The organism is Gordonia insulae (genome assembly GCF_003855095.1).
Lineage (GTDB): Bacteria > Actinomycetota > Actinomycetes > Mycobacteriales > Mycobacteriaceae > Gordonia > Gordonia insulae.
Genome location: NZ_CP033972.1, coordinates 2,530,387 through 2,645,729 on the forward strand (window position 1 = coordinate 2,530,387; position 115,343 = coordinate 2,645,729).

Here is a 115,343-nt window from a genome sequence, read left to right on the forward strand (position 1 = left end):
CGAGCTGGGGCTCATCGCGTTGGCGCTGGTCAAGCGGACCGTCGGGGCCGACGTCGATCTGCTCGTCGACGGCGAACACCCGGTGAGCGCCCGCATCGACCCGGATTCGCTGCACGACGACGCCCACGAGCAGGCCGGCCGTGCCGCCATCGACCGACTGCGCCGCGGTGGGACGGACCGATCGTGACGGCTGACCACCCGAGCACCGGCGTGGTGCTGGCGGTGTGTGCGGCGACCGACGATGTGATCCTCGACAAGATCGGCGCCAGCGGCATCGACAAACGGCCGCTGACCGGCCGCGTCGCGGTGGGCGAGCTCGGACTCGGCCCCGATCACGTCGTCGACACCAAGCACCACGGCGGCATCGACCAGGCCGTCTACGCCTACAGCGAACGGGAAGCGCTGAACTGGGCCGACGAGTTGGACCGGGATCTGCCCTTCGGCTGGTTCGGCGAGAACCTCCGGATCGACGGGCTCCCGGTCACCGACGCCCTGGTGGGCGAGCGATGGGCGATCGGCGACGACGGGCTGATCCTGGAGACGACGATCCCGAGGACGCCGTGCCGCACGTTCGCGGTGTGGGCGGACGAGGATCAGTGGGTCAAGCGATTCTTCCAGCGGTCCGACACCGGCTCCTACCTGCGGGTTGTGTCACCGGGCACGGTGGGCGTCTCCGACGTGGTCCATGTGGTGCACCGCCCGTCGCACGGCGTCCGCATCCGGGATCTCGTCCCCGGCACCGACGCCGACCGGGATGCACTCGAGCGCCTGCTGTCCGTCGACGACCTCGCCCCGAAAGTCCGACGCGAGGCCTCCCGCAAACTGAGCCGCGTCTGACTCCGACCGGCCGAGATCGCGCTGTTCCCGACCCGTTACGGCGCGGTCGGCAGGGCGATCCGCATTATCGGGAGGAGCGCGCTAAACTGGGTCCCACGACAGATTCATTACCTAGAGAACGGGGCCGCCAAGTGTTTGGCCGCCCCGTCATTGTGCGAGGGGGTCCCATATGGGCCGCGGCCGGGCGAAAGCAAAGCAGACGAAGGTAGCTCGTCAGCTGAAGTACTCCACTCCCCATACCGACTTCGACAGCTTGCAGCGCGAGCTGTCCGGGTCGGAGGAATCGGCGGTTGAACGCCGAGACCCGGTGGACGAGTGGGCCGAAGAGGACGAGTGGCGTCGAGCCTGACGGTCGCACGACGTCGGCGTCACCCTCAACTCTCCGCACCGATCTCGGTGCGCATCAACGAAAACCACACCTGAGCAGTTGCTCGTGGGCACTGTCCCCCACGTGCGGTGCTCGGGTGTGGTTTTCGTGATACCCGAGTCGGTCGGCTCGGCGAACGGACACGGCCTCACGCAGGACGAGCGCGCGTGCGCACGCTCGATCGACGCGCGCACTCATGGTGCGATCGCGCGCTCCCGATCAGAGGACTCCGACTGGAGAACGCCGGGGAGCCGACGCCTTGCGACGCCGGTGATGCACCGATGTATCAGAAGCGGGGATGCTCCCCGGCCAGGTGGACTCGGGGCAGATCGGTGTTCTTCGGCTCGGCGGAACGCTTGACCGATCCGAGGACCCAGTTGTCGACGTGCCGTGCGGTCAGCACCGCCTGCGCGCGCTCGGTGTCCTCCGGGGCCACCACGGCCACCATGCCGACGCCCATGTTGAAGGTGCGCTCCATCTCCTCGCGCGGTACCCGACCGCGCTGGGCGATGATCGCGAACACCGGTGCCGGGGTCCAGGTCCCGCGTTCGAGCTCGGCGACGAGGCCGGCCGGGATGACCCGGGCCAGGTTCTCGGCCAATCCCCCACCGGTGACGTGCGCGAAGGTGCGCACGTCGGTCTCGGCAGCCAGTGCGAGGCAGTCGCGGGCGTAGATCCGGGTCGGTTCGAGCAGTTCCTCGCCGAGGGATCGGCCGAACTCCTCGACATGCCCTTCGAGGTCCATGTGACCCCACTCCAGCAGCACCTTGCGGGCCAGTGAATAGCCGTTGGAGTGCAGTCCCGACGCACCCATGGCGATCACCACGTCGCCCGGCCGAACCCGTTCGGGTGAGAGCAGCTGGTCGGCCTCGACAACGCCGACGGCGGTGGCGGACAGGTCGTAGTGGTCCTCGTCCATCAGGCCCGGGTGCTCGGCCGTCTCGCCACCGAGCAGTGCACAGCCGGCGTCCACGCAGCCGTCCGCGATACCCGCGACGATCTGCGCGACGGTCTCCGGGACCACCTTGCCGACGGCGATGTAGTCCTGCAGGAACAGCGGCTCGGCACCGCAGACGACGAGATCGTCGACACACATGGCCACCAGATCGCGACCCACCGTGTCGTGCTTGTTCATCGCCTGCGCGATCGCCAGCTTGGTGCCGACACCGTCGCTGGCCGCCGCGAGGACCGGCTCCCGGTAGTTCCCCTTCAGCGCGAACAGACCGGAGAAACCGCCCAGACCGCCCATGACCTCGGGCCGGGATGCCCGCTTGGCGTGCGGCGCAAAGAGTTCGACGGCGCGTTCACCTGCGTCGATGTCGACACCCGCGGCCGCATAGGATGCCGAGACGTCCGCGGCGGCTGGGTTGTTGGCCGGACTGTCGGCAGCCGAATCCCGATCGGTCATCTAGCTGAACACCCCTTGTCGAAATCCAGATGGTCGGATCTCCGGGTGGTCGGAGCCTCCGTCGTCGCGTACCCTCGCGCGCGTCCGCGTCACTGCGTCACGCACGGGTCCGACGGCGAATACGCTACCCGACCGCGCCTCGGCGACACCGGTCGGTGTGGCTCGATCGGCCGCAGCCCTCAGGGCCGCATCACCGCGCTGACGTTGTCGTTGGCGGCGGTGAGCGGGTCGCCGCGGCCGTCGCCCGCCGCATTGGCGAGCATCTGTTCGAGGACCGCCTTGCCCATCGACGTCTCCTTGGGCAGTTCGATCGGGTACTGACCGTCGAAGCACGCGGCGCAGAGGTTCTCCGCCGGCTGATCGGTGGCGGCGATCATCTCCTCGATGCTGATGTAGCCGAGCGAATCCGCGCCGATGGCCTGACGGACACCCTCGACCATGCCGGCCTCGGATTCCATGCCGTTGGCGATCAGTTCGGCCGGCGACGCGAAGTCGATGCCGTAGAAGCACGGCCAGCGGACCGGACTCGACGCGATACGCACGTGGATCTCGGCGGCACCCGCCTCGCGGAGCATCCGGATCAGGGCGCGCTGGGTGTTGCCGCGAACAATCGAATCATCCACCACGACAAGCCGTTTCCCGCGAATGACCTCTTTGAGCGGGTTGAGCTTGAGGCGGATGCCGAGCTGCCGGATGGTCTGAGAGGGCTGGATGAAGGTGCGGCCGACGTAGGCGTTCTTCATCAGACCCTGGCCGTACGGGATGCCCGACTCCTGGGCGAAACCGACCGCGGCCGGCGTGCCGGATTCCGGCACCGGGATCACCAGGTCACCCTCGGCCGGATACTCGCGGGCCAGGCGACGACCGATCTCGACGCGGGTCGAGTGCACCGACCGTCCGTGGATGACGCTGTCCGGTCGCGCCAGATAGACGTACTCGAAGACACAGCCCTTGGGCGTCGGTTCGGCGAATCGCGAGCTGCGGACCCCGTCCGCGTCGATGGCCAGGAGTTCACCGGGCTCGATGTCCCGCACGAAGGACGCGCCGACGATGTCGAGCGCCGCGGTCTCGGACGCGACCACCCAGCCGCGGTCGAGGCGACCCAGCGACAACGGACGCACTCCGTGCGGGTCCCGCGCGGCGTAGAGCGTGTGCTCGTCCATGAACGTCAGGCAGAAGGCGCCGCGCAGGGTCGGCAGAAGTTCCAGCGCCGCCTGCTCCAGACTGCTGTCCGCGGCGCCGTGCGCCAGCAACGCGCCCACCAGGTCGGAGTCCGACGTGGCGGCCGAGCTCATCACGCCGAGTGAGCGTGCGCGGCTGGCCAGGTCGGCCGTGTTGACCAGGTTTCCGTTGTGCCCCAGTGCCACGCCCGTGCCCGCGGTGGTGGTGCGGAAGATCGGCTGGGAGTTCTCCCAGGTGGTGGAGCCGGTCGTGGAGTAGCGGCAGTGGCCGATCGCCACGTGGCCGACCATCGCGCCGAGAGTCTGTTCGTCGAACACCTGGCTGACCAGGCCGAGATCCTTGAACACCAGAACCTGCGAGCCGTCGCCGACGGCGATGCCGGCCGCTTCCTGCCCACGGTGCTGCAGTGCGTAGAGGCCGTAGTACGAGAGCTTGGCGACGTCTTCGCCGGGCGCCCACACACCGAACACACCGCACTCCTCGCGGGGTTCGTTCTCGGGCTCGTCCAGGTCCCGTCCGGCGCCACATGCGCCTGTGGGAGCGAGCAGGTTCTTGCTGTCGAGCGACAAGTCGGTCATCGAGACGAGCTCCCTGGGGGCTGGCGGGCGAACACGGTGACGGGCTGGGGAGACGCCCCCGAGTTTACGGGTCCCTGCCACCACATGGCGAATCCTTGCAACGGTGCGGCGGACTCGAGCATTCCGAGATGCGGATCGAGTGTGACCCCGCACACCGACCCCTCCCATCGCGATGTCGTCACCGCGCACCCGTCCCGAGCGGACGCGTGCCCCTCAGATCGGGAACAACGGCAACCAGCGCGCGACCTCGGTCGCCCGGGAACCCGACGCGGTGATCGCCCCGGCCTCGATCTGATCGGCCATGTCGTCGAAGCCCACCACCAGACGCAGCCATGTCCGGGCATCGGTCTCCACGACGTTGGGTGGGGTGCCACGAGTGTGCCGGGGACCCTCGATGCACTGCACCGCCACGAACGGCGGCACCCTCACCTCGACGGAGTTCCCCGGTGCGACCTGGGCGAGCGTCCGCGCGGTCTGCCGGACGGCGGCCGCCAGATCGGTCCGGGTCGGCTCGCGTTCGTTCTGGTCCCGCAGCCACGGCGCGACCGAAATCAGTACCGCACGGACCTCCGACGGATCGATCGGTTTACGCGCTGCCACGCCGACCATCATGCACCATTGAGCCATGGGCACCGACGTCTCGAAACGAGAGTTCACCGGCGAGGACCGCGTGCGGTTCCGCAGGCAGGTGAGCCGCGGCACCGAGGCGATCGCCCGCATGCTCGCCGACGGTCTGTTCACCGACCACGGCCGGCCACCGGAACCGTTGCTGGGCATGGAGGTCGAGCTCAATCTCGTCGACGACGACATGAATCCGGCGATGGCGAACGCGACGGTTCTCGATGCCATCGCCGATCCCGACTACCAGACCGAGCTCGGCCAGTTCAACATCGAGATCAATGTGTCACCGCGGCCGTTCACCACCGACGACACCATCTCGTTGGAGCAGGCCCTGCGGACCTCGTTGAACCGCGCGGAGAAACGGGCCGCGCAGACGTCGAATCATCTGGTCATGATCGGCATGCTCCCCACTTTGGGCGCGGAACACTTTGCCCACCAGTGGATCTCGGCAAACCCTCGCTATGACCTGCTGAATGAGCAGATCTTCAACGCGCGCGGCGAGGATCTCGAGATCGACATCAGCGGAATCCCGCTCGGCGAGTCGCACAGCACCGAGCGGCTGCACACCTCAACCGACTCGATCCTGCCCGAGGCCGCCTGCACATCCTTGCAACTTCACCTCCGTGTGGCGCCCGAAGACTTTGCCGCACACTGGAATGCGGCGCAGAGCATCGCGGGGATCCAGGTGGCGCTCGCGGGGAACTCCCCGTTCCTGGCCGGTACCGCGCTGTGGCACGAGAGCCGGATCCCGGTGTTCGAGCAGGCCACCGACACCCGTCCCCTGGAACTGAAGAACCAGGGTGTCCGACCGCGGGTCTGGTTCGGGGAACGATGGATCAACACCATCTTCGATCTCTTCGAGGAGAACACCCGCTACTTCCCCGCGCTGCTCCCGGTGTCCACCGACATCGACCCGATGGACGAGATCGATGCCGGTCGCATCCCCGCGCTCGACGAGCTGCGCCTGCACAACGGCACGGTCTACCGCTGGAACCGCCCGGTCTACGACGTCGTCGATGGTCATGCCCACCTGCGCGTGGAGAACCGGGTACTGCCGGCCGGTCCCACGGTCGTCGACACCATGGCCAATGCCGCGTTCTACTACGGGGTCGTACGCGGACTCGTCGAACTCGACCGCCCCTTGTGGTCGCAGATGTCGTTCAACGCCGCCGCGGAGAATCTGCAGTCCGGCGCGCGGGCCGGCTTCGAGGCGCAGATCTATTGGCCGAATGTCGGCTGGGTGCGACCCGACGAGCTGACCCTCCGACGCCTCCTCCCCCTCGCCGACTCCGGGCTGCAGTCGTTCGGGGTGTCCGGCAAGGCACGGGCGCGCTATCTATCGGTCATCGAGGGTCGCTGCATCAACCGGCAGACCGGTTCGGCCTGGCAGCGCCGAGCCGTGCTGGCACGGGAGACGGCAGGCGACGATCGAGCCGCTGCGCTGCGCGGCATGCTGCGGGACTACGTCGACCTCATGCACGAGGGCGAACCCGTCCACACCTGGCCGGTCTGACCTCGACGGCCACCCACCGACCTCCGAGGAGGTCCGGCAACGCCGGCCGAAGACCGTCGCGACGGGCCGCGCCCGACCGTCGACGCCGCGGTGCGGGACCACCTCAGGCAGCGCCGCCCTGCGGACGGTGGAACGCCGCCAGTTGCGCGCCGGCGGCCGCCAGTCCGACCCCGGCGGCCACTGCCGCTGCCTTGTTCCCGCTCAGCTTGGTGTCGAGCCCCAGCGCGCGATCCACACTGAATCGTCCCGGTCCGAGGCCGGCCAACGCGATGGCCGCCACCGACAGGTTGGCCACGTACTCCCAACCCTCCGAGGTGATGAAGAAACCGTTGGGCAGATGCACCGAACGCGCGGCCACCGCCATCGTGCCGACGACCGCCGACGCCGCCAGCGGTGTGCCCGCACCGGCCAGGATGGCGCTGCCGGCGCCCACCTCCACCACCGCCGACGCCGTGGCCTGCATCTTGGGTTGTTTGAAGCCGATGGAACCGAACCAGCCCGCGGTGCCGTCGAGGCTGCGACCGTGCTTGACGCCGTGGGCGATCATCGTCCCGCCGATGGCAGCTCGCAGGAGCAATTGCACCGCGGTGTTGTCGGTCGACGGGCGGGTGAACAGGCGTGCCATCGTGTGTGTACCTCTCGACGTTGGGGCATCGGGTCGAAGCTCTTCGTATATCTGGCCATGAGATCAGTTCTTCGCGCGCAGTTCCACCCCCGCCACGCGTTCCAGGACGCGTACCACCTCGGTTTGATCGGCCTGCGCGTCGAGCTGATCGAGTGCCGAGGCCCAGGCTGCGCCGAGCGCCGAGCAGACTTCGAGGCCCACCCCGCAGTCGCGGGCCAGATCGAGTGCGATGCCCACGTCCTTGTTCATCAGGGCCGCGGTGAAACCCGAGTCGAAGCCACGACTCAGGACGTACGTACCGAATTTGGTCTCGGTCGCCTGATTGCGGCCACTACTCGCGTTGAGCACCTCCAGCAGCGTTGCAGGATCGATGCCGAACCGGGCACCCGCGACCAGGACTTCGGCGCCCGCGAAGAGGCCGACGGCGGAGAGCAGATTGTTCAGCGCCTTGGCCGCATGGGCGGAGCCCGCCGGCCCGACGTGGATGATCTCGCGAGCGGTGACCGCCAGCAGCGGGCGGACCGCCTCGATGGCCGCGGTCTCGCCGCCGACCATCACCGCCAGATCGCCGACGACGGCACGGGCCACGCCGCCGCTGACCGGGGCGTCGACGACGGCCACGCCCGCCTCCGCCGCACGCCGCGCGAGCGCCTGAGTACGTACGGGGACACTGGAACTCATGTCGACGATGATCGAGCCGGGCGCGAGAAACCGGAGCAGACCCTTATCACCGAGCACCACCTCGTCCACCACGTCGCTGGTCGGCAGTGACAGGACGACGACGTCACAGTCGCCCGGTTCCCCGGTGACAGCCATGGGGTACGCGTCCAGGAAGCGTGCGGTCGCCGCGGGGTCGGCATCGACGACGACGAGTTGTTGGCCGGCGCCGACAAAGTTCGTGGCGATCGGCGACCCCATCGCCCCCAGCCCGATCATCGCGACCCGATGACCGGGGAGCGGTTGGTCACTCATCCTGCCCACCTTTCTCTTTCGCCCGAGCCGGCCGCGGTCCCAACTCACGCAGCAGCACGTCCTGCGCAACCCGCATCGCCGCGATGCCCGCGGGCACACCGCAGTACGCGGTGGCATGGATGATCGCCTCGACGATCTCGTCGCGGGTCAGGCCGTTGACCAGCCCGGCTCGGACGTGCACGGCCAGTTCCGTGTGATGGTTGAGGGCGACCAGCATGCCGAGCGTCATCAGGCTGCGATTCCGGCGATCCAGGCCCGGCCGTGTCCACACCGACCCCCACACGGATTCGGTGACGAACTGCTGCAGCGACTCCCCGTCGGAATCGGCGTTGCGCGCCAGCGACTCGGCGACATAATCGGCACCGACCACCTCGGTGCGGACTGCCAGACCCGCGTCGTAGAGCGCCTGATGCGCATCGTCGTGATTCACGAGATCACCTGGAACGCTTGAGGACCCGATCGGCGGCGGCCCAATGCGCATCGGCCACCCAGAGTGTGGCGAACTCCTCCACGGCATCGTCGGCGGTCGCACCGTTGAGAACTCGCTTGATGGCGGCCGCAGGTGCCGACGCCAGCGATTCCGCGACCGCACGCCAATCGTGGTCAAAGGTCTCGCGCGGAAAGACCTCGTCGACCAGACCGAATCCGTGGGCCTCCTCAGCCGACAGGAGTCGCCCGCCACCGGCCAGCAGCAAGGCGCGCGGGCGCCCCACGAGCGTCGCGAGTCGCTCTGCGCCACCCCACGCGGGCATGATCTGCAGAGTCGACTGATTGAAGCCGATCTTGATGTCGTCGGCGGCAAGTCGGATGTCGGCGGCGGTGGCGAACTCGGCGCCACCACCGAGGGCGTGACCATTCAGCGCGGCGATGACCGGCGCCGGGAAGTCGACCAGGCGCTGACAGATGGTGCGCATGCGCCACGCCATCGCGCGGGCGTCGTCGAGGGTGCGCAACGCGGCCAGCTGCTTCAGATCGCCCCCGGAGACAAACACTCGGTCTCCCCCACCCGTGATCGCGAGCGCCCGCGCGCCGGCCGCCTCGTCGATCGCGTGATCCAGCTCGTCCATCGTCGACTGCGCGATGGCGTTGCGCGCCTCCGGGCGGTCGATCGTGATGACCGCCAGCCCGTCGACCGTCTCCAACTTCACCATGAAAACCACTCGCTCTCCGCTAGTGAGATTGCTATTCTCGCCCAGAGAGAACATTATCACCACTACATCCGGGTCGACGGTGACGCATCGGAGCGCCCGGGTCGGACTTGGGGGCTTCATGACCAGGCAGGTGCCGGCCGAACTGGCCGAGAAGTACATCGCCAATGGGTGGTGGACCACCGACACCGTCGGCGACGTCCTGACCCGCGGCCTGCAGGACGCACCCGACGGCGCGTTCCGCATCCATTCTTCCGTGCGACCGTGGACGGGCACCTTCGCCGACGTCGACGACGTCGCCCGACGCCTGGCCGCCGGGCTCCGGGAGCGCGGGGTGGGGCCGGGCGACGTGGTCGCCTTCCAACTGCCGAATTGGATGGAGGCCGCGGCGACGTTCTGGGCATCGGCCTTCCTGGGCGCGGCAGTGGTGCCGATCGTGCACTTCTACGGCCGCAAAGAGGTCTCCTACATCCTCGACGAGGTGCGTCCCAAGGTGTTCATCACACCCGAGCGCTTCGGACGACTCGAGTACGACCTCACGGTATGCGCCGACGTTCCCATCGTCGGCGTCGTCGACCGCGATTTCGACGATCTCCTCGCCGACGAACCGCTGACCGGCACACTGCCCGTCGACCCGGCCGAGGCGGCCCTCATCGCTTTCACCTCCGGTACCACCAGGAATCCCAAAGGCGTTCTACACAGCCATTATTCGCTGGTTCACGAGACACGTCAGCTCGCGGGCTGGTACCCACCCGACCGCGGCCATCAACTCACTGCCGCTCCGGTCGGTCATTTCATCGGCATGATCAACGCCTTTCTGATCCCGGTCCTCGACGGGACCGACATCAACCTCACCGACGTCTGGGACCCGGGCCAGGCACTCGAGTTGATGCGGACAGAGAATCTCACCGTCGGCGGCGGAGCCACCTATTACATGACCAGCCTGCTCGAGCATCCCGATTTCACGCCGGAGCACCTCCCGTCGATGAAGTATGCAGGCCTCGGCGGATCCTCGGTGCCCAGCGCCGTGACCACGCGACTCGCCGACCTCGGCATCACGGTCTTCCGCTCGTACGGGAGCACCGAGCACCCGTCGATCACCGGATCCTGGTATGACGCCCCCGAGGACAAGCGCCTGCACACCGACGGCCGGCCGTTACCGGGTGTCGAGATCACACTCGCCGAGGACGGCGAGATCCTCAGTCGGGGGCCGGATCTCTGTATGGGCTATACCGATCCCGAGCTCACCTCGCGCATGTTCGACGAGTCCGGTTGGTACCACACCGGCGACATCGGGGTCCTCGATGACGACGGCTATCTGAAGATCACAGATCGCAAGTCCGACATCATCATCCGCGGCGGCGAGAACATCAGCGCACTCGAGGTCGAGGAAGTGCTGCTCGGCATGGCCACCGTCGCCGACGCCGTCGTCGTCGCAGTACCCGACGAGCGGCTCGGCGAACGCGCCGCGGCGGTCGTCCGCATCAAGGCCGACGAGACGGCTCCGACGCTCGACGAGCTCCGAATCCACTTCTCCGCCGTCGGGTTGGCCAAGCAGAAATGGCCGGAAGAGATCCACGTGGTGGACGACTTTCCGCGGACCGCCAGCGGCAAGATCCAGAAGTTTCGCATCCGCGCCGACATTGTCAGTAGCCAGGAAAGAGAATAGTATTCTCATCAGTAGCAAAGGAGAGTTTCACATGTCACCGAGCCAGCTGCCCTATCCGCTGTTCGACGCGGACAACCACCTGTACGAGACCAAGGAGGCGCTCACCCAGTTCCTTCCCGACAAGTACAAGAAGGCCATCCAGTACGTCGAGGTGGACGGCCGTACCAAGATCGCCATCCAGGGGCAGATCAGCGAGTACATCCCCAACCCCACCTTCGACGTCGTCGCGCGCCCGGGCGCCATGGAGGACTACTTCAAGAACGGCAACCCGGAGGGCAAGAGCAAGCGCGAGATCTTCGGCAAGCCGATCAAGTCGCCGCCGGCCTTCCGCGAACCGGGTCCGCGCCTGGAGCTGATGGACGAACTGAACATCGACCGGACGCTGATGTTCCCCACACTGGCGAGCCTCGTCGAGGAGCGGATGCGCAACGATCCGGAACTGATCCACGCGGTCGTGCACTCACTGAACCAGTGGCTGTACGAGAACTGGTCGTTCAACTTCAAGGACCGGATCTTCACCGTCCCCGTCATCAGCCTGCCCATCGTGGACAAGGCCATCGAGGAACTCGAGTGGTGTGTCGAACGTGGCGCCAAGGCGATCCTCGTCCGGCCCGCGCCGGTCCCCGGCTACAAGGGACCGCGGTCGTTCGCGCTGCCCGAGTTCGACCCGTTCTGGAAGCGCGTCGTGGAACTCGACGTGCTCGTCACCCAGCACTCGTCGGACAGCGGATACGCACGCTACAACCAGGACTGGGACGGCACCGGCGCCGAGATGCTGCCGTTCGTCACCAACGCATTCCGGATGGTCAGCGAATGGCGGCCGATCCAGGATGCGGTGGCCTCGTGGGTGTGCCACGGTGCCCTGTTCCGGTTCCCCGAGCTGCGGATCGCGGTCATCGAGAACGGTGCGAGCTGGCTTCCGCACGTGCTGCAGACGCTGACCGACGTCTACAAGAAGGCCCCGGAGGGCTTCGGCATGCAGGACCCGGTGGCGGCCATCAAGAAGAGCATCCACGTCAGCCCCTTCTGGGAAGAGGACTTCAGCAAGCTCACCGCACTGATCGGCGCCGAGCGGGTGCTGTTCGGGTCGGACTACCCGCATCCCGAGGGACTCGCCGAGCCCACCACCTATATCAGTCACATCGAGCATCTGCCCCTCGAGGACCAGAAGCTCGTGATGGGCGGCAACATGGCGCGGCTGCTCAAGGTATGAGCTGGCAGACCATCCCCGAGATGGTCCTGTCGTCCGACGACCGCTTCGGTGATGCCGAAGCGGTCGTCGACGGCTCTGTGCGCTTGACCTTTCGTGAGGTGGTTCATCGGATTCGCTGCGCCGCCGGATCATTCGCCGGCATCGGGATCCGGAAAGGCGACCGTGTCGCGATCTGGGCACCCAACTCCGCGCAGTGGATCATCGCCGTGTTCGGACTCCTGACCGCCGGCGCCACACTCGTCCCGATCAACACCCGCTACAAGCAGGACGAGGCCGCCGACATCCTGACGCGCAGCGGCGCCAAGGCCGTGCTGGTTCAGCCGGGCTTCCTCGGGCTCGATTTCTCGGCTCCCGCCGGCGTTCGGGTCATCGACATCACGGGCGACTTCCTCTCCGGCGGAACACCGTTGGACGTCGAGGTGTCCGGCTCCGACATCGCCGACATCATGTACACCTCGGGGACCACCGGCCGCCCCAAGGGCGTCATGATGAATCATCGGCAGGTGCTGCGGCTGTTCGGCGAGTGGTGCGACCTGGCCGACCTCCGCGAGGGCGACCGCTACCTCATCGTCAACCCGTTCTTCCACATGTTCGGCTACAAGGCTGGACTCATCGCCTCGTTCCTGCGCGGCGCGACGATCTATCCGATGCCCGTTCTCGACATGGATCACGTCCTGGAGTTGATCGAGACAGAGAAGATCACCATGCTGCCCGGACCCCCCACGCTCTACCAGTCCCTGCTCGCCGCCAATGACGGGTCGCGGGACCTCTCGTCGCTACGGGCTGCCGTCACCGGGTCCGCCGACATCCCGGTCGATCTCATCCGTCGCATCAAGCGTGATCTACCCTTCCAGACGATCATGACCGGCTACGGCCTCACCGAGGCGGGGACCGCCACCGCGTCTCGCCCCGGCGACACCTTCGAGCAGATCGCCACCACCGTCGGAGAGCCGTGCGACGGAATCGAGATCAGCATCGCCCACGACGCCGAGGTGCTCATCCGCGGCTACAACGTCATGCAGGGCTACCTCGACGAGCCCGACGCGACCGCGGCCGCGATCGACGCGGACGGCTGGCTGCACACCGGCGATCTCGGTGAACTCGTCGACGGCCGGCGACTGCGCATCATCGGCCGCAAGAAGGACATGTTCATCGTCGGCGGCTTCAACGCCTATCCGGCCGAGATCGAGAGCTATCTGCTGGAACATCCGGCCGTCGACCAGGTCGCCGTCGTGGGGGTTCCCGACGACCGACTCGGCCAGGTCGGCAAGGCGTTCGTGGTTGCGCGCGAGGTGATCTCCGAGGATGAGCTGCTCGAGTGGAGCCGCACCCGGATGGCCGGATTCAAGGCGCCGCGCTCGATCACGTTCCTCGATCAGCTCCCGATGAACGCCACCGGCAAGGTGATGAAAGACCTCCTGCGCTGACCCAGGCCACCGCTCACCCGCTGATCGAGTAGCCGGCGAGCGCCAGCGAGCCCCCCACCGCTGATCGAGTAGCCGGCGAGCGCCAGCGAGCCGGCGTATCGAGATCACCCACCCCACCGCTGGTTCGGCAGCCGCCCGACCCAGCGGACTGGGTCGGATCAGCTCACACCCGGGGCCTTCAGAATCGTGACCGCCGAGACCGAAGTCGGGCCACCCACGTTGTGCGCCAAACCGATCCGCGCACCGTCCACCTGATTGACCGCACTGCCCCGCAACTGTTCGAACAGTTCCACGCACTGGCCGACGCCGGTGGCACCCGGCGGATGCCCCTTCGACTTGAGGCCTCCGCTGGTGTTGACCGGAATCGATCCACCCAGCGACGTCTCGCCGGCCTCGAGCAGCTTGTAGCCGTCGAACCTGTCCGCAAATCCCAGATCCTCGTAGCTGATGAGCTCGATACCGGTGAAGAAGTCGTGCACCTCCGCCACGTCGATGTCCGCGGGCGACACACCCGCCATCGCGAACGCGGCATGGGCCGCCCGCACGGTCGCGGGAAATGTGGTCAGGTCGGTCTTGTGCTGATGCATCAGCGCATCCAGGCCGAGGCCGACCCCGGCCACCCAGACGGGTTGGTCGGTGTAGCGGTCGGCGACATCCTCCGCGACCAGGATCATCGCGGCCGCGCCGTCGCTCAGTGGCGCGCAGTCGTAGACGCTGAACGGCTCGACCACCGTCGTCGCCGACAACGCCTGCGCTGCGGTGATCTCGAACTGCAACCTGGCCTTCGGGTTGGTGGCACCGTGCCGGTGGTTCTTGACGGCCACCATCGCCAGATGTTCGCGGGTTGCCGGCGATTCGTGGAGATAGCGGTTCACGTGCAGCGCGACACCCGCGGGCGCCACGAGGCCCAGCGGGTACTCCCAGGTCATGTCGCGTGACACAGCCTCCCACTCCCACACGACGTTCTTCGATGCGGTCTCGCGCAACTTGTCGGCGCCCATGACCAATGCCACGTCCACCGCTCCAGAACCGATCGCGTAGACCGCGTTTCGGATGGCGTCATTCCCTGTGGCACAGGAATTCTCCACGCGTGTCACCGGAATTCCGTCGAGGCCGAGCGAGTCCGCGACGATACCCGATGCCGATCCGTCCGTCGGACCGACGGCACCGAACCATGCGGCCTCGATGTCGCCCTTGTCGAATCCCTTGTCCACCGATGCCGCACAGTCGGCGAACGCCATCGGCACCAGATCGCGCACACCGAGCGCGAAATGCTCCGCGAACGGCGTCATACCCGCTCCGACGACTGCCACCTTCCTCATGCCGCGACTCCTTCCGGTTCAAAGGAATATCCGTAGTCGGGCACGCCCGACCGTAACGCCAGTCGCCGCAGGACCAGGCGCCCGCGGTCACCGATCCCCACCAGCCCGACATGTGGTCCGGCCACCTTCACCAGGGCTCGTACCCCCACCCCGTCGAGTTCGACGAGAACGAGCGAGTAGGGCGACGGCAGTCCGGGCACCGGAACATGAACGGTGGCCTCCGAGTACACCGTCCCGGCACGTGGCAGCGGTACGAGTTCATAATCGGTGCGCAGTGTGCTGTCGGCGTCGACCTGGTAGCGCGGCGGAAAGTCGAGCTCGTCGCTGCCGGTGAACCTGCCTGCCTCCCAACGCACCTTGGCGTTGAAAGCACGCTCGTAGGCGGCCAGGGAGATGCGTAGTTCATCGGCGGAGGCGACCGGCTCCTCGGACTTCGCCCGGGGTTTCGGTTCCCGGCGGTGCACTGTCACGGAGCCGGTCGAGACGGCGATTCCGGACAGGCTTCCCTGTTCGACCGCGACGAGGTTCCCGGACAGTTCTCGGGAAGCCATCGCGGCGAGCCCGAACAGTCCCGAACTCGCGCCGGTTGTCGGCAGGGCCGCATCGACCTCGGCGAGCTGTCCGGCCTCCTTGCGGTCCACCCCCGCAACCATTGTCGGCTTCTCCAGCCACGATTCGGTCAGCGACGCCACGAGCCCTCGCTCGTGCAGCAGGCGGGGGTCCCCGTAGTCGTGGACGGCGCCCGCGAGGTTGCGGGTGCGGACCGGGAGACTCCGCGAGATCCGGGCATTGGTCCGGACGCCGAGGCCTCGATCCGCGGTCAGCACCGCCACGGCCCCGGCGGGTTCGAGATCGACGCCGATGATCAGGGTCCGGGACCGCGCTGAGCTGAGCGCGTCCAGCGTGGCCGGCGCACCGCCGAGCCGTTCGGTGACCTCGAGTTCCGGATCGAGGTCCAATCCGGCCAGGAGAACTGCCGCGTTGCTGCTCTCCGTCAGGGGGAGGTCGCGGCTGACCAGCACGACGGAATCGACTGTACCGCCCGAGTCCAGCGCAGCGCGGCCGGCCTCCACCGCCAGGGTGATGGCGTCCTCGTCCTCCCCGGTGACACGTCTGTCGGCGCTGCCCCAGCACGGGAGATACGTCCCGATTGATGCGATGTTGGGCATCGAATTCTTCCCTTCAGCGTTCGCCGCCTCTCGGCGGCCCGTCCCGAAGGGTGACCTTCGTGACGCTCGCAAGCTCACTCCTCGGGTCCGCCGTCAGGCTGCCGATCCCGAGCCCGGTGGATCAGGTGACCGCGCCCGCGGTCTTCAGTTCGATGATGCGGTCCCAGTCCAGACCGATTTCCTGCAGGATCTCGTCGGTGTGTTCGGCGAACTCCGGTGCCGCGGAGACCGTCGACGCAGCCACATCGAACTGCACGGGATTGCCGACCAGTTCGAGCTCCCCGGCGGTGACGATGTAGTCGTTGGCCCTGATCTGCGGGTCGTCACCCACCTGTCGGGAGTCCTGCACCGGCGCCCACGGCCCGGCGAGAGTGGCGAACCGCTCGGTCCACTCGGCGAGGGTCCGTTCCGCAATGGCCTCGCGCAGAATGGTCACGGCGTCGGATGTGTTCTCCGCCAACAGCTCCGCACTGCTGAATCGAGAATCCTCGACGAGTTCGGGGCGGTCGATGTGCTTGCACACGTCGGGCCAGAACTTCGCCGCCTGCAGCATGACGAACGAGATGTAGCGGTTGTCCGACGTCTTGTACAGTCCCGAGAGCGGATTGGTGGGCGAACCGTGTCCGCCCTGCGCCGGTGCCTCCATCGGCTTGTCGAGATGCAGCGAGAGTGCCACGGTGTGCCCCATCGACCACAGACCGCTGCCCAGCAGCGAGACGTCGACCACCGAGGGTTCGCCCGTCCGTTCACGTTTGAGCAGTGCTGCGGCGATGCCACCGGCCAGATTGGTGCCCGAGATCGTGTCGCCGAACGCCGGGCCGGGCGGGCTGATGAGGCCCTCGGTGCCCGGGGGCGTCAGGGTCGCCGCTATCCCGCCCCGCGACCAGAAGGCGGTCATGTCGTAACCACCCTTCTCCGATTCGGCACCCCGTGGCCCCAACGCACTGCCGCGCGCGTAGACGATCGACGGGTTGACCGCGCGGATGTCGTCGACGTCGATCCCGAAGCGCGTGCGCGGGCCGGGAAGGAAGCTGGTGAGGAAGACGTCGGCACGACGCACCAACTCGTAGAGCACGTCGCGGCCTTCCGGCCGCGACATGTCCAGCCCGATACTGCGCTTACCCCGATTGGCATGTTCCACATTCGGATTGAGGTCGCCCTCGATCTTGAACTGCCCGGTCTGGCGAAGGCCGCGTTGCGGGTCGCCGGTCACCGCGTGCTCCACCTTGATCACCTCTGCGCCCCATTCGCGCAGCACCGCGCCGGCCGACGGTACGAACCCGTACATGGCGACCTCGAGGACGGTGAACCCCTCGAGTGGCTTCACGATTCCACCGCCTCGGCGAACGACTTGATCTCGGTGAACTCGTGCAGGCCCGCGACACCCATCTCGCGGCCGATGCCGGATTCCTTGTAGCCGCCGAACGGGACGTCGGCGGAGAAGTAGTTGCCGCCGTTGATGCTGAACGTCCCCGTCCGGATGGCGCGCCCGACCGCCGCCCCGCGCGCCGAATCGGTGGTGAGCACACCGCCCGACAGTCCGTACCTCGAATTGTTGGCGATCTCGATCGCGTGCGCGTCCCCGTCGTGCGGGATCATCGCGAGCACCGGGCCGAACACCTCTTCCTGAGCGATCTCGCTGTCCGGGTCGACACCGGCGAGAAGTGTCGGCGCATAGAAGAATCCGGGGTCGATCCGGGTTCCGCCACGTACCAGACGGGCACCGGCCTCGACCGCACGCTGGACCAGCCCGTCGACCTTGTCGCGCTGTCGCTCACTGATCAGCGGCCCCATGTAGGTCTTGTCGTCGGTCGGGTCTCCGACGGTCACATGGTCGAGCATCGCGCCGACCATCTCCGCGAGCTGATCGTGCTTGTCGCGCGGCACGATCAGCCGGGTGGTCAACGCACATCCCTGGCCCGCATGGCTGCAGATCGTGAACGCCGCGAACTGTGCGGCCTTCATCAGGTCCGCGTCGTCGAGCACGATGAGCGCAGACTTGCCACCGAGTTCGAGGAAGACGCGCTTCAGCGATGCCGCGGCGTCGGCCATGATCTGCTTACCCACCGGCGTGGATCCGGTGAACGTCACCACATCGACATCGGGGTGAGCCACCATCGTCTCGCCGACCTCGACCTTCGACGACGTGATGACGTTGACCACGCCGGCCGGGATGTCGGTGTGCTCAGCGATGATCTCGCCCAGTGCGAGCGTCACCAGCGGGGTGTCCGGGGCGCCCTTGAGCACGACGGTGCATCCCGCCGCCAGTGCGGGCGCCAGCTTCGCCAGCGCCAACTGGTTCGGGTAGTTGTAGGCGATGATGGCTGCGACGACGCCCGCGGGTTCGCGTTCGGTCCACCGACGGTGCTGCTGTCCACGGATCTCGATCTCGCCGAGATCCTCGGTGAACGAGTGGTTCTCGAGCAGGTCGGCGTAGTAACGGACGATCTCGATCGGTGCGTCGAGCTGGTTGCCCTTCGTGAGCATCTTGGTGGCACCGACCTCGGCGATCGTCAGATCACGCAGTTCCTCGGCGTGCTCGAGCAGCGCCTTGTGCAACTGGTCGAGGCAGCGTGCGCGCAATGCGACGTCGGTCGCCCACCCGGACTTCTCGAAGGCGCTCCGGGCCGCCTCGATCGCGGATCTCGCCTCGTCGACCCCGGCATCGGGTGCCGAACCCAGCACCTCCCCGGTTGCCGGATTGATGGTCTCGAAGGTCGTCGCCGCCGTGACGAGCTCTCCACCGATCAGCAGTCGCTTCTGGATTCCGCCGGAATCCCGACTCGTATCGACCGCACTCGCGCCGTCGGTCGTCATCGTGTCCTGGGCCACCACACGCCCTCCCACTCCTGGTTGAAAATGCCATTCTCGCATATGACTAACGTCACATTCGCATACAATCACCCGGTACGCAAGGTTGCGAGGGCGGACAACGCTCTCGCCGGACGGCTCGGCAAAGTCGGGTCCACACCCGGGCAATGCAACAAAACACTTGCCGATTACTGTTTTTCGAGAGTACCGTTCTCACTCATGGAAGGGAGATTCTTGTGATCCAGACCTCAGCCCTCACGCCGGCGATGGGTGTGAAAGTGTCCGGCGTCGACGACCTCCGCGATCCCGCGGTGATCGGTCGTTGCCTGGAAGCCTTGAAATGGCGTGGCGTCCTGCTCATCCGGGGCCTGCACCTCGACGACGAGGCCCAGGTCGCGTTCAGCAAACAGCTCGGACCGGTGCTCGCGCCGGCCGGCAAAGAGGTCTTCGTCGTGTCGCTCGACCCGGCGAAGTCCCGGTCGGCCGAGTACCTCAAGGGCACCTTCCACTGGCACATCGACGACACCACCAACGACGTGCCCGCTAGGGCGACGATGCTGACCGCCCGCCACGTCGCCATGGTCGGTGGCGGCACCGAGTTCGCGAGCACCTACGCCGCCTACGAGAACCTGCCCGAACAGGACCGTAAGCGCTACGACGGGTTGCGCGTCGTGCACACCTTCGAAGCCTCGCAACGCCTGGTGCATCCCGATCCGACGGACGAACAGCTCGCCGCGTGGCGGACCCTGCCCTCCCACGAGAGCGCGCTCGTCTGGCAGCGCCGTGACGGGCGGCGGTCGCTCGTCATCGGTGCGACCGCCGATCACATCGTCGGCATGCGCCCCGAGGAGAGTCGCGAGCTACTCGACGAGCTGCTCGCCTGGTCCACCCAGGAGCGCTTCTCCTACGTCCACGAGTGGGAGAAGGACGACGTGGTGATCTGGGACAACACCGGCATGCTGCATCGCGCGCTGCCCTACGACCCGTCGTCGGAACGGACCATGCATCGCACGACCATCGCCGGGGACGAGGCGTGGTCGTGAAGAATGCTGTCGTCACCGGCGGTGGGTCCGGTATCGGACTCGCCGTCGCCGAACGGCTCCGCAGTCAGGGCTATCACGTCGCGACCATCGACCTACGGCCCAGTGACGAGCCGTCGGCCGAGGCCGCCGATGTCGCGGACCGCTCCCAGGTCGATGCCGCCATGACCAAGATCCGCGAAACCCTGGGGCCGATAACCATTCTGGTGAACGCGGCGGGGGTCGACGGCTTCAAGCGGTTCGCGAAGCTGGACTTCGCGGAGTGGCAGAAGGTCATCGACGTCAATCTGAACGGCGTATTCCATTGCACCCAGGCAGTACTGCCCGACATGGTCGACGCCGGCTGGGGCCGCATCGTCAACATCTCGTCGTCGAGTGCCCATTCGGGCCAGCCCTACATGACCCACTACGTCGCGGCCAAGTCCGCGGTGAACGGACTGACCAAGGCGCTGGCCCTCGAACTCGGCCCGCAGGGCATCACCGTGAACGCCGTACCGCCAGGGTTCATCGACACACCGATGCTCCGTAATGCGGAGGGCCTCAAGCGACTCGGTGGAACCGTCGACGATCACATCGAGCGGACACCGGTCCGGCGGGTGGGCCGCCCGGAGGACATCGCGGCAGCCTGCTCCTTCCTCATCTCGGAGGAAGCCGGCTACATCACCGGACAAATACTCGGCGTCAACGGGGGCCGGAACACCTGATCACCCGGTTCCGGGGTCGACCGGAGCCGTCCACACCGCCGCGGATCGCGTAGAACGTGGCACCACAGAAGGAGATTCGAGATGGGACGCGTTCAGGACAAGGTTGCCTTCATCACCGGGGCCGCGCGTGGGCAGGGCCGCAGCCACGCGGTGCGTCTGGCCGAGGAGGGCGCCGACATCATCGCCGTCGACCTCTGCAAGGACATCGACACCATCGGTTACCCGATGGCCACACCGGAAGACCTCGAGGAGACCGCGCGTCTCGTCGAGAAGGAAGGTCGGCGGGTCGTCGCCGTCCAGGCCGACGTCCGTGAGGCATCGCAACTGCGCAACGCCCTCGAGCGCGGTATCAACGAACTCGGGAGACTCGACATCGTGGTCGCCCAGGCCGGCGTGGCCGGGATGAAGGGCGAGCCCGCGACGCAGGCCTGGTGCGATGTGGTGGACACCAACCTGATCGGCACCATGAACGCGATCCAGGTCGCACTGCCCCACCTCGGCGAGGGCGCATCGATCATCGCCACCGGATCGATCGCGGCCCTCATGGACATCAGCAAGACCGACGTCCCGGGCAAGGATCTCGGTGGCGTCGCCTACGTCTTCTCCAAACGCGCACTCTCCCAGTACATCCACGAGCTCGCGACTCACCTCGCACCCCGCGGCATCCGCGCGAACGTCATCCATCCCACCAACTGCAACACCGACATGCTGCAGAGCGAGCCGATGTACCGATCCTTCCGCCCCGATCTCGAGAACCCGACCCGTGAGGACGCGACGCCGGCCTTCTACGTACAGCAGGCGATGAAGACACCGTGGATCGAACCCTCCGACATCAGCAACACCGTGCTCTACCTCGCCTCGGAGGAAGCACGGTACGTCACCGGCATGCAGATGCGTGTCGACGCGGGCGGATACCTCAAGTGGTACGACTTCAAGATCTGACCAGACGTTTCGATCCGTTGCCCACCAACATTTCTCACCCATCGCAAGGAGGACGATCATGAAGGTTCACATCGACGGGGACCGGTGCCAGGGCCACACTCTCTGCGCGATGATCGCTCCGGAGATCTTCGAGCTCGACGAGCTGGACGGCCACGCATCGCCCGTCTCCGAGGATGTGCCGGAGGGGTTCGAGGACCGGGTGCGCGAGGCAGCGCGGTCGTGTCCCGAACAGGCGATTTCAGTATCCGAACGCATTCATTCGGGTGCCGAGTGACCGACACGACAGCAGGAGAACAGGCGATGAGTCTTGACAGCGTCACCGACGACGACGCCCGAAAGCGGCACCGTTTCGACTTCGAGCGGCACGCGACGGAGTACCGGGAGAAGTTCCTCGACACCACCCAGGAGATGCACGAGAAGTGTCCGGTGGCGTGGAGCGACACATACGGCGGGCATTGGGTGGCGGCGAGCAGCACAGCCGTCTTCGAGCTGGCCCGGTGTCCCCACGTGTCCAACGATCACGACGTGCGCAACGAGCGCAGCGGGTACAAGGGCATCAGCATCCCCACCGCCGAACGGGCCGCGGGTGTCCGCGGCGGCATCCTGGAGATGGACGAACCCGAGCACAAGTTCTTCCGTTCCATCCTGAATCCGTATCTGTCACCGGCAGCGGTCAAGCGGTGGGTGCCGCTGATCGACAAGGTCGTACACGCCTGCATCGACGAGAAGATCGAGAGCGGCCGGATCGACTTCGTCGACGAACTCGCGAATGTCGTACCCGCGGTGCTGACGTTGGCGATGCTCGGTATCCCGGTGGAGAAGTGGACGATCTACAACGAGCCGGTGCACGCTGCGGTCTACACACCGCCGGATTCCCCCGATGCCCCCCGGGTGGCCGAACTGCATCGCCAGCTCGGTATCGACCTGATCACCAACCTGTTCGAGATCAGGGCGAATCCTCGACCGGGCATCATCAACGCCGTCGCCAATGCGAGCTTCGACGGCGGCCCGCCCGACGACATGGAACTGCTCGGCATCCTGAGCCTGGTGATCGGCGGCGGCTTCGACACCACCACCGCGCTCACCGCGCATGCCCTGGAGTGGTTGTCGGAGAACCCCGATGAGCGAACGCATCTCAGTGACGAGCGCGACTCCCTCCTCGACGGTGCCACCGAGGAGTTCCTCCGCTACTTCACCCCCGCCGCCGGCGACGGCCGGACGATCTCCGACGACTTCGAGGCCGAGGACGGCACCGAGTTCCGGGAAGGCGACCGACTCTGGTTGTCCTGGGCGATGGCCAACCGCGACACGGAACTCTTCGACGACCCGAACTCGATCCACCTGGACCGGACCGGCAACCGCCACTTCAGTTTCGGACTCGGAATCCATCGCTGCATCGGGTCGAACGTGGCCCGCACGGTCTTCAAGCGGATGCTCGTCGCCGTCCTCGACCGGATGCCCGACTTCCGCTGCGATCCCGAGGGGACCGTGCACTACGACTCGATCGGTGTCATCCAGGGGATGCGGCACCTCCCCGCGACGTTCACGCCCGGCCCCCGCACCCATGCGAGTCTCGCGGACACCCTTGTCGAGGTACAGCAGATGGTCGACGAGCAGGAACTCGCCGAACCTCTTGCCCTGTCCCGGGCGAAGCAGAAGGGGTAGGGCGTGGCCGAAGCGCCCCGACCGCAGCGTCCGCTTCCACAGCTGACCCTCGCGAACGAGTTCTACTGGACGTCCGGGGCCGACGGCCTGCTCCGGATCCAGGAGTGCACCAGCTGTGGCGAACTCCTGCATCCGGTGCAGCCGGTGTGCCGGTATTGCCACGGCTCCGATCTCGGCCACCGGGTCGTCTCGGGCCGGGCCACCCTTGCCGGCTTCACGGTGAATCACAGGTTTGCCCTGCCCGGCCTGTCCCCGCCCTACGTGATCGCCCAGGTCGCCATCGTCGAGGATGACCGGATCCGGCTGACCACCAACATCATCGACTGTGATCCGGACGACCTCTACCTGGGCATGGCCGTCGAGGTGAGTTTCCTGCACGTCGGTGACGTGTGGCTGCCCCTGTTCCGACCCTGTACCGAACAACCGGACGAACCCGCGGATCTGCCCGCCGACGAGATCGCCCCCGCCGACTTCGCGCGCCACGTCCGGCCGATGGCGAGCGCCCAGAAGTTCGAGGACAAGGTGGCGCTGACCGGTGTCGGGATGTCCCAGATCGGGCGGCGGCTCATGAAACCGCCGCTCGCCCTGACGATCGAGGCATGTCAGGCGGCCGTTGCCGACGCCGGACTCACGATGGGCGACATCGACGGCATCGCCACCTATCCGGGCGGCGGCAACGTCGGCGGGTTCGGCGAGGGTGGCGTCACCCCCGTCGAGGCGGCGCTGGGCATCCGACCGACCTGGCACAACGGGGGAATCGAGACCTTCGGTCCCGGCGGCTCGGTCATCGCGGCGATGCTGGCCGTCGCCGGCGGGCTGGCCCGACATGTGTTGTGCTACCGCACCGTATGGGAGTCGACATACGGTGAGCTGCTCAAGGACGGGACGATCGTTCAGCCTGCCGGCCGGACACCGAGTTGGCTCGTCCCCTTCGGCGCGACGTCGGCCGCCCACACCCTTGCCCAGAACGCGCAACGTCATTTCCACCGCTACGGAACCACCAAAGAGACCCTCGGCTGGATCGCCCTCAACCAGCGCGCCAATGCGGGGCTGAATCCGACAGCGGTGTACCGGGACCCGATGACGATGGACGACTATCTCGGCGCGCGTCCGATCACCTCCCCGTTCGGGCTCTACGACTGCGACGTCCCGTGCGACGGTGCTGTCGCGGTCATCGTGTCGGCGGCAGAGACCGCGGCCGACCTGGCTGCGCGGCCGGTCCTCGTCGAGGCCGTGGGTACACAGATCATCGAGCGGATGGATTGGGATCAGAGCACTTTGACGCATGAGCCGCAGGTGCTCGGTCAGGCCGCGCACATGTGGAGCAGGACGTCGCTGCGGCCCGAGGACGTCGATGTGGCGGAACTCTACGACGGCTTCACGATGAACTGCCTGTCCTGGATCGAAGGCCTCGGATTCTGCGGGATCGGCGAGTCGAAGGAGTTCCTCGACGGCGGGAAGAACATCTCCCTCCAGGGCCAGATACCGCTGAACACCCACGGCGGTCAGCTCTCCCACGGGCGCACCCACGGGATGGGACTGCTCCACGAGGCGATCGTGCAGTTGCGCGGCGATGCCGGAGATCGACAGGTGACCGATGCGCGCGTCGGGGTCGTCAGCAGTGGCGGACTCACCCCCAGCGGTGTGCTGTTGCTGCGGAGTGCCGGGTGACCGCGGAGCTGTTGCCCGACGACGCGTCGGAACCCGTGATCGAGCGGGTCGTCGAGGTCGACGGTGTGCCGATGTCCGGGCTCGTCGCCGAGGCGGCCGACCCGCGGTGCGTGATCGTCGCCATCCACGGTGGCGCAACGCGATCCACCTACTTCGATTGCCCCGGTCACCCGAGCAGTTCACTCCTGCGGCTGGCGAGCGCGGCCGGGTACACGGTCATCGCACTCGACCGGCCGGGGTACGGGACGTCACGGCCACACGCCGACGAGATGGATTCCGCTCGACGCGTTGACCTGACCTACGGCGCGGTGGCGGCGCACCTCGCGGGGATGCCGGCCGGCGCCGGTGTGTTCGTGTGGGCTCACTCGGTCGGATGCGAACTCGCGCTGCGACTGGCCGCGGACGAGACCCGCGGCGCCGACCTGCTGGGCCTCGAGTTGTCGGGGACCGGCCTGGAGCATCAGGCGATGGCACAGGAGATCCTCGGCGATCACGAGCGCAACGCCCCGCCGGCCGGGGTGCGAAAGCTGTTGTGGGAACCCGCCGAGCTCTACCCGGACGGCATCCGGGGTGACCCGTCGCTGGCGTCCCGCACACCCCCGTTCGAGGGCGCCGCGATCCGCACCTGGTCGCGCGAGGGTTTCCCCGCATTGGCTCCGGACGTGCGCGTCCCGGTACATTTCACCGCGGCGTCGCACGAGCGGGTGTGGCGCAACGACCCCGATGCGCTCCGCGACATCGCCGCACTCTTCACCGCCGGCCCACGGATCGTCGTCGACGAGTTCTCCGGGGGCGGCCACAACCTCAGCCTCGGTCACACGGCACGCGCATATCACCTCCGCGTGCTCTCGTTCGTCGAGGACTGCGTGGCCCGACGCCGCCACCCGGAACTACCGGGCTCCTGACGGACACCCCCGCACGCCGACCCCGGAAAGGGATGAGACACATGCGAACCGGATTCATCGGATTGGGCAGCCAAGGCGGGCCGATGGCTCGTCGCATCATCGACGCCGGGGACGAGGTCACCCTGTGGGCACGACGCCCGGAGAGCCTGGTCCCCTACGCCGAATCCGGCGCCAAGATCGTCGGGAGGCCGGCCGAGGTCGGTGGCGCGAGCGACATCGTCTGCCTCTGCGTGGTCGCCGATCAGGACGTACTGGACGTGGCCACCGGCTCCGACGGGGTCTTGTCCGGGATGAGCGAGGGCGGGATCATCGTGGTACACAGCACCGTTCATCCCGACACCTGCCGCCGGTTGGCCGAGGAGGCGCGCGAGGTCGGGGTCACCGTCGTCGATGCCCCGGTCAGCGGCGGCGGTCGCGCCGCGGAGGCAGGAACCCTGCTGGTGATGGTCGGCGGCAGCGACGACGACGTGGCACGCTGTCGGCCCGTCTTCGAACACTACGGCGACCCGGTGGTGCACCTCGGCGAACTCGGCAGCGGCCAGACCACCAAACTGCTGAACAATCTGCTTTTCACCGCGAACCTCGCCACCGCCGTGGACACCCTCGGTCTCGGCGAGACGCTCGGCTTGGACACGACACGCCTCGCGGAAGTGATCTCCCACGGCACCGCGAACAGCTTCGCCCTGGGGCGGGTCGCTTCGGCCGGGGGCACCCTCGACCGGATCGCGATGCACGCGGGCGAGCTCTTACGCAAGGATGTGGGCCTGCTCGAAGGCATTGCCGACCCGCATCGGCAGCACGAGGGGGACGCGGTTCTCGCCGCCGCCCACGCGGCATTGGAGCGCATGGGAGTCCGCTCATGACCGACGTCGCCTGCATCGGGGTCGGGCGGATGGGCCTGCCCATCGCGGATCGCCTCGTCCGTGCCGGCCACACGGTCACCGCCATCGGCCGGACTGCGGAGGCCCGTGAACAGCTGCACACCAAAGGCGTTCGAGCGTATGCCGACATCGCCGCAGCCACCACGCCCGGCACCGAGATCGTGGTGGTCACCGTGCTCACGGACGAGCAGGTCCGCGAGGTCTGCCTGTCCGGCCCGCTCGCCGATCGACTCTCGCGCGGCTCGACCATCGTGATCCACACGACCGGGAGTCCCACCACCGTGGCCGACGTCGCCACCGTCATGGCGGCGCGCGGCATCCGTGTCGTCGACGCCGCCGTCTCCGGTGGGCCGCACAACATCGCGGCAGGCGATCTCACGCTCTTCGTCGGTGGGGACGTCGACACGGTCGATGAGCTGCGGCCCTTGCTCGGCGCCTACGCCGATCCGATCCTGCACGTCGGGGCACTCGGGAACGGGCAGCGGGTGAAGCTCGTCAACAACGCGTTGTTCGCCGCGCAGATCGGGCTGGTGCGCGCCGGCGTCGAACTCGGTGCACACCTGGGCATCGACGAGTCGGTCCTACTGGCGGCGCTCCCCAACGGGAGCTCGGACAGCCGCGCGCTCGCCGGCATCGCACGGCGTGGGTCGGTCGACTCGTTCGCCGAGGCTGTGGGCGAGTTCGTCGGCAAGGATCTGGCCGTTGTCCGGTCGGTCGCGGCCGAGCTCGGCGGGGACCTCGGTCCCCTCGAGGCTCTGCTCACCGAATCCGTTCGACCGTAGTACGCGGTACTCACTCCCGGCCGCACCTTCAGGATCTGGCCGCAGTTCTGGCTCCGAGCCGGAACCTGAAACCGCGGTCAGACCGTCGGCCGCTACTTGAGCAGACTGCCACCATCGACCGGCAGCGCGACGCCGGTGATGAATCGGGCTTCGTCCGACGCCAGAAACAGGACCGCGTTGCTGATGTCCTCGGGCTCGACCCAGCCGATCGGCAACACGTGCATCATCTGCGCGACCACCTTCATGTCCTCGGGCCCCGGGTTCTCGAGGTCGGGCCGGAACAGCTTCAGTGTGCCGTCGTTCATGAACATCGGGGTGTTGACGTTCGTCGGCAGGACGGAGTTGACCCGGATCGACTGCGCGCCGAGTTCGACGGCAAAGCTCTTCATCAGACCGATCACGCCGTGCTTGGCCGCGATGTAGTGTCCCGTGTTCGGATACGCCTTGGCGCCGCCGACAGAACTAGTCAGGACGACCGAGCCACCATCTCCCGTCGCGAGCAGATGTGGCACAGCCGCTTTCACCGTCTTCCACACCCCGGCCAGATTGACGTCGATCATGTCGGTCCAGTCGGCATCGCTGGTCTTGTCCAGCGTCTCACCGCCGTTGCCGATCCCCGCATTGGCCACGACGACGTCGAGGCGGCCCAGTTGCTCGACGCCGTTGTCGACTGCGGCCTTCAGGGCATCGAAGTCTCGGACGTCCACCTCTGTCGCCACGATGCGACGATTCCGACCCTTGACCAACTCCACCGTCTCCGCGAGATCGGCTGCCGTGGCCGGCGCGATCGCGGAGTCGGCCGTGACCGGTCCGCAGATGTCCACCGCGATGATGTCCGCGCCCTCCTCGGCCAGTCGTACCGCATGGCTGCGGCCCTGCCCGCGCGCCGCCCCGCTGATGAAGGCGACCTTGCCCTCCAGACGTCCACCCATGTCTTCCACCCTTTCCTATCGACTTCAGTGCTGTTCTGTTCAGACGCCGGTGCGTGCGCGTCGGGCGACGCCCCGCGGCAGGATCAGCGGGAGATCGTTGTACGTGACGATGCCCGGCGCCGCCGCGACGACCGCCGGGATCGCGTTCAACGGCGGTGTCGCCGTCATGATGTGCCCGAGAACCATGAACTCCTCCATCGTCGTGGCCTCGAAATCCGGCGGCGGCAGGAAGCCGACCGTCATTTTCACGGTCGGTCGCCCGGCCACCTCGATCACCCAGCCGTCCTGATCGATCTGCCAATCAGGTTCGAGGGTCTGGCCTTTACGCCACCGGACGTTGATCTCGACGACCGACCTGCCGTCGACGATGCCCTTCCACCCGGCATGCACGCCCGCGACGCAGCCCGCCGGAATGATCCACGACCCGAGGTCCAGATCCTGTGTGGTCTGGGCATACTCGGCGTCGCAGCGCACCTCGTCGAGCTCGATCCCGAGCGCGTCGGCGACCATCCGAACCGCTTCCCCGAAGACCCCGGTTCCCTGCGCGGTCATGGCCTGCAGACCCGGATGACCGATGGGTTGCCCGAAGCCCACCGGCTTCTCGGTGGCCGGAGAGTCGTAGAACGTGGTGTCGGCGGCTTCGTTGACGGTGATCCGATCGACCCGATCGCAGATTCCCGCCGCGACGACCGACAACTGGTTGACGTAACCCGGACTGATACCCGAGCCGAACATGCTCGACCCACCGCGCAGACACGCCTCGGCGATGCGCTCGCGACCGTCACCCTGGTTGTGCCCGGTGATGAACGATGCGGTCGCCACCACGTTGATGCCCGCCTCGAGGATCCGCACCAATTCGTCGACGTCGATCCACATCGGGTTGTAGACCACCACATCGGGTGCGAGGGAAAGCAACTCGGCGACGTCGTTCGTCGCCGCGACCCCGAGCGGCTCGATGCCGGCGAGCTCGCCGGCATCTCTGCCGACCTTGTCGCTCGACCAGGCGTAACACCCGACGAGCTCGTAGGTGGGATTGGCCGCGATGGCGGCAACCGAGCTGCGGCCGACATTGCCGGTGGTCCATTGCACGACGCGGTACACCGATTGATCGGACATGCGTACGTCCTTTGCTGCGAATGGTTCTCGTCCCGGGTGGAGAGAGATCAGATCTTCGTGTACACGGTCTTGGTCTGCAGATAGGCCTCGATACCCTCACGGCCGAACTCGTGTCCCCACCCGGACTGCTTGTATCCGCCGAACGGCATCGAATGGTCGTACACCATCTGGCAGTTGAGGGTGACCGTGCCCGCCTGCAGGCGCTTGGCCAGGCCGTGCGCGCGGCTCACGTCATTCGTCCACGCGGTGGCCGCGAGTCCATAGGAGGAGTTGTTGGCCAAGGCGATCACCTCATCGTCGTCGTCGAAGGGCAACACCGCGACGACCGGTCCGAAGATCTCACGCTGATACAGGTTCATCGCCGGGTCGACGTCGGTGACCACGGTCGGGTGCACGAAGTACCCCCGGCGATCCAGCCGGTGCCCGCCGGTCACCACCTCGACGCCGTCCTTGCGGCCCTCGTCGATGAAACCCATGACACGGTTGAGCTGTTTCTCACTGATCAAGGGGCCGATGTGGACGTTCTCCTCCTTCGGCCCGCCGAGCTGGAGACCGTTCGCCACACCCGCGATACCCTCGACGACCTGCTCGTAGACCCCGCGTTGCACAAAGATCCGCGATCCGCAGATACAGCCCTGCCCCGAGTGGATGAAGATGCCCATCGATGCCATCAGGATCGCCTGATCGAGATCGGCATCGTCGTAGATCAGCACCGGCGACTTGCCGCCGAGTTCGAGCGTGACGCGCTTGAGGTTCCCGGCCGCTGCGGCCACGATCTGCTTGCCGACCTCGGTGGAGCCGGTGAACGCGATCTTGTCGACATCCGGGTGCTCGGTCAGAGCCTTGCCGGCCGTGTGTCCATATCCCTGAACGAGATTGACGACACCTTCCGGTACCCCCGCCTCGTCGAGGAGTTTGTGCAACAGCACCGCGGACAACGGGGTCTCCTCGGCGGGCTTCACCACGCAGCTGCATCCGGCCGCCAGTGCCGGTGCCAGTTTGGTCGCCCAGTTGAAGACCGGACCATTCCACGGGAAGATCAGGCCGACAACGCCGTACGGTTCCCGAAGTGTGTAACCGTGTGCGTTGGAGAACAGTTGGGCAACACCACCGGTCATCTGGATGTCGTGCGCGATACCGCTGATCTTCGTGCACCATCCGGCGTAGTACCGGAACATCTCCGCGGCGGTGCCCATGATCGCCTGAGCCTGGTCGACCGGCATCCCGGTGTTGAACGAGTCCAGCTCTGCCAGGTCGGCCGCGCGGTCATCGATCAGGTCGGCGACACGCCACAGGATCTTCGCCCGTTCGCTGGGCGGTTTACCCTGCCACACACCCGACTCGAATGATTCCCTCGCGCGGGCGACGGCCTCGTCAACAGCCTTGGCCCCGCCGTCGGTGAACTCGGCGATCTGTTCCTCGGTGACCGGATCGATCACCGGGATGACGTCACCGTATCCCGGAAACGCACCCAGATCGTCGACGATGCTCTGTACGACCATGCTCACTACCTCACTTGACTCGGCTGAACTCGCGACTACACCACGAGCGATTCGTGTTCTGACCAGTACTGCTCACGCAGCCTGCGTTTGTAGAGTTTTCCGTTGGGGTCCCGGGGCAGCTGATCGACGAAAGTCACTGCGCGCGGACACTTGTAGCCCGCGAGTCGAGAACGAACGTGCGTCACGAGCTCCACTGCGAGTTGGTCGTCTGCATCCACCCCGTCGACCGGTTGCACGACCGCCAGGACCGATTCGCCAATCTCGTCATCGGGCACTCCGATGACCGCGACATCGGCCGCGGCCGGGTGCACGGCGAGCACATCCTCCGCCTCCTGCGGATAGATGTTCACACCGCCGGAGATGATCATGTGTGCCGCACGGTCGGTCAGGTAGAGATACCCGTCCTCGTCGATCCGTCCGATGTCGCCGAGCGTCCGCCACCCCTTGTCGTTGGTCGCCGCCGCGGTCTTCTCGGGATCGTTGTGATACTCGAACGGCCGCCCACCCTCGAAGTAGATCTGACCGATCTCCCCTTGCGCGAGCTCCGAACCGTCCGGGCCGACGACGTGACACGTCTCCATCGGCCTCCCCACCGATCCGCGGTGGGACAACCACTCCTGGGCCGTGATGAAAGTCGTGCCCACATCCTCGGTGCCGGAGTAGTACTCGCTGATAATCGGCCCCCACCACTCGATCATCTGTTCTTTCACGCCGACCGGACACGGCGCCGCGGAGTGGATGACGGTACGCAGACTCGACAGGTCGTGGCGCGCCCGTTCGTGCTCGGGCAGCCGGAGGAATCGCGTGAACATGGTCGGGACGAACTGCCCGGTGGTGACGCGATGGCGATCGATGAGCTCGAGTCCCTGCGCGGCATCGAAGCGCTCCATCACCACGACGGTGGCGCCCAGCCGCTGCCACGACATCGAGAAGATCAGCGGCGCACCGTGATAGAGCGGAGCCGGGCACAGGTAGACCGCGTCATCCGTGTCACCCGTCATGGCCAGTCCGGCCGCGATCTGCACGGTCGCCGCGGCCGGATCCCCCAGGGGTGTCAGCGGGATCGGCTTCCGAACCCCCTTCGGCCGCCCGGTGGTACCGGACGAGTAGAGCATCTCCCGGCCCTCGCGCTCACCGTCGAGTGGTGTCGGCGACGTGTCGAGTAGAAGCTGCGGGTAGGAATCGAATCCCTCGACCTCTCCCATGGCAGCTATCCGCGTGGGAATCCGGCTCAGATCGAGCGCGCCGAGGACATCGGACATCGACTCGCTGGACACAATCGCCACCGCGCCACTGTCATCCAGGATGTACTGGACCTCGGGTGCCGTGAGATGTCGGTTGATGGCGGTGTAGTACAAACCGCTGCGTTGCGCCGCCCACGTCACCTCGAGGTAGGCGCGGTTGTTCTCCATGAGGATCGCGACCACATCACCCGCACGTATTCCCCTGTCGCGCAATGCCCGGGCGAGCTGCCGCGATCGCACCTCGAGGTCGCGGAACATCACGGTCTCGCCGTCCGACGCCATGACGATCGCCGGCTTCGTCGGAGTGCGCAACGCGTGCCCGGCGAGGGTCATGGGTGCTGCGTTCACGATCGACACCCCCACCGGAAGAACGGACTTCTGTTGAAGAAAGAATGCCATTCCACCGGTCGATCGACAAGCATTTTGCGAAAAATTCCTGAGCGACTGCTCAGCACCGTCTGATGCACTCCAGAACAGGACGACGGAGGAGGTCGATCCCGGTCGGTCGATCAGCGTGATTTCACCCGACGAGCCGAAGGCATGCCGCGACGATTCGCGAGACGTCCTCCGACGTCGGCGACTCCTTCCGCCACAGAAGGTCCGACAACGCACCCACGGTGGCGCCGGAGATCAGTCGCGCGTCGAAGACCGGGTCCCGGCTGCCGAGCTCACCCAGGGGTTCGTGCAGCAGCTCGGCGAGTCGCGCGTTGACCGAGGGCGGCGACGCCATCGCCTCCCGGCTCACGTTTCCGACGTTCCACAGCACTGCGCGCGTCGTCGCCGCGGAATCCACCTGCGCCTGGGACAACACGCCGCCCACCCACCGCTCGAACCGTGCGCGGGCGGTCGCCTCCTTTCCCATCTGGTGGGCGAGGTAGCTGCAGAGGCGATCGGTGCCGTCCTCGAGGATCGCCGCGATCAGGTCGTCCTTGGACCGGAAGTGTCGATAGAAGGCATCGTTCGATAGTCCGGCCGCGGTGACGATGTCGGCCACGCGTGGACGAGACCCGGACCCCGAGCCGGCCATCACGAGGCGCCCGGCATCGATGAGCCGGCGGACCTCGTCCGCGTATCCCGACTCACGCTTGGCGATCGACCGCGCCGCTATCCGGCGCGCCACCTCCGATCCGTTCGACATGCCCCACCGGCCTTCCACTTGTTCTGCGATTTCAGAATTGCATTCTGTGCTGAGAGAACTATATTCTCATTCAAGAGAGGGGATCAACATGGCATGGGATTTCGAAACCGATCCGCAGTATCAGGAGCAACTCGACTGGGCGGACGAGTTCGTCCGGAGCGAGGTGGAACCGCTCGACCTCATCTGGCCGCACGAGCAGTTCACCCCGCTGGACGGCACTCGCCGAAAGGCGGTCGAGCCGCTGAAAGAGCAAGTACGTCAACGAGGCCTGTGGGCCACCCATCTGGGTCCGGAACTCGGCGGCCAGGGCCACGGCCAGCTCAAGCTGGCGCTGCTCAACGAGATCCTCGGGCGGTCGTCGTGGGCGCCCGTGGTCTTCGGCTGCCAGGCGCCCGACACCGGCAACGCCGAGATCATCGCGCACTTCGGTACCGCCACGCAGAAGGAGCGTTACCTACGTCCGCTGCTGGACGGCGAGATCTTCTCGTCGTACTCGATGACCGAACCGCAGGCAGGCGCGGACCCGAGCAGGTTCGAGACCCGCGCAACCCGCGACGGCGACGGCTGGGTCGTCAACGGCTGGAAGTACTTCTCGTCCAACGCGGCAACGTCGTCGTTCCTGATCGTGATGGCGGTCACCGACCCGGATGTCAGCGTCTACAAAGGCATGTCGATGTTCTTGGTCCCGTCGGACACGCCCGGGATCGAGATCGTTCGCAATGTCGGCTTGTACGGCGAGCCGATGAACGGCGGGTCGCATGCGCTGATCCGGTACCACGATGTCCGTGTTCCGGACGATGACCTCCTCGGCGGCGCAGGCCAGGCGTTCGCGATCGCGCAGACCCGCCTCGGCGGCGGCCGGATCCACCACGCGATGCGCACGATCGGACTGGCACAGAAGGCGCTGGACATGATGTGCGAGCGGGCACTGAGCCGGGTCACTGCCGGAAGTGCGCTGTCGGACAAACAATTCGTGCAGGGCTACATCGCCGATTCGTACGCACAGCTCACACAGTTCCGGCTCCTCGTGCTCTACACCGCGTGGGAGATCGACAAGTACCAGGACTACCAGCGGGTGCGCAAGGACATCGCCACGGTGAAGGTCGTGATGCCCACCGTGCTCCACGACATCGCCTGGCGGGCGATGCAGGTCCACGGCGCGCTCGGTGTCACCAACGAGATGCCGTTCCTCACGATGATCCACGGCGCCGGGGTGATGGGGTTGGCCGACGGACCCACCGAAGTCCACAAGATGACCGTCGCCAAGCAGGTCCTCCGCGACCACACCCCCACCGACGACATGTGGCCGACCCAATGGATTCCTCGGCTGGCGGCCGACGCCCGAGAAAAGTACGCCGAGTTCCTCGAACACGAAGTAGGTAACCGATGATCGACATCGAACGACTCGCCGACTGGATGGACGGAACGGGTCTACCCGGAAAGGGCGAACCCATCGAGGCCAGGTTCCTGTCCGGTGGAACGCAGAACGAGATCTACGAGATCAGCCGTGGGGAGGAACGCTGCGTCATCCGCATCCCCCCGGCGGCCGCACCCGCAGACCGGGACAAGGGCATCCTGCGTGAGTGGCGCATCATCGAAGCGCTCGACGGCACCGACGTCCCGCACACCTCCGCGATCGCGGCCTGCGATGACACCTCCGTGCTTGGCCGAGCCTTCTACCTGATGGGTTTCGTCGACGGCTGGTCGCCGATGGACCACAAGAGGTGGACGGCCCCCTTCACCGAGGATCTGAGCCTGCGTCCCCAACTCGGCTACCAACTCGCGGAGGGTATCGCCCTGCTGTCCAAGGTGGACTGGCGCGCAAAGGGACTCGAGGACCTGGGCCGACCCGAGGGATTCCACGAGCGCCAGGTGGGTCGATGGACCTCGTTCTTCGAAGGCATCAAGGGTCGTGAGCTCGACGGCATGGACACCGCCACCCGATGGCTACAGGAGAATCGTCCGATCGACTACATCCCGGGCCTCATGCACGGCGACTACCAGTTCGCCAATGTGATGTTTCGTGACGGTGCGCCGGCACGAATGGCCGCCATCGTGGACTGGGAGATGGGTACCGTCGGCGATCCGAAGCTCGATCTCGCGTGGATGTTGCAGGGCTGGCCAGAGGACACAGCCGCCGAATCCGCCTCGACGGCCAGCTATGTCGACCTCCGCGGGATGCCGTCGCGGAACCAGATGATGCAGCACTACGCGGATGTGTCCGGCCGCCAGGTCGACGATCTCGACTATTACCTGGTGTTGGCGAAATGGAAATTGGCGATCGTCTTGGAACGCGGATACCAGCGGGCCGGGGACGACCACAAGCTGCAGGCATTCGGGTCCATCGTGCCCGACTTGATGCGGTCGGCCGCCGACCTCGCCGAGTCGACGGATTACCGCTCATGACCACGGTGACGGACGAACTGATCTGTGCACGCCATGGCGACGTCGTGGTGTTGACGCTCAACCGACCCGATGCGCGCAACGCCCTGACCGGCAGTCTGATCCGAGCGATCGGCGACGCGCTGGTGTCAGCAGAGAGCGATCCGGGCACCCGGGCCATCGTGCTGACCGCCAGTGGCGATCGGGCGTTCTGCGCGGGCATGGACCTGCGGGCCTTCGCCGACGGCGGCGACATCGGCAGCGGATCGGATCCGGCCACCGAGGCGTACTACCGACTCACCCGGGGAGAGACGCCGATCCCGGTGATCGCTGCGGTGAACGGTGCGGCCATCGGCGGCGGCCTGGAATTGCTGCTCGGGTGCGACCTCATCGTTGCGTGCACACGCGCACGATTCGGGCTGCCGGAGGCCAAGCGTGGCCTGTTTCCTGGAGGAGGCGGCACCAATATCGGTACCCGAATCCCACTCAGTGCCGCCCTGGAGATGACCATGACCGGTGAATTCATCAGTGCACAAAGGGGTTTCGATCTCGGCCTGGTGAACGCGGTGGTTGATGCCGAGGATCTCGTCGCGACGGCCCTCGACTACGCGCGCCGAGTGGGTGCGTGCGCACCGCTGAGCCTGGCGGCGTGCAAGCAACTGGTCCGGCTCGCGGTCACCGACCCGACGAAGGTCGCCGAGCAGCTGCCCAAGTGGCAGTCGGTGGTCTTCACCAGCCAGGACGCCATCGAAGGCGCGACGGCTTTCGTGGAGAAGCGCGAACCGCAGTGGAAGGGTCGGTGAGGTGGGCATCCGCGCCGTCGTCTGTGAGCGCCATGGCACACCTGAGTCTGTGTCGATCGGCGAGATCCCTTCGCGCCCGCTCGAGGAGGGTACCGCGCGGATCAGTGTCGAGTATGCGGCAGTGAACTTTCCGGACGTGTTGGTCGTCGCCGACGACTACCAGGTCAGCGTCCCGACCCCGTTCGTGCCGGGCAGCGAGTTCGCCGGAGTGATCACCGAGATCTCTCTTCCCGGAGACGGATTCGCGATCGGCGACCGAGTCATGGGTACGGGTCTGTACGGCGCCTTCGCGGAGGAGGTGGTGATACCGACTCGGTCGTTGAGCCGGATTCCGGATGGTGTCACGATGCGCCTCGCCGCGGCGGCGGGTGTCGCGTATCGCACGGCGTATCACTCACTGCGATCGGTTGCCCGGGTTCGGCAGGGTGATCCCGTCGTCGTTCTCGGAGCCGGCGGGGGTGTCGGGCTCGCAGCGGTCGCACTCGCGGCCGCCCTGGGCGCAGAAGTCGTGGCCGTCGCATCCTCTCCGGAAAAGTTGGACGCCGCAAGGGAACACGGCGCGCGGTGGCTCGTCAACCATCGTGACGTCGAGCTGCGGACCGCCCTCAAGGATGCCCTCACCGCGGGTGCGGCAGCGGTCATCGACCCGGTGGGCGGGAAACTGTCGGAACCTGCACTGCGCTCCCTGCGCCGCGGCGGCCGCTTCGTGACCGTCGGATTCGCCTCGGGAGAGATCCCACGCATCCCCCTGAATCTGGTTTTGGTCAAGGGAATCCAGATCCTCGGCTTTCAGTTCGGCGACATCGCACCCGACGAGTTCGCCCGCAACGAGCAGGAGCTGCGGGCACTCCTCACCGACGGTCGGGTCGTGCCCCATGTGGGGGCGGAGTTCCCCCTCGAGGAGGTCCCCCAGGCCTTGCGCGCCGTCGCCGACGGTCAGGCGATCGGCAAGATTCTCATCCGCGTGGATGGTGCAACAAGCCATCCGCTGATCGAGTAGGCGCCGAGCCGCCAGGCGAGGCACCGTATCGAGATCACCGGGCACGCCAGAGGTCTCGATACGCGACCAACGGGCGGGGCGACAAACCCCGCTGATCGAGTAGGTACCGAGCCGCCAGGCGAGGCACCGTATCGAGATCACCGGGCACGCCACAGGTCTCGATACGCGACCAACGGGCGGGGCGACAAACCCCGCTGATCGAGTAGGTACCGAGCCGCCAGGCGAGGCACCGTATCGAGATCACCGGGCACGCCACAGGTCTCGATACGCGACCAACGGGCGGGGCGACAACCCCGCTGATCGAGTAGGTACCGAGCCGCCAGGCGAGGCACCGTATCGAGATCACCGGGCACGCCAGAGGTCTCGATACGCGACCGGCGCGGGGGGCTAGCCGGCCGGCATCAGATCGCGCGGCGGTGTGAACGCTTGGTCGGTTGTCGTCCGGAAGAACTCGACGCCCGTAGCCGTGGCCGGGTCGGCGTCGGCAGCGGCGAAGGCCTGGCGCTTGAATGCCTGAGCAGCACAACTCAACCGGTGCGAGATGGTAAGGCAGCGACCGTTGAGTTCGGTCGGCATCTCGTCGCCCCACAGTTTGATGTCGACGAGCCGCTGATCGATCGAGGCCATCGTCGCCGACCGCAGACGCTCCTCTGATGCCAGCACCTTGGGGGAGATCGCCACCGCCTGGGGCCAGGGACCCACGGTGCGCTGCTCGAGGGAGTCGCGGGAGACCAATGAGCTGCGCAGGTCGTAGAGGCTGGCCCCCAGGATCTCCAGCGGCCGGGTATCACCGTCTTCGGCGACGTGAACCGACACATCCCAGCCGGCCATCGACTGGTCGAACAGCCAGCCACCGGCGTATTCGATCGCCTCGAGGGGGTCGGCTGCGAGGACCGCTAGGCGGTAGCGGAGGGGACGTCGGCGCGCGACAGCTCGCGCTCGAGTGATCTCGCGTACTCCCGGAAGACGCGTACCAGCGGAATTGACGGGTCCAGCAGCCATGATGTTTCCATTCCATTGATGAATGCGATGACTTCCACGGCCTTGTCGGCCGCGTCCAGGTCGGTGCGAAATCGCCCTTCACGTTGTCCACGCCGGATACCCTCGGCGACGGTCTCGACCGCCGCGTGATAACGGAACAACAACCGGTCGTGCAGCGGCGTACCCGGATCGAGGTTCTCCGCCTGCAAGACGGTGAACATACGAACCTGATCTGGTGAGCGCTCGAAGCGCAGGGCAACGTTCTCCAGCTGCTCGAGAATGTCACCCTCGCGGTCCGCGTGCTCGTCGTCGTCGGCGTCGCGCAACTCCAGAACGGCGTGCAGCAACTGTGCCTTCGACTCGAAATGATGCAGGAGACCTGCAGGCGTGACGCCTGCCTCCGCCGCGATCTGGGCCAAGCTCGTATTGCGCCATCCGTTTCTGGCGAGCATTCGCTGCGCCACCTCGAGGATGCGTTGCTTGCGTTCCTCACCCTTGGTGAGTAACGCATCGTACGGGCGTGTACCAGTCACCTGACTCCACTGCTTGATCTGCAAATATCGCGCTTCGGGGGCTGCCCGAATCCAACCTAGTGAACACATAGTAGGTAGGTTGGACCGATGTGACAAGGGTCTCATTTGCCATCAATCGCTGTCATGGTCACGTCTCGCAAAGAGGAGGCTAGGAGAATTAGACTCTCCTGGAGTCAGATCGATATTCTCGATCGTCAAGGACGCCGCGAGGAGACCATGCGCTTCATCTACCACTATCCCGAGACCAGTGGACCCGACGGCGACCTGTTCGCCGCCGGCGCGCTCAAAGATGTGGCTGTCCGCGTCGAGGACGCGGGATTCGATGCATTCTCCTTGAGTGAGCATCCCGCTCCAGGTGCCAGGTGGCTGGCCTCCGGCGGACACCAGACCCTCGACCCGTTCGTCGCCCTGGGATACGTCGCCGCGGCAACCGAACGGCTGAGGCTGCTGACCTACCTGGCCGTGGCGCCCTATCGGAACCCTCTGTTGCTGGCGAAGTCGGCTGCCACGCTCGACACCCTCTCCGCAGGGCGACTGATCCTCGGCCTGGGGGCCGGATATCAGAAGAGCGAATTCCATGCCCTCGGCGTCGACATCACGGAACGCAATACGCTGCTCGACGAAGCCCTCGACGTCCTTCCGCTGCACTGGAGTGGTGAGGCGTTCAGTTACCAGGGCACTCACTTCAGCGCTCGCGAGGTGATGTGTCGCCCGCGTCCCACGCAGTCCCCCATCCCGATCTGGATCGGCGGCAACTCCCGGCTCAGCCGTCGTCGGGTTGCCCGGGCGGGCCAGGGATGGATGCCGATGACGGGAGGCGCCCAGTTGAGTTCGTCGGCCCGGACGCCGATGCTCGGGTCGGGTGAGGACCTCCGCGGGATCATCACCGAATTGCGCGGCGCCGCCGAAGCGGCCGGTCGTGGCGCACCGATCGACGTCGTCTATTCGTATCAGGCCGACGGCATCACCAGCCCCGCGGTCGACGCCGATCGACATCGGGAGGCCTTCGCGCAGCTGGAGGAATCGGGCGTCACCTGGGTCCTGGTCTCGAGCGGGACCAGCAACCACTCCGCCACCGCCGAGTTCCTCGACGCCTTCGGCAGCACGTACCTGACAGCCACATCCACGGCATCGGGATGAACTGGTTCGACGAGCGGAGTGGGCTCGACGGCACGGTTGCCGTGATCACCGGTGGCGCAGGCGGCCTCGGTGAGGGTGTCGCGCTGGACCTCGTGGCCAACGGTGTACACCCGGCGGTGATCGACATCGACCCCGCCGCCGGTGACGGGTTGCGCCGGGTTCTCGCCGAAGGTGGACACGACGCGATCGTGCACAGCGGGGATGCCCGTGACCCGGAGGCGCTCGACGGCCTGTTCACCGCCGCCACCGAGCGCTGGGGCCGGATCGACACACTGGTGAACATCGTCGGCGGCACTTTCCGCGCCGACTTCGTCGACAGCACCCCGAGGGGCTGGGATGCTCTCCTGCGCACCAATTTCCACCATGTCCTGCATGCGTGCTCGCTGGCGGTGCCGCGCATGCAGGCGGCTGGGCGAGGCGGCAGCATCATCAACATCACCACCATCGAGGCCCATCGTGCAGCGCCCGGATTCGCCGTCTATTCGGCGGCGAAGGCTGCCGTCGAACAGTTCTCGCGGACGCTGGCGGTCGAGGTCGCACCCGATCGGATCCGTGTCAACAACGTGGCACCCGACTTCGTGCCGACCCCGAACCTCGCGCGGTTCGGGCACGGCGAGACCCCACCCATGGCCACACCGGCTGGTGCCCGCATCGCGATCCCGATGGGCCGCGTCGGCGCGGTGTCGGACATCTCGAACGCCGTGGTCTTCCTCGCCTCGGGATTGTCGAGTTACATCACCGGCACCACGCTGCATCCCGACGGCGGAACTCTGGCCTCATCGGGCTGGTTCAACTGGCCCGAGAGCGGCTGGGCCAACTTTGCGCCCACATCCGTTCTGGCCCGGCTGAACACCGCAACCACAGATGGGTCCGAGGTGTAGGTGCAGGGCGTGGCCGGCGCCCGTGCGATCAGCGAACCGGGGAGCCTCGGTCTGCTCGGGCAACCAACTCACGAACTCGATGCTTTTGCACCTTGCCCGACGGAGTGCGCGGAAAGTCCTCGACCTCGTGAATCTCCTCCGGCCACTTCTGTCGGGCGACACCGGCCGTATCGAAATGCTGCCTGACCTCTTCCAGGGTGGGCATCAGATGACCACTGCGCAGCCGCATCACCGCCGCCACGCGCTCACCGAATCGCGTGTCCGGGGCCGACACCACCACTGCGTCCGCGATCGCCGGCAACGTCAGGAGCACTTCTTCGACAGCGGCGGCACTCACATTCTCCCCGCCGCGAATGATCATGTCGGACTTTCGATCCACGATCGAGAGATACCCATCGGCGTCGATCGACCCGATATCTCCGGTGTGATACCAACCGTCGCCATCGAAGGCTCCGGCCGTCAAGGTCTCGTCTGTGTACCCGAGACAGAGGTCCGGGCCGCGACTCAACACCTCGCCGTCGTCACCCAATCGGATCTCCACCCCGAGCCGGGGCGTCCCATCGGTGGTCAGGCGTTTGACCTCCGGCGCAGAGATGTTCGTACCGGTGACCGACGGATGCTCGGTACTTCCGTACGCCCGGGTCACGGTGATCCCCAGGTCGGTGAGATGTCGGGTGATCGCGCCAGGAATCGTGGACCCACCGAGCCCGATGTAGGTGAGATATCTCAGGTGAGACCTGCGGAAGTCCGGATGATCGAGCACACTCGTGACGAAATACGTCGGACCACCCCCGAACCCGACCCCTTCGGTGTCCATCAGGCTGATCACCAGTTCCGGGTCCCATTCGTCGCACAGGTCGACCGGCATACCGTCCAGAACGGGCACCAGAAACGCCGTCAGCATTCCCATGAAGTGACCGACCGGCAGTGCGTTGAGCTGCCTGCCACGATCTGGCTGATAGTTCGCGATCTGCTGGCGGGTCTCGAATCCGAGGGTCTGATGTGTGTGCACCACGCCCTTCGGATCGCTCGTCGTCCCCGACGTGTACGCGATCAGTGCCGCACCACCGGGGTCCACATCGAGCACACCACGCATCGGCTCGTCGTCGAGCAACTCGTCGAAGGTACTGCCGACCACACCGACGATGGGTACATCGGCGCTCACCGCCGGGTCGTAGGTCATACGTCCGAACTTCTCTGCGGTGATGAAAACGCTCGGCCGGGCATCCCCGAGGATGAACGCCACCTCTCTCGGTCCGTAGAAGTGCACGATGGGAACCACCGCAGTGCCCAGAATCGACGACGCCCAGAATGTTGCGGCCGCTTCCATCCAGTTCGGCAACTGGAAGGCGATCACGTCACCGGGGCGCACCCCACGTGAGTGCAGGCCGGCCGCCAAACGGCGGGCCACGGTCCCGACGTCGGCGAACGTCCCGGCGTACGGGCGGACCTTGGAATACACGTGAAATCCCATGGCCGCATGCTCGTCCAATCCGCGCCCCAGCAGAGCGCCGAGAGACTCGTCGGTCCACCACCCCATCCGACGATAGTGGTGCCGGAGATCATCGGGTATCGCTCGGATCGGCACTGCGGCGTTCATGGCTCCCCCTGCACAACGGATCTCGACGGACCTAGAGTCCCAGCGACTTGGCGATGATCGTCCGCATGACCTCACTGGTCCCCGCGTAGATCCTGGCCACCCGGGCATCGGTGTACAGGCGGGCGATCGGGTATTCCATCATGTAGCCGTAGCCACCGAAGAGCTGTAGACAACGATCGACCGCGCGGGCCTGCATCTCGGTGCAGAACAGCTTCACCCGCGCGGCGTCGGCACCGGACAGCTCACCGTCCACCAGATCGACGACGGCCAGGTCGAGCATCGCCTGTGCGGCCTCCACCTCGGCGGAGATCGATGCGAGTTCGAACTTCGTGTTCTGGAAGCCGGCCACCGGTTTTCCGAATGCCTTGCGCTCCTTCACGTACTCGATCGTGGTGGTGAGCGCGGCACGCGCCTGTGCGACCGAACCCGCCGCCACCGTCATCCGCTCCTGCGGCAGATTGCTGCCCAAGTACCCGAATGCGGCACCCTCGTCACCGAGCAGGTTCGTCACCGGCACCCGGACGTCGGTGAACGAGAGTTCCACCGTGTCCTGGACCTTGCAACCCATCTTGTCGAGTACCCGACCGCGCTCGAAACCCTCCATACCGTCCTCGACCACCAGCAGGCTCAGGCCGGCGCGACGATTGTCGGGATCGGTCGAGGTGCGCGCGACCACGATGACGAGATCCGCGAGCAATCCGCCTGTGATGAACGTCTTCGCGCCGTTGAGGACGTAGTGATCGCCGTCGCGCACGGCGGTGCTGGTCATGCCGGCGAGATCGGAACCGGTCCCCGGTTCCGTCATCGCGATGGCGGTCAGCAGTTCACCGGCAGCCATTCCCGGGAACCATCGGCTTCGCTGCTCGGCGTTGGCGTACCGCAGGAAGTACGGGAGGATGACGTCGAGCTGGGTACGGACCGTCGACAGGGTCACCAGTGCCCGCGCCGACTCCTCCTGCACGATCACGTTGTAGCGGAAGTCTTCTTGTCCCGCTCCCCCGTACTCCTCCGGGATCGCCATGCCGAGGACGCCGAGCTCACCGAGTCGCGCGAACACCTCGCGCGGCATCTGTCCGGCCTTCTCCCACTTCGGGTACTCGCCGACCACCTCCTTGATCACGAAGTCGCGGACCAGGGCACGGAAGGCCTCGTGATCGTCGTGGTAAATGCCTCGTCGCATGTCGTGTCCCCCCTCAGTCCGCCAGCTCGACGAGAGTCGCGTTGGCGGTGCCGCCACCCTCACACATGGTCTGCAACCCGTACCGGATGCCCTTGTCGCGCATGTGATGGATCATCCGGGTCATCAGGATCGCGCCTGAACCGCCCAGCGGATGGCCGAGCGCGATCGCGCCGCCGAGCGGGTTCAGTCGATCGGCCGAGGCGCCCGTCTCGGCGAGCCACGCGAGCGGCACCGGCGCGAAGGCCTCGTTGACCTCGAAGACCCCCACGTCATGCAGCGACACATCTGCTTTCGCGAGCACCTTCTCGGTCGCCGGGATGGGTCCGGTCAACATGAGGATCGGGTCCGAACCTGTCACCGCCCCGGCGGTGTACCGCGCGATCGGCGACAGCCCCAGCTGCTGTGCGCGTTCGGACGTGGTGATCAACAGCGCTGCGGCACCGTCGGAGATCTGCGACGAGTTGCCCGCATGGATGACCCCGTCCTCCCGGAAGACCGTGCGCAGACCGGCGAGCTTCTCCGGTGTCGTACCGCGTCGGACACCCTCGTCGGTCGCGACTGACCCCGCACCCGTCTCTATCGGCACGATCTGATCGACGAACGCACCCCGGTCGATCGCAGACGCCGCCAATTCGTGTGACCGGGCCGAGTATTCGTCGAGCGCCGTGCGCGACAAGCCCCACTTGTCCGCGATCAGCTCCGCCGAGATTCCCTGGTTGAACGAGAAATCATCATATCGGGCAAAGACTTTCGGCCCGTAGGGCATGCCGCTTGCGCGTGCCGAGCCCAATGGCACCCGGCTCATCACCTCCACACCGCCCGCGACCACGACGTCCTGTTGCCCGGACATCACCGCCTGGGCGGCGAAGTCGATGGCCTGCTGACTGGAGCCACATGCGCGGTTGATCGTCGTTCCGGGGATGGACTCCGGCCAGCCGGCCGCCAGGACCGCGTAGCGTCCGATGTTGCTGGACTGGTCACCGACCTGGGACACGCATCCCCACACGACGTCGTCGACGATCGACGGATCGATCCCGGTCCGTCGGGCGAGTTCCTGCAGGACAACCGCGGAGAGGTCCGCGGCGTGCGTGTCGGACAGTCCGCCATTGCGTTTCCCGACCGCGGTGCGAACCGCCTCGGCGATGACGACTTCACGCATTTCCATTCTCTCCGATCTCTGTTCGCGGCATGGTTCCCGGTGCCGGTATCGCCCAGCGGCCGGTGAACACCGGCTCCGTCCTGTCGGCGAATGCCGCATATGCGGCCGCGGCATCCGTCGTCCCGAAATTGACCACCTGGGCGCGCGATTCCCCGGCCAGTGCGTCCCTCAAGGACCGATCCGCACCTTCGTTGAGCAAGGTCTTGATCTGGGCGAGCGCCACGGGTGGTCCGTCGGCCAGTCGGCGGGCCTGCCGGGCGACGAACGCGTCGATCTCGTCGGCGTCCACCACCCAGGTGACCAACCCGAGGTCGCGCGCCTCTGCGGCGTCGATCATCTCCGCCAGCAACGCAAGGCGTTTCGCCTGCTGCAGGCCCACGATCCGCGGCAGCAGCCACGATCCCCCGAGATCCATCGACAGTCCGCGTCGCGCGAAGATCTGGGAGAAGCGCGCATCCGGTGTGGCCGCCACCAGATCGCACCCCAATGCGAGGTTCCATCCTGCGCCGACCGCAACTCCCGAGACCTTGGCGATCGTGGGGATCTGTAGATCGTGCAGTGCCATCGCCACGTCGGCGAGGATGCGCATCTTGTCCGCCGGATGACGCGAATCCGGCGTCGAGATGTCCGCGCCCGAACAGAACGGCCCACCGGCACCGGTGAGTACGAGTGCCCGGGCATCACCGTCGCGGGCGGTGCCCTCCAGGACATCACGCAGCGTGCACCATGCCGGCCAGTCGAGTGCGTTCTTGCGGTGCGGCCGGTTCAGGGTCACCGTGCGGACTCCGGCAGCATCCTCGATGAGAATCCCTGCGGCGTCTATCCGTCCGGTCATCGCACGAATACCGGACCGACCGCGCCCAGGGCGCGTAGCTCGGCGATGTCGTCGGTGTCCAGGCCCACGCCGGCCAGCACGCTGTCGGTGTGTTCGCCCAATCCCGGGATCGCGCCCATCACGGGTTCGAACCCGGCGATGACCGGCGGCGGCAGTACCGCCGGGATCGGGCCGTTCGGGGTGTCGACGTTGCGCCATCGGTCGCGTTCGGTGAGGTGCGGATGTGCGATCACGTCGCTCGGCTGATTGAAGCGCGCGTTGCCGATTCCCGCGGCGTCCGCCGCCTTCTGGATGTCGAGCAGATCGTGCTCCGAACACCACGTCGAGATCGCCTCGTCGAGGACGTCCCGATACTCCACCCGCGCGGAATTCGTGGCGAACCGCGGGTCGGCGGCCAGATCCTCGCGTTGCAGGATGTCGGACGAGAGTCGCTGCCATTCACGGTCATTGGTGGTGCCGAGCACCACGGTCTGACCGTCGGCGGTGGGATAGGCCCCGTACGGGGCGACCGCCGGCGATCCCATCCCCCGCGGTTGCTGGTCGATGCCGGTGTGGCGGGTGTAGTTGAGGGCGTACCCCATCAATTCCGCCATGGTGTCGAAGAGGCTGATGGCGATCGCACCACCGCGTCGCTCGTGGTCCCCCGCACGGCGATGTCCCACGAGCAGCGACAGGATCGAGATCGCCGAGTACAGGCCCGAGCAGACGTCGGCCATCGGCGGTCCCGGCTTGGCCGGGGCCCCGGGAGACCCGGTGATGGCGCACGCCCCCGACTCGGCCTGGGCGAGAAGATCGTAGGCGCGCTTGTGCGACAGCGGGCCGCCGGGACCGTAGCCGTCGATCTCCACCACGATCAGGTCGGGGTGACGGTCGGCCAGGTCCTCCGGCGCTATGCCCATCTTCGCCGTCGATCCGGGTGCCAGATTCGACACCAGGACGTCGGCCCGGTCGAGCAGTTGGTGAAGCACTGCGATCCCGGCGGCCGACTTCAGGTCGATGGTGATGGACTCCTTGCCACGGTTGACCCACACGAAGTGGGCTGCCATGCCGTTGACGACGTCGTCGTAGTGGCGCGCGAAGTCACCGCCCTTCGGATTCTCCACCTTGATCACCCGCGCGCCGAGATCGGCAAGTGTCCGCGTGCACATGGGTGCAGACACCGCCTGCTCGAGCGCGACCACGGTCAGACCGGCCAACGGCCCGGCCGCCGACGTGCCGTCATCCGGCTCCTCGACAGATGCCGGCATCACATCACCATGCCACCGTCGACGGGTAGCACCTGTCCCGTGACGAACGAGGCCGCGTCCGACGCGAGGAAGACGAACGCACCGGCGACCTCGGATGGTTCGGCCCAGCGTCGCAACGGAATCCGGTTCAGCATCGTCGGGGCGAAACGCTCGTCGGTGCGGATCGTCTCGGTCATCGGAGTCGCCGCGAGCGGAGCCAGCGCGTTGACCAGGATCTGTTTACGCGCGAGCTCGCGGGCAAGCGATTTGGTGAGACCGATGATCCCGGCCTTCGCCGCCGAATAGTTCACCTGCCCCAGCGTGCCGGTGATGCCGGCCGACGATGTCACGTTGATGATGCGCCCGGTCCCGTCTGTCGCCAGGAACGGCAGTGCGGCCTGCGAGGTGTTGAACGCGCCCATCAGATGGATGTCGAGCATGCGACGGATGCTCTCCTGTGACGTGTCGCCGAACATCGCCGGCGCGGTGACCCCCGCATTGTTGACGATGATGTGGACCGCTCCGTCGCCCAGGGCGGCCGCACGACTCATCACCGCATCCGCCGCTTCACGGTCACTGACGTCGTATCCCAGGCTGTCGGCCTTACCTCCGGCGACCGAGATCTGTTCGGCCACCTTCGCGGCGGCTCCGGCGTCCACATCCGTCACCAGCACCACGGCGCCCGCGGTGGCAAGCGCCTGTGCGACCGCCGACCCGATACCGCCTGCGGCGCCGGTGACCACTGCGCAGCGGCCGGTCAGGTCGAACAGCGGGTTGTTGTCGGTCATCAGTAGCTCCTCGGCAATCCCAATACGTGCGATCCCAGAAAGTTCAGGATCATTTCCTGGCTGATCGGCGCGATCCGCATGACCCGGGCCTCCCGGAAGTACCGCGCCACGTTGTACTCCTCCGAATACCCCATGCCGCCGTGCGTCTGCAGTGCACGGTCAGCGGCGGTGAAACCTGCTTCGGCACAGAGGTACTTGGCGGTGTTGGCTTCCCGCCCGCACGGCTTCCCGTTGTCGTAGAGCCAGGCGGCCTTGCGCAGCACCAGTTCCGCGGCGTCGAGTTGGGCCAGCGAGTCGGCCAGTGGGAACTGGATGCCCTGATTCATCCCGATCGGACGGTCGAACACCTCACGTTGCTTGGCGTAGGTGACCGCCCGGTCGAGTGCGACGCGGCCGATCCCGAGTGCCTCGGCCGCGATCAGCATGCGCTCGGGGTTGAGTCCGTCGAGGAGGTACTTGAAGCCCTTGCCTTCCTCGCCTACGCGGTCGGATTCGGGCACGTACAGGTCATCGATGAACAACTCGTTCGATGTGACGGCGTTGCGGCCCATCTTCTTGATCGGCCTGATGTCGACGTGCGCCCGGTCGAGATCGGTCAGGAACAGCGTCATTCCGTCGGTCTTCTTCTCGACCTCGTCGTACGGCGTCGTCCGGGTCAGCAGGAGGATCTTCTCCGACTCCATCGCCTTGGAGATCCACACCTTACGTCCGTTGACCACATACCCGTCGCCCTTGCGTCGTGCCGAGGTGGTGATCCGCGAGGTATCGAGTCCGGCACCGGGTTCGGTGACACCGAAACACACGTGTAGATCGCCGTTCACCACGCGCGGGAGTGTGCGCTGCTTGAGTTCGTCCGAACCGTGTACCACGACCGGTTGCATCCCGAAGATGGACAGGTGGATGGCGGTGGCGGCATTCATGGCGCCGCCCGACCGGGCGACCTGCTCGAGCAGGATGGTCGCCTCGGTGATCCCGAGTCCGTGCCCACCGTATTCTTCGGGGATGGTCATGCCGAGCCAGCCACCGTCGGCGATGGCCTGGTAGAACTCGGTCGGGAACTCGTGGGCGAGATCCTTTTCCATCCAATACTGGTCGTCGAATCGTCCTGCCAGTTCGGCAACGGACTTCCGGATCAGTTCCTGATCCTCCGACAGCTCGAAACTCATCCCTTCGGACATACGCCGAACCTTCCTGTTTGCTGATGCGCACGCACGATCGCACCGACCCACCGCTGATCGAGTAGCCACCGAGCGCCCTGGCGCGAGGCGGCGTATCGAGATCACCCTCAGGCACCTCGATCCTCGATCCTCGATCGTCGGAAGAGTGTCGGTGCGATCGCCACCGGTCAATCCGATGCCGGGAGCGCTTTCGCGGATTTGAGGGTCATCTCCGCACCGTCATATTCGAGTGGCCCCGAACCTGCAGCGCTGCAGAGCAGTTCCATCGTCTCCGCGGCGTCGACGTAACGCTTGCCGATCAGCACCCCGGGGCTCGAGCCGTCCTTCGGGGGCTGGGTCACCGACTTGACGGGCTGCAGTACGGTACCACCGCAAGTGATCTCGGCTGTGGCGTCAGGCGGTGCCGTGACGACCACCACCTTCGTGGTGCACGTTGCACACGCCAGCTGCTCACCCGCGCGCAACTGCGGCATTTTTGTGGTCATCGTGGATGGTCTCCTTCACTCGCGGCGACTGGTCGTTCGTCACACTGCGTCCGTTGACGACTCGATCTCCGAACTCGTTCAGATCAAAGGTCTGGCGCGCCAACCAGAACCGCAGAAAGTTGGTCAGCGAGTACCGCAGGAACACCGCCGAGCCGACCACCGCGAGCGCGACTCCGGTCAACGCGATGGTGAGCGCATCCCGCTGCACCAGCGGGTTCGACGTGTTGTGCGACATCAGATATGCGAGCACGCCGAGTGCGACTCCGACGGCCATCGCGGCGACTCCGGCGCGAATCCAGAGCTGCGATCTCGCGGCTGCGGGATCCGGGATCTTCAGGCTGTCGAGTTCCCGGGTGAATCGTTCGGCCCGGTCATCCGGTGCAGCAGTCATGAGGCACTCCCTAGGTAGAGGTTGGCGAGTTCATTGCGTAGTTCTCGGCCGGGTGGGCCGTCGTATTCGATTCGTCCGCGGACGAGGACGGCCGCGTGATCGGCCATGTCGAGGACCGCCGAGGCGAACTGCTCGACGACGAGGACCGCGACGCCTTCCCGGGCGATCTGGGCGACCTGCTCGTACAGTCTCTCCACCACGAGCGGGGCGAGGCCCATCGACAGTTCGTCGAGCAGCAGGACGGCCGGGTCCGTCGTGAGACCGCGCGACAGCGCGAGCATCTGTTGTTCGCCCCCCGACATGGTTCCCGCGGTCTGTGATGCGCGTTGTTCCAGGATCGGGAAACGCGCGAAGGCCATCTCCTCGATCTCCTCACGCGACCGTCCGGTGAAGGTCATCATCCAGAGATTCTCGCGCACAGTGAGATTCGGGAACACCCCCCGGCCTTCGGGGATCAGGCAGACTCCCGCCCGTGCCGCATCACGCGAGGAGATCCCGGTGACGTCACGACCCCCGTAGAGAACCTCGCCCGAATCGACCTGATGCACGCCGGCGGCAATCTTCTGCGTCGTGGTCTTGCCGGCCCCGTTGGGACCGAGCAGTGCGACCACCTGGCCCGCGCGCACGGTGAGGTCGACGCCGTGCAGGGCGGTGATCCCGCCGTAGCCGGCGCGGATGTCGCGTAACTCCAGGAGCGGCGGGATCATGAAGCTGTTCCCAGGTAGGCGTCGAGCACCGCGGCGTTCTTTCGGACGACCTCCGGCGGACCCGATGTGATGAGCGAACCGAGATCGAGCACATGGACCTCGTCGCAGACGCCCATCACGAGTTCCATGTCGTGCTCCACCAACAGGACCGCCACGTCATCCGTCTCGACGACCGTCCGCAGAATCCGCGCGAACCGCTCGGTCTCCTCGGCATCCTGACCGGCAGCGGGTTCGTCGAGCAGGATCAGATCGGGCTCGGTGGCGAGGGCGCGAGCGACCTCCACGAGCCGCCCCACCCCGGTCGGCAGCGAATCCGCCAATCGGTCCGCGTACGACCCGAGCCCGGCGCGGTCGATCACCTCGTCCACCAGCGTCGCCGCGGATCCACCTGTGCGCCGTAGTTCCGCGGCGACCAGCAGATTGTCGCGAACACTCAACCGGCCGAACAACTCCAGACCTTGAAAAGTCCGCGCCATACCGCGCTGCGCCCGCTGCGCCGGACCGAGCCGGGTGATGTCCTCGCCGTCGAGGGTGACCCGGCCGGAGCCGGGTCGTCGAAGCCCGCAGATGACGTCGAACAATGTGCTCTTGCCCGCGCCATTGGGCCCGATCAGTCCGGTGATGTGGCCACGCTCGGCAACCAGGTTCACCGAGTCCAATGCGCGGTGCGCACCGAAACTGACCGACACATTGCTAACTTCGAGCAGTGAGTGCACGATCCAACTCCTTGTCGTCTTCGGGCTGCCATGGACGTGTGATCCCCCACCACTCGACGGGGATCTCCTGCGGTGCGACCGCGGCGGCGGCTTCTTCGGCCCGACGGCGCCGATTCGCCCACAGCGGGACCAGAATCGCCGCGACGACCATCGCGAGGAAGAACACGTAGCCGTTGATGACGTCGGTGAGCCGAAGCACCCACGCGACCAGCGTCCACCCGACCAGGCCTGCCATCACGATCGGATCCGCGAAGGCCGCATCCCACTGCTTTCGCAGCTCCGCGATACCGCCCTCCTTGACCGCCTTGGCGCCGAAGGCGATTCCGGCGATGGCCGGGATCGCCTGGGACACCTCACGCAACGCGGGCCACAGGACACCGATTGCGTTGAGGGGCCCGGCCAGCGCTGCACCCGTGAAGAGGCCGTTGCCGACCGCACCGAGGCCGGCCAGCACCGCGACGAGGAAGATGGGCAGCCCGGAGATGAAGTTGAACTGGTCGCCGGTCACCGACTGAAGCTGCATTCCGTAGAGCGCACCACCCAGACCGGCTATGGCGGAACTCAATCCGAACACGAGAAGCTTGCTGACGAGGATGTTGCCGCCGAGAGTCGCGTAGGCGGCTTCGCTGTCTCGCAGGGCGATCAGCTTTCGGCCGAACCGTCCACGCCGCAGCCAGGCGATGCCGACTGTGACCAGCGCCAGTGCCACGGCGGCGAACACCGTGGTGCGTTGTGGTGTGTCGATCGCGAAACCGAACAACGACGGGCCGGTCAGCTCCACCGAGCCCTGATCGAAGAGGGAGATCCGCACACCCCACACATCGAAGGACGGCAGCGTGAAGATCCATCGATCGAAGATCACCGCGATCGCGGCGGTGCCGAGGGCGAGATAGACGCCCGACAACCGCAGGGCGGGCAACGCGATGGCGGCTCCCGCGATACCGCTGATCACCATGGCCGCCAGAATCGCCCACCACTGTCCGTCGGCACCGAAGCGTGCGCAGATGATCGCCCCGATCCCCGCGAGCGTGATCTGGCACAACGAGATCTGACCGGCGTACCCCGCAAGCGGGACATACGAGATGGCGATGACACCGATCGCGAAGATCTGGCCATAGGTGATCAGATCGCTCTCGCTCAGCACGGTCGCGAGGATCAACCCGAACCAGACGATCACCCCGGCGAGAAAGATCGTGCCCCGCCGGGATGGGAGTGGCACCGGGCTGAGTTGACGGTCGCGACCGCGCAGCCGGCCATGCGGGAACAGCAGCAGCGCAAGGAGAAGCAGGATCGCCGGTGCAGCAAGTCGGATGCCCGGCAGGTAGTCGTTCTGCGGGAGGTACCCGGTCAGGTAGCTCTCCATGCAGCCGACCACCACCGCACCGAGGAAGGTGAGCGGCAAACTCTTCAGTCGGCCGAAGATCGCCGCTGCGTAGGCACTGACGATGACCAACGACAGCGACATGGCGTCCAGTGCGACCGTCGGGGCGATGAGCACACCACCGATCGCCGCCAGCTCGATACCCAGCACCCACGCGATCCTGTTGGAGCGCACCGGATCCGCTCCGGTGATACCGACCAGCGCACGATCATCGACCGTGGCACGCATCTCGGTCCCGGTGCGGGTCCGGAACAGCAGAACACGGAGTCCGAGCGCCACCAGGATGGCGACGATCATGGTGAGTGCCTGATGCCAGGTGATGGTTGCGCCGAACAGATGGAACGGCTCCCGGTCGGCGAAGAACGCCGGCAGGGTCCGGGGATCGTTCGGATCCCAGATCCAGCGGGCGATGGCGATCAGACCGCTGAGGAGAGCGACGGTCATCACCAGCTTCTCCGCCTCGCCGAGGGCCTGCGCCGGACGCATGGCCATCTCGACGAGCAACCCGAACAGCGGCGTGAGCACACCCAGGACCACCACGAGCGACAGCCAGACCGGCCAACCCCAACCGACGCTGCACTGCCAGTACATGAACGCGGCCATCATGCCGCTCGCGCCGTGCGCGAAGTTGAAGACTCCGGTCGTGGTGTACGTGACCACCAGCCCGCCGCTGATCACTGCATACACAGCGGCGGTGCTGAGGCCGACGATGCCGAAGGCGAGGAACTGATCCATTACTTGACGTCGCTCGCGCTCTTACCCACGTCGGACAACGTCATGCCGCTGCCGAAGTCGCCGACGGTCTTCTTGACCGGGATGTTGCATCGGTACGGCCCCTGATCCGGGTCGAAATCGGCTGCCTCCCAACCGCTGGGAGTCGCCTGCTCCACGTTGAAGCACGGCGATGGAGCCGCACCCGGCGCAAGATTCTGGGCGGCCTGCAACCCACCACCGGTCCACGCGGACTCCTTGGTCGCCGCATCCAGCAAGCAGGACCGGGTCAGGTTGTCGCCACAGCTCGCCGCGGACTTGGCGAACAGCAACCACGACGAGAAGGCGCGGACGGACGGAGCGGTGAGTGTGGCGTCCGGCGCATACTTCGCGTACAACTCCTTGAGCTGCGCCATGACCGGTTCCGTGCTCTCCAGCGGCAGGATGCCACTGAGGTCGACCAGGTTGTTCTGGGTTCCGGCAGCCGAACCGAGCAACTTGAGGAAGGGTTCGCCGTACGCGTTGTTGTTGGGATCGATCCAGTCGAGCTTGTAGTTCATCCCGCTGAGCACGTTCTCCAGCTTCGCGAGCTGGTCGAACGAACCGTAGAAGATCAGGCCCTTGACGCCCTTGTTCTTGATCGACTGCGCGTAGGGGGTCCAATCGGAGACGCCCGCGGCGGGGTACTTGTCGTTGTAGACGAAGGTGCCGCCGGCGGCTTCGACGGACTCGACCTGCATGTCGCCGAGAACCTTCGCCACCGGCGAGTCCCCGAGAATGATCCCGACGGAGCCTGCGGACTGGGGATAAGCGTCCTTGAGCAGCCATTCGCGGAACTGGTAGTACGGCATGTACCCGAGCTTCTGGGCCGGCGCCGCCTGGACCATCAGGTCCGATCCCAACTCGGCGGCCTGGGACGTCTGCGCGGGGAAGTTCGGCAGCAGGCAGTTCAGACGCTCCTTCGTCCCGAGACCGTCCAGCGCCGCACCGCCGCCGACGAGGGCGAAGTCCTGTTTGCATGCCGCAGACATCTGCTGCCGCACCGCCAGGAGCTTGCTGTCGCGCAGATTCGACGTGATCTTGCGTCCGTTGATTCCGCCGTTGTCGTTGCACCATGAGGTGAAAACCTTTGCGGCGTTCTCGAACTCGGCGTTCTTGGTGAAGCCGACGTCCGAGAAGGTGCCGATCTGAATCCCGTCATCGGTGACGCCCTGCGAGGTCGCACCCTTGGCGGATCCGTCCTGGCACACGTCTTTCAGGTCGCCGAACGAGCTCGAGACGCTCGACGACGAACCGCCGCCGTCGCCGCCGCCGCTCTCCTCGGTCGTCTCACCGCTACGGCCGCTACATCCTGCGACCAGCGCGGCGGTTATCGCCACCACTGCCAGGATTCGTTGTGGTCTCACCAGATTCTCCTCATCGACATCTCCGGGCCGGGACCCCTGACGGGGTGCGAGAGTGTCTCACCAAGGCTGTGCGACCAGTCCCCCGCAGCCAGCTTTGGCATCCTTGCTCTCAACTAAGGAAACTAGCTTCTCATTTGGGAAGAATCAATATATCCGAGCGATCTGCGTCACATTTGCCGTCGATCCCCCCTTGTCAGGCCTGAGCACCGGGCGACCAGCAGCAGGCATTCGGCGTCGCGGATCGTGCGCGTTTCGTCGAATCGATTGACCGCACGAACGACTTGTGGAAACCTAGTACTCGCAATTGAGAATCATATTCTCGGAAGGAGGGCTCGATGCGGCTGTCACCACTTCCCGCGGATCAGTGGGACGACGCGGTGAACGCCGCGCTGGCCGGGATGCTGCCGAGGCAACGGCGCAACCCGCAGGGCGCGGGTAATGCGCTGGCGACGATGGTCCGAAACCCGGAGCTGACCCGGACGTTCCTGCCGTTCAACGCCCATCTGCTGTTCGGCTCGACACTGCCCGCCCGCCTTCGCGAGCTGGCGGTCCTGCGCGTCGCGGCGCTGTGCAAGTGTCCGTACGAGGTCGAACACCACACCGGAATGGGTCTGGCCGCCGGACTGACGCTCGAGGAGATCGCGGACGCCCAGGAGGGTGTCGCCCACGATGATCTCGACCGCCTGGTCCTCGCGGCCGCGACCGAACTCGACCGCGAATCGACCCTCTCCGATTCCACCTGGTCCGCACTCGCCGAGCACCTCGACGAGCGACAGCTCATCGACCTGGTGTTCACCGTCGGCACCTACGCGACGCTGGCCATGGCCTTCAACACGTTCGGCATCGAGCCGGATCGCGAACTCCAGCCTGAATACGAAAGGTAAACCGTTGGCACACTTCAAGAAACCAGAAGCGGGAAGTTGGACCGAACACTTCTCCACCCTCGGCACCGAGCCCGTCGACTACACGGACTCGATCGACCCCGAGTTCTACGAGGCCGAGCGCGAGGCGATCTTCAAGAAGACCTGGCTGCACGTGGGCCGGATCGAACGCCTGCCCAAGAAGGGCAGCTACTTCACCCGCGAGCTCCCGGTGGTCAACACTTCGCTCATCATCGTGAAGGGCAAGGACGAGGTCGTTCGTGCGTTTCACAACGTGTGCCGGCACCGCGGGAACAAGCTCGTGTGGGACGACTTCCCCAACGAGGAGACCTCGGGGACCTGCCGGCAGTTCACGTGCAAGTACCACGCCTGGCGCTACGACCTCACCGGCGACCTCAGCTACGTCCAGCAGGAGGGTGAGTTCTTCGACCTCGACAAGAATCAATACGGCCTCAAGTCGGTTCGTTGTGAGGTCTGGGAAGGCTTCGTCTTCATCAATCTCGATCCGGATGCGGAGTCGCTCGAGGACTACCTGGGCGAGTACGGCAAGGGCATCAAGGGGTATCCGTTCCACGAGATGACCGAGGTCTACAGCTATCGCGCGGAGATCGGCAGCAACTGGAAGTTGTTCATCGACGCATTCGCCGAGTTCTATCACGCGCCCGTGCTGCACCAGAAGCAGGCCGTGAAGGACGAGGCCGACAAGCTGATGAAGGTGGGCTTCGAGGCGCTGCACTACGACCTGCAGAGTCCGCACTCGATGATCTCCTCGTGGGGCGGGATGGCGCCGCCCAAGGACCTCAGCATGGTCAAGCCGATCGAACGCATTCTGCGCTCGGGGTTGTTCGGACCGTGGGACCGCCCCGACATCGAAGGCCTGGAACCGTTGCCGCCGGCGATCAATCCCGCGGGTGCCGTGCCGTGGGGCGTGGACGAATTCGAGTTCTTCCCCAACATGTCACTGCTCTTCTGGGCCCCCGGCTGGGTCATCACCTATCAGTACTGGCCCACGGCCGTGAACAAGCACATCTTCGAGGCCAACCTCTACTTCGTGCCGCCGAAGACCGTCCGCGAGCGCCTTGCCCAGGAACTCGCCGCCGTCACATTCAAGGAGTACGCGCTCCAGGATGCGAACACACTCGAGGCGACGCAGAAGATGCTCGAGACCCGCACCGTCACCGATTTCCCGCTCTGCGACCAGGAGATCCTCCTGCGTCACCTGCACAAGATGGCCGTCGACCACGTCAAGGAGTACCAAGATGCCAAAGCTGCCAGCTGAATTCGCCGACCTGGAGAAGTTCTCCGACTGGTGTCTGCCCACCGAGGCCGAGCGCTACGCCAAGCGCCTCGACTCGACGATGGCGCAGATGCAGGAACTCTACGACGCGACGATGCCCCGCCTCGAGGACGCGTGTGCCTTCGGGGACAAGTTCCCGCTCGACGACCTGCCCGAGGATGTGCGCTCACTGATCCACCTCATGCAGTCGCTGGTGATGGTCTCGTTCCCGGTCGAGGTCTGGAAGCAACCCCGCGTCCCGGACAGCGGCGCAGCGTGGGCCGAGCTCTACGTCGAACCCGTGGTCTGATGGTCACTCTGAAAGCGGCCGGTCTCGTCGACGTCGACACGGGTGAGCTGATCACCCCGGGCATCATCCGTGTCGACGGCGATCGGATCGTCGGGATCGGAGGTGAACCGGAGGGCGAGGTCATCGATCTCGGCGACCAGATCCTCCTGCCCGGTCTGATGGACATGGAGGTCAACCTGTTGATGGGCGGTCGCGGCGAGCGGCCCGTCTACTCCACCGTGCAGGATGATCCGCCGACCCGCATGCTGCGTGCGGTGGGCAACGCCCGCCGTACGCTGCGCGCCGGCTTCACCACGGTCCGCAACCTGGGCTTGTTCGTGAAGACCGGCGGCTACCTGCTCGACGTCGCTCTCGGCCGCGCCATCGACGCCGGGTGGATCGACGGACCCCGAATCGTGCCCGCAGGCCATGCCATCACACCCACCGGCGGACATCTCGACCCGACGATGTTCGCCGCTTTCGCGCCCAACATCATGGAGCTCACCCTCGAGGAGGGCATCGCGAACGGTGTCGACGAAGTCCGCAAGGCGGTGCGCTACCAGATCAAGCACGGCGCACAGCTGATCAAGGTGTGCGTCTCCGGTGGCGTCATGTCACTCACCGGAGAACCTGGTGCACAGCACTATTCGTTTGACGAACTCTGCGCGATCGTCGACGAGGCACACCGGCGGGGACTACGGGTGGCCTCCCACACGCATGGTGCCGAGGCGGTCAAACAGGCGGTGCAGGCCGGCATCGACTGCATCGAGCACGGCTTCCTGATGGACGACGAGGCCATCGAGATGCTCGTCGCGAACAAGACCTTCCTGGTGCCGACCACGCGACTCGCGGACGCGATGGATGTGTCGAAATCTCCGCCGGAACTCCAGGCGAAGGCCGCCGAGATGTTCCCGAAGGCGCGCATCTCGGTCAAGAAGGCCTACGACGCGGGGGTGAAGATCGCGGTCGGGACCGACGCCCCGGCGATCCCGCACGGCAAGAACGCCGACGAGCTCGTCGCTCTGGTCGAGCGGGGCATGAGCGAGGCGGCCGTGCTGCGCGCGGCCACCGCGACCGCAGCGGAGCTCATCAATGTCGACGATCGGGGACGTCTGGCGGAAGGACTGATCGCCGACATCATCGCGGTCCCCGGAAACCCCTTGTCGGACATCACGGTCACGCAGGATGTCCGCTTCGTGATGAAAGGCGGCAAGGTCTTTGTCCACAAATGACACGACCAGAAACGACGACCTGCTCGAGATCGAGCAGCTGCTCGCCAAGTATGCGGTGACGATGACGAAGGGCGACACCGACGGTGTGGTCTCCGTGTTCACCGCGGACGGCACGTACAGCGCGTTCGGCGAGGTCTACTCCCTCGACGACTTCCCCCGGCTCGTCGCAGCGGCACCCAAGGGACTCTTCCTGACCGGGACCGCCCTCATCGACCTCGACGGGGACGACAGGAACGCCGCGACGGGCACGCAACCCCTGTGCTTCATCGATCACACGCAGCAGGACATGCGCATCGGCTACTACAACGACACCTACCTCCGGACCGAGGCCGGTTGGCGACTGCGCACGCGGGCGATGACGTTCATCCGCCGCAACGGCGAGCACAATTCCGGCCGCCCCCACGCGATCTCCTTCTCCGGGGAATGACCACCAGGGAGATCGGCACCGCCGGACCGGGCACGGCCGAGTTCCGGACGGCGGTCCGAGCATGGCTCGACACGCATGACCTGTCGCCCGGCGACGATCACTCGTTCGACGCGCAAGTGGCACAGCTGTCCCGGGTCCGGCGCGCCCTGTTCGATGCCGACTGGATGCGGTACGGCTGGCCGACCGAGGTCGGTGGACTGGGCGGCGCGGCGGTGCTCCGAGCCGTGCTCGGCGAAGAGGTCGCCACGCGCAACCTGGCCGAGCCGGGTATCTATTCGATGATCGAGGTCCTGGCGCCGACCGTGATCTCCTATGCGCGGCCTGAATTGGCCGCCGACATGGTGCCCCGACTGCTCAACGGCGACGAGCAATGGTGCCAGGGCTTCTCCGAACCCGGGTCCGGAAGTGATCTCGCGTCGCTGAGCACACGTGCGGAGCCGCACACCGGCGACACCTGGATCATCAACGGCCAGAAGGTGTGGACCAGCCTGGCCCAGTTCGCCGCTCGCTGCGTGCTCCTGACGCGCACCGGACCCGGCCACGAGGGCATTACCGCGTTCTTCGTGGACATGGACACCCCCGGCATCACCGTCCGGCCGCTGCGCACGATGCACGGTGTCGACGAGTTCGCCGAGGTGTGGTTCGACGACGTCGTGGTGCCCGCCGACCGGATGCTGGGCCGCCCGGGCGACGGCTGGCGGGTCGCCATGGATCTGCTGCCGCATGAGCGGTCGACGTGCTTCTGGCATCGCATCGCCTACCTGTTCTCCATCCTCGACGACCTTGTGCAGCACTCGGATCCCGCCGACGATCTCGACCTCGGGGCGGCCTATCTGGCCGCGCACACGGTGCGCAGCCGTTCCTTCGCCACCCAGCAACGTCTGGGCGCGGGCGGTCGCCTCGGCCCGGAGACGTCGATCGACAAGGTCCTGCTGGCAACCGCGGAGCAGCAGCTGTTCGACACGTGCCGCGACCTGCGCCCTGGCGCGATCGAGTGGACCGAACCGGTGCTCCGATCCGAATATCTGTACTCGCGTGCGGCGACGATCTACGGCGGAACAGCCGAGATCCAGCGCAACATCATCGCGCGCCGGCTTCTCGATCTGGGAAAGGGTGACAGTGGATAGGGCCGAACAGGATCTTCTCTCGGCGAGCCTGCGCAAGGTCATGTCGTCGGACTCCGGTCCCGGACTGGACAAAGCACTGGACGAACTCGGCTGGTCGGAGATGCTGACCGACCTTCCGGAGATCGCGATACCGCTGGTGTTCCGATTGCTCGGCGAAACCGGTTCGCACAGTTCGATCCTCAACGACGTGATCGTGGACGATCTCGGCGCGGAGCCGGGAGCTGTTGTGCCTCTGCCCTTTGTGGGAGATCGATGGGTGGCGTGGATGCGCGACGACGTCGAGGGCCACGACTCCATCGACCCGGACCTGCCGTTGCGCGACGTGGGGCGAGGCGACGACATCCCGGTCCTGCGCGCACGTCTCGCGCTCGGCTGGTGGCTCGTCGGGTCCAGCCGGGCCATGCTCGATCTCGCCCGCACCCACGCGCTGGATCGCATGCAGTTCGGGCGCCCCATAGCCGCGTTCCAGGCTGTACGTCATCGGCTCGCCGAGACGCTCGTCGCCATCGAAGGCGCGGAAGCCACGCTCACCACCGCCGAGGGCGATCTCGGTGGCATGCTCGCGAAAGCGGCGGCCGGCCGCGCGGCAATCATCACCTCCCGGCATGTCCAGCAGGTGCTCGGCGGAATCGGATTCACCGCCGAGCACTCGTTCCACCGTCACGCCCGTCGCGTGATCATGCTCGATGCGCTCCTGGGCAGTAGCAGAGAGTTGACCCGCGAGCTCGGGACGATGATCCGCACGACGCAACAGGTGCCGCGGCTCGTGGAGCTCTAGAGAGATCTCGCAGAGAAGAGTCCGTTCCCGGCTGGGGCCGGGCATTCGCCTACGGCACGCCTGGCTCATCCCACCCACCGAGGTCGATCCGCAGAGGACTCCACTACCCGCCTACAACCGACGCACCCTGCACCTCGACACCGCCGCCTGAGGTCTCGATACACCTCCTCACTCCGTTCGTCGGCACTCGACCAGCGGACCAAGGAAGTAGACGCGTTCGTCGGCACTCGACCAGCGGACCAAGGAAGTAGATCCACAGCGCGAGAGCCGACGCCGGGCACACTTCGGGCCGGCCTCGAATCGAGGCCGGCCCGAAGGTGATAGGTCAGGCGCAGACCGGGATCTGCTCGGCACCACCCTGCACGGCCATCAACGCGCAGAAGGTGTCGTCGGCGACCTTCCAGGTGCCGTCGACCTTGACCGCTTGCCCGGACTGATCCGGCAGCGCCGGGTTGCCGGCCATCAGCAGGTCGTAGGACACGTCCGCATGCGTATCGTCCACAAGCGTCACCGACTTGACATTCACAGTGGTCTGCATCGACTGCGGGTTCTGCGTCAGACCCTGCAGGACCGGGGTGAAGGCTGCCCCGCTCTCGATCAGCGCAGCACGCTGGTCCGGCGGCGTCTGGCCGTTGAAGAAGACCGTGTACGCGTCGGTGATCTCCTTGGTGACGGCCGCATCGGCAGTGGCCGGCGCGCTCGACGCCGCGGCCGAACTCGTCGCGCTCGGGGCCGAATCATCCGATTCGGAGCTGCATCCCGCCGCAATGCCGACGATCATGACCACGCCCGCACACATGGCGAGGGCTCGCCCGGTGAGTGTTCTGCGCATGGTGGTGTCCTTTCTTGTGGGGACCCGGGATCGAGCCGCCCAACGGTTCACGAAGGGATCGACGGCAACCAGCGCCGGCGACCGAGTATGATAATCACATTCTCATGCTAGAGAATACGGTAATCACCTGCGCTTTTCGTCGAATTCACCGAATCCCTTCCGTGAACACCGTTGTTCTGTACCGGAATTGATCAGCGGCTGCGGATCACCCGATGCGCGCCTTCATCTCGTCGAGATGAGCCAGTATCGGGAAGCCGTTCACACTCAACGCGTTTCCGTGTCCGGTTTGGTGAATGTCGAATACCGACTGTATGGCCGCGTAGAATCCCTGTATGTCGAGGGTCTGATTGACCGCCCGCTTTGCCTGCCGTAATGCGAAGGGCGGCATGGCCGCAATCGTCCGTGCCATCTCCGCGGTACGCGTATCGAGTTCGTCGCGCGGCACCACGAGATTCACCATGCCGGTCTTCTCCGCCTCCTCGGCAGTCACCGGGCGACCGGTGAAGAGGATCTCTTTTGCCTTACGGGGGCCGAGTTCCCATGTGTGGCCGTGGTACTCGACCCCACCTATCCCCATCATCACCACCGGGTCGGAGAACTTCGCATCCTCGGCGGCGATGATCAGATCGCAGGGCCAGCACAACAACAGACCGCCCGCGATGCATCGGCCCTGGACTGCGGCGATGCTCGGCTTCGGGATGTTCCGCCAACGCAGGCTGTAGTCGAGATATCGCCGGGCCTCACCGCCGTAGACCATCTCGAGTGTGATCTTGTCCGGCCGCGGCCCGCCACCGGAGAGATCGTGGCCTGCCGAGAAATGTTTCCCCTCGCCCCGCAGCACGATCACCGACACGTCCGGATCATCTGCGGCCCTTGTCCATGCGGCGTCGAGTTCGTCGAGAAGCTCCGCGTTCTGCGCGTTCGCGACCTCCGGACGATTCAGTGTGATCGTCGCGATCTTGTCCTTCGCCTCATACAGGATGTTCATCGTCGCCCTTCGTCGATACCGCACTCAGCGTCGGGGTAACCCGAGCACTCGTTCCGCGATGACATTGCGCTGGATCTCCGACGTACCGCCGGCGATGGTGTAGCCGAAGCTGCGCGCGTACCTTTCGAACCAACTCGCGTACAGCATCTCGAGATCCATGTGGTTGTAGGACGCGGTGAGCCCGGGGTGGGCGAGTCCACCCTCCCCCGCTGCGGCAAGCGCGTGTTCGGTCGCGTTCTGAACGGCTTCCGATCCGAGGAGCTTGAGGACGGACAGCGCCGGCACGTCCTGCTCACCGCGGGCCGCCCGGCCCAGCGCCTGCGTGCCGAGTAGCCGGAGCGCATGCGAGTTCATCACCAGGGTGGCGTATCGATCACGATCCAGCACGGTCTCCGGACGATAGTCCCGCAACAGATCCTCGAGTCGCTCGGCAAAGCTCAGCCACAGCAGGTTTCGTTCGTGCCCAAGCGATCCGTTGGCCACGGACCAGCCACCGTTCAACTCGCCGACCAGGTTGGCCGCCGGCACGCGGACATCTTCGAAGAAGACCTCGTTGAAGTCGAGATCCGTCGGCGAGGAGATCGCGCCGAACGGACGGCGTGTGACGCCCGGAAGATCGGTGGGGATGAGGATCGCACTGATCCCCTTGTGCTTCGGGACATCCGGATCAGTGCGCACGAACGTCAGGATCACGTCTGCGTCATGCGCCCCCGAGGTCCAGACCTTCTGTCCGTTCACCACGAACTCGTCGCCGTCCAGACGTGCCTTCGTCCGCAGGGAGGCGAGGTCCGACCCGGCGCCCGGTTCACTCATCCCGAGAGACGCGGTGATCTCGGCTCGGAGGATCCGTACGGCCCAGTCACGCTTCTGTTCCGGCGTACCGAAGGTGAGCAGCGAGGCCGCGATGATGCCGAGCCCCTGGGGGTTGTAGCTGTGATAGATGCGTCGCCGCGACAGTTCGACCAGATGTACGTACTGCTGCAGGATGCCGGCGTTGCGCCCCCCGAACTCCGGCGGGTTGCCCGGTTGCAGCCACCCGTTGTCGAACTGGACGCGCTGCCACTCCCGTGCCCAGTCAGGGATGTCCGAGCTGGACCTGGTGCGCTGAGCTGCCTGGGCCTCCGTCGGCAGATGCTCATCGAGAAACGCGACGAACTCTGCCCGGAACTCCTCGACGTCGATGTCAAAGTTGGGTTGCACGGTACTCCTCGGTGATCAGCGCGCGGTGTTCGTCGGAACCTCCGAGCATCAGCTCTCCTGCCTTGGCACGCTTGAGCGCGAACTGCAGATCGTTCTCCCACGTGTAACCCATGGCCCCGAACAGTTGATAGCCGTTGCGGAACACCAGGGATTGGCATTCGCCTGCAGAGGCTTTCGCCATCGACGCCGCGAGACGCATGTCCGGACTTCCGGTCGCGATCGTGAGCGCGCTGTAGAACGCGAGGGCGCGAGCCCGCTCGATCGCGACATGCATGTCGGCCGCCTTGTGCTTGACGGCTTGAAAACTCCCGATCGCGACGCCGAACTGCTGGCGGTTGGTGACATGCTCGAGTGCCAGGTCGAGAATGCGCTGGCACGCGCCGACCATCGTGATCGCCATGCCCATGAGCGCGGTTGCCCGTGCGCGGGCGAGGTCGGGTTGCGGATTCCGGCGCGAATCCGCAACGCGGACCGACGGAAACGTCACGTCGGCCACATGCAACAGCGGGTCGAATGACTGCACCGGTGTGGTGATGACACCATCGGTCGCCACGACGAACACCCCGGCCGGGGTCACCACGGCGAACTGGTCGGCGCGATCGCCGTCGAGAACAGTCCGACAGGTGCCCGAGAGCAGCCATCCCTCGTCATCGAGGTGCGCCGTGATCCCGCTCAGAACGGCGGCGCCCGGCCGGCCCGGATCCGCGAGGCTGCCCGCGAGGGGGGCGAACTGCGTCACGGTGGCCAGGAACGGCGTGGGATCCGTCGCAGTCCCCATCGCCTCCAGCGCGATCGCGAGTTCGACGGCCTCCGCGGGCTCGACCAGCTCTGTCCAGCCCTGCTCGATATATGTGGTCCAGAGCGAAGACGGATCGACCCCGTGGTCCACCACCTGCCGGATCCATGCCGGCGAGCATTCCTTCGCCAGCAGTTCCCGCACGGTCTTGCCCCAGAGCCGCTGGTCGGAATCGAACTCAACGAGCACGGACACTCTCCTCTCGACGACGCGCGCTCCAGCCACCGACACTGGAGCGAAACGAAACTATCCTCATCCGAGAATAGCGTTCTCCGCAATCGAATGGAACACTTTCAACAAACAGAGTGCCCTTCGCCGCCACGACCGGTTCACTCAGCTAAACTCGCTCCATGCATGTGCAACTCGGCGGAGAATCAGCGCGATGACGAGCGCAAACGAAGAGCCCGCATGGAAGCAGCGCGCGGTGGAGCGGTCGATCAAGACCGCGAAACTCCGTGCGGAACAGCGAGTGCAGCGGTTCCTGGATGCCGCCCAGGCGATCATCACCGAGAAGGGCACAACCGAGTTCACGGTCCAGGAGGTCGTCGAACGGTCGAAACAGTCCCTGCGCAGTTTCTATCTCCAGTTCGACGGTAAACACGAACTGCTGCTCGCCCTGTTCGAGGACGCGCTGAGCAAGTCCGCCGATCAGATCCGGGCGGCCGCTGCCACCGAGACCGACCCGATCGCACGGGTCCGGATCGCCGTGACCCTGCTCTTCGAACTGTCGCGGCCGGACCCGAATGCCAAGCGGCCGTTGTTCAGTGACTTCGCACCCCAGCTACTGCTGACCCATCCGACCGAGGTCCGGGTCGCCCACGCACCACTCGTGGCACTGCTGTCGGAGTTCCTCGAAGAGGCCGGCGCCGCCGACGAACTGCGCGAGGGACTGCATCCGCGCCGCGTGGCGGCAATGGTGATGCAGACCGTCATGTTCATCGCGCAGTCCAGCGGCGCGACCGATGATCCCGATAATCACCCCATCACCGCAGATGAGGTCTGGGAGTTCTGCGCGCAGGGATTCAGCCGACAGACCTGAGCCCGAGAATCATATTCTCATTTGCGTAATCTGCGATTACACTGCCGACATGGCAACCGACTGGCGCGAACTCATCTCCGTTCTCGAACTGCGTGATTGCGCACCGATCGGCGTCGCCGCCGGGGGTGGTCCGTCGACGAACCGATCGGCAAGCGCTGCCACCTCGTCGGCGACGAGTTGCTACCGAGGCTCCAATCTGTCGTTGCCCTACCGCCGCCTGTTCGGCGGTCAGCTCCTCGCGCAGTTCGTGGCGGCAGCCGGTGTGGCCAGTCCGGAGAAGACCGTCCGCTCGATCCACGCCAACTTCCTGCGCGAAGGCCTGGTGGACGAGGACGTGTCATATGAGGTCGACCACCGACATCGTGGGCGATCCTTCGACACCCTCCAGATCAGCGCCACCCAGACCGACCGTCTGATCGCCGTCGCAACGGTCGCGATGCACGTCCCGGACGACGGACCCGACTTCCAGACCATCGACCCGATCCCCGCGCTACCCGATGCGGACAGCGAGATCACCGTCAGCCTGTTGCCGTGGGAGGTCCGCTCTCTCGACGACCTGAACGATCCGGCCGCTGCGCCGCCCCACCACGAGATGTGGATGCGCACTCCGTCCGCCGACGATCCAAGTGCCTATCCGTGCGTCGCCGCGTACGCCACCGACCTCACCGTGATCGGCACCGCCCTGCGGCCGTTGGACGGATTCAGCCAAGGCGGCAACGGGACCGCGTTCCACTCCGCGGTGACGTCGCACACGATGTGGTTCCACCGTCCGCTCAGGACGGACGACTGGCTCATGATCCGCCAGGACAGCCCGATCATCGCGAGCGGACGCTGTTACGGGCGCGGCGACATCATCACCGAAAGTGGCTCGCTGGTGGCCTCTTTCGCGCAGGAAGCCGTCGTCCGGATGCCGTCGTGACCGCCTCGGCCCCGGCACCCGCGACGACCGCTGTGGCCCCTGCTCGCCATCGATGCGTCCAGTGGGCGACCGGCAACATCGGTGCACGGTCGCTGCGCGGGATCATCGAGCATCCCCACCTCGACCTCGTCGGTGTCTACGTCACCACACCGGCGAAGCGCGGAATCGATGCCGGCGACCTGTGCGGACTGCCACCGATCGGTCTGACCGCGACCGACAGCGTCGACGATGTCATCGCACTGGCACCGGACTGCGTTCTGTACATGCCCGCCGCGCTGGACGTCGACGACGTGGTGCGGCTGCTCACCGCGGGGATCGACGTCGTCACCACCCGTGGCGAGTTCCATCGGCCGGCGAGCATGGACGTCGACCTCCGGGGCCGCATCGAACGCGCGTGTGCGGTCGGGGGCACTTCGATCCACTCGACCGGCAGCAGTCCCGGCTTCATCACCGAGGCTGTTCCGTTGGTCCTCAGCTCGCTCCAGCGACGGATCGATCAGATCTCGATCGACGAGTTCGCCGATCTCTCGCAGCGCGATTCCCCGGATCTGCTGTTCGGCATCATGGGCTTCGGCGGCGCGGAGCGGGCGTTCGAGGACTACCGCCTGGAGCATCTGCGCGGCAGCTTCGGCCCGTCCCTCGAGTTGTTGGCCGAATCCATCGGTATCCCATTGGATTCGGTGGAGGTGCAGGGCGAGGTCGGGCTGACGACCCGTGAGGTGTCCATCGCCGCGGGCTCTCTGGCCGCCGGCACGGTCGGAGCCCAGCGGATCACGGTCTCCGGCATCACCGCCGGGCGAGAGCTCGTGAGATTCCGCGCAAACTGGTACTGCACCACCGACACCGAGCCGAGCTGGGACCTGCTCGCCACCGGCTGGCGGGTCGTCGTCGACGGTGATGCACCCCTGTCCGTCGACATCAACATGCCGATCGATCCGAGCCGGATGGCCGAGACCACACCCGGTTACACCGCCAATCGGGCGGTGAACGCGGTACGCCATGTCTGCGCGGCAACTCCCGGTATCCGCACCTCATTCGACCTCCCGCAGATCGTCGCCGATCTCGCCTGAGCTCGCCGACGGATATCCGGAAGGCCCTTCCTAGACAGGCGCGATGAGCTTCTCGGCAGCGGTATAGGGGTCCATGCCGCCCTGCACCACGGCGTCGACGAGGTCCGCCAATGCCGGGTGGGTACGCAGCCGGGACATCGCCAGGGACAGGATCTGACCGCGCAACCGTGCGGCGCGGCGCGCGGCATCATCGTCACGACGATGTCCCTCGATCGCCTCGATCAGCGCGCTCACGCCCTCACCCCGCGAGGCGATGAGAGTCAGCACCGGCACCGACGACTCCATGCGCAGGTCACGCACCGTCTGGTCGGCACCCTCCCGGTCGGCCTTGTTCACCACCAACAGATCCGCGACCTCGAGCAGTCCGGCCTTGGCCGCCTGAACCGCATCGCCTGCACCGGGATTGAGAATGACGACCGTCGGATCGGCGACGGCGGACACCTCGATCTCCGACTGTCCGACGCCGACTGTCTCGACCAGCACGATGTCGTAGTCCAGGGCCTCGAGCAGCCTGATCGCGGCAGGTACGGCCGACGCGAGTCCACCGAGGTGTCCTCGCGTCGCCATCGATCGGATCAGCACATCACGATCATCGATGTGTTGCGTCATCCGAATACGATCGCCGAGCAGCGCGCCACCGCTGTACGGCGAGGTCGGATCCACCGCGAGAACGGCCACCCGTTTCCCGGCGGCCCGATATGCGGCGACGAGCGCGGTGATCGTGGTGGACTTGCCGGCGCCCGGTGGACCGGTGATCCCGATCGCCGAGATCTCCCCCGCCGCAGGCCCGATCGCCTCCAGCACGACGTCCCGCGCGTCGCCCTCGACGTGGGTGAGCAATCGCCCGGCTGCTCGTGCCGAGCCGCTGCGCGCGGCCGCGAGCAGGTCGTCGATGCCCTCCCTGGCGGAGCGTTCCTCAGCCATGGACCTCGACGACCGTGGCCGACCCGATGCCGCCTCCGGCGCACATCGAGGCGACACCGATACCGCCACCCCGCCGGCGCAGTTCGTAGACGAGGGTCGTGAGCATCCGGGCCCCGCTGGCCGCCACCGGATGACCCAGCGAACACCCGCTGCCGCTGACGTTGACCCGGTCCGGATCGATGTCGAGGAGCTTCACACAGGCCACGCAGTTGGCCGCGAATGCCTCGTTGATCTCGAACAGGTCGACGTCGGACAGCGAGAGCCCGGCACGCTTCAGCGCTTTCGGGATCGCCGTCACGGGTGACAGTCCGGTCCGCGCCGGGTCGACACCCACGGAGGCCCACGAGCGCACCGTGGCCAATGCCGGCAACCCCAGCTCGTCGCTGGCGATCGCGAGTACGGCGGCCGCATCGTTGGCCCCGCTCGCGTTGCCCGCGGTGATCGAGAATCCCTCGATCTCCGGATGCAGCGGCTTGAGCGACGCCAGCTTCTCCATGCTGGTCCCCCGGCGCGGGTGTTCGTCGACGGAGAACAGTCCGTGCACCGTCTTGATCGGCACCACCTCCTCGTCGAATCGACCGGCGTCGATCGCTGCGATCGCGTTGCGATGCGAACGCAGAGCCCACTCATCCATCTCGGTCCGCGAGATCCCCGCCGCAACAGCCGAATTCCAACCCACCGTGATCGACATGTCCTTGTTGGGCGCGTCCGGCTGATTCGGGTGTGTCGGCGACATCCACGGCTCGATCCACTCCTCGCCGACCCGGAACTTCGACTTGGGCGAGGTGGAGGCCGAGTTCACGCCACCGGCGAGGATCAAGGTGTCCATCCCGGCCCGAATACTCCCGGCGGCCGTCTGCACCGCCGCGAGACCGGCCGCGCAATGCCGATTGACGGCCAGGCCGGGCACGTCGATCAGGCCGGCCGTGATGGCCGCATGGCGGGCGATCACGCCACCGCCGTACAGTCCTTCACCCAGGATCACGTCGTCGACCGGCGCAGAGCCGAGGTCTGCGACCACGGCGGCGACGGCATGCTCGGCGAGATCGAACGCATCGGTATCACGCAGCGTTCCCTTGAACGCGGTTCCGATCGGCGTCCGGCGAGCGGAAACGATGACGGCTTCAGGCATGGTTCTTCTCCAGTTCGAGGTTCTGCTCAGCGTTTGCCAGATCATTCAGTAGGTTGCGGCGCAACAGTTTTCCGGTCTCGGTGCGAGGGAGATCGCCGACGAAGACTATCGAGTCGGGCGTCTTGGAGGACCGGAGGCGATCACGGACCCATGCTCTGATCTCCTCCGCATCGCCCTCGCCGACGACAACCGCGACGAGGCGTTGACCCCACTCCGGATCAGGAACACCGACAACGGCCACCTCCGCCACCGCGGGATGTTCGATCAGCACGTCCTCGATCTCGGCCGGGGCGATGTTCTCACCACCCCGGATGATGGTGTCGTCGGCGCGGCCCTCGATGTACAGGTAGCCGTCGACGTCGAGCCGACCGAGATCGCGTGTGGGAAACCAACCGTCACCGTCGAGCACGCTTCGGGTGCCGTATTCGCCGGAGATCTGGTCTCCGCGGACGAATACCAGACCTTCGACCCCCGCCGGCAGCGCGGCGCCGAACTCGTCCCGGATGACGACCTCGATCCCCGGAAGGGGACGTCCGACGGATCCGAGCCGACCCCGGATCGCGGGGTCATCGGATTCGATTGCCTGACGGTGATCCTCTGGCGCGAGCACGGCGATCGAGGATGCCGTCTCGGTCAACCCGTAGGCATTCACGAAGTCCGTGCCCGGCAGTGCCCGGAGCGCGCCCTCGATGACCGGCCGCGGCGTCCGCGCGCCACCATAGGCCAGGTTCGTGAGCGACGGGAGGCCCGTGCCGTCGGCCCCCAACGCCTCGATGACCCGGGCGAGCATCGTCGGGACCAGCATCGCATGCGTGACCGATTCCCTGCGGACCGTGTCGATCCACTGTGCCGCATCGAATCCCGTCGCGTAGACGATCCGCCTGCCGGTATAGAGGTTGGACATCAGATTGGTCAGCCCAGCGATGTGGTAGGGCGGCACCGCCACGAGCGCGGCGTTGTCGACCGCCGCCGAGTTGAACTCGAGGGTGTTGAAGACGTACGCGAGCAGGTGACGTTGGCGGAGGACCGCGGCCTTGGGCTCCGACGTCGTGCCGCTGGTGTAGATCACCACGGCGACCGAGTCGGGATCGGTCAGATCCGCGGTGAGGTCGTCGGGCCCCGGATCCGGCAGATCGTCGAGCGCTGCCAACCAGCTGTCGAGGTCTCCGGAACGCAGCACCGTCGAACCGGGATGCTTGCCCTCGAGCGACGCCATCGCCGTGTCGCTGAGCCGATAGTTGAGGGGCACGAAGGGGATACCCGCGTAGGCCGCGCCGAACAGCGCCACCGGGTAGGCGAGGTGGTTGACGCCTTCATAGAGCACGGCAGGGCAGCCGGCGAACGAATGCGCTGCTCGCCGGGCCAGAACCGCGAGCTCCACCGCGGTCACGGAGCGGCCGCCGGAGGTGATGACCAATCTGTCATCGACTTCTGACGTCATTTCGAGGATCATGGTGATGTTCATGAGAACATTATTCTCTCAGAGAGAGAGTCTTAGTCGCAAGAAGGGAAATGCGAATGGATATCGCGGGCACTTCAGCAGTGGTGGTGGGCGGCGCCGGCGGCCTGGGCGAGGCCACGGTCCGTCGGCTCCACGGGGCCGGAGCACATGTGGTCGTGGCAGACCTCGCCGATGAGAAGGGCAAGGAGCTCGAGGCCGAGCTCGGGGTGCGGTATGTCCGCACCGACGCGACGTCGACCGACGACGTCAACGCCGCGATCGCCGAGGCGGAGGAGAAGGCGCCCCTGCGGATCTCCGTCGACACCCACGGTGGACCCGCGTCGGGTGGGCGGCTGGTCGGGAAGGACGGCAGCCCTTTGGATCTGGACGGCTTCCGGACCACGATCGAGGTCTACCTGACGGGTGTCTTCAACGTCATGCGGCTGTCGGCCGCAGCGATCGCGCGGCAGGAGGCCACCGATGCGGGCCGCGGCGTCATCGTCAACACCGCGTCGATCGCGGCCTACGAGGGGCAGATCGGACAGCTCCCGTATTCGGCCGCGAAGGGCGGCGTGGTCGGCATGACCCTGGTCGCCGCGCGCGACCTCTCGCCCTTGGGCATCCGGGTCGTCACCATCGCACCGGGAACGTTCAACACCCCTGCGTACGGCAAGCACGCCGACCAGCTCGAGGAGTACTGGGGCAAGCAGGTGCCCTGGCCCAAGCGGATGGGGCAGTCGCCCGAGTACGCCGCGCTGGTGGAGCACATCTGCCAGAACGACTACCTCAACGGCGAGATCATCCGTCTCGACGGCGCACTGCGCTTCCCCCCGAAGTGACGATGCTCGACGGCAAGGTCGCTTTCGTCGCCGGCGCCAGCCGGGGCATCGGGGCGGCCGTCGCCGCGGCACTGGCCTCGGCCGGTGCCGCGGTCGCGGTGGCCGCCCGCACGGAGTCGGCCGGCCGTGTACCCGGCACGATTCATGATGTCGCCGAGTCGATCACCGCGCAGGGCGGCACCGCACTGCCCGTCGCGTGCGACGTCACCGACGAACAGTCGGTGGCCGCCGCCTTCGACACGACGGTCGGTGAGCTCGGCGGAGTCGACATCGTGATCGCGAACGCCGGTGTGCTGTGGCTCGGGCCGGTCGAGTCCACCCCACTCCGACGCTGGCAGCTCTGCCTCGATGTGAATCTGACCGGGACGTTCCTGGTCACCAGGGCCGCGATCCCCCATCTGCGTGCGAGAGGCGGGGGATCCCTGATCGCGGTGACCACGAGCGGCGTGGGCATGATCGATCGTGGCGCCAACGCCTACTGGGTCTCCAAGGCGGCGGTCGAACGGCTCTATCTCGGTCTGGCGCACGACCTTCGCGATGACCACATCGCGGTCAACTGCTTGAGTCCGTCACGGGTTGTGCTCACCGAGGGCTGGCAGGCCGCCGGCGGGCAGGACATCCCGCCCGAGATGGTCGAGCCACCCGAGACCATGGGTCACGCGGCGGTGATCCTGGCCGCGCAGGATGCGGACGGCATCACCGGGACGGTGCAGCGGTCCGAGGAACTACTGGCTGCCCGCCTCTGACCCGGCGAACGTTCGGGCCGCACTTCCCTGTTCCGGCTTGCAGCGGGTGCTGCGGCCGGACTCGGAAACTGCGGCCCGAACGGCCTGCTCAGTTCTTCGGTGCGGTGAGCCGCGCGATGGTCGCCCGGAAGTCGTCGGTCTGAAAAGACAGGTCTTCGGCGCTGTTCGCGTAGTCGAGGCTCGCGAGCACGGCACGTTCGAGGTGGATGTTGAGCATCCTCTTCGTGGACTCCACCGCCTGCTGCGGCAGTTCCATCATCTTCTTCGCACACCCGATTGCGTCCGACACCGAGTCGTCGGACACGTGATTGGCCAGCCCCAATGCCACCGCCCGCTCGGCAGAGATCCGTGTGCCGGTGAGCGCGAACTCCTTGGCCTGCAACAGGCTGATGTGCAGAGGCCAGGTCAATGGTCCGCCATCCGCCGCGACGAGGCCGACCTGGACATGCGGGTCGGCGAGGTAGGCGGCCGGATCGATGTACACCATGTCGCTCAGTGCCACCAGACTGCAGCCGAGACCGACGGCCGGCCCGTTGACGGCGGCGATCACCGGGACCCGGCACCGTGCCATGCCCAGAACCAGCTCGCGACCGTGCCGAATGGTCTTGGCCCGCAGGGTCGGATCATCGCCGAGCTCTTTGAGATAGCCGAGATCTCCACCCGCGGAGAACGCCTTGCCCCGGCCGGTGAGGACCGCGGCGCGTACCTCGTGATCCTCACTCAGCCGCGTCCAGAGCGTGGCCAGACCCGAATGCAAGGCGTCGTTGACGGCATTGAGCGACTCCGGTCGATTCAGCGTGATGATCCGTAGCGAACCTTCCGCGGCGACGTCGATCTCGTCGGGCATCCCGTACATGTCACACTCCCAATCCGAGCAGTCTCGATGCGATGATGTTCTTCTGGATCTGCGATGTGCCACCCATGACGCTCTGCGCACGGCTGTAGAGGTATGCACTCAACAGTTCCGGGTCCTCGGTGCCGCCGACGGACACCGCCGCGTGACCGACGGACTGGTCCACCCACGTCATCAGCAACTTGTCCAGCGACCCTTCCGAGTTGTGCGAGACGCCGTCGAGTTGCTCGGACAGTCGTCGTCGCACATGTAGCCTCAGCATCTCGGTCTGCACTGCAGCCCAAGCGATCTCCTCGGAGTAATCCTCGGATCGCCTGGCGAGTTGGCGGACGAGTTTGCCGTAACGCGCGACATACCCGAGCGTCGACGGCTCCCGCTCATGACCGACGACCGTCATCGCGAGCGCCCACCCCTCCCCGGGAGCACCGATCATCTGCTCTGCCGGGACGCGCGCGCCGTCGAACAGGACCTGACCGAACTCCGTGGTGATCCCGCTCATCATCTTGAGAGGGCGCTGTTGGATGCCCTCCTGGTTCATCGAGATGATGAACGCGGAGATGCCGCGGTGACGCGGCGCCTCGGGATCGGTGCGGGCCAGCAGCAGGCACCAATCGGCGACGTCGGAGTAGCTCGTCCAGATCTTGTGCCCGTTGATGACGTACTCGTCGCCCTCGCGGGTCGCCGTCGTCCGCAGCGACGCGAGGTCTGACCCCGCGTCCGGCTCGGAGAATCCCTGACACCAACGCTCGGTACCGTTGATCATGCCCGGCAGGAACCTCTCCTGCAGTTCAGGACTCGCATGCCGCCCCAACCCGTGCAACAGATACCCGAGACTGGGCCGCGGCGGCGCCCCGGCCCGTGCGAGTTCCTCGTCGAGAATCACGTCGTAGACCGGCGGAAGGTCCTGTCCGCCGAACTTCCCGGGCCACGAGAGGCCGAAGAAGCCGGCCTGATAGAGCGCCTGATGCCACTCGCCCTGGCGCGCCCAGTACTCGTCACCCGAGGTCGGGAAGTCCGTGGCGTGTTCGCCGAGCCACGCCCGCAGGCGTTCGCGGAATGCGCTCTCGTCGGCCGAGTCACGATAGTCCATGATCGATCTCCTTCAGAGTGACCGGGAAGTTCTCCGTCGACACCAGAACTCGTCGTAGGTGCACGTGGGCGAGGCACTCCCAGGTGTTGCCGATACCGCCGTGCACCTGGATGGCGTTCTCGCACACCGTTCTGGCCGAACGTGCGCAGTAGAGCTTGGCCATCTGCGCCGCCCCGACCGCGGCGCCCGGACCGAGTTCGTCGACCGCCCACGCCGCGTGCCGCACGATGCTCGCCGACCCCTCGAGCAGCGCGAGACTCTCGGCCAGCATGTGCCCCACGGCCTGATAGGAGCCGATCGTCTTGCCGTACTGCTCGCGCATCTTCGCGTAGTCACACGCCAGGGCCTGCGCCCCACGGGCCGCACCCAGGATGTCGGCGGCGGTCACCACCAGGGCGAGCGCCCGCCAGCGCACCGCGTCGTCCTCGCCGATGATCGCGATCGGCGATTCATCCATGGCCGCAACACCCTTGGCGATCCGGGTGAGATCCTGCGAGGGCAGGTCCGCACCCGCACGGCCCTCGTGGACGGACACTCCGTCCAGCGCGATCAGCCGGTCCAGGCCGGCGGCGTCGGGCGCGCGAGCACCGACGGCGATGGTCGCGGCCTCCTCGGCGTCACCGGTGTGCCGCAGCAGGTCGTCGGCCAACGTCGGACCGAGGAACGGCGCGTCGACCAGTCCTCTGCCGAATTCCTCCGCGACGATCGCGACCTCCACGCCCGTCGCACCATCCGAACGCAGGTTGCGCCAACCGGTGCGGTCGATCGTCACCGCCAGTCGGTCCCGACGTGCGGCGTCAGCGAGATCGGCCACCGATCCCGGACCGAGATCGTCCGCCAATTTGGCTGCCGCGTCGCGTAATTGCGCCTGCTCAGTTGTCAGTCGTACATCCATGGCTCTCCTTCGACAGTCTGTCCTTCAGCACCCGACGCAACACCTTTCCCGACGGAAGTCGGGGCACGTCGTCCACGAACGCGACGGCACTCGGCTTCTTGTACGTCGCCAGGGTGTTCGCGACGAGCTCGATGAGCTCGTCCCCGGTCACCGGCTCGGCGATCTCGACGGCCGCGACGATCCGTTCGCCGCCCACACCGTCGTCGACGCCGAAGACCGCGCAGTCGGCGACCGCCGGGTGCCCGTGCAACACGGCCTCGACCTCGGCCGGCGCCACCTGGAACCCGCGAACCTTGATCATCTCCTTGGACCGATCGATCAGTTCGATCCACCCGTCGGCGTCCACCGCGCCGACATCGCCGGTGCGATACCAGCCATCGGCGAAGGCCGTGATGTTCTCCTCGTCCGGGAGGTAGCCCGCCATGATCGACGGTGCCCGGAGCTGGATCTCGCCGCTGTGTCCCGGCGGCAGGACGGCACCGGTGTCGAGCGAGACCACCCTGACCTCGACTCCCTCGACCGCGCGTCCGACACGATCCAGACGCGCATCGTCGATCGGGTTCGTCGCGATCACCGGGATCTCGCTGGCTCCGTATGCGGGCAGCCATCCGATACCGGTCCGTCGGGTCACTTCTTCTGCGACACTCGACGTCACCGGCGTTGCGCCCCACATGATGTAACGCAGCGAGGACAAGTCGTACTGCTCGAGCCGCGGGTGGGAGGCCATTGCCAGGGCGATCGGCGCGACAGCCATCTCCACGGTGATCCGATCGCTCTCGATGTGGCGGAGCATCGTGTCGATGTCGAAACGCCGGTGCAGTCGGACCCACGCGCCCACGTCGAGAGCGGTGACGATGTTGAGCAATCCGAGGATGTGCGAGGGAGGCGTGAGGACCTGGAGGCGATCAGCGGCGGTGAGGTCGAGCGCGTCCCGCCAGTGTCCCACCGCGGCGTCGAGGGAGGCGTGCGTGTGGCGCACGGCCTTCGGCATTCCGGTAGTCCCCGAACTGAACACGAGGACGGCATCGTCGGAGGCGTTTGGTCCGTCGAATCCGCTCTCCGCGCTCACGCCGGTCGGCTCGATCGTGTCGCCGAGGTCGCGCATGGGCATCAATCCCGCCAGCACCGGATGGTCGCCGACCGCGTGGGTGACGCCCGCGATGTCGAGCGCATGGGATACCTCGGTGGTCTTCCACGCCGGACTGATCAGCACCACGGCGGCGCGCAGCCGCCAGATCGCCCGTATCGCCACCACGAACTCGGGACGATTCGACGACATCAGCGCGACGCGTGCACCGCGTGCGACCCCGAGCGCCGAGAGTTCACGAGCGAATCCGTCGGCCATGGCGTCGAGCTGCCGCGCGGAGAAGGCCTCGTCCTCGAAGGCCAGTACCACCGCCTCCGTCACCACACCACCCCTTCGACAGTTCCGGGCATCTCGATACGGATCGCTGACAGATGCACTTGAGAAGATCGTACCTCAGTGAGAGAATATAATTCTCTTACAGACAGAATCTCAATACCGAGAGGATGGACCGTGCCGCGACCTCCGCTGTTCCAGCAAGCGACCGTGACCCGGGTCGTCAAGGAAACCGACGACGCCCGCACCTATGTACTGGCCCCGGAGGTCGGACCGGTGACCTACAAGGCCGGGCAGTTCTGCACCTTCCGCGTGGCGGTCGACGGAGAGGAGCTCTACCGCTCCTATTCGATGTCGAGTTCACCCGAGGTCGACACCGAGTTGGCCACGACGGTCAAACGCGTGGCAGGAGGCCGGGTCTCGAACTGGCTGCTCGACAACCTCGGCGAGGGTGACGTCATCGACATCTCGCGTCCGGCCGGCCTGTTCTGCCTCACCGAGCACACCACCCCCCTGCTGGGTTTCAGCGGCGGCAGCGGGATCACCCCGATCTACTCGATCGCCAAGACGGCGCTCGCGACCACCGAACGCAGCGTGCGACTCCTCTGCGCCGACCGGGATCGGGAAGCGGTGATCTTCGACGCGGGGATCGCCGAACTGACAGACCGGTACCCCGGGCGGCTGACGGTCGTCCGGAGCCTCGATGAGCAGGACGGATTCGTCACCGAATCGGCCGTCCGCGACTTCATCGGCGACGATCTCGACGCCGATTTCTATGTGTGCGGGCCGGAACCGTTCATGGACCTCGTCGAATCGGTCCTCCCACCCAGCGGTTCGATCCACATCGAGCGTTTCGGCGCGGCCGCGGAATTACCTGTCGGCGATTCCGACGAGAGCGCGAACGTCGCACCGTCGCAGGCGGATACGACGGCCGTGCGCGGCACCATCACGATCAAGCTCGGCCGCAAGGAGGTCACCGTCGATCGCCAGCCCGGCGAGACGCTGCTGGAATCGGGACGACGCGCGGGCCTCACGCCACCGTTCTCCTGCGAGGCGGGCAACTGCGCCACGTGCATCGCCCACCTCGACGAGGGCACGGCCACCATGCGCGTCAACGACGCTCTCGAAGACGATGAGATCGAGGACGGATATGTCCTGACCTGCCAGGCGATTCCCGACGGGGAGACCACCGTCGTGCAGTACGAATGACCCGGCCGGCGCACCCGTCCGTCAGCACCCGAGTAGTCAGAACACCCGCATGGTCAGAACACCGAGTAGTCAGAACACCGAGAAGGAGACACACCCGTGGCGCGAGGCATGTTGATCGTAGAGAGCCGACCGAGTTCCGAGGATCGTCGAGACGAGTTCGATGAGTGGTATGTCGAGGTGCACATGCCGGAGGTCCTCGCTCTCGACGGGTTCGTCTCGGCACGTCGCTTCCGTCCCCTCGACGGCGACGGCCCGTATGTGTCGGTCTACGACATGGAGGGCGACGATATCGGCGCGATCGCGAAATCCATGTTCGCGCATGCCCGTAACGGAGGATTCCAGATGTCGGACGCGATGCAGTTCGATCCCCCGCCGGCGATGCGCGTGATGGAGTTGACGACGGATCTCGCACGCGCGGTGTGACCGCGTGTGCGTGACGAACGCATCGGCGGGTACGCCCTCTCAGCCCGCCGATGCGTTCATCTCGCCGAGCACCGGCGCGGGCGCGTAGTCGGGCACGTACCCATCGACACGTATCGGGCACCCGACGGCACGGCGGGTGCCGACGTCGACCACCGCCTCCGGGGTCGCGTCCAACGCCTCGGGCAGCGACCGCACGGCGGCGGCCGGGACACCCCATTTGCGTAGCCGTGTCTGCCAGTTGGCGGCGGTGTCGTGGGCGAGGGCCTCGCCGACGACAGCGATCACCTCGTCGCGGTTCGCCGCGCGTTCGGCCATCTGCCAGAACCCATCGATCCCCGCCTCCCCCGCGAACGACTTCCAGAACGCGTCGTGGGTGATGAACAGCGCGAGATGTCCTTCCGCAGTGGGGAACATCTGCGCCGGGACATAGAACGAATGCGCGCCCCGCGGGCGGCGCACCGGTTCCACGCCGTCGTCGAGATAGGCCGATGCGTGATAGTTGAGCTGCGACAACATCACATCGCGCAGCGAGACGTCGATCTGCCCGCCGCGACCGGAGATGACCTGGGCCAGCAGACCGAGAGCGGCTGTCAGACCGGTGGAGTTGTCCGCCGACGAGTAGCCGGGCAGGGTGGGCGGCGTATCCGGGTCGCCGGTCATCGCGGCGACACCCGTGGCCGCCTGGACCACGTAGTCGAAGGCCGGGTCGTCCCCGCCGGTCAGGCCGAATCCGGTGATCGCGACGCACACGATCCTCTCGTTGAACTCCCGCAACGATGCGTAGGTCAGCCCGAGTCGATGGATCGCCGACGGTTTCAGATTCACCAGCAGCGCGTGGGCACCCTCGACGAGTTCGCCGAGCGCCTCCCGCCCGTCACGAGCGGTGAGATCCAGACGTGTGCTGCGCTTTCCACGGTTGAGGCTGGCGAAGTACGTGTCACTCACCTGACGCGAGATCTCTCCACCGAGCGGCTCGATCTTGATCACCTCGGCGCCCAGGTCGGCCAGCATCATCGTCGCGTATGGCCCGGCGAGCATGGTGCCCACCTCCAGGATCCGGATTCCGGCGAGCGGACCGGCGCCACGTTGATCCGCGGCGGCGTCGGGGCTCACCGCAGTTCCTTCACCAGCTCTGCGACGACCTCGCGGGTGCGGTACTTCGATGCGACGAGTTCGTCGCGGGTGTCCCCGATCGGGAGCAGCCGCATCGACAGATCGGTCACGCCGGCGTCCGCGTACCGGCGGAACTGTTCGAGGATGGCCTCCTCGTCACCTGCCACACACAGGTCGCCGACGTTTCTCGCCTCGCCCTGTTCGAGCAGCCGCTGGTAGTTGGGTGAGTATTCCGCCTCGGCCAGAATGCGATTCGCGCGCTCGCGGGCGACGTCGACCTCAGACGGGCGGCACAGGCACACCGGCAGACCTGCCACCACCCGTGGCGCGGGCCGCCCGACGTTGTCGGCAGCCTTGGTGATGCGTGGCACGATGTGCTCGGCGATCGCACGATGGTCGGCCATCCACAGCACGGTGCCGTCGGCGCGCTCACCGGCGAGGTTGAGCATCACCGGTCCCAGCGCGGCCAGCAGGACCGGCACCTTGCGCACCGGGCCGAGTTCGAGCGGGTTGTGCACGGTGAACGAGTCGTTCTCGACATCCACCTGACCCGGCCCGGACAATGCCTGGTCCAGCACATCGAGGTAGTCGCGGGTGAAGCGCGCCGGGCGTTCGTAGGGCAGACCCAGCATGTCCTGGACGATCCAGTGATGCGACGGCCCGACGCCGAGGGCGAGTCTGCCCTCGGCCACCGCTTGCGCGGAAAGCGCCTGACGCGCAAGCGCGATGGGGTGTTGCGCCTGCAGTGGGACGACAGCGGTGCCGAGTTCGATCGTCGAGGTCCGCATACCCATCATCGTGACCGTGATCAGGGCGTCGAAGTCCGTGGGGACCTGGGGAATCCAGGCGGTGTCCATCCCCGCGGACTCCGCCCACTCGATGTCCTTGACCATGCGGCCGGCCTTACGGGCGGAGTCGCCCCGTTCCGGTCCGATCATCACTCCGACGCGCACGTGTCCTCCAGGTGTCTGACGATGTTCGGTGCGATGTCGTGCCCGGTGGTCACGACGTCGCCGAGGGGACGGTGAGGGCGCGGACGCCGGTCACGAGGTCTTCGAGCGGCGTCCCGGTCGGGAACACCGCGGCGGCACCCGCGTCGAGGAGCGTGTCGACATCCGACTGCGGGATGGTGCCGCCGACGATCACCGCGATGTCGCCGGCATCGGCGGCGCGCAGGGCATCCACGGTCCGGCGGGTCAATGCGACGTGCGCACCCGACAGAATGCTGAGGCCGACGACGGCGACGTCCTCATGCAACGCGATGGAGACGATGTCCTCGATCCGCTGACGGATGCCGGTGTAGATGACCTCGAAACCCGCGTCGCGCAGGGTCCGTGCGACGATCTTGGCTCCGCGGTCATGTCCGTCGAGACCGGGCTTGGCGACGAGTACGCGGGCGGTCATCAGAACACCACCGGCTGCGCGAACTCGCCCCATACGTCCTTGAGCGTCGACACCATCTCTCCGACGGTGCAATACGCGTTGGCGCAGTCGATCAGTCGATGCATCAGGTTCTCGTCTCCTTCTGCCGCCCGCGAGAGCGCGGCCAGTGTGTTCGCGACGTCGACGGCGTTGCGTTCGGCCTTGACCTTGGCCAGCCGTTTCAGTTGGGTCTCCCGCCCCTCGGGATCGAGCTCGTAGGTGGCGATCTCCGGCGCGGGTTCGTCGGCGACGAACCGGTTCACTCCCACCACGGGACGTTCACCACCCTCGACCTCCTGATGGAGCCGATAGGCCTCGTCGGCGATGAGACCCTGCAGATAGCCCTCCTCGATCGCGCGGACCATCCCACCGTGCGCCTCGAGATCGGCCATCACCTCGATGATCCGTTCCTCGGTGGCGTCGGTCAGCGCCTCCACGAAGTAGGACCCGCCCAGCGGATCCGCAACGCGGGCAACGCCCGTCTCGTATGCGAGGATCTGCTGGGTGCGGAGCGCCATCGTCGCGGACTCCTCGCTGGGGAGCGCGAAGGGCTCATCCCAGGCCGCGGTGAACATCGACTGGACGCCGCCGAGAACGGATGCCATCGCCTCGTAGGCGACGCGGACCAGGTTGTTCTGCGCCTGCGGCGCGTACAGGGATGCGCCACCGGCGACGCATCCGAACCGGAACATGGCGGCCTTGTCGGTCGCCGCGCCATAACGTTCACGGACGATCGTGGCCCAACGTCGGCGGCCGGCCCGGTATTTGGCGATCTCCTCGAAGAAGTCGCCGTGGGTATAGAAGAAGAAAGAGATCTGCGGCGCGAACTGGTCGATCGTCATCCTGCCGCGCTCGACCACGGTGTCGCAGTACGTCACACCGTCGGCAAGGGTGAATGCCATCTCCTGCACGGCATTCGCGCCCGCATCACGAAAGTGCGCGCCCGCGACCGAGATCGCGTTGAACCTCGGGACCTCCGCGGCACAGAACTCGATGGTGTCGGCGATCAGACGCAGTGAGGGTTCGGGTGGCCAGATCCAGGTACCCCGGGAGGCATATTCCTTCAGGATGTCGTTCTGGATCGTGCCGGTCAGCTTGGCCCGGGGTACGCCTTTGCGTTCGGCCGCCGCGACATACAGCGCCAGCAGGATGGCGGCGGTCCCGTTGATGGTGAAGCTGGTGCTGATCTTGTCGAGCGGGATGCCGTCGAACAGGATCTCGGCGTCGGCGAGTGTGTCTACCGCGCACCCGACCCGTCCCACCTCCTCGCCGTATTCCGGGTCGTCGGAGTCGTACCCACACTGTGACGGCAGGTCCAACGCCACCGAGAGTCCGGTACCGCCCTGCTCGAGCAGGTAGCGGTAGCGGCGGTTGGATTCTTCGGCGGTGCCGAAGCCCGAGTACTGCCGGAAGGTCCACAACCTTCCGCGGTAACCGGTCGGGAAGTTGCCACGGGTGAACGGGTACTCCCCCGGCAGCGGTTGCGCGGCGGAGTCGGGATTCGGGCCATAGGCGGTGTCCAGCGGGATGCCCGAGGCTGTTTCGGTCTGAGGTTCCATCAGCGGATACGTTACTTGCAGAAAATGAGAATGCCAATACCGTCACCGAGATTGCGATGCTATTCTGTGCAGCATGCGCCCAGCCAACACTGCTCTCGACGGCGGGCCGTGCGACCCGCTCGGCGAGCTGTCGGCGGCGGCACGCCAGTACCTCAAGGCCATCTGGGACGCCTGCGAGTGGGAGTCCGACCGCGTCACCACCACAGCGATCGCGCAGCGGGTCGGCGTCTCGCCCTCGACGGCGTCGGATGCCGTGCGGCGACTGGCGGACAAGGGGTTCGTCACCCATGAGCGCTACGGGACCGTCTCGCTCAGCACCCGTGGCGAGGCCGTCGCCGCCCACGTCATCCGACGTCTGCGACTCGTCGAATCCTTCCTCGTCGAGGAGCTCGGCTACGGCTGGCACGAGGTCCACGACGAGGCCGACAGCCTCGCCCACGCCGCATCCGACGAACTGATCGAGCGCATCGATCGGCGTCTCGGGCATCCGACCAGGGATCCGCACGGCGATCCGATCCCCGACGCCGGCGGCCGGGTCAGCGCACCCCGGTTACGCCCTCTGTCCTCATGCGACACCGGCGATTCCGGGACCGTTGCGCGGGTCGCCGATTCCGACCCGGCGATGCTCGAGTACTTCGGGTCCGCGGGCCTGACCCTCGATTCCGGCGTCACGGTATGTGCGAAGCGACCATTCGCCGGGACGATGCGTATTTCCGTCACAGGCTTCGCCGAGATGGAACTCGGCGACGTCGCGGTCCGGTCGGTCTGGTTGACCGCCGCCGACTGCGGGTGAACACCTACAGGGCCGGGCAGAACCGGCAACTCCACCAGCCACGAAGGAGAGAGTCATGAACATTGACGACCTGGTGCTGATCAGCATCGACGACCACGTGGTGGAGCCACCGGACATGTTCCTGCGTCACGTACCCGACAAGTACCGCGACCAGGCACCCGTCGTCGTGACCGACGACAAGGGCGTCGACCAGTGGATCTACATGGGCAAGCAGGCCGGGGTCAGCGGACTCAACGCCGTGGTGTCGTGGCCGGCCGAGGAATGGGGTCGGGATCCCGCCGGATTCGCCGAGATGCGTCCGGGCGTCTACAACGTCCACGAGCGCGTTCGGGACATGAGCCGCAACGGGATCTGGGCGTCCATGTGTTTCCCCACCTTCGCCGGGTTCTCCGCACGTCACCTCAATCAGCACCAGAGCGACATCACCCTCGTGATGGTGTCCGCCTACAACGATTGGCACATCGACGAGTGGGCAGGCGCCTACCCCGATCGCTTCATCCCACTGGCCCTGCTGCCCACGTGGAATGTCGACGCGATGTGCGCCGAGATCCGACGAGTGGCCGCCAAGGGCTGCCGGGCGGTGACCATGCCCGAACTGCCACACCTCGAGGGTCTGCCCAGCTATCACGACCTGGACTACTGGGGCCCGGTGTTCGAGACGCTGTCCGAGACAGGCCTGGTGATGTGCCTGCACATCGGCACCGGCTTCGGCGCCCTCAACCTGGCCAAGGATTCGACGATCGACAGCCTGATGGTGCTGGCCTCCCAGATCTCGGCCCTCGCCGCCCAGGACCTCCTGTGGGGTCCGGCGATGCGCACCTATCCCGACCTCAAGTTCGCGTTCTCCGAGGGCGGGATCGGCTGGATACCCTTCTATCTCGATCGTTCCGACCGGCATTACACGAACCAGAAGTGGCTTCGCCGCGACTTCGGCAGCAAGCTGCCCAGCGAGGTCTTCCGGGATCACTCACTGGCCTGCTACGTCACCGACAAGACGTCGCTGCTGCTCCGTCACGAGATCGGCATCGACAACATCGCGTGGGAGTGCGACTACCCGCACTCGGACTGCTTCTGGCCGGACGCCCCGGAACAGATGCTCACCGAACTCCAGGCCGCCGGCGCCGACGACTCCGACATCAACCAGATCTCCTGGGAGAACTCCGCACGCTTCTTCAACTGGAATCCGCTCGACAAGCACACCCGCGACGAGATCAACGTCGGCGCGCTGCGTCGTTCGGCAACCGACGTCGACGTGTCGATCCGGTCCCGCGACGAATGGAAGCGTCGCTACAACGAGAAGCACATGGCGCAGGCGTGACCCGTCGATCCACGTTCGGTGACCTCCGTCACTTCCTCCACGAGGAGTAGCGCAGAACATCCCGGGCGTTAGCGATGGCCCATTGACCGTTACCACGGGTCACAGTTACCTTCCCTTCACGGACTATGTCGACATACATACATAGTCCGAGAAGGGGAGGACGTCGAGGTGGCCGCATCCGCGCAGAGCAGGAGCCTGACCTCGGTCGGACGAGTGATTTACCGACACGCCTGGTGGGTACTGGGTTTCTGGATCGCGGTCGGGGCGATCCTGAACGTCGTTGTGCCACAGCTCGAACAGACCGTGGCGAGTCGATCCGCCGACTTCCTGCCCCGCGATCTGCCGGCCAACCAGAGCCTCGAGCGCATGGCGGCCGACTTCGGCGTCCCCGCGTCGAATGCGGTGAGCAGCGTCGTGTTGGTCGACGAGCACGGGATCGGGCCGGACGACGAACGGTACTACCACCGCCTCCTCGCGCGGCTCGTCGCCGACAAGGAGAACGTGGCCTACGTCCTGGACACCTACGGGAATCCGGTCACCCGTGACATCGCACTCAGTCCGGACGGCAAGGCGATCAACCTCCTCGTCGCGTCGGAGGGATCGGTGGGGTCCACGCGAGCACACCACTCCACCAACGGGATTCGCGCGCATATCGATGCCCTACCAAGACCACTCTCACTGCAGGTGCATTACAGCGGTCCGACCGCAACGCTCGCGGATCTGTTCAGCGCCATCGATGTCTCGCTGCTGATCATCACCGGCGTATCGATCCTGCTGATCACGTTGTTGTTGCTCGTTGCATACCGAGACCTCGTTACCGCACTCGTGCCGCTGATCACCATCGGCGTCACGTTGGCGGTGGTCCGGCCCGTCATATCCGCATTGGGTTCCACAGGCGCACTGTCGATCTCGAACTTCACCATCGCGATCATGACCGCCCTCGTGTTGGGCGCGGGCACCGACTACGCGATCTTCACCATCGCCAACTATCACGAGGCACGCCGAAGAGGTGAGTCCGTCGGGGATTCGGTGGCCCGCAGTTCCGGTCGCACGGCACCCATCCTGATCGCGTCCGCACTCACCATCGCCGCGGCGTGCGGGTCGATGATCTTCACCAAGATCGGCATGTTCACCACCGCCGGGCCCCCGACCGCCCTGGCCGTGCTGATCGCCCTCGCGGTCGCCCTCACATTGCCGACCGCTTTGCTCTCGCTGGCCGGACGACGGGGCTGGGCCGAACCGCGCCGCTCGACCGAACTCGCCTGGCGGCGACGCGGTGCCCGGGTGATCCGGCATGCCGGGGTTTACACCGTCGCGGCGCTGATCTTCCTCGTGGGCACCGCGTTGATCGGTACGACGTTCCGGATGAACTGGGACGAATCGGCGATGCCCATCCATGACACCGACTCGACCCTCGGATACGACGCGGTGCTCGAACATTACGGACACAACGAGATCGCACCCGAATACCTCACGTTCCGCGCCGACCACGACCTTCGCAACACCCGCGACCTCGCCGCGCTCGAGATGGCCGCGATGTCGGTTGCCGGACTCCCTCAGGTGGCCATGGTCCGGTCCATCACCCGCCCGGACGGCAAGCCCCTTCCGGAGGCGGCCAACGGATTCCAGACCGGTGTCGTCGGCGACCAGCTCGCCCGGGCCCATCGCCAGATGGTCACCGCGACACCAGAACTGCAGCGGCTGGCCGCCGGGGTGGGCCAGCTGTCCGACGGCGCCGAATCGGCCGCCACCCGCATGCCCGAACTGATGGACGGCACCCGCGAGGTGACCACGATGGCCTCGACCGTCCTCGACGGCCTCGACCACACCGAACGCATCGTCGCGATCGCCTCCGACGGACGCTCCTTGAGCGAGATACTGCCCACGGTGCGGTCGACGCTGAGCACACTCACCTCGATCGTGTCGACGGTGACCGCGGAGGATCAGGCGAGAAACACTGCCCTGCGGCGCTTTCGCGCGACCTTCGCGCCGCTGCAGGGCGATCGCCCCACGGCCTCCTGCGCCGCCGACCCGACATGCATGGCTGCCCGGACCGCGTTCGACGCGCTCGATCGGGCAATGGGTGGACGGGCAACAGCCGCACTTGCGGGCATCGACTCGATGTCCACCGCGTCACCCGACAGCGTGCGACGACTCACCGAGCTGCTCCCCGAACTCCGCACAACGCTGGAGACGGTGCAATCGCTCACCCGCCAACTCGACGGCCGTTCCAGTGACCAGATCCGCGCAGACCTGTCCCGTCTGACCGACGGCGTCAGCGAACTCTCCTCGGGCATGAGCCGACTGGCAGACGGTCTCCGCCAGGTGAAGGCGGGTACCGACACGACGGTCGCATTGACCGGTCAGTTGACCGACGGGCTGCGTCGAGCGTCGGGGTACCTGTCGTCGATGAGCTCGGCGACGCGCTCGGGTCCCGGGGCCGGCTTCTACCTTCCGCCGGAGGCCCTGCGTGATCCGCGTTTCGTCGAGGGCAGCAAACTGCTGATCTCCCCGGACGGCCGGACCGCACGCATGCTGGTGACCTGGAAGATCAACCCGTACGGCCAAGAAGCGATGCGCGCCAGCCGCGACCTGCCCGTGGTCGCGACACGGGCACTGAGCGGCACTGTCCTCGATGGGGCCGAGGTCTCCACAGCGGGTCTCGCATCGCTCTCCGCCGACATGCAGGATCAGGTCCGACGTGACTTCCTGCTCTTCGCGACGGTCGCCGTTTTCGCGGTGCTGCTGATCCTGATGGTGTTGCTCCGCAGTGTCCTAGCGCCGGTGCTGCTGGTGGCCACGGTGATCCTCTCGTTCGCTTCGGCCGTCGGCGTGAGCGTCCTGGTGTGGCAGCACATCATCGGCATCGACCTCGACTGGTCGGTCATCCCGGTGTCGTTCATGGCCGTGATCGCCGTGGGCGCCGACTATTCGATGCTGTTCGCCTCCCGCATCCGCGAGGAATCCGCCGACCGTGGGATGGTCCGCGGGATCATCCGCGGCTTCGGCAGCACCGGTGGCGTCATCACCACTGCGGGAATCGTTTTCGCACTCACCATGTTCGCGTTGATGAGCGGCACAGTGCTCAATCTGGTGCAGATCGGCTTCACGATAGCGGTGGGTCTGCTGCTCGACATCGCAATCGTGCGGACGATTCTGGTCCCCGCCGCGATGGCGGTGATCGGCGACCGGATCTGGTGGCCCGCGCGCAGCGCGCCGGCGACTAGTGCGCCCCCGTCACCAGACCCCGCCCCGACACCATCGGAAGATCCAGCGCGGTGACCAGTCCCGGCTTCGCATCCACAACGGCGGCAACGGAATTGACCAGCCTCATGGCCGTGACGATCATGCCGGAGACGTTGTGGTCACCGTGCTCACCGTGGTGCCCGAACTCGACGGTCATCTGCGGTTCGCCCGCGATGAGGATGCGGTAGCATCCGTCGCCGTCGGCAGGCTTCGGCCAGTCGGGGCACTGCGCCGGGTCGGTGCGGGTGTAGTGCTCGAGCACCACCCGATCGACGCCACCGACCTGACCGACCACCTCGAAATGCAGTGCGGCCATCGTCCCTTCGGGAATCTCCACCGACACCGTCGAATAGTCGCGGTCGGCGGCGACCCGGTCGTGACGTTCGACCAGCGGCTCGTCGAGCGTCAGTCCGAGTCCGGCGGCGATCTGCCGGACGACGCTGCCCCAACCCATCGACAGCACGCCGGGGAGGAGGAGCAGCGGCGTCGCGTCCATCGGCTGTCCGAAACCGAAGATGTCGCGCATGACCACCGGCTGGTAATAGGTCGAATAGTCGGCGATCTCGAGGCAGCGCACCTCGTCGATCCGCTGTGACAGGCTCGTCATCGCCAACGGCAGAACGTCGTTCGCGAAGCCCGGATCGATGCCGTTGACGTGCAGACTGGCATTTCCGGATTCTCCCGCCGCCGCGATTCGGTCGAGCAGCTCCCGGTTGAGGATGCCCTCGGGGAACTGCAACACCACGGGCCCGCTGGACACCACGTTGATCCCCGCCTCGACAAACGAGATGAGATCGTCGATGGCCTCGAAGATCCGGTCGTCGGTCATCGCGGTGTGCACGATGCAGTCGGGCCGCAGGGCGATCAGCGCATCGCGGTCGTTCGTCGCGACGACACCGAGTTCGCGATCGAGTCCGGCGAGTTCACCGGCGTCTCTGCCCACCTTCGCCGGGTCCGAGACCCAGACCCCGACCAACTCGAGGTCCGGCCGGGCATCGATCCCGGCGATGGCGTGCCTACCCACGGTTCCGGTCGACCACTCGACCACACGAAGAGTCATGTCCTCAAAGTAGAACATGTTCCTGTTTTCCGGGTGCGGTTCGGCGAACCCGATGATCACCCGCGGTTCACCGCATCGACGTAGGGTCGATCTCGATGACCGAACCCGCAGACACACCGATCGCGATCGACCTTGACGGCCACCGGACCGCGATCAAGTGGCATCGCGCGCGACGTCGGGCCGACGATCCGGCGTTCACGACGTCGCGCATCGTCGAGGCCATGCGGTTAGGGGCGAGCGTCGAGGTCGACCTGGTGATCCACGCCGATCGCGGGTTCGCGGTGCTCCACGACCCCGACATCACGCACGCGACCACCGGGACGGGTCGCATCGGCGAGCTTCCGGCAAGCTACATCCGCACGCTGTTCCTCCGGTCCGATGCGGGAGCGCCGCTCCGCGAGCCGGTCCTGCTGCTGGAGGATCTCGCGGAGATCCTCACCGGACCGGCCGTGCACCCGGACGCGGTGCTGCAGCTGGATTTCAAAGAGGATGCGCGGTCGCTGGACGCCGCGGCGATCGAGACCTTCGTGCGCGCGGTGTCCCCGATCACGCGCAACGCGATCCTCTCGTGCGGTGACGCCGAGGCCGTCCGCCTGCTGACCGACCCCGTGCCCGGCCTCCGCATCGGCTACGACCCCTGCCACCACGGCGCGGCCGATCGGGCGATGCGTTCCGGCGACTTCTCCGCGTTCGTCGAACGGGCGGTCGCGGCGTCGCCGAACGCGGAGATGATCTACCTCGAGCGACGGCTGGTCCTCGAGGCCGACCGGCATGGATACGACATCGTCGCCGCTTTCCACGAGCGCGGTCGCGCGATCGACGCCTACACCGTGTACCGCGTCGACGACGAATCCGTCTGGGAAGCGCGACGACTCGCCGAACTGCGGGTCGACCAGATCACCACCGACGATCCGGAAGGCCTCATCGCCGCCCTCCTCGCCCCGCCGCGGACGTGACCTCACCTCGACCATGACCGACCCCCACCCAGGAGCACAGCATGAGCATCGACGGAAACGCATCGAGTCGTGACATCACCACCGTTGCAGATGGATTCGCCTACCTGGAATGCCCGCGGTGGCATGCCGGACGGATCTGGTTCGTGGACTTCTACACCTACCGCGTGTACTCGGCAGCCGAGGACGGCAGCGACCTCCGGGTCGAGGCGGAGGTACCACAGCAACCATCCGGACTGGGCTGGCTACCCGACGGCAGACTGCTGATCGTCTCGATGCGCGACGCCCGGATACTGCGGCGCGAGCCCGACGGTGAACTGGTCAGCCACGCCGACCTCTCCGCGCATGTCACCGGCCATCCCAACGACATGGTCGTCGACGAGTCCACCGGCCGTGCATATGTCGGTGAGTTCGGCTTCGACCTGATGAGCGGCGCTCCGCTGCAGACCGCGGTGTTGCTGCGGGTGGATCCGGATGGCGCGGTCACCGTCGCCGCGGACGACATGTGGTTCCCCAACGGCAGCGTGATCACCGACGACGGGGTCCTGCTGGTCGACGAGACGTTCGGCAACCGGGTCACCGCGTTCGACATCGACGATGACGGCGGCCTCACCAACCGCCGGGTCTGGGCCGGGTTCGGCGAACCACCCACCGAGACCGAGGTCGCCGGGGCCCTCCCGCAACTGTCCGTGGCGCCCGACGGTTGCTGCCTCGACGCCGAGGGCGCGCTCTGGATCGCCGATGCGCTCGGCGCGCGCCTCGTCCGCGTCGTCGAGGGCGGCGACATCGTCGATGAGATCCCGGTGGGCACCGGCGTCTTCGCCTGCATGCTCGGCGGGTCGGACGGGCGCACACTGTTCGCTTGCGCCGCACCCGATTTCCAGGAGGAGGCCCGCAAGAATGCGCGCGAGGGGAGCCTCATCGCGATCCCGGTGGACGTGCCGCACGCCGGCACACCCTGATCCTCGCCGTTGCGTCCGCTGTCGTCGGGACGCGAGCACTGCGACCCGGTCAGCCGAACAGCGTCGGCAGCGTGCCCTCGTAGACCTCGCGCAGTTCGATGAGCGGGATCTCGAACTGATCCTGCACCGATACCGAGTCGCTGCCCTGATCGACCACACCGACTCGCGCCCATGGCATTCCACGTGCGTCGAGCATCGACGTGAACCGAGACTCCTCGGTGCGCGGGACCGCGACCACGGCGCGGCCCGACGACTCGGAAAACAACCAGACGAACGGATCTGCATCTTCGGGAAGCAGTATGCGACAACCGGTCTCGCCGGCGAGAGCGGATTCGATGACCGCCTGGATCAGACCGCCTTCGGACAGGTCGTGCGCCGCCGACACGAGGCCGTCGCGCGACGCCGCCATCAGGATGTCCGCCAGCAGCCGCTCACGTTCGAGGTCGACGCGCGGCGGTACCCCACCGAGATGGTCGTGGGCGACCTGCGCCCAGATCGAGCCGTCGAACTCGTCGAGGGTCGAACCGAGCAAGATGAGCGTCTCCCCCGGCTCGGTGCCGAACCCGGTCGGGATGCGGCGATGCACGTCGTCGATCACGCCCAGCACACCGACGACGGGGGTGGGCAGGATGGCCGTCGACCCGGTCTGGTTGTAGAAGCTCACGTTGCCCCCCGTCACCGGGATGCCCAGCTGCGCACAGCCGTCGGCGAGGCCGCGTACGGCCTGCTGGAACTGCCACATCACCGCGGGGTCCTCCGGCGAACCGAAGTTGAGGCAGTTGGTGACCGCCTTCGGCTGCGCACCCGACACCGCGACGTTCCGATACGCCTCGGCCAGCGCGAGCTGCGCACCGCGGTAGGGATCGAGGAAGGTGTAGCGACCCGAGGCGTCGGTGGCCAGCGCGATGCCACGGCCCGAGCTCTCGTCTATCCGGATCATCCCGGAGTCGGCGTTCTCGGCGAGCACGGTGTTGCCACGGACATAGCGGTCGTATTGCTCGGTGATGAACTTGCGGCTGCACAATGCCGGCGAGCCCAGCATCTGCAGCACCGTGGCCCGCAGCGCATCCGGGGTGTCCGGGCGTGCCAGCGGTTCGGTTGTCGACTCGATGACACCGTCCTGCCACTCCGGACGCGCGACCGGCCGCTCGTAGACCGGACCGTCGTGGGCGACGGTGCGCGGCGGGACGTCGACGACGGTCTCGCCGTGCCAGGTGATCTGCAGATGATCCCCGTCGGTGACCTCGCCGATCACGGTGGCGAGCACGTCCCACTTCTTGCAGACCTCGAGGAAGGCGTCCACGTTGTCGGGAGTGACGACGGCGCACATGCGTTCCTGCGACTCGCTGGAGAGCACCTCCGCAGGCGTCATGCCCTCGGCGCGCATCGGCACCTTCTCCAGCTCGATGTGCATGCCGCCGTCGCCCGCCGCGGCGAGCTCGGAGGTCGCGCAGGACAGGCCTGCCCCGCCGAGGTCCTGGATGCCGACGACCAGTCCGGCGTGATAGAGCTCGAGGCAGCACTCGATGAGCACCTTCTCGGTGAACGGATCGCCGACCTGGACGCTCGGCAGCTTCTTCCGATTGGGCCCCGACTGGCCGCTCCCGGCATCCGCGTCGTCGAAGGTCTCCGACGCGAGCACGGACACCCCACCGATGCCGTCGAGGCCGGTACGCGCGCCGAACAGGATGATCTTGTTACCCGCGCCCGACGCGAAGGCCAGGTGCAGGTCCTCGGTGCGCAGCACACCCGCGCACAGTGCGTTGACCAGTGGGTTACCGGCATAGCTCGCGTCGAATACGGTCTCGCCGCCGACGTTGGGCAGCCCGAGCGAGTTGCCGTAGCCGCCGACGCCCCGGACGACCCCGTCGACGACCCGGCGGGTGTCGGGTGCGTCGGCCGGACCGAACCGGAGCTGATCCATCACGGCGATCGGGCGGGCGCCCATCGCCATGATGTCGCGGACGATGCCGCCGACACCGGTGGCCGCACCCTGGTAGGGCTCGACGTAGCTCGGGTGGTTGTGCGACTCGACCTTGAACGTCACCGCCCAGCCGTCGCCGACGTCGACGACGCCGGCGTTCTCGCCGATGCCGGCGAGCATGCCGGCACGCATCTCGTCCGTGGTGGTCTCGCCGAAGTAGCGCAGATGCACCTTGGATGACTTGTAGCTGCAGTGCTCGGACCACATCACCGAGTACATCGCGAGCTCCGCGTCGGTCGGCCGACGTCCGAGGATCTCGCGGATGCGCGTGTACTCGTCGTCTTTCAGACCGAGTTCACGGAACGGTTGGGGTTGGTCGGGGCTGCCGGCTGCGGCTGAAACGGTATCCACCTGCGCACTCACTCGGACCAGTGTAATGCCACGTGGCACCGGGGTCGGTGTGGCCGCTTGGTCACGCAACCGGGGCGAGCGAAGCGACGGGGGATGTCACCGGGGCGAGCGAAGCGACGGGGGATGTCACCGGGGCGAGCGAAGCGACGAAGAGTATGGCGCTAGGCTGATCCCCTGACACGGACGGGTCGGGCTGCGACGGCGCCACCTGTCCGAAGCACGGTATCTGGGGGGCCCGATGGCTGACGTCCGCAAGGCGAGGCAGTTGTTCGAATTGGGCGTGCTGTCGCTGGGCATCGCGGTCGAGGGCCAGGAGCCGATCAACAACCCACAGCAGGCCGCCAAGGCGTTCACCCGGGCCAGCGAGTGGGACCCGACGATGGGCGATGCGTGGCTCGGTCGCCTCGCGTGTGGTGAGGACACCGACGAGGTCCGTCTGGCGCTGTACCGCAATCGCTCGACGATCGGACACGAGCAGCGCCGGCTCGGTCTGCCGCAACGCACCATGGCCGGTCGGTGGCAGCCCGACGTGTTCATCACCTACCCGATGACCGACGCCGTCGAGGCGACCGCGGCGTATGCGGCGTCGCTGGCCCGCGGCAAGGACTTCGCCGGAGCCCAGGAGGTACTGGACGAGGTCCCGGCCGCACACCGGTTGCCGATCGTCGAGTACGTGCAGGCGGTCCTCTTCATGATGACTCGGCGCTGGCCGGATCTCCTGACCGCGCTGCACCGGTCGGATCGCTGGAACGACTCCTTCCTGCAGTCGGCCGCCGATTTTATGGCCGGCAGCGCCTGCATCCAGATGAGCATGTTCGGGGAAGGCACCCGCCGCCTGCAGAATGCGATCGACGGCCCGATCCCGGCGCTGGCCACCGAGGCGATGTTCGCGCACGGCATGGCATTGCGAGAGCAGGGGCAGGAGGAGAAGGCACGCGCGTTGTTCGAACAGGCCTACGCGCGCAACCCCGATTCGGCAGCGGGCCAGGCCTTGAAGTCGCCCGGCTTCCGGCTGGTCCTCACCTCGCCCGACGAGATCGCCGAGCGTCGCGATCCCTGGGACCCGGCGTCGGTCGTCGGCCCCGCCGAGTCGCTGGTCTCGAACACCGTCGACACGCCTGGGATGTCCGGGCTGGTGACCGACGCCCAGCGCGAACTCGCCGACCAGATCGGCCTCGATTCGGTCAAGGAGCAGGTGGCGAAGCTGCAGTCGGCGGCGACGCTGGCCAAGGTGCGTGCCGACCGCGGGCTGAACACCTCGGCACGCAGTCTGCACCTGGCCTTCACCGGTCCGCCCGGGACCGGAAAGACGACCGTCGCCCGCATCGTCGCGAAGATCTACTGCGGGCTCGGGTTCATCAAGACCGACAAGGTCGTCGAGGCGACACGTCGTGACATGGTCGGCGAGCACCTCGGTTCGACGGCGCCGAAGACATCGGCGGTGATCGACTCGGCGATGGACGGTGTGCTGTTCATCGACGAGGCCTACACCCTCATCCAGCAGGGTTTGTCCGGCGGCGACGCGTTCGGCAAGGAAGCCGTCGACACCTTGCTCGCCCGGATGGAGGACGACCGCGACCGCCTCGTCGTGATCATCGCCGGATATCACTCGGAGATCGAACGATTCCTCGGCTCCAACGACGGTCTGGCCTCGCGTTTCGCACGTCGCGTGCAGTTCGAGTCCTACACCCCGAACGAGCTCGCACGGATCGGGGACTTCATCGCGCGCAAGCGGGACTCACTCCTCACGCCCGAGGCGATCGCCGAGCTGGAGCAGGCCTGCACACCGCTGTATCACGATGTGCGCGAGAGCGCTTCGGGCATTCGGCGAGCCAGTGACGTCGCCGGGAACGGGCGGTTCATCCGCAATATCATCGAGGGCGCCGAGGAGGAGCGTGAGTACCGGCTGTCCGCCTCGGGCGATCTCGACTCGCTGTCCCACGACGATCTGATGCGGATCGAGGTGGCCGACATCCGCACCGCCCTGTCCGGTGTGTTGTCGGGGTTGGGGCACCGCGGATAGTGCCGTCGGACCGCGTGTTCAGGGATAGCCGATCGAGGCGATGACGTGATGCTGTAGCGGTTCGCCTTCCAGTTTGTGCAGATACTGCTCGATGAACTCGAAGGTCTCCCGATGACCCTTCTCGAAGCCCAACCATTTCTCCATCATGACCAGGCGGGACACGCTGGTGATCACCACGATCAGGACCTCCGCCGGCAGCTCCGCGGATGTGACGCCGTAAGTCGGTAACAGTTTCGCGATCGCCTCCTGCGCCTGTTCACGCAACTGCTCGGAATAGCGCGCGATCTCGGCGCGGAGTTCCTTGCGATGGTTCGCCAGCGCGAGCAGTTCCGTCGTGAACTGGGCCACCGACGGATCGATGCTGAACTGCCAGAGCGCCCAGAGCGGTTGGGGGGATTCGAGTAGCGCCCGCTGTTGATCCAGACCCTGATCCGCCCGCCGGCGGAACATCTCCAGGAACATCTCGTCCATTGTGCGGAAGTAGTAGTGCACCAGTTGCGGCTTCAGGCCCGCGGCTTGTGCCACCTTTCGCGAAGTCACTGCAGCGTAGCCACTTTCGAGCATGATCGCCTCGGCCGCGTCCAACAGGAGCGAACGATTCTTCGCCTCGGCCGACCCGAATCTACGCTCGGTCACTCTCTCCACCTCTCGTCTCCGCCTTAAATCACTCTAATCAGACATGCGCGATGCTCAACCGACGAGTGTGATCTTGACCTCATCGAGTGGGTCATGGTAACAAGTATTACACCTCGCTGAGCAGTCGCTCAGCATTTGTATCCAGACTTTGCCCAGCCCTCTCCGTCCCAACGCATTCCCACCGTGACAAATAGTGCCGCACAGGAGGTTTCCGGTGAGCGATCTGACCGAACTGAACTACTTCACCGACGAGAGCTTGGTCCCTGACCCCTATCCCTATTTCGATGAGCTCCGCAGCAGGTGTCCGGTGACGAAGGAGCCCCACTTCGGCGTTCTCGCCATCACCGGGCACGCCGAGGCCGTGACCGTCCTCAAGGATCCGGCCACGTTCTCCTCCTGCCTCGCCGCAACCGGCCCCTTCCCCGGCCTCCCCTTCGAACCGACCGGCGACGACGTCAGCGAGCTGATCGACCAGCATCGCGACGAACTGCCCCTGCACGAGCACATGGTCACGATGGATCCGCCCGATCACAGCCGTGCACGCAGCCTGCTCAGCCGACTCCTCACCCCGCGCCGCATCCAGGAGAACGAGGAGTTCATGTGGCGTCTGGCCGACGAGTACATCGGTGAGTTCATCGCCAACGGCGAGTGCGAACTGATGGAAGAGTTCGCAAAGCCCTTCTCGCTCCTCGTCATCGCCGATCTGCTCGGAGTTCCGGAGGAGGACCATGAGGAGTTCCGGACGGTCCTCGGTGCGCCGCGCAAGGGTGCCCGTCCCGGCGCACTGGACTCGGAGGTGATGGCGGACAACCCCCTTCAGTGGCTCGACGACAAGTTCACCCACTACATCGAGGAACGACGTGCGAACCCGCGCGGTGACGTGCTCACGGCACTGGCCGAATCCAAGTACAAGGACGGCAGCACCCCCGAGGTCGTCGAGGTGGTCCGCACCGCGACATTCCTGTTCGCCGCGGGCCAGGAGACCACCACCAAACTGATCAGCGCGGCCCTGCGGGTCATCGGCGAACGACCGGACATCCAGCAGCGCCTGCGCGACGATCCCGAGCTGATCCCCGTCTTCATCGAGGAGACACTGCGTCTGGAGAGCCCGGTCAAGAGCGGGTTCCGGGTGGCACGCAAGTCCACCACCGTCGGCGATACGGAAGTACCGGCGGGCACCACCCTGATGTTCTGCCCCGGGGCGGCCAATCGGGACCCCGACCATTTCCCGGACCCGAACACCTTCGACCTCGAACGCACCAACGTGCGCGAACATCTGACCTTCGGCCGCGGTATCCACTCCTGCCCCGGGAGCCCGCTCGCGAGGATCGAGGGCCGGGTGACGGTCGAGCGGTTCCTGGCCCGGATGGCCGACATCCGCGTGTCCGAAGAACATCACGGTGTCAACGGCCATCGTCACTACAGCTTCGAGCCGACGTACATCCTGCGCGGGCTCACCCGACTCCACCTCGAGTTCACCCCGACGGCCTGAGAGAGCGAAATGACCACCACCACTGCATCAACCATCCGGACCACCGTCGTCACCGGTGGCGGATCGGGCATCGGTCGCTCGATCGCCGAGCATCTCGCCGATGCCGGACATCGAGTCGGAGTCCTCGACCAGAACGGTGACTCCGCGGAGGAGGTCGCAGCCGAACTGCGGTCCCGGGGCGCCGAGGCGGTGGCCGCTGCCGTCGACGTCGCCGACCGGACGGCGGTCGACAAGGCGATCGGCCAGGTGCGCGAACGGTTCGGTCCGGTCGAGATCCTGGTGACCAGCGCCGGTGTCGAGTCCCAGATGCCGTATCCGGATATCGCCCAGGACGAATGGGATCGGATCATCGCGGTGAACCTGACCGGCACCTTCAACTGCACCCAGGCCGTCATCGGCGACATGCAGGCCGGTCAGTGGGGTCGCATCGTGACGATCTCCTCGTCGAGCGCCCAGTCCGGCGCACCCGAGCGGGCCCACTACGTGGCATCGAAGGGTGGCGTCATCGGCCTGACCAAGGCGCTGGCCTTCGAGTATGCGCCGCATGGGATCACGGTGAACACGATTCCGCCGTCGATCATCGCGACACCGATGGCGGAGAAGGCCGTGGCGGCCGGCCTGGTCCCCGCCATCGAGGACCTCGCCGCGCTCACACCGGTGCGCCGCGCGGGCCTGCCCGGTGACGTCGCAGCTGCCGCCGCGTTCCTCTGTTCGGAACAAGCCGGATTCATCACCGGCCAGGCGATCGGCGTCAACGGCGGCTGGTACATCTGACGATCCTCGACGCGGTGGTGCACCCACAGCCCGGAGTGCACCACCCGTGACCGCCGCCGACGTGGTCAGGTCTCGTGACGGAACAGGAACGAAGCGGGCCGGAGAGGGGGAGATCGGTGTCCACTGTCAACAGCGACATCCGCATGGGTGTCGGCCCACACGGCGAGGCCGATGCGCCTCCGGCGCTCGCGGCCGTCCCCGATCCGGTCGAGTCACCGTCGTCGCCGGAGGCAGCGGCGCGCCCGCCGACGGCGACCGACGAGATCGCCGGATGGATGGGCGGGTACGTCCGTCGTCACCCTCGGGCATCTCTGGAAACCGTTGGCGGACAGTTCGTCCTCGGCATTCGCGCCTTCCAGCATCTCATCGTCGACCTGCTGACCCTCCGGTTCCCCGTCAAGGAGTTCGTCCGGCAGGCGACGTTCATGGCATCGGCGTCGGCCCTGCCGACGATCTTCGTGGCGATCCCGATCGGCATGACCCTGTCCATCCAGTTCGCGCTGCTCGCCGGCCAGGTGGGCGCCACATCACTGGCCGGGGCGGCCAGCGGGCTCGCCGTGATCCGCCAGGGCGCACCGATGGTCGCCGCCCTGCTGATGGCATCGGCCGCCGGCTCGGCGATCTGCGCCGACCTCGGCTCCCGGAAGATCCGGGACGAGATCGACGCCATGGAGGTCATGGGGCTGTCGGTGATCCGCCGGCTCGTCGTCCCCCGTGTGGCGGCGGCGATCCTGGTCAGCACAGCACTGACCGGGATCGTGTGCTTCGTCGGCTTCCTGTCCGGCTATCTGTTCAACACATTCGTGCAGAACGGGACGCCCGGGACGTTCGTCACAACCTTCGCCTCGTTCGCCACCCTGTCCGACTTCTATCTCACGATCGTGAAATCCATTGTGTTCGGGGCGATCGTCGCGATCGTCGCGTGTCAGAAGGGCCTGGCGACCCGGGGCGGTCCGGCCGGCGTCGCGAACTCGGTGAATGCCACCGTGGTCGCGTCGATCATCCTGCTGATGCTGGTCAACGTCGGATTCACCCAGATGTACGTGATGCTGTTCCCACGGACGGGGTTCTGATGGCCGCGACCTACTACCCCACCGGACTGCGGCCGCTCGTCCGGACATTCGACGTCGTCCTCGATGTCATCCTGCGCATCGGGCACCTCGCCCTGTTCGCCGCTCGGGCACTCGTGTCGATCCCGATCGCCCTGCGGCACTACCGAAAAGAGTGCCTGCGCATCATCTCCGACGTGACGTGGGGAAACGGCTCGATCGTCGTCGGTGGCGGGACAGCGGGCGTGATCATCGTCCTCGGTGCCGCAGCGGGCGCGATCGTCGGGATCGAAGGGTACAACGCACTCCATCTTCTCGGCATGGAGCCGGCGACCGGCATGGTCGCCTCGACCGCAACCACGCGCGAGCTGGCGCCGATCATGGCGTCGCTGGCCTTCGCCGCACAGGCCGGCTGCCGGTTCACCGCGCAGCTCGGGGCGATGCGGATCTCCGAGGAGATCGATGCCCTCGAAGCCCTTGCCATCCGGCCGATCCCCTATCTCGTGTCCACCCGGCTGTTCGCCTCGATCGTCGCGGTCATCCCGCTCTATCTGGTGTGCCTGGCGGTCAACTATCTCTCCGTGCAGCTGGTCGTCGGACTGACCGGAGGTCTGTCCGGCGGCACCTACCAGCACTACTTCGAGCTGGTCCTCAACCCCACCGACATCGCGTACTCGCTCACCAAGGCGGTCATCTTCGTGATGATCACGACCTCCATCCAGTGCTACTACGGCTTCTACGCCCATGGCGGGCCGCAGGGTGTCGGCACCGCATCGGGCCACGCGATGCGAGCGAGCATATCGGTCATGATCGTCGCCAATCTGCTTCTCACCGTTGCATTCTGGGGTGTCGGCAGCGGAGCCAGGCTCAGCGGATGAGATCGCCGAGCATCTACGACGCCGGACCGCACGGGTTGTCCAACCGACAACTCCTCATCAGCGGTGTCGTGGCGATCGTCCTGATCGCCCTCGTCCTCACCGGGATCGCGCTGAAGTCCGGTGGCACCTTCAGCCCCACGGTCCCGGTCACCGCCGCCCTCGCCGACGTCGGCGACGGTCTGCCGGTCAACTCCGATGTGAAGTTCCGCGGCGTGATCGTCGGCACCGTCACCGGCGTGCAACCCGCCACGACAGGGGCGGTGAACACCGTCGACATCGCGATCGCCCCGGACCGTGCACCGGAGATCCCCCGCACGGTGACCGCGCGTGTGGTTCCCAGCAACGTGTTCGCGGTGTCCTCGGTCCAGTTGATCGACAACGGTTCCGCCGCACCGATCGGCGCCGGGGATGTGATCGCCCAGGACGCCGCGGCCTCGACCGTGCAATTCCAGACGGCGCTGTCCAAACTCCGGGAGATCGTCTCCGCCACCGCACGCACCGGCAGCGATCGCACCGTCGGGATGCTCGCCGCGGTCGCCACCGCGACCGACCGTCGGGGCACCGACATCGCCGACGCCGGAGCACAACTCGATCGGATCGTGCGTGAGATGGACGGCGTGCTGCAGCCGGACGGCGGACCGTCCACCGTGAGCTCGCTGAGCACCGCGGTCACCGGATTACGCCGCTCCGCACCCGACCTGCTCGACGCGCTGCACAGCTCGGTCCGGCCGCTACAGACCGTGGCACGCGAATCCGGCGCGCTGTCCGATCTGCTCGGCGCCGGGATCACCACCACCGCACGGGTGAACACGGCATTGGAGCGGAACTCCGACCAGATCATCCGGATCACCACCCAGGCCGCGCCGGTCGTGTCGGTGGTGGCCGCGGGCAGTTCGTCGTTCACGTCGATCGTGACCAACATTCGGGTCATCTCGGACAAGTGGTTCACCGAGTTCTGGCCCGCGGGCCAGCAGAACGCAACCGGAAAGTTCCTGTTCCAGGTCACCCCGCACAAGCTCTACACCCGCGCCGACTGTCCCCGTTACGGAAAGCTGAAGGGCCCCAGCTGCACCACCGCGCCGGCCTCGGTGTCCCCGCCTGTGCTGAAGGGCAACGCACGCAAGGGACTCACACCCGGATACCGGACCGCGAGCATGGGCGGGAACGTCGGTTCGGTCGGCAGCGCAGACGAACAGCAGACGCTCGGCAAGCTCGTCGGCGGCGGCCCGAACAGCGCCACGACGTTCCTGCTGGGCCCCATCGCCCGCGGCTCGTCCATCGACGTCTCGCCCGCGGGCCAGGCGTCGTCCCCCGCCGACGCGGACCGACGAGCAACGGGAGGGTCATGAGCATCCGGAAGCCACTCTTCGGATTGATCCTGTTCCTGCTCATCGCAGTCGCGCTGACGTCGACGGTCGTCGTGACACTCCAGCGCGACGTCGACGAGGACACCAGGCACTACAGCGCGATCTTCACCGACGTCACCGGACTCAAGGCAGGTGACGACGTCCGCATGGCCGGAATCCGCGTCGGTCGCGTGGACGCCATCGCCCTCGACGGCACCCTCGCACGCGTGAGGTTCCGGGCGGACTCCGACCAGGTCGTCGACACGACCACGAAGGCGTCGATCGTGTATCAGAACATCGTCGGCCAGCGCTATGTCGGACTGTCGCGCACCGACGGTCGACAACCTGCCGCGCTCGCGGGAGGTGAGATCCCGCTCGACCACACGGAGCCGTCCTTCGACATCTCCGGCCTGCTGAACGGTTTCGAACCACTGTTCAGCGTCCTCGATCCGAAGCAGGTCGACAACGTCACCGAGGCCCTGATCCGCGGCCTGCAGGGCGATTCGAGCTCGGTGGCGACGCTCATCGCGCAGACCTCGACGTTGGCGGAGTCCATCGCGGGACCCGATCAGGTACTCGGTCAGGTCATCGACAACCTCTCCCGTGTCATCGGCACCCTCGCCGCGCAACGCGGGAATGTGGACACCGTCATCGTGAGCGCTCGCGACATCTTCGAGAAGATGTCCGCGCAACGAGACTCCTTCATCGATTCGCTGGACAAGACCGCACAGGTGGCCGACCGAGCCTCTGCACTGGCTCAGGAGGCACTCCCCGAGGCACGCCAGATGCTCTCGCGCGAACCGGGTTTCCTCGGTCATTTCCTCGCGAACAAGGATGAGTTCGCCTACCTCGGATTCAACCTGCCGCCACTGCTGAAAGGACTGGCCCGCGCCACCCAATCGGGTGCGTACATCGACACGTACCTGTGCAACTTCAACGCGACACTGGTCCCCGCACTGAGCACCGTGATCCCGTCGATCGTCGCGCACGCGACGCCCGTTGGCCATGCCACCCAGTCCCCGATCTGCAGGTGAACCGATGAGGACCATCGCATCACGCCTGCGCACCTCGATGTCGAGGCCCATCGAGAACTGGAACAAGGTCATCATCGGCGTGGTGGCACTGGCCACCATCGTCGTGGTGGCCCTCGGCCTGATCCAGTTCAGCTCGTCCGGCATCGGAAAGCACACGGTGCGTGCCCAATTCGCGCAGGCGGCCGGCGTCTCCGCCGGGGACTCGGTCAGTGTCGCCGGGGTGCCGGTGGGTACGGTCACCGACACCGAACTCGACCGCACACAGGTGATCGTCACGATGGAGGTGGGTGAGGACGTCGCGCTGGGCCCGGACACGCGCGCGTCGATCAAACTCACGACGTTGCTCGGGTCGCGGTACATCGAGTTGTCCCCGGCCGGCAACGGGTCCCTGCCCGACGACGTGATCACTCTGACGCACACCGCCGTTCCGTACGACCTGCAGCAGGTGATGCAGAACGCGACCACGACATTCGAACAGGTCGACGCCGCCCAGATCGGCCGATCGATGACGACGCTGTCCCGGCAACTCGACGGGACACCGCAATTGATCCCGCAAGTCCTCACCAATGTGACGACCCTGTCGGCCGTCCTGGCCGACCGGCGAGATCAGATCGGGTCCCTGTTGACCAGCACCCAGAAACTCACCGCGGTGATCCGACGACAACAGGACGGTCTCGGACAGCTGATGACACAGGGGCGAGAAATGCTGCGCGCATTGCTGACCCGCAAGATCATGATCGATCGTCTGCTCGACGCCACGACCGTGCTGGCGACCCAACTCCGTCGGATCGTGGTCGACGACCGCGCCGGTCTCGACCGGCTGGTCACCAACCTCGACGGCCTGTTGGACAGCCTGCGCCGCAACGACGCGTTGCTGCGGAACACCCTGGAGGTCCTGCCGATCCCGGTGCGCAACTTCGCCAACGCCACGGGCACGGGCAACGAGACCGACTTCTCCGCGCCGGCCGGGCCGCTCATCGATTCCTGGATGTGCGCGATATCGAAGCAGGCCGACCTCGCCCACCTGCCGCCCTACTTCAAGGACTGCCGATGACCCGCGGACTGATCGTCAAGTTGATGCTGGTCGTCGTGTCGGTGCTCCTGGTCCTGGGCGCCGCCCGATCGTGTTCCGACGACGACCACACCATCACCGTCACCGCCGCGTTCGACAACGCCGCCGGCCTGTATCAGGGCAACGCCGTCGCCGTCCTCGGGATGTCCGTCGGCAAGGTCACCCGGATCACCCCCCGTGCCGGATTCGTCGAGGTCGAGATGCAGATCGACGCGGACACCCCGGTGCCGGCGGATGCATCCGCGGTCACCGTGTCGACATCGGTGCTGACCGATCGTCACGTCGAACTGACCCCGCCTTACGCGGGCGGCCCACGCATGTCCGACGGGACCAGGCTGGGACCGGATCGGACACGCACGCCGGTCGAGGTCGACCGGATGCTGGCCATGGCCGACAAGATGGCGGTCGAGCTCCGCGGCGACAGCCGGGGCGCCGGGCCGGTCGGCGACCTGCTCAACGTCGGCGCCGCGATGACCGCGGGCAACGGTGCCGACATCCGTTCTGCGCTGGGCGCGCTGTCCCGTGCGCTCGCACTCGGCTCCGACGGCGGCGCGCAGACCCGCAACGCGATCACCGACGTCGTCGACGACATGTCCGTGCTCTCGGACACGGCCGCTCGCAACGACGCGACGATCCGCGAGTTCGGCTCGTCCATCCAACAGATGTCCGACCTTTTCGCCGACCAGAACATCGGCTGGGGCACCACCGGCGCGAAGATCAACGCGGTCCTCGGGGAGGCCACCGACCTGATGCAGCAGCGTCGCCGCGATGTCGCGAGCACCGTCTCCGGCGCGCAGACCGTCACCCGCGCGCTCGCCGACTACCGGCGTTCACTGTCAGAGTTCCTCGACGTGGCTCCCCTGGTGATGGACAACGCCTACAACACGATCGACCAGCGCGCCGGAATCGCGCGGGTCCACGCGCAGCTCGAGAAGGTCTTCTTCGACGGCCAGTTGCTCAAGGAGGTGTGCAACGTCCTGGGCATGCGTCAACTCGGTTGTGCCACCGGCACCCTGCGCGACTTCGGACCCGACTTCGGCATGACCGGGATGCTCGAGGCGATGGCGGGGCAAGGGCGGTGAGGGCAGTGGCGGTGATGGCAGCGGCGCCGAGGACAACCGTGCCGGCGCGTCTGGCGACGGCGCGACTGGTGGCGATCGTGGCCGTCGCTCTCCTGCTCGCCGGATGTGGCGTCGGCCTGTCCGATCTCCCGCTACCGAAGAAGGGCAGCGAATCCGGCAATACCTACACGCTCCGTGCGGAATTCGCCAACGCGTTGAACCTTCCCCAAGAGGCCAAGGTCAAACTCAACGGCGCGGACGTCGGTTCGGTGCAGAGCATGAGCGTGCGTGATTATGTCGCCGTCGTCTCGATGCACGTTCAGGACGACGTGAGGCTGCCGGTAGGCACACGGGCCGAACTGCGGTCGGCCACCCCACTCGGCGACGTCTTCGTCGCATTGCAGCCGCCGCGCGAACCCGACGCCGCCACCGGCGATCTCGCCGACGGCGACACGATCGCCCTGAAGGACACCGGAGCGGCGACCACCGTCGAGGAGATCCTGTCCACCTCGGCTCTCCTGGTCAACGGTGGCGTCCTCCGCGATCTGACGACCATCATCAACGGCCTGGGTCGCACCGTCGGCGATCGCGGCGACGAGCTCTCCGAGCTCATCGCGCGGTCGACCCGGCTGATCTCATCGCTGTCGGCACGTTCCGGGGACATCCGCAATGCTCTCCGGCAGACCGACGCCCTGGTCTCGACCGTATCCGCGCAGGAGAAGTCGGTCAGTGAGTCACTGGCAGCCGCCGGACCGGCGCTCGACGTCATCGCCTCGAATTCGGACCAGATCATCACGCTGGTGAACCAGGTGGGACAGATCAGCACCCAATTGTCCCGGTACCCGTCGATCGCCACCGGCAAGACACAGCACCTGGTCGCGAATCTCAACACCTTGTCCAAGGGCCTCAACGACGCCGCAACGGCGCCCGGTGCCGACCTCACCAAGATGAACGCGCTGCTCGCGCCGGTCATCAAGATCACCAATTCCACTGCCGCGCACGTCGATGCGGACCTCGAAGACCTCTCGATCGGCGCGCTGCCCGACCCGCGCCACCGTGCCGACCCGGGAGCCCGACTACCGGACCTCACCGATGTCGGCAATGTCGTCGGGACGATCACCTACACGCTGGAGCGACTGCGCAAGAAGCTGGAGCCGCCGCGATGACGTCGACGACCCCTTCGCCCGGTCTTCTCACCGGCTTCGTGGAACTGCCGGCACGCGGACTCGTGACGGCGACCCGCCGCGCCCGTGCCCATCGGCTCGGGCTCTCCGCCGTCGGACTCCTGTGCATTCTGATCCTCGGGATCGGCTACCTCGTCTTCGGTGTCTTCCACAGTTCGCCCACGGCGGCGCCGATGCTGGTGCGGGTGCAACTCGCCGAGTCCGGAGGTCTGCTCGCCGGACAGAACGTCACGCTGCGCGGCGTCCCGGTCGGGCGCGTGCGACAAGTCGACCTCACTCGTGGCGGCGTCGTCGCGGTGGCCGAGATCGACCCGAGCGTCCGCATCCCGATCCGGGGGGATGTCCGGGTGGCCGGTCTGTCACTCGCCGGCGAGCAGTACCTCGATTTCCGGCCGTCGACGTCGACCGGCCCCTACCTGCGCGACGGCACCGTCATCTCGCCCGACCAGACGACGACCCCCATCCCGCTTGCGAATCTGCTCGACGACATGAGTGGGATGCTCGATCAGATCGACCCCGGCAAGCTCCGCACGATCACCCACGAGCTCGGCGTGTCATCCCAGGGGTCCGCGAGACTGGCCGACATCATCGACGGCGGAACGTTCCTCATCTCCACCCTCGATTCGGTTCTCCCGCAGACGGTCAGTCTGCTCAAGACCAGCCGAACGGTGCTGACGACCCTCGGCCAGGGTGCGCCCGCGCTCACCGAGACGTCGAAGGATCTGCGACATCTGATGGCCGGTGCGGCCAGAAAGCAGGACGGGTACCGCACTCTGGTGAACCGGGCACCCGACGCGTTGCGGGCGACCGACGCGATCATCGCCGACAACGCTCCGACCATGGTGCAACTGCTGGGCAACCTCGCCACCGTGACCCAGATGGCCTATCTGCGGGTGCCCGCGCTCAACGAGTTCTTCTTCCCCGAGTTCCGCGACGGGTCGACGCTCGGCGCGCTGACCACCATCATGCGCGACGGCGGGATCTGGGCGGCGGTGAACATTTACCCGCGCAACGCCTGTGACTACGGACTGCCGCGGCTGCCACCCACGCAACCCGACTTCCCGGAGCCCTACCTGTACACATTCTGCGACAACCCGGACCCATCGGTACTGATCCGCGGCGCCCGTAATGCACCACGGCCACCGGGCGACGACACGGCCGGGCCGCCACCCGGTGCGGCACCGGATGCTCGCACCAGCCCGGCACCGACCGGCCCGCAATCGATCCCGCTGCCCTTCGCCGGACCGGCACTGCCCTCCACGCCCTGACCCAACGACGACGATCGAAAGGACAACTCGTGAACACCACCACGCCCACGACACCGCACAAGGCCTCGGCCGTGCGCCCGCCGTCCGCACGATCCACCGGCAAACGAATCGCCGGGATCAGCCCGGCGCCCCGCCGCCGCAACCCCTCCGACCACACCGAGAACACCGAGAACGAGAACAACGCTCCCCTGGCCGCTCGGGCCGAGGAGAGCACCACGGCCACCACCGTCGCCGAGGCTCCTACCGACGACGGGTCGTCCGACACCGGACACCGGGAAGCCACCGATGCACCCCGGCGACTCTCCCGGGTCCGCACGACGCTCACGGGTCGTCGCGCCCGGAAGATCCTCGCGGCGATCGTCGTGGTCGTGGCGATCGCCGGTGTCGGGGCAGCGAGCTGGTTCGGGTGGGAATGGAAGCAGGCGCGAGACGTCGAGCATGCCGCTGTCGCCGCGCAATCGGTCGCCGAGGACTACGCGGTCTCGCTGACCAGCGTCAGCGCCGACAGTGTGGACAAGGACTTCGCCACCGTGCTCGGCGGTGCCACCGGCGATTTCAAGGCCATGTACGCGAAGTCGAGTGCCCAACTGCGCCAGTTGCTCGTCGACAACAAGGCGCAGGCGCAGGGCAAGGTCATCGCATCGGGCATCCAGTCGGCGAGCCCCACGAAGGTCGTCGTCCTGCTGTTCATCGATCAGACCGTGCGCAACGCGTCCACGCCGGAGCCGCGTATCGACCGCAGCCGGGTGGTGATGACGATGGACCTGATCGGCGATCGGTGGCTCGCGTCCAAGGTCGACCTGCCCTGACGCGGCGAGGTCGGGATGCGCGTCGTCGATGATCCCGCAGTCCGGATTCCCGGACCCGGTAGATTGACACCGACCACGTACCGGGCTTCGGAGGCAACAAGTGAACACAGCGACGACCTTCCGTCGGCCGGCCATCGCCGCAGCGCTGGCCGCGGCCGCGATGACAGCCGTCGTGGGCTGCGCGGTCGATGGCACTCCCACCGCCGCTCCGGGAGGCGCGCCGATCACGACCACGAGCACCCCGGACTATTCGACGCCGGAGAGCTACCCGACCACGACCAGCACCGAGGCACCGACCATCGATGCCCCTCCGCCACCGGACGCCCAGACGATCACCTGTCGTGACTACAACACCCGCGACGACTCCACCCAGGTGGCGATAGTCAAGGCCAACGGGGTCACCAAGAATCCCTTTCTGGTCGCCACCCTCGTCTCGATCCTGTGCCGACAGCGCCCGGACGACACCGTGAACTTCGTCGTCAACAGCATGAAAGACGAGATAATCCACAACTGAACCCCGCTGCGCACAACCGTCGACAACCCGGCGCGCCCCTTTACGCTGAGACCATGAGTTCAGAGGCCATATCGCACACCGGTACGACCACCGCGCAGTACGCCGAACTGATCGATTCCGCACGCGCCCTCGTTGCTGGCGAGTCCGACCTCGTGGCGAACGCCGCGAATCTGTCGGCGCTCGTGTATCACGCACTGCCACAGCTCAACTGGGTTGGGTTCTATCTCTTCGACGGCACCGAGTTGGTGGTCGGACCGTTCCAGGGGCAACCCGCGTGCGTGCGCATCCCGCTCGACCGTGGGGTCTGCGGGGCGGCCGCGCGGACCCGCACCACTCAGCGGATCGCCGACGTCCACGCCGTCCCCGACCACATCGCCTGCGATGCGGCGAGCCGCTCGGAACTGGTGGTCCCACTGATCCGCGATGAGGAGCTGATCGGGGTCTTCGATCTCGACAGCCCGGTCACCGATCGGTTCACCGAGGACGACCAGCACGGACTCGAGACGATCGCCCGGATTCTCGTCGAATCCCTTGCCGCTTAACGCTGACCGAGCTGTGCCCTACCGCTGATCGAGTAGCACCCGAGGCGCCAGCCGAGGGCGCGTATCGAGATCACCGCCCCCGAGGCGCCAGCCCAGGATTCCCGACCGCTGATCGAGTAGCACCCGAGGCGCCAGCCCAGGGTTCCCGACCGCTGATCGAGTAGCACCCGAGGCGCCAGCCGAGGGCGCGTATCGAGATCACCGCCCCCACCACTCACCCGGGCCAGATCACGCCGAGCCAGAGGTGACCGCGATGATCGCGTCGCGTAATTCGGGACGGCAGATCACCAGATCCGGGAGGTAGGTGTCGTCCCGGTTGTACTGCAGGGGCGAGCCATCGATGCGGCCGCACCACAGTCCCTTCGCCTGCGCCACCGCGACGGGAGCGGCCGAGTCCCACTCGTACTGGCCGCCGGCGTGGACATAGGCGTCGGCCTCGCCTCGGACCACCGCCATCGCCTTGGCCCCGGCCGATCCCATCGGTAGCAGATCACCCCCGAGAGCATCGGCCACCGGCTGCGAGAATGCCGGCGGCCGTGAGCCACTCACCACCACGCGCAGACGATCACCCTTCGGGACCGCTGCCAGCCCGTCGGTCGGCGTGATCGACACGGGGTCGTCGAGATAGGTGAGCCCGAGCGCCGGGAGAGCGACCGCTCCCGCGATCAGCCCATCGGTAGCCGACCACAGGGCCACATGTACCGCCCAGTCGGTGTGCCCCTCGGTGCCGTATTCACGGGTGCCGTCGACGGGGTCGACGATCCACACCCGCTCGGCGGTCAATCGACTCTTGTCGTCGGCGGACTCCTCGGACAGCACGGCGTCGTCGGGTCGCTCCGCAGCCAGGCGTTCGAGCAGGAGTTCGTTGGATCGCAGATCGCCTGCCTTGCCGAGTTCCTTTCCGCTCAGACCACTCTCGGCTCTGATGGCGATGAGCAGCTCGCCTGCGGCGGTTGCCAGATCACCGGCGAGTTCACGATCGACCGACACGTTCTCTCCTATGGCGTCCAGGGTCTCTCTAGAGTCCCAGATTGCGGAAGACCGATTCTGCCACCTCGGTGGGCGACCCATCCGAGGGCGACACCACGATGTCGGGATCGCGGGGCCGTTCGTATGGCGAGTCGATGCCGGTGAACTGACTGATCTCCCCGCGACGCGCCTTCGCGTACAAGCCCTTCGGATCGCGTTCCTCACACAACTCGAGGGGCGTGTCGATAAAGATCTCGAAGAACGGAATCCGTCGTTCCGCATGGATCTCTCGGGCGCGTTGGCGCTCCTCGGCGAACGGACTGATGAGCGACACGATCGCGACCGCTCCCGAATCGGCGAACAGTGCTGCGACCTCGCTGGTGCGGCGGATGTTCTCGCGGCGGTCGTCGTCGGAGAACCCGAGGTCGGAGTTGAGCCCGTGGCGCAGGTTGTCGCCGTCCATCAGATAGGCGGGTCGCCCCTCCGCCACGAGTCGGCGTTCGAGTTCGACGGCCAGTGCGGACTTTCCTGACCCGGAGAGACCGGTCAGCCAGATCGTCGCTCCCTGATGCGTGCGCTGCTCGCGCGTCACCTTGGTGGTCTGCCACACGACGTGGCTGTCCTTGCTGACCGGCGCGGTGATCATGCCCGCCCCCACCGTCTTGTTGGTGGCCTCGTCGATCAGGATGAAGCTGCCGGTCTCCCGGTTGCGGCGGTAGGAATCGAACATCACCGGCTGCTGGGTGTGCAATGCGACGCGGGCGATCTCGTTGAGGCGCAGTGCGGTTGCCTCCTCGTCCCGATGCAGCGTGTTGATGTCGAGCCGATAGTTGAGACCACTCACCTGCGCCCGCGTCAGCCGGGTGCCGCACATCATCTGGTAGCGGTTACCCGGCCGCAGGTCGGCGTCGTCGGAGAACCAGCACACCATCGCATCGATGTCGCGGCCGACATACGGCCGGTTGTTCGGTCGGGCGAGCATGTCACCGCGGACGATGTCGATCTCGTCGGCGAGCTCGATAGAGACCGCCATCGATGCGAACGCGGCGTCGACCTCACTGCCTCCCGGCCCCCAGATGTCGGTGATGGTGGTGCTGAAACCGCTTGGCAGCACCACGATCTCGTCTCCTCGGGACAACACGCCGCCGGCCACGGTCCCCGCGTAGGCACGATGGTCGGCACCGTCGCCGCGCTGCGGTCGGATGACGTACTGCACCGGCATGCGTGCGTCGATGAGATTGCGGTCGGACGCGATGTAGACATTCTCCAGATGACTCAGCAAGGGGCGACCCTCGTACCAGGGCATGTTCACCGAATGGTCGACGACGTTGTCCCCCTGCAGCGCCGACAGCGGGATGAAGGTCAGATCGGTAACGTTCAGCTTGGCGGCGAACGAGACGAAGTCGTCGCAGATCTCGTCGAACCGCTCCTGCGACCAATCGACCAGATCCATCTTGTTGACACAGATCGTGAGATGCGGGATGCCCAGCAGCGAGGACAGGAAGGCGTGACGCCGGGTCTGTTCGAGGACACCCTTTCGGGCGTCGATGAGGATCATCGCGAGATCCGCCGTCGACGCCCCGGTCACCATGTTGCGGGTGTACTGCACATGCCCCGGGGTGTCGGCGATGATGAACTTGCGTCGCGGCGTGGAGAAATACCGGTACGCGACGTCGATGGTGATGCCCTGCTCCCGTTCGGCGCGCAGGCCGTCGGTCAGCAACGCCAGGTTCGCATACTCGTCGCCACGTTCCGCGCTCGTGCGTTCGATGGATTCGAGTTGGTCGGTGAAGATACTCTTGGAGTCGAACAGCAGTCGACCGATGAGCGTCGACTTGCCGTCGTCGACCGAACCCGCCGTCGCGAGCCGCAGCAGTTCCTTGGACATCAGAAGTACCCCTCCTTCTTCCGATCCTCCATACCCGCCTCCGAGATCCGGTCGTCGGCGCGTGTCGCGCCGCGTTCGGTGACGCGGGTGATCTCGATCTCCTCGATCACCTTGTCGATGGTGTCCGCGACGCTGAGCACGCAGCCGGTGCATGTCGCATCGCCGACGGTGCGGAACCGGACCGTGTCGATGTGCGGCTGTTCTCCCGGATGTAGTTGCAGGAAGCGAGTTCTCGCCAACAGCATGCCGTCGCGCGGAACCACCTCCCGTTCGTGGGCGTAATAGATCGGTGGGAGATCGATGTCCTCGGCGCCGATGTACTGCCAGATGTCGAGTTCGGTCCAGTTACTCAACGGGAACACCCGGATGTGCTCGCCCTTGTGGTGGCGACCGTTGTACAGGTGCCAGAGCTCGGGACGCTGCGCGCGCGGATCCCAGGCACCGAACTCGTCGCGGAAACTGAAGACCCGCTCCTTGGCCCGCGCCTTCTCCTCGTCGCGTCGGGCGCCCCCGAACACGGCGTCGAAGCGGTTCTCGGTGATGCCGCGCAGCAACGCGGTGGTCTGCAAGCGGTTCCGGCTCGCGCCCGGCCCGGTGTCCTCGACGACCCGTCCGGCGTCGATGTCGTCCTGCACCGAGCTCACGACCAGACGGACACCGGTCTGCTCGACCACGCGGTCGCGGTAGGCGATGACCTCGTCGAAATTGTGTCCCGTGTCGACGTGCATCAGCGGGAACGGCACCGGGGCGGGCCAGAACGCCTTGCGTGCGAGGTGGAACATCACCACCGAGTCCTTGCCACCGGAGAACAGCAGCACCGGTCGCTCGAACGTGGCGGCCACCTCGCGGATGATGTGCACCGATTCGGCCTCGAGCGCCGCAAGGTGCGTCAGCTCGTAGCCGTGGTGAACGTGTTGATCGCTCGCGTCAGTCATGCTCGACACCCGTGACCATCTCCCTTGACATGTCGAATATTCGACACTCAGTATTGACTATGTGACACAGACCGTAAGTGACCCCGCCGACGCGCGTCAACCAGGCTCGCCCCCGACCGCGCGAGTGATCAGCATCGTCGAACTCCTCGCCGGTCCGGATCAGCCGTCACTGACGCTTGCCGAAATTGTCCGCCAGATCGGGCTCTCGCGCGCCACTGCACACGCGATCGTCGGCGAACTGGTGACACGCGGATGGTTGGTCCGCGACCCGACGTCGGGCACCTACGGTCTCGGGCCCGGTTTTGTGACCATGGCACGGACCGCCGGAGATGCCGACCACCTGGGCCGATGGGCCGGCGGCGCCGCCCGCGAGCTCAGCGACCGGACCGGTTTCGCATGCTTCGTCGCGCGCCGCACGTCGCCCGACGCGATCACGGTTGCAGACCACGTTGTGCCCGACCACCTCGCCGATCACTCCGGCGGCAGGCCGACCGATGCGGGCGAGGCGTCACCGTGGTTCCGGTTCGGACAGCGCATCCGGCTGCGCCCACCCATCTGCCGTGAGTTCATCGCCTGGGAGCCCGAGGACATCCGCGCAACCTGGATCGCACAGGCGCCGGAGGCGACTCGGACCCGTCTGCGCATGGTGCTCGACGTCATCGTCGAGCGTGGGTATTCGATCGAGCGGATGACCGACGACCACGTCGCGATGGTCGATGCCCTGAGTTCGCTCGACTCCATGTCCGACCGGCTGCGCGCCAAGGTCGGGGACCTGTTGACCGAGCTGTCGGTGATCGACTACCTGCCCGACGAGCTCGACGGCGAGATCGCTGCGGTGACCATCGGCGCTCCCATCATCGACGCCTCGCGGCGCGTGGTGGCATCCATCGTCGCCTGCCCCAACACGACTCTGTCCGTCGGCGAGCTCGACGACCTCGCCGCCGCAACGCGGTCGGCGGCCGACGGGATCTCCAGCCACCTGGCATGAGGCGGTTCATTCGAGAAGTGGACATATCGGTCACGGAAGCGACACGGTTCACGCAATCGGGTAGCACCAGCCCCGTGCGTCACGGAACGGTGGGCAACACCGCGATCCCTCACGAAAGACAGCACCATGCGCTCACGCCCACTACGCACCCGCCTCGGCGGCACACTGCTGGCCGTCGCTGCGGCGGTCGGACTCGGTTCGATCGGGACGGGTACGGCCGCCGCGGAGACCGTCGTCCCCTTGGAGCGCTGCTGGGGCGTCAGCCCGAACATCGTCGACCAGCCGTTCAGCACGGCCCGACTCTTCGTCAGTCCGGAGGGACGGGGTCGGGTCGTCGCCCGGGTTCGCGACGTGTCGAGTTTCTGGATTCCCACCGGCGGCTATCAGTCGGTCGGGCGGCTGGAGTGGCACAACCTGACCACCGGGCGCAAGGGCGCCGCCGTCAATGCCGCATCGATCGGCCTCTACGTCGGCGGCCCGACGTTCCACGTCAACACCGGGCCCGGCACGGTACGCGTCACGTTCAGTGCGGTGAACCGCAATGCGCTCTGGGCCATCCCCAGCACTACGTGCATTGGCACCCTGAGGGTGGGATGAACGGACATCATGCGGCGCTACGCCCAAACGAGTGAGACAACCGATCAGCCGCAGGATGTCAACGTCGTCGCCGTCGATGTCACGCGTGGTACGCGACGCAATCCGGATCCGGTAGGTCGCCTGGCGGATCTCGGGTGACCCACGCGAACTCGAAAGAACTGAGAAGTCCCTTCGTCACGAAGACGATGATCTCCCCGACGAACTCGCGCTCAACCCACACCTCGGCCGCCACTGGCGGTGGCCCGTCGGGGATCCGGGCAGGCCGGACTGATGGATTCTCGAACTGCCAGAAGCGCTGTGCCGGGCATCGCCCTGGACGATCCTGAGTTGATCGAGTTGAGTCCGCAGGATCGCACCTGCATCTCCGGACACGAGGCGGAGGATGTGCGAGAGGATGTCGATCTCACGATCGGTGAGTGGTCGGGCCGCTCGTGATGTCCGCGGTGTCCGGTTGGGTCGGGCCTCGGCGGAAGGATCGCTCACACCGCTCCAAAGCGTATGGAGTCGAGAGGCGGGAACGCAGAGGGCCTTTCATCGGTCACCCACGCGAACTCGAGCAACGACATCCGCCCGTCCGAGACGAACAGCATCACCTCGCCGAGGTAGTCTCCTCCGTCCCACGCCTGGGCAGCGACCGGCAGCGGTCCGTCGGACAGATCGGCAGATCTCGCCGCCGAGCCCACGGTGAGGGACACCTGGATCGGCGAATCGCCTCGGACGACAGACGCGTGCTCGAGCTGATCCCGAAGGACATTCCGCTCCGGTTCGGGCAGGACACTGATGAATCGGCCAATCAGCTCCTCCTCGTCGGGAGTCAGTTGTCGTGCATCGTCATTGGACACAGTTACACCTTTCGCCTGCGAGTTCGTCACGGGATGTATGCGGTTCCG

General features: G+C 66.5%; 112 protein-coding genes and 1 pseudogene (2 of these 113 only partly in view). 59 read left to right on the forward strand and 54 right to left on the reverse strand.

Annotated features, from left to right (window positions below):
* The 3 genes from ygfZ to D7316_RS11470 form a co-directional block, all read left to right on the forward strand.
* Positions 1-187, forward strand: partial view of a CAF17-like 4Fe-4S cluster assembly/insertion protein YgfZ gene (gene ygfZ / locus D7316_RS11460; protein WP_124708353.1) — the 3' portion only. Its footprint begins 998 nt before the window's first position; only the last 187 of its 1,185 coding nucleotides appear in the window; its start codon lies beyond the left edge, outside the window; its stop codon occupies positions 185-187.
* Positions 184-837 carry an MOSC domain-containing protein gene (locus D7316_RS11465; RefSeq protein WP_124708354.1) on the forward strand — a complete coding sequence of 218 codons (654 nt, stop codon included), beginning with the start codon at positions 184-186 and terminating at the stop codon, positions 835-837. The genes ygfZ and D7316_RS11465 overlap by 4 nt, the downstream gene beginning before the upstream one ends.
* 169 nt (positions 838-1,006) lie before the next feature.
* Positions 1,007-1,186, forward strand: coding sequence for a DUF3073 domain-containing protein (locus D7316_RS11470; protein ID WP_124708355.1), 180 nt, complete (start codon positions 1,007-1,009; stop codon positions 1,184-1,186).
* A gap of 304 nt (positions 1,187-1,490) precedes the next feature.
* Here the strand turns inward: D7316_RS11470 and purM are convergent, their stop codons facing one another.
* The 3 genes from purM to D7316_RS11485 form a co-directional block, all read right to left on the reverse strand.
* Entirely contained in the window at positions 1,491-2,612 is a 1,122-nt protein-coding gene (purM, locus tag D7316_RS11475) for a phosphoribosylformylglycinamidine cyclo-ligase (RefSeq protein ID WP_124708356.1), read from the reverse strand.
* A gap of 179 nt (positions 2,613-2,791) precedes the next feature.
* Positions 2,792-4,372 (reverse strand): amidophosphoribosyltransferase, encoded by a 1,581-nt coding sequence (gene purF / locus D7316_RS11480; RefSeq protein WP_124708357.1) that lies wholly within the window; start codon positions 4,370-4,372, stop codon positions 2,792-2,794.
* A 213-nt stretch (positions 4,373-4,585) separates the two neighbouring features.
* Positions 4,586-4,972: a sterol carrier family protein gene (locus tag D7316_RS11485; protein WP_197718220.1), complete on the reverse strand. Its 387-nt coding sequence runs from the start codon at positions 4,970-4,972 to the stop codon at positions 4,586-4,588.
* 25 nt (positions 4,973-4,997) lie between these two features.
* Here D7316_RS11485 and D7316_RS11490 point away from each other — a divergent pair, with 25 nt between their 5' ends.
* The gene (locus D7316_RS11490) at positions 4,998-6,506 is read left to right on the forward strand and encodes a glutamate--cysteine ligase (protein WP_124708358.1); all 1,509 of its coding nucleotides are present in this window, start codon (positions 4,998-5,000) and stop codon (positions 6,504-6,506) included.
* Between the two features lie 103 nt (positions 6,507-6,609).
* On the opposite strand, the gene D7316_RS11495 is transcribed toward D7316_RS11490, so the two are convergent.
* From D7316_RS11495 to D7316_RS11510, 4 genes are all read right to left on the reverse strand, one after another.
* Positions 6,610-7,131, reverse strand: coding sequence for a DoxX family protein (locus tag D7316_RS11495; RefSeq protein ID WP_124708359.1), 522 nt, complete (start codon positions 7,129-7,131; stop codon positions 6,610-6,612).
* 63 nt (positions 7,132-7,194) lie between these two features.
* On the reverse strand, positions 7,195-8,103 hold the full coding sequence (locus D7316_RS11500; RefSeq protein WP_164473775.1) for an NAD(P)-dependent oxidoreductase: 909 nt from the start codon (positions 8,101-8,103) through the stop codon (positions 7,195-7,197).
* Entirely contained in the window at positions 8,096-8,533 is a 438-nt protein-coding gene (locus D7316_RS11505) for a carboxymuconolactone decarboxylase family protein (RefSeq protein ID WP_232016875.1), read from the reverse strand. The genes D7316_RS11500 and D7316_RS11505 overlap by 8 nt, the downstream gene beginning before the upstream one ends.
* Positions 8,534-8,537: 4 nt before the next feature.
* The gene (locus D7316_RS11510) at positions 8,538-9,254 is read right to left on the reverse strand and encodes an enoyl-CoA hydratase/isomerase family protein (protein WP_124708362.1); all 717 of its coding nucleotides are present in this window, start codon (positions 9,252-9,254) and stop codon (positions 8,538-8,540) included.
* A gap of 118 nt (positions 9,255-9,372) precedes the next feature.
* On the opposite strand from D7316_RS11510, the gene D7316_RS11515 reads away from it, so the two are divergent.
* Genes D7316_RS11515 through D7316_RS11525 form a run of 3 tightly spaced genes read left to right on the forward strand, consistent with a single transcriptional unit; the run spans position 9,373 to position 13,560 of the window.
* On the forward strand, positions 9,373-10,920 hold the full coding sequence (locus D7316_RS11515) for an AMP-binding protein (protein ID WP_124708363.1): 1,548 nt from the start codon (positions 9,373-9,375) through the stop codon (positions 10,918-10,920).
* A 31-nt stretch (positions 10,921-10,951) separates the two neighbouring features.
* Complete coding sequence (locus tag D7316_RS11520; protein ID WP_124708364.1) at positions 10,952-12,133, forward strand: amidohydrolase family protein; 1,182 nt, start codon at positions 10,952-10,954, stop codon at positions 12,131-12,133.
* Positions 12,130-13,560 carry a FadD3 family acyl-CoA ligase gene (locus tag D7316_RS11525; protein WP_124708365.1) on the forward strand — a complete coding sequence of 477 codons (1,431 nt, stop codon included), beginning with the start codon at positions 12,130-12,132 and terminating at the stop codon, positions 13,558-13,560. The genes D7316_RS11520 and D7316_RS11525 overlap by 4 nt, the downstream gene beginning before the upstream one ends.
* 158 nt (positions 13,561-13,718) lie before the next feature.
* On the opposite strand, the gene D7316_RS11530 is transcribed toward D7316_RS11525, so the two are convergent.
* From D7316_RS11530 to D7316_RS11545, 4 genes are all read right to left on the reverse strand, one after another.
* The gene (locus D7316_RS11530; protein ID WP_124708366.1) at positions 13,719-14,882 is read right to left on the reverse strand and encodes a thiolase C-terminal domain-containing protein; all 1,164 of its coding nucleotides are present in this window, start codon (positions 14,880-14,882) and stop codon (positions 13,719-13,721) included.
* The gene (locus D7316_RS11535) at positions 14,879-16,051 is read right to left on the reverse strand and encodes an OB-fold domain-containing protein (protein ID WP_124708367.1); all 1,173 of its coding nucleotides are present in this window, start codon (positions 16,049-16,051) and stop codon (positions 14,879-14,881) included. Before D7316_RS11535 ends, D7316_RS11530 begins: the two co-directional genes overlap by 4 nt.
* 121 nt (positions 16,052-16,172) lie before the next feature.
* Positions 16,173-17,378 (reverse strand): CaiB/BaiF CoA transferase family protein, encoded by a 1,206-nt coding sequence (locus D7316_RS11540; RefSeq protein WP_124708368.1) that lies wholly within the window; start codon positions 17,376-17,378, stop codon positions 16,173-16,175.
* Complete coding sequence (locus D7316_RS11545) at positions 17,375-18,868, reverse strand: aldehyde dehydrogenase family protein (RefSeq protein ID WP_124708369.1); 1,494 nt, start codon at positions 18,866-18,868, stop codon at positions 17,375-17,377. The genes D7316_RS11540 and D7316_RS11545 overlap by 4 nt, the downstream gene beginning before the upstream one ends.
* A gap of 230 nt (positions 18,869-19,098) precedes the next feature.
* On the opposite strand from D7316_RS11545, the gene D7316_RS11550 reads away from it, so the two are divergent.
* From D7316_RS11550 to D7316_RS11590, 9 genes are all read left to right on the forward strand, one after another.
* Positions 19,099-19,905, forward strand: coding sequence for a TauD/TfdA dioxygenase family protein (locus tag D7316_RS11550; protein WP_124708370.1), 807 nt, complete (start codon positions 19,099-19,101; stop codon positions 19,903-19,905).
* Positions 19,902-20,606 (forward strand): SDR family NAD(P)-dependent oxidoreductase, encoded by a 705-nt coding sequence (locus D7316_RS11555; RefSeq protein WP_124708371.1) that lies wholly within the window; start codon positions 19,902-19,904, stop codon positions 20,604-20,606. The genes D7316_RS11550 and D7316_RS11555 overlap by 4 nt, the downstream gene beginning before the upstream one ends.
* An 81-nt stretch (positions 20,607-20,687) precedes the next feature.
* Positions 20,688-21,548, forward strand: a complete 861-nt coding sequence (locus D7316_RS11560; protein WP_124708372.1) for a mycofactocin-coupled SDR family oxidoreductase — start codon at positions 20,688-20,690, stop codon at positions 21,546-21,548.
* A gap of 58 nt (positions 21,549-21,606) precedes the next feature.
* Positions 21,607-21,822 carry a ferredoxin gene (locus tag D7316_RS11565; protein WP_124708373.1) on the forward strand — a complete coding sequence of 72 codons (216 nt, stop codon included), beginning with the start codon at positions 21,607-21,609 and terminating at the stop codon, positions 21,820-21,822.
* A 26-nt stretch (positions 21,823-21,848) separates the two neighbouring features.
* Positions 21,849-23,213 (forward strand): cytochrome P450, encoded by a 1,365-nt coding sequence (locus tag D7316_RS11570; RefSeq protein ID WP_124708374.1) that lies wholly within the window; start codon positions 21,849-21,851, stop codon positions 23,211-23,213.
* A 3-nt stretch (positions 23,214-23,216) separates the two neighbouring features.
* On the forward strand, positions 23,217-24,884 hold the full coding sequence (locus D7316_RS11575; RefSeq protein WP_124708375.1) for a thiolase C-terminal domain-containing protein: 1,668 nt from the start codon (positions 23,217-23,219) through the stop codon (positions 24,882-24,884).
* Positions 24,881-25,789 (forward strand): alpha/beta hydrolase, encoded by a 909-nt coding sequence (locus D7316_RS11580; RefSeq protein WP_124708376.1) that lies wholly within the window; start codon positions 24,881-24,883, stop codon positions 25,787-25,789. The genes D7316_RS11575 and D7316_RS11580 overlap by 4 nt, the downstream gene beginning before the upstream one ends.
* Positions 25,790-25,830: 41 nt before the next feature.
* Positions 25,831-26,652, forward strand: coding sequence for an NAD(P)-dependent oxidoreductase (locus tag D7316_RS11585; protein ID WP_124708377.1), 822 nt, complete (start codon positions 25,831-25,833; stop codon positions 26,650-26,652).
* Positions 26,649-27,452: an NAD(P)-dependent oxidoreductase gene (locus tag D7316_RS11590; RefSeq protein WP_124708378.1), complete on the forward strand. Its 804-nt coding sequence runs from the start codon at positions 26,649-26,651 to the stop codon at positions 27,450-27,452. The genes D7316_RS11585 and D7316_RS11590 overlap by 4 nt, the downstream gene beginning before the upstream one ends.
* A gap of 92 nt (positions 27,453-27,544) precedes the next feature.
* Here the strand turns inward: D7316_RS11590 and D7316_RS11595 are convergent, their stop codons facing one another.
* From D7316_RS11595 to D7316_RS11615, 5 genes are all read right to left on the reverse strand, one after another.
* A complete protein-coding gene (locus D7316_RS11595) occupies positions 27,545-28,384 on the reverse strand; it encodes a mycofactocin-coupled SDR family oxidoreductase (protein ID WP_124708379.1) in 840 nt (279 codons plus the stop codon).
* 39 nt (positions 28,385-28,423) lie between these two features.
* Positions 28,424-29,500 carry an NAD(P)H-dependent amine dehydrogenase family protein gene (locus D7316_RS11600; protein WP_124708380.1) on the reverse strand — a complete coding sequence of 359 codons (1,077 nt, stop codon included), beginning with the start codon at positions 29,498-29,500 and terminating at the stop codon, positions 28,424-28,426.
* Positions 29,501-29,547: 47 nt separating this feature from the next.
* Complete coding sequence (locus tag D7316_RS11605) at positions 29,548-31,002, reverse strand: aldehyde dehydrogenase family protein (RefSeq protein WP_124708381.1); 1,455 nt, start codon at positions 31,000-31,002, stop codon at positions 29,548-29,550.
* A 35-nt stretch (positions 31,003-31,037) separates the two neighbouring features.
* Complete coding sequence (locus tag D7316_RS11610) at positions 31,038-32,579, reverse strand: acyl-CoA synthetase (RefSeq protein WP_124711276.1); 1,542 nt, start codon at positions 32,577-32,579, stop codon at positions 31,038-31,040.
* Between the two features lie 187 nt (positions 32,580-32,766).
* Positions 32,767-33,384 (reverse strand): TetR/AcrR family transcriptional regulator, encoded by a 618-nt coding sequence (locus tag D7316_RS11615; RefSeq protein WP_124708382.1) that lies wholly within the window; start codon positions 33,382-33,384, stop codon positions 32,767-32,769.
* Between the two features lie 88 nt (positions 33,385-33,472).
* On the opposite strand from D7316_RS11615, the gene D7316_RS11620 reads away from it, so the two are divergent.
* The 4 genes from D7316_RS11620 to D7316_RS11635 are packed head-to-tail and all read left to right on the forward strand — an operon-like array spanning position 33,473 to position 37,569.
* Complete coding sequence (locus tag D7316_RS11620; protein WP_124708383.1) at positions 33,473-34,774, forward strand: acyl-CoA dehydrogenase family protein; 1,302 nt, start codon at positions 33,473-33,475, stop codon at positions 34,772-34,774.
* The gene (locus tag D7316_RS11625; protein ID WP_124708384.1) at positions 34,771-35,790 is read left to right on the forward strand and encodes a phosphotransferase family protein; all 1,020 of its coding nucleotides are present in this window, start codon (positions 34,771-34,773) and stop codon (positions 35,788-35,790) included. Before D7316_RS11620 ends, D7316_RS11625 begins: the two co-directional genes overlap by 4 nt.
* Complete coding sequence (locus D7316_RS11630; RefSeq protein ID WP_124708385.1) at positions 35,787-36,569, forward strand: enoyl-CoA hydratase/isomerase family protein; 783 nt, start codon at positions 35,787-35,789, stop codon at positions 36,567-36,569. Before D7316_RS11625 ends, D7316_RS11630 begins: the two co-directional genes overlap by 4 nt.
* A gap of 7 nt (positions 36,570-36,576) precedes the next feature.
* Positions 36,577-37,569 (forward strand): NADPH:quinone oxidoreductase family protein, encoded by a 993-nt coding sequence (locus D7316_RS11635; protein WP_124711277.1) that lies wholly within the window; start codon positions 36,577-36,579, stop codon positions 37,567-37,569.
* A 387-nt stretch (positions 37,570-37,956) separates the two neighbouring features.
* Here the strand turns inward: D7316_RS11635 and D7316_RS11640 are convergent, their stop codons facing one another.
* The gene (locus D7316_RS11640; protein WP_124708386.1) at positions 37,957-38,571 is read right to left on the reverse strand and encodes a hypothetical protein; all 615 of its coding nucleotides are present in this window, start codon (positions 38,569-38,571) and stop codon (positions 37,957-37,959) included.
* Positions 38,466-39,083: a TetR/AcrR family transcriptional regulator gene (locus D7316_RS11645; RefSeq protein WP_232017174.1), complete on the reverse strand. Its 618-nt coding sequence runs from the start codon at positions 39,081-39,083 to the stop codon at positions 38,466-38,468. The genes D7316_RS11640 and D7316_RS11645 overlap by 106 nt, the downstream gene beginning before the upstream one ends.
* A gap of 216 nt (positions 39,084-39,299) precedes the next feature.
* Here D7316_RS11645 and D7316_RS11650 point away from each other — a divergent pair, with 216 nt between their 5' ends.
* Positions 39,300-40,223, forward strand: a complete 924-nt coding sequence (locus D7316_RS11650) for an LLM class F420-dependent oxidoreductase (RefSeq protein WP_124708387.1) — start codon at positions 39,300-39,302, stop codon at positions 40,221-40,223.
* Positions 40,220-41,104, forward strand: coding sequence for an SDR family NAD(P)-dependent oxidoreductase (locus D7316_RS11655; protein ID WP_124708388.1), 885 nt, complete (start codon positions 40,220-40,222; stop codon positions 41,102-41,104). Before D7316_RS11650 ends, D7316_RS11655 begins: the two co-directional genes overlap by 4 nt.
* 28 nt (positions 41,105-41,132) lie before the next feature.
* On the opposite strand, the gene D7316_RS11660 is transcribed toward D7316_RS11655, so the two are convergent.
* The 13 genes from D7316_RS11660 to D7316_RS11720 all read right to left on the reverse strand — a co-directional run bounded on the left by D7316_RS11660 (position 41,133) and on the right by D7316_RS11720 (position 54,867).
* On the reverse strand, positions 41,133-42,704 hold the full coding sequence (locus tag D7316_RS11660; protein WP_124708389.1) for an AMP-binding protein: 1,572 nt from the start codon (positions 42,702-42,704) through the stop codon (positions 41,133-41,135).
* A 31-nt stretch (positions 42,705-42,735) separates the two neighbouring features.
* Complete coding sequence (locus D7316_RS11665) at positions 42,736-43,884, reverse strand: acyl-CoA dehydrogenase family protein (RefSeq protein WP_124708390.1); 1,149 nt, start codon at positions 43,882-43,884, stop codon at positions 42,736-42,738.
* A 13-nt stretch (positions 43,885-43,897) separates the two neighbouring features.
* Complete coding sequence (locus D7316_RS11670; RefSeq protein WP_124708391.1) at positions 43,898-45,043, reverse strand: thiolase family protein; 1,146 nt, start codon at positions 45,041-45,043, stop codon at positions 43,898-43,900.
* On the reverse strand, positions 45,036-45,878 hold the full coding sequence (locus D7316_RS11675) for an enoyl-CoA hydratase/isomerase family protein (protein WP_124708392.1): 843 nt from the start codon (positions 45,876-45,878) through the stop codon (positions 45,036-45,038). Before D7316_RS11675 ends, D7316_RS11670 begins: the two co-directional genes overlap by 8 nt.
* Complete coding sequence (locus D7316_RS11680; protein WP_124708393.1) at positions 45,875-47,125, reverse strand: CaiB/BaiF CoA transferase family protein; 1,251 nt, start codon at positions 47,123-47,125, stop codon at positions 45,875-45,877. Before D7316_RS11680 ends, D7316_RS11675 begins: the two co-directional genes overlap by 4 nt.
* Positions 47,125-47,892, reverse strand: coding sequence for an SDR family NAD(P)-dependent oxidoreductase (locus D7316_RS11685; RefSeq protein ID WP_124708394.1), 768 nt, complete (start codon positions 47,890-47,892; stop codon positions 47,125-47,127). The genes D7316_RS11680 and D7316_RS11685 overlap by 1 nt, the downstream gene beginning before the upstream one ends.
* Entirely contained in the window at positions 47,892-49,070 is a 1,179-nt protein-coding gene (locus D7316_RS11690) for an acyl-CoA dehydrogenase family protein (protein WP_197718222.1), read from the reverse strand. Before D7316_RS11690 ends, D7316_RS11685 begins: the two co-directional genes overlap by 1 nt.
* Before the next feature lie 167 nt (positions 49,071-49,237).
* The gene (locus D7316_RS11695; protein WP_124708395.1) at positions 49,238-49,555 is read right to left on the reverse strand and encodes a hypothetical protein; all 318 of its coding nucleotides are present in this window, start codon (positions 49,553-49,555) and stop codon (positions 49,238-49,240) included.
* Positions 49,521-49,946: a hypothetical protein gene (locus D7316_RS11700; RefSeq protein ID WP_124708396.1), complete on the reverse strand. Its 426-nt coding sequence runs from the start codon at positions 49,944-49,946 to the stop codon at positions 49,521-49,523. The genes D7316_RS11695 and D7316_RS11700 overlap by 35 nt, the downstream gene beginning before the upstream one ends.
* Entirely contained in the window at positions 49,943-50,653 is a 711-nt protein-coding gene (locus D7316_RS11705) for an ABC transporter ATP-binding protein (RefSeq protein ID WP_197718223.1), read from the reverse strand. The genes D7316_RS11700 and D7316_RS11705 overlap by 4 nt, the downstream gene beginning before the upstream one ends.
* Entirely contained in the window at positions 50,650-51,369 is a 720-nt protein-coding gene (locus tag D7316_RS11710) for an ABC transporter ATP-binding protein (RefSeq protein ID WP_124708397.1), read from the reverse strand. Before D7316_RS11710 ends, D7316_RS11705 begins: the two co-directional genes overlap by 4 nt.
* Positions 51,347-53,485, reverse strand: a complete 2,139-nt coding sequence (locus tag D7316_RS11715) for a branched-chain amino acid ABC transporter permease (RefSeq protein ID WP_124708398.1) — start codon at positions 53,483-53,485, stop codon at positions 51,347-51,349. The genes D7316_RS11710 and D7316_RS11715 overlap by 23 nt, the downstream gene beginning before the upstream one ends.
* The gene (locus tag D7316_RS11720; protein WP_124708399.1) at positions 53,485-54,867 is read right to left on the reverse strand and encodes an ABC transporter substrate-binding protein; all 1,383 of its coding nucleotides are present in this window, start codon (positions 54,865-54,867) and stop codon (positions 53,485-53,487) included. The genes D7316_RS11715 and D7316_RS11720 overlap by 1 nt, the downstream gene beginning before the upstream one ends.
* A gap of 335 nt (positions 54,868-55,202) precedes the next feature.
* Between D7316_RS11720 and D7316_RS11725 the strand changes: the two genes are divergently transcribed.
* The 8 genes and pseudogenes from D7316_RS11725 to D7316_RS27725 form a co-directional block, all read left to right on the forward strand.
* Entirely contained in the window at positions 55,203-55,751 is a 549-nt protein-coding gene (locus tag D7316_RS11725; protein ID WP_124708400.1) for a carboxymuconolactone decarboxylase family protein, read from the forward strand.
* Between the two features lie 4 nt (positions 55,752-55,755).
* Complete coding sequence (locus tag D7316_RS11730; RefSeq protein WP_124708401.1) at positions 55,756-57,027, forward strand: aromatic ring-hydroxylating oxygenase subunit alpha; 1,272 nt, start codon at positions 55,756-55,758, stop codon at positions 57,025-57,027.
* Complete coding sequence (locus D7316_RS11735; RefSeq protein ID WP_124708402.1) at positions 57,008-57,334, forward strand: hypothetical protein; 327 nt, start codon at positions 57,008-57,010, stop codon at positions 57,332-57,334. Before D7316_RS11730 ends, D7316_RS11735 begins: the two co-directional genes overlap by 20 nt.
* The gene (locus D7316_RS11740) at positions 57,334-58,545 is read left to right on the forward strand and encodes a metal-dependent hydrolase family protein (protein ID WP_124708403.1); all 1,212 of its coding nucleotides are present in this window, start codon (positions 57,334-57,336) and stop codon (positions 58,543-58,545) included. Before D7316_RS11735 ends, D7316_RS11740 begins: the two co-directional genes overlap by 1 nt.
* Positions 58,532-58,972, forward strand: a complete 441-nt coding sequence (locus tag D7316_RS11745) for a nuclear transport factor 2 family protein (RefSeq protein ID WP_124708404.1) — start codon at positions 58,532-58,534, stop codon at positions 58,970-58,972. Before D7316_RS11740 ends, D7316_RS11745 begins: the two co-directional genes overlap by 14 nt.
* Positions 58,969-60,099 (forward strand): acyl-CoA dehydrogenase family protein, encoded by a 1,131-nt coding sequence (locus tag D7316_RS11750; protein ID WP_124708405.1) that lies wholly within the window; start codon positions 58,969-58,971, stop codon positions 60,097-60,099. The genes D7316_RS11745 and D7316_RS11750 overlap by 4 nt, the downstream gene beginning before the upstream one ends.
* Positions 60,092-60,877, forward strand: coding sequence for an acyl-CoA dehydrogenase family protein (locus D7316_RS11755; RefSeq protein WP_232017177.1), 786 nt, complete (start codon positions 60,092-60,094; stop codon positions 60,875-60,877). The genes D7316_RS11750 and D7316_RS11755 overlap by 8 nt, the downstream gene beginning before the upstream one ends.
* Before the next feature lie 52 nt (positions 60,878-60,929).
* Positions 60,930-61,028, forward strand: a pseudogene (locus D7316_RS27725) (HNH endonuclease); the annotation flags it as partial.
* Between the two features lie 174 nt (positions 61,029-61,202).
* Here D7316_RS27725 and D7316_RS11765 read toward each other — a convergent pair.
* From D7316_RS11765 to D7316_RS11780, 4 genes are all read right to left on the reverse strand, one after another.
* Positions 61,203-61,709, reverse strand: coding sequence for a hypothetical protein (locus D7316_RS11765; protein ID WP_124708406.1), 507 nt, complete (start codon positions 61,707-61,709; stop codon positions 61,203-61,205).
* 205 nt (positions 61,710-61,914) lie between these two features.
* Positions 61,915-62,697 (reverse strand): enoyl-CoA hydratase, encoded by a 783-nt coding sequence (locus D7316_RS11770; RefSeq protein WP_124708407.1) that lies wholly within the window; start codon positions 62,695-62,697, stop codon positions 61,915-61,917.
* A 24-nt stretch (positions 62,698-62,721) separates the two neighbouring features.
* The gene (locus D7316_RS11775; protein ID WP_124708408.1) at positions 62,722-63,897 is read right to left on the reverse strand and encodes an acyl-CoA dehydrogenase family protein; all 1,176 of its coding nucleotides are present in this window, start codon (positions 63,895-63,897) and stop codon (positions 62,722-62,724) included.
* Positions 63,881-64,882, reverse strand: coding sequence for an acyl-CoA dehydrogenase family protein (locus D7316_RS11780; protein ID WP_124708409.1), 1,002 nt, complete (start codon positions 64,880-64,882; stop codon positions 63,881-63,883). The genes D7316_RS11775 and D7316_RS11780 overlap by 17 nt, the downstream gene beginning before the upstream one ends.
* A gap of 193 nt (positions 64,883-65,075) precedes the next feature.
* Here D7316_RS11780 and D7316_RS11785 point away from each other — a divergent pair, with 193 nt between their 5' ends.
* The 3 genes from D7316_RS11785 to D7316_RS11795 are packed head-to-tail and all read left to right on the forward strand — an operon-like array spanning position 65,076 to position 67,721.
* The gene (locus D7316_RS11785; protein ID WP_124708410.1) at positions 65,076-65,732 is read left to right on the forward strand and encodes a TetR/AcrR family transcriptional regulator; all 657 of its coding nucleotides are present in this window, start codon (positions 65,076-65,078) and stop codon (positions 65,730-65,732) included.
* Positions 65,733-65,781: 49 nt separating this feature from the next.
* Entirely contained in the window at positions 65,782-66,651 is an 870-nt protein-coding gene (locus D7316_RS11790; protein WP_124708411.1) for an acyl-CoA thioesterase, read from the forward strand.
* Entirely contained in the window at positions 66,648-67,721 is a 1,074-nt protein-coding gene (locus tag D7316_RS11795) for an NAD(P)H-dependent amine dehydrogenase family protein (protein ID WP_232016876.1), read from the forward strand. Before D7316_RS11790 ends, D7316_RS11795 begins: the two co-directional genes overlap by 4 nt.
* 30 nt (positions 67,722-67,751) lie before the next feature.
* On the opposite strand, the gene meaB is transcribed toward D7316_RS11795, so the two are convergent.
* From meaB to D7316_RS11810, 3 genes are read right to left on the reverse strand one after another with little or no spacing between them, the layout of a single operon-like run.
* Positions 67,752-68,645, reverse strand: coding sequence for a methylmalonyl Co-A mutase-associated GTPase MeaB (gene meaB, locus D7316_RS11800; protein ID WP_124708412.1), 894 nt, complete (start codon positions 68,643-68,645; stop codon positions 67,752-67,754).
* Entirely contained in the window at positions 68,638-69,777 is a 1,140-nt protein-coding gene (locus D7316_RS11805; RefSeq protein WP_124708413.1) for a thiolase family protein, read from the reverse strand. Before D7316_RS11805 ends, meaB begins: the two co-directional genes overlap by 8 nt.
* On the reverse strand, positions 69,770-71,242 hold the full coding sequence (locus tag D7316_RS11810) for a class I adenylate-forming enzyme family protein (protein ID WP_124708414.1): 1,473 nt from the start codon (positions 71,240-71,242) through the stop codon (positions 69,770-69,772). Before D7316_RS11810 ends, D7316_RS11805 begins: the two co-directional genes overlap by 8 nt.
* 53 nt (positions 71,243-71,295) lie before the next feature.
* On the opposite strand from D7316_RS11810, the gene D7316_RS11820 reads away from it, so the two are divergent.
* Complete coding sequence (locus tag D7316_RS11820) at positions 71,296-72,057, forward strand: SDR family NAD(P)-dependent oxidoreductase (RefSeq protein WP_124708416.1); 762 nt, start codon at positions 71,296-71,298, stop codon at positions 72,055-72,057.
* Between the two features lie 2 nt (positions 72,058-72,059).
* Positions 72,060-72,803: an SDR family NAD(P)-dependent oxidoreductase gene (locus D7316_RS11825; protein WP_124708417.1), complete on the forward strand. Its 744-nt coding sequence runs from the start codon at positions 72,060-72,062 to the stop codon at positions 72,801-72,803.
* 88 nt (positions 72,804-72,891) lie between these two features.
* Here D7316_RS11825 and D7316_RS11830 read toward each other — a convergent pair whose 3' ends face one another.
* The 4 genes from D7316_RS11830 to D7316_RS11845 are packed head-to-tail and all read right to left on the reverse strand — an operon-like array spanning position 72,892 to position 77,049.
* Positions 72,892-73,659 (reverse strand): enoyl-CoA hydratase/isomerase family protein, encoded by a 768-nt coding sequence (locus D7316_RS11830; protein WP_124708418.1) that lies wholly within the window; start codon positions 73,657-73,659, stop codon positions 72,892-72,894.
* A gap of 1 nt (position 73,660) precedes the next feature.
* Positions 73,661-74,746: an acyl-CoA dehydrogenase family protein gene (locus tag D7316_RS11835; RefSeq protein WP_124708419.1), complete on the reverse strand. Its 1,086-nt coding sequence runs from the start codon at positions 74,744-74,746 to the stop codon at positions 73,661-73,663.
* A complete protein-coding gene (locus tag D7316_RS11840; protein ID WP_124708420.1) occupies positions 74,733-75,641 on the reverse strand; it encodes an acyl-CoA dehydrogenase family protein in 909 nt (302 codons plus the stop codon). The genes D7316_RS11835 and D7316_RS11840 overlap by 14 nt, the downstream gene beginning before the upstream one ends.
* The gene (locus tag D7316_RS11845) at positions 75,619-77,049 is read right to left on the reverse strand and encodes a class I adenylate-forming enzyme family protein (RefSeq protein ID WP_124708421.1); all 1,431 of its coding nucleotides are present in this window, start codon (positions 77,047-77,049) and stop codon (positions 75,619-75,621) included. Before D7316_RS11845 ends, D7316_RS11840 begins: the two co-directional genes overlap by 23 nt.
* Before the next feature lie 129 nt (positions 77,050-77,178).
* Here D7316_RS11845 and D7316_RS11850 point away from each other — a divergent pair, with 129 nt between their 5' ends.
* Positions 77,179-78,210 (forward strand): ferredoxin--NADP reductase, encoded by a 1,032-nt coding sequence (locus D7316_RS11850; protein ID WP_124708422.1) that lies wholly within the window; start codon positions 77,179-77,181, stop codon positions 78,208-78,210.
* A gap of 96 nt (positions 78,211-78,306) precedes the next feature.
* On the forward strand, positions 78,307-78,633 hold the full coding sequence (locus D7316_RS11855) for a DUF4286 family protein (protein ID WP_124708423.1): 327 nt from the start codon (positions 78,307-78,309) through the stop codon (positions 78,631-78,633).
* A 39-nt stretch (positions 78,634-78,672) separates the two neighbouring features.
* Here the strand turns inward: D7316_RS11855 and D7316_RS11860 are convergent, their stop codons facing one another.
* The 4 genes from D7316_RS11860 to D7316_RS11875 are packed head-to-tail and all read right to left on the reverse strand — an operon-like array spanning position 78,673 to position 82,727.
* On the reverse strand, positions 78,673-79,746 hold the full coding sequence (locus D7316_RS11860; protein ID WP_269462496.1) for a CaiB/BaiF CoA transferase family protein: 1,074 nt from the start codon (positions 79,744-79,746) through the stop codon (positions 78,673-78,675).
* Complete coding sequence (locus tag D7316_RS11865) at positions 79,743-80,699, reverse strand: LLM class F420-dependent oxidoreductase (protein WP_124708424.1); 957 nt, start codon at positions 80,697-80,699, stop codon at positions 79,743-79,745. The genes D7316_RS11860 and D7316_RS11865 overlap by 4 nt, the downstream gene beginning before the upstream one ends.
* 49 nt (positions 80,700-80,748) lie before the next feature.
* On the reverse strand, positions 80,749-81,150 hold the full coding sequence (locus D7316_RS11870; RefSeq protein WP_124708425.1) for a cobalamin B12-binding domain-containing protein: 402 nt from the start codon (positions 81,148-81,150) through the stop codon (positions 80,749-80,751).
* Positions 81,150-82,727, reverse strand: coding sequence for a methylmalonyl-CoA mutase family protein (locus tag D7316_RS11875; RefSeq protein ID WP_124708426.1), 1,578 nt, complete (start codon positions 82,725-82,727; stop codon positions 81,150-81,152). The genes D7316_RS11870 and D7316_RS11875 overlap by 1 nt, the downstream gene beginning before the upstream one ends.
* Positions 82,728-82,800: 73 nt before the next feature.
* Here D7316_RS11875 and D7316_RS11880 point away from each other — a divergent pair, with 73 nt between their 5' ends.
* From D7316_RS11880 to D7316_RS11890, 3 genes are all read left to right on the forward strand, one after another.
* A complete protein-coding gene (locus tag D7316_RS11880; protein ID WP_124708427.1) occupies positions 82,801-83,520 on the forward strand; it encodes a metal-dependent transcriptional regulator in 720 nt (239 codons plus the stop codon).
* 55 nt (positions 83,521-83,575) lie between these two features.
* Complete coding sequence (locus D7316_RS11885) at positions 83,576-84,838, forward strand: amidohydrolase family protein (protein WP_124708428.1); 1,263 nt, start codon at positions 83,576-83,578, stop codon at positions 84,836-84,838.
* 168 nt (positions 84,839-85,006) lie between these two features.
* On the forward strand, positions 85,007-88,120 hold the full coding sequence (locus tag D7316_RS11890; RefSeq protein WP_124708429.1) for an MMPL/RND family transporter: 3,114 nt from the start codon (positions 85,007-85,009) through the stop codon (positions 88,118-88,120).
* Here D7316_RS11890 and D7316_RS11895 read toward each other — a convergent pair.
* Positions 88,062-89,144, reverse strand: a complete 1,083-nt coding sequence (locus D7316_RS11895) for an NAD(P)H-dependent amine dehydrogenase family protein (RefSeq protein ID WP_124708430.1) — start codon at positions 89,142-89,144, stop codon at positions 88,062-88,064. The two genes, D7316_RS11890 and D7316_RS11895, sit on opposite strands and share 59 nt — an antisense overlap.
* Positions 89,145-89,239: 95 nt before the next feature.
* Between D7316_RS11895 and D7316_RS11900 the strand changes: the two genes are divergently transcribed.
* Positions 89,240-90,100: a glycerophosphodiester phosphodiesterase gene (locus D7316_RS11900; protein WP_197718224.1), complete on the forward strand. Its 861-nt coding sequence runs from the start codon at positions 89,240-89,242 to the stop codon at positions 90,098-90,100.
* Between the two features lie 41 nt (positions 90,101-90,141).
* On the forward strand, positions 90,142-91,059 hold the full coding sequence (locus tag D7316_RS11905; RefSeq protein WP_124708432.1) for an SMP-30/gluconolactonase/LRE family protein: 918 nt from the start codon (positions 90,142-90,144) through the stop codon (positions 91,057-91,059).
* A gap of 49 nt (positions 91,060-91,108) precedes the next feature.
* On the opposite strand, the gene purL is transcribed toward D7316_RS11905, so the two are convergent.
* A complete protein-coding gene (gene purL, locus D7316_RS11910; RefSeq protein ID WP_124711284.1) occupies positions 91,109-93,394 on the reverse strand; it encodes a phosphoribosylformylglycinamidine synthase subunit PurL in 2,286 nt (761 codons plus the stop codon).
* A gap of 238 nt (positions 93,395-93,632) precedes the next feature.
* Between purL and eccA the strand changes: the two genes are divergently transcribed.
* The gene (gene eccA / locus D7316_RS11915) at positions 93,633-95,417 is read left to right on the forward strand and encodes a type VII secretion AAA-ATPase EccA (RefSeq protein ID WP_124708433.1); all 1,785 of its coding nucleotides are present in this window, start codon (positions 93,633-93,635) and stop codon (positions 95,415-95,417) included.
* An 18-nt stretch (positions 95,418-95,435) separates the two neighbouring features.
* Here eccA and D7316_RS11920 read toward each other — a convergent pair whose 3' ends face one another.
* Positions 95,436-96,053, reverse strand: coding sequence for a TetR/AcrR family transcriptional regulator (locus D7316_RS11920; protein WP_232016877.1), 618 nt, complete (start codon positions 96,051-96,053; stop codon positions 95,436-95,438).
* Positions 96,054-96,267: 214 nt separating this feature from the next.
* Here D7316_RS11920 and D7316_RS11925 point away from each other — a divergent pair, with 214 nt between their 5' ends.
* The 13 genes from D7316_RS11925 to D7316_RS11985 all read left to right on the forward strand — a co-directional run bounded on the left by D7316_RS11925 (position 96,268) and on the right by D7316_RS11985 (position 109,076).
* Positions 96,268-97,545 (forward strand): cytochrome P450, encoded by a 1,278-nt coding sequence (locus D7316_RS11925; RefSeq protein WP_124708434.1) that lies wholly within the window; start codon positions 96,268-96,270, stop codon positions 97,543-97,545.
* Between the two features lie 9 nt (positions 97,546-97,554).
* Positions 97,555-98,319 carry an SDR family NAD(P)-dependent oxidoreductase gene (locus D7316_RS11930; RefSeq protein WP_124708435.1) on the forward strand — a complete coding sequence of 255 codons (765 nt, stop codon included), beginning with the start codon at positions 97,555-97,557 and terminating at the stop codon, positions 98,317-98,319.
* 275 nt (positions 98,320-98,594) lie between these two features.
* Entirely contained in the window at positions 98,595-99,392 is a 798-nt protein-coding gene (locus D7316_RS11935; RefSeq protein WP_232017178.1) for an MlaE family ABC transporter permease, read from the forward strand.
* On the forward strand, positions 99,392-100,246 hold the full coding sequence (locus D7316_RS11940; protein WP_124708436.1) for an MlaE family ABC transporter permease: 855 nt from the start codon (positions 99,392-99,394) through the stop codon (positions 100,244-100,246). Before D7316_RS11935 ends, D7316_RS11940 begins: the two co-directional genes overlap by 1 nt.
* Positions 100,243-101,595 carry an MlaD family protein gene (locus D7316_RS11945; protein WP_124708437.1) on the forward strand — a complete coding sequence of 451 codons (1,353 nt, stop codon included), beginning with the start codon at positions 100,243-100,245 and terminating at the stop codon, positions 101,593-101,595. Before D7316_RS11940 ends, D7316_RS11945 begins: the two co-directional genes overlap by 4 nt.
* Positions 101,592-102,626 carry an MlaD family protein gene (locus D7316_RS11950; RefSeq protein ID WP_124708438.1) on the forward strand — a complete coding sequence of 345 codons (1,035 nt, stop codon included), beginning with the start codon at positions 101,592-101,594 and terminating at the stop codon, positions 102,624-102,626. The genes D7316_RS11945 and D7316_RS11950 overlap by 4 nt, the downstream gene beginning before the upstream one ends.
* Before the next feature lie 4 nt (positions 102,627-102,630).
* Complete coding sequence (locus D7316_RS11955) at positions 102,631-103,680, forward strand: MCE family protein (RefSeq protein ID WP_124708439.1); 1,050 nt, start codon at positions 102,631-102,633, stop codon at positions 103,678-103,680.
* Positions 103,677-104,780 carry an MCE family protein gene (locus D7316_RS11960; RefSeq protein ID WP_124708440.1) on the forward strand — a complete coding sequence of 368 codons (1,104 nt, stop codon included), beginning with the start codon at positions 103,677-103,679 and terminating at the stop codon, positions 104,778-104,780. The genes D7316_RS11955 and D7316_RS11960 overlap by 4 nt, the downstream gene beginning before the upstream one ends.
* Positions 104,781-104,818: 38 nt before the next feature.
* On the forward strand, positions 104,819-105,925 hold the full coding sequence (locus tag D7316_RS11965; protein ID WP_232016878.1) for an MCE family protein: 1,107 nt from the start codon (positions 104,819-104,821) through the stop codon (positions 105,923-105,925).
* Positions 105,922-107,211 carry an MlaD family protein gene (locus D7316_RS11970; RefSeq protein WP_124708441.1) on the forward strand — a complete coding sequence of 430 codons (1,290 nt, stop codon included), beginning with the start codon at positions 105,922-105,924 and terminating at the stop codon, positions 107,209-107,211. Before D7316_RS11965 ends, D7316_RS11970 begins: the two co-directional genes overlap by 4 nt.
* A 29-nt stretch (positions 107,212-107,240) precedes the next feature.
* Positions 107,241-108,020: a hypothetical protein gene (locus D7316_RS11975; protein WP_124708442.1), complete on the forward strand. Its 780-nt coding sequence runs from the start codon at positions 107,241-107,243 to the stop codon at positions 108,018-108,020.
* A 100-nt stretch (positions 108,021-108,120) separates the two neighbouring features.
* Positions 108,121-108,534 (forward strand): hypothetical protein, encoded by a 414-nt coding sequence (locus D7316_RS11980; RefSeq protein WP_124708443.1) that lies wholly within the window; start codon positions 108,121-108,123, stop codon positions 108,532-108,534.
* A gap of 53 nt (positions 108,535-108,587) precedes the next feature.
* Positions 108,588-109,076, forward strand: coding sequence for a GAF domain-containing protein (locus D7316_RS11985; protein ID WP_124708444.1), 489 nt, complete (start codon positions 108,588-108,590; stop codon positions 109,074-109,076).
* Between the two features lie 228 nt (positions 109,077-109,304).
* On the opposite strand, the gene D7316_RS11990 is transcribed toward D7316_RS11985, so the two are convergent.
* Genes D7316_RS11990 through cysD form a run of 3 tightly spaced genes read right to left on the reverse strand, consistent with a single transcriptional unit; the run spans position 109,305 to position 112,868 of the window.
* On the reverse strand, positions 109,305-110,066 hold the full coding sequence (locus tag D7316_RS11990; protein WP_232016879.1) for a 3'(2'),5'-bisphosphate nucleotidase CysQ: 762 nt from the start codon (positions 110,064-110,066) through the stop codon (positions 109,305-109,307).
* A gap of 28 nt (positions 110,067-110,094) precedes the next feature.
* Positions 110,095-111,933 (reverse strand): adenylyl-sulfate kinase, encoded by a 1,839-nt coding sequence (cysC, locus tag D7316_RS11995; protein WP_124708446.1) that lies wholly within the window; start codon positions 111,931-111,933, stop codon positions 110,095-110,097.
* Positions 111,933-112,868 (reverse strand): sulfate adenylyltransferase subunit CysD, encoded by a 936-nt coding sequence (gene cysD, locus D7316_RS12000; RefSeq protein ID WP_124708447.1) that lies wholly within the window; start codon positions 112,866-112,868, stop codon positions 111,933-111,935. The genes cysC and cysD overlap by 1 nt, the downstream gene beginning before the upstream one ends.
* 61 nt (positions 112,869-112,929) lie before the next feature.
* Between cysD and D7316_RS12005 the strand changes: the two genes are divergently transcribed.
* The 3 genes from D7316_RS12005 to D7316_RS27125 all read left to right on the forward strand — a co-directional run bounded on the left by D7316_RS12005 (position 112,930) and on the right by D7316_RS27125 (position 114,888).
* Complete coding sequence (locus D7316_RS12005) at positions 112,930-113,856, forward strand: IclR family transcriptional regulator (protein WP_124708448.1); 927 nt, start codon at positions 112,930-112,932, stop codon at positions 113,854-113,856.
* A 126-nt stretch (positions 113,857-113,982) separates the two neighbouring features.
* A complete protein-coding gene (locus D7316_RS12010) occupies positions 113,983-114,453 on the forward strand; it encodes a hypothetical protein (protein WP_124708449.1) in 471 nt (156 codons plus the stop codon).
* 270 nt (positions 114,454-114,723) lie between these two features.
* On the forward strand, positions 114,724-114,888 hold the full coding sequence (locus D7316_RS27125) for a hypothetical protein (RefSeq protein ID WP_164473776.1): 165 nt from the start codon (positions 114,724-114,726) through the stop codon (positions 114,886-114,888).
* 44 nt (positions 114,889-114,932) lie between these two features.
* Here D7316_RS27125 and D7316_RS12015 read toward each other — a convergent pair whose 3' ends face one another.
* A complete protein-coding gene (locus D7316_RS12015) occupies positions 114,933-115,295 on the reverse strand; it encodes a hypothetical protein (protein WP_124708450.1) in 363 nt (120 codons plus the stop codon).
* Positions 115,285-115,343, reverse strand: partial view of a colicin D family protein gene (locus D7316_RS12020; protein ID WP_124708451.1) — the 3' portion only. Its footprint extends 1,252 nt past the window's final position; 59 of the gene's 1,311 nt are visible here — the last part of the coding sequence; its start codon lies beyond the right edge, outside the window — the gene reads right to left on this strand; it ends in the stop codon at positions 115,285-115,287. Before D7316_RS12020 ends, D7316_RS12015 begins: the two co-directional genes overlap by 11 nt.

Coding starts and splice junctions, on each gene's coding strand:
- D7316_RS11470 (WP_124708355.1), top strand. CDS start 1,007: ATGGGCCGCGGCCGGGCGAAAGCAAAGCAGACGAAGGTAGCTCGTCAG.
- purM (WP_124708356.1), bottom strand. CDS start 2,612: ATGACCGATCGGGATTCGGCTGCCGACAGTCCGGCCAACAACCCAGCC.
- purF (WP_124708357.1), bottom strand. CDS start 4,372: ATGACCGACTTGTCGCTCGACAGCAAGAACCTGCTCGCTCCCACAGGC.
- D7316_RS11490 (WP_124708358.1), top strand. CDS start 4,998: ATGGGCACCGACGTCTCGAAACGAGAGTTCACCGGCGAGGACCGCGTG.
- D7316_RS11495 (WP_124708359.1), bottom strand. CDS start 7,131: ATGGCACGCCTGTTCACCCGCCCGTCGACCGACAACACCGCGGTGCAA.
- D7316_RS11500 (WP_164473775.1), bottom strand. CDS start 8,103: ATGAGTGACCAACCGCTCCCCGGTCATCGGGTCGCGATGATCGGGCTG.
- D7316_RS11510 (WP_124708362.1), bottom strand. CDS start 9,254: ATGGTGAAGTTGGAGACGGTCGACGGGCTGGCGGTCATCACGATCGAC.
- D7316_RS11515 (WP_124708363.1), top strand. CDS start 9,373: ATGACCAGGCAGGTGCCGGCCGAACTGGCCGAGAAGTACATCGCCAAT.
- D7316_RS11520 (WP_124708364.1), top strand. CDS start 10,952: ATGTCACCGAGCCAGCTGCCCTATCCGCTGTTCGACGCGGACAACCAC.
- D7316_RS11525 (WP_124708365.1), top strand. CDS start 12,130: ATGAGCTGGCAGACCATCCCCGAGATGGTCCTGTCGTCCGACGACCGC.
- D7316_RS11530 (WP_124708366.1), bottom strand. CDS start 14,882: ATGAGGAAGGTGGCAGTCGTCGGAGCGGGTATGACGCCGTTCGCGGAG.
- D7316_RS11535 (WP_124708367.1), bottom strand. CDS start 16,051: ATGCCCAACATCGCATCAATCGGGACGTATCTCCCGTGCTGGGGCAGC.
- D7316_RS11545 (WP_124708369.1), bottom strand. CDS start 18,868: ATGACGACCGACGGCGCGAGTGCGGTCGATACGAGTCGGGATTCCGGC.
- D7316_RS11560 (WP_124708372.1), top strand. CDS start 20,688: ATGGGACGCGTTCAGGACAAGGTTGCCTTCATCACCGGGGCCGCGCGT.
- D7316_RS11565 (WP_124708373.1), top strand. CDS start 21,607: ATGAAGGTTCACATCGACGGGGACCGGTGCCAGGGCCACACTCTCTGC.
- D7316_RS11570 (WP_124708374.1), top strand. CDS start 21,849: ATGAGTCTTGACAGCGTCACCGACGACGACGCCCGAAAGCGGCACCGT.
- D7316_RS11585 (WP_124708377.1), top strand. CDS start 25,831: ATGCGAACCGGATTCATCGGATTGGGCAGCCAAGGCGGGCCGATGGCT.
- D7316_RS11590 (WP_124708378.1), top strand. CDS start 26,649: ATGACCGACGTCGCCTGCATCGGGGTCGGGCGGATGGGCCTGCCCATC.
- D7316_RS11595 (WP_124708379.1), bottom strand. CDS start 28,384: ATGGGTGGACGTCTGGAGGGCAAGGTCGCCTTCATCAGCGGGGCGGCG.
- D7316_RS11600 (WP_124708380.1), bottom strand. CDS start 29,500: ATGTCCGATCAATCGGTGTACCGCGTCGTGCAATGGACCACCGGCAAT.
- D7316_RS11605 (WP_124708381.1), bottom strand. CDS start 31,002: ATGGTCGTACAGAGCATCGTCGACGATCTGGGTGCGTTTCCGGGATAC.
- D7316_RS11610 (WP_124711276.1), bottom strand. CDS start 32,579: ATGACCCTCGCCGGGCACGCGTTGCGCACTCCGACGAAGCCGGCGATC.
- D7316_RS11615 (WP_124708382.1), bottom strand. CDS start 33,384: ATGTCGAACGGATCGGAGGTGGCGCGCCGGATAGCGGCGCGGTCGATC.
- D7316_RS11620 (WP_124708383.1), top strand. CDS start 33,473: ATGGCATGGGATTTCGAAACCGATCCGCAGTATCAGGAGCAACTCGAC.
- D7316_RS11625 (WP_124708384.1), top strand. CDS start 34,771: ATGATCGACATCGAACGACTCGCCGACTGGATGGACGGAACGGGTCTA.
- D7316_RS11630 (WP_124708385.1), top strand. CDS start 35,787: ATGACCACGGTGACGGACGAACTGATCTGTGCACGCCATGGCGACGTC.
- D7316_RS11640 (WP_124708386.1), bottom strand. CDS start 38,571: ATGGCTGCTGGACCCGTCAATTCCGCTGGTACGCGTCTTCCGGGAGTA.
- D7316_RS11650 (WP_124708387.1), top strand. CDS start 39,300: ATGCGCTTCATCTACCACTATCCCGAGACCAGTGGACCCGACGGCGAC.
- D7316_RS11655 (WP_124708388.1), top strand. CDS start 40,220: ATGAACTGGTTCGACGAGCGGAGTGGGCTCGACGGCACGGTTGCCGTG.
- D7316_RS11660 (WP_124708389.1), bottom strand. CDS start 42,704: ATGAACGCCGCAGTGCCGATCCGAGCGATACCCGATGATCTCCGGCAC.
- D7316_RS11665 (WP_124708390.1), bottom strand. CDS start 43,884: ATGCGACGAGGCATTTACCACGACGATCACGAGGCCTTCCGTGCCCTG.
- D7316_RS11670 (WP_124708391.1), bottom strand. CDS start 45,043: ATGCGTGAAGTCGTCATCGCCGAGGCGGTTCGCACCGCGGTCGGGAAA.
- D7316_RS11675 (WP_124708392.1), bottom strand. CDS start 45,878: ATGACCGGACGGATAGACGCCGCAGGGATTCTCATCGAGGATGCTGCC.
- D7316_RS11680 (WP_124708393.1), bottom strand. CDS start 47,125: ATGCCGGCATCTGTCGAGGAGCCGGATGACGGCACGTCGGCGGCCGGG.
- D7316_RS11685 (WP_124708394.1), bottom strand. CDS start 47,892: ATGACCGACAACAACCCGCTGTTCGACCTGACCGGCCGCTGCGCAGTG.
- D7316_RS11690 (WP_197718222.1), bottom strand. CDS start 49,070: ATGTCCGAAGGGATGAGTTTCGAGCTGTCGGAGGATCAGGAACTGATC.
- D7316_RS11695 (WP_124708395.1), bottom strand. CDS start 49,555: ATGACCACAAAAATGCCGCAGTTGCGCGCGGGTGAGCAGCTGGCGTGT.
- D7316_RS11700 (WP_124708396.1), bottom strand. CDS start 49,946: ATGACTGCTGCACCGGATGACCGGGCCGAACGATTCACCCGGGAACTC.
- D7316_RS11705 (WP_197718223.1), bottom strand. CDS start 50,653: ATGATCCCGCCGCTCCTGGAGTTACGCGACATCCGCGCCGGCTACGGC.
- D7316_RS11715 (WP_124708398.1), bottom strand. CDS start 53,485: ATGGATCAGTTCCTCGCCTTCGGCATCGTCGGCCTCAGCACCGCCGCT.
- D7316_RS11725 (WP_124708400.1), top strand. CDS start 55,203: ATGCGGCTGTCACCACTTCCCGCGGATCAGTGGGACGACGCGGTGAAC.
- D7316_RS11735 (WP_124708402.1), top strand. CDS start 57,008: ATGCCAAAGCTGCCAGCTGAATTCGCCGACCTGGAGAAGTTCTCCGAC.
- D7316_RS11740 (WP_124708403.1), top strand. CDS start 57,334: ATGGTCACTCTGAAAGCGGCCGGTCTCGTCGACGTCGACACGGGTGAG.
- D7316_RS11750 (WP_124708405.1), top strand. CDS start 58,969: ATGACCACCAGGGAGATCGGCACCGCCGGACCGGGCACGGCCGAGTTC.
- D7316_RS11765 (WP_124708406.1), bottom strand. CDS start 61,709: ATGCGCAGAACACTCACCGGGCGAGCCCTCGCCATGTGTGCGGGCGTG.
- D7316_RS11770 (WP_124708407.1), bottom strand. CDS start 62,697: ATGAACATCCTGTATGAGGCGAAGGACAAGATCGCGACGATCACACTG.
- D7316_RS11785 (WP_124708410.1), top strand. CDS start 65,076: ATGACGAGCGCAAACGAAGAGCCCGCATGGAAGCAGCGCGCGGTGGAG.
- D7316_RS11790 (WP_124708411.1), top strand. CDS start 65,782: ATGGCAACCGACTGGCGCGAACTCATCTCCGTTCTCGAACTGCGTGAT.
- meaB (WP_124708412.1), bottom strand. CDS start 68,645: ATGGCTGAGGAACGCTCCGCCAGGGAGGGCATCGACGACCTGCTCGCG.
- D7316_RS11805 (WP_124708413.1), bottom strand. CDS start 69,777: ATGCCTGAAGCCGTCATCGTTTCCGCTCGCCGGACGCCGATCGGAACC.
- D7316_RS11810 (WP_124708414.1), bottom strand. CDS start 71,242: ATGAACATCACCATGATCCTCGAAATGACGTCAGAAGTCGATGACAGA.
- D7316_RS11820 (WP_124708416.1), top strand. CDS start 71,296: ATGGATATCGCGGGCACTTCAGCAGTGGTGGTGGGCGGCGCCGGCGGC.
- D7316_RS11825 (WP_124708417.1), top strand. CDS start 72,060: ATGCTCGACGGCAAGGTCGCTTTCGTCGCCGGCGCCAGCCGGGGCATC.
- D7316_RS11830 (WP_124708418.1), bottom strand. CDS start 73,659: ATGTACGGGATGCCCGACGAGATCGACGTCGCCGCGGAAGGTTCGCTA.
- D7316_RS11835 (WP_124708419.1), bottom strand. CDS start 74,746: ATGGACTATCGTGACTCGGCCGACGAGAGCGCATTCCGCGAACGCCTG.
- D7316_RS11840 (WP_124708420.1), bottom strand. CDS start 75,641: ATGGATGTACGACTGACAACTGAGCAGGCGCAATTACGCGACGCGGCA.
- D7316_RS11870 (WP_124708425.1), bottom strand. CDS start 81,150: ATGACCGCCCGCGTACTCGTCGCCAAGCCCGGTCTCGACGGACATGAC.
- D7316_RS11875 (WP_124708426.1), bottom strand. CDS start 82,727: ATGGAACCTCAGACCGAAACAGCCTCGGGCATCCCGCTGGACACCGCC.
- D7316_RS11880 (WP_124708427.1), top strand. CDS start 82,801: ATGCGCCCAGCCAACACTGCTCTCGACGGCGGGCCGTGCGACCCGCTC.
- D7316_RS11885 (WP_124708428.1), top strand. CDS start 83,576: ATGAACATTGACGACCTGGTGCTGATCAGCATCGACGACCACGTGGTG.
- D7316_RS11895 (WP_124708430.1), bottom strand. CDS start 89,144: ATGACTCTTCGTGTGGTCGAGTGGTCGACCGGAACCGTGGGTAGGCAC.
- D7316_RS11900 (WP_197718224.1), top strand. CDS start 89,240: ATGACCGAACCCGCAGACACACCGATCGCGATCGACCTTGACGGCCAC.
- D7316_RS11905 (WP_124708432.1), top strand. CDS start 90,142: ATGAGCATCGACGGAAACGCATCGAGTCGTGACATCACCACCGTTGCA.
- eccA (WP_124708433.1), top strand. CDS start 93,633: ATGGCTGACGTCCGCAAGGCGAGGCAGTTGTTCGAATTGGGCGTGCTG.
- D7316_RS11930 (WP_124708435.1), top strand. CDS start 97,555: ATGACCACCACCACTGCATCAACCATCCGGACCACCGTCGTCACCGGT.
- D7316_RS11935 (WP_232017178.1), top strand. CDS start 98,595: ATGGGCGGGTACGTCCGTCGTCACCCTCGGGCATCTCTGGAAACCGTT.
- D7316_RS11940 (WP_124708436.1), top strand. CDS start 99,392: ATGGCCGCGACCTACTACCCCACCGGACTGCGGCCGCTCGTCCGGACA.
- D7316_RS11945 (WP_124708437.1), top strand. CDS start 100,243: ATGAGATCGCCGAGCATCTACGACGCCGGACCGCACGGGTTGTCCAAC.
- D7316_RS11950 (WP_124708438.1), top strand. CDS start 101,592: ATGAGCATCCGGAAGCCACTCTTCGGATTGATCCTGTTCCTGCTCATC.
- D7316_RS11955 (WP_124708439.1), top strand. CDS start 102,631: ATGAGGACCATCGCATCACGCCTGCGCACCTCGATGTCGAGGCCCATC.
- D7316_RS11960 (WP_124708440.1), top strand. CDS start 103,677: ATGACCCGCGGACTGATCGTCAAGTTGATGCTGGTCGTCGTGTCGGTG.
- D7316_RS11970 (WP_124708441.1), top strand. CDS start 105,922: ATGACGTCGACGACCCCTTCGCCCGGTCTTCTCACCGGCTTCGTGGAA.
- D7316_RS11985 (WP_124708444.1), top strand. CDS start 108,588: ATGAGTTCAGAGGCCATATCGCACACCGGTACGACCACCGCGCAGTAC.
- cysC (WP_124708446.1), bottom strand. CDS start 111,933: ATGTCCAAGGAACTGCTGCGGCTCGCGACGGCGGGTTCGGTCGACGAC.
- cysD (WP_124708447.1), bottom strand. CDS start 112,868: ATGACTGACGCGAGCGATCAACACGTTCACCACGGCTACGAGCTGACG.
- D7316_RS12010 (WP_124708449.1), top strand. CDS start 113,983: ATGCGCTCACGCCCACTACGCACCCGCCTCGGCGGCACACTGCTGGCC.
- D7316_RS27125 (WP_164473776.1), top strand. CDS start 114,724: ATGGATTCTCGAACTGCCAGAAGCGCTGTGCCGGGCATCGCCCTGGAC.